This is a genomic window from Streptomyces sp. NPDC031210, assembly GCF_055570395.1.
Genome location: NZ_JBVIHH010000001.1, coordinates 56,380 through 169,255, shown reverse-complemented (window position 1 = coordinate 169,255; position 112,876 = coordinate 56,380). Strand labels below are relative to the sequence as shown.

Sequence of the window (112,876 nt, the reverse complement as noted above, 5' to 3'; positions counted from 1 at the left end):
CCTCGACCATGCTCAGTGCCTTGTGCCGGCCGGTGAGCATCCGCGCCCGCTCGTCGAGCTCCTCCAGCAGGAGGTTGCGCATCGACCAGTGTGCCTCGTTGACCAGCACGTCATCGGCTCCGCCGGCGAAGAAGCCGGCGATGGCGGCGTTGACGTCGGAGGTGAACAGGTGGCGGCAGCGCTCCCACTGCGGCGTGCCCGGCAGGACGTCGCCGGGCCACGTCACGCCGGTGGCGCCCTCCATGTCCGCGGAGATGAGGATCTTCACAGTTCACCGGCCCCTCTCGCAGGTAGGCGGCCCACCACCCTAGCGAGGGCGGTGCCGGGCACCCGGACCGGGCGTGCCTTCGCTCATGATCCGGCGTATTTCCCCAGGTCACTGGCCTTGAGGGCGGCGTTGTCGTTGATGCCGACGACATAGCCGTCCGGGTCGCGGAAGTAGACATCCGCCGGCCGTTGTGGTCGGAACGCGACGCTGACCGCGGTGTCGTTGACGCTCAGGCACGGTGCGAACGGCATGGTCTTCTCCCTCGGCGGGTGGCGGACAGGAGCCCGTGGGCGGGCGGGGGTCTCTTGCCCGGCGGCCGGTGGGGGCCGTCGACGCGGTGGTCTCCTTTCTCCGCCCGGCGCGGCCGCACCGCATGCCGGGAGCCGCCGCCCGGGTGAGACAGCCCGCGCCGGCCGCGTCCTGAGGTCCGCCACCCGCCGCCGGCGGAAGCGACCGGTCAGGCCATGGCCGTACGGATCTCCGTGACGATCCGGGCGACGACGGCGCCGGCCCGGCCGTCGAAGTAGAAGTGCCCGCCCGGGTAGAGGTGCTGCCCCAGCGGCCGCTGCGCGCCGTCGTCCCACTCCATGAGCGCGTCGGGCACGACGACAGGGTCGTCCTCGCCGCCGAACAGCGACAGCGGGACGCGGATCTCGGAACCGACGGCGCGCGGCTGCCACGTCCCGACGACGCCGAAGTCGGCGCGCACCCGGCCCGCGAACACCGCCCAGAGGTCGTCGTCATCGACCACGGCGGCGGGCACACCGCCCATCGCCCGCAGCGTGGCGCGCAGTTGACGGTCGGGCAGCAGGTGCGGTGACACCTCGCCGTGGCCCGGCGGGTCGTAGGGCGCCCCGCAGGCCGAGACGCCCAGCCAGCACGGCTCGGGCAGTCGGTGTTCGGCGAGCCGGGCGGCCATCTCGTAGCCGATCAGCGCGCCCATGCTGTGCCCGAAGAGCGCGAACGGCCGGTCGCGCAGCGCGCGGGTGTCGTCCAGGAAGAAGGCCGCCAGTTCCCCGGCGCTCTCGCAGGCGGGCAGATGAGAGAGCTGACCGCGGCCGGGCGCCTCCAGCAGGCACACCTCCCAGTCGGCGGGGAAATGCTCCACCCAGTCGGAGAAGACCAGGTGGGAGCCGGCCGCGTGGTGCAGCAGGAACACCCGCAGCGCGGGGTCGGCGACCGGCCGCGGACGGATGACGGAGGTGTTCCCGGGCGCGGGCGCGACGCTCCCCGGCGGGAGCGGCCCCGCGCTCATGCCGCCACCCGCTCACGGCGGATGGCGCGCAGCATGCGGGTCAGCACGGTGCTGCCGGCCGCCTCCTGGAACTCCGCGCCGGCCGCCAGCAGTTGCTCGACGGTCTGCCGCCACAGGACGGGATGGTCGATCTGCTCCAGCAGCACCGACGCGATCTCGTGCTCCTCATACGGCCGGGCGTGCCGGTTGGCGATGACGGGGAAGGCGGGCGCGCGGAAGCGGGCCGCCCGCACGGTGGGCGCGAACTCCTCGACGGCGGGCGCCATATGGGCGGTGTGGAAGGGTCCGCCGACGTCCAGTCGGCGCACCAGCCGGGCCCCGGCGTCCAGCAGGACGGGCGCGGCCGCCTCCAGGTCGGCCAGCGGCCCCGCGATCACCGTCTGGTCGGCGGTGTTGAAGTTGGCCGCCGCGACCCGCGCGAAGCCGGCCCGGCGCAGCACCAGCCGCAGCACCGCGTCGTCCAGGCCCACCACCGCGGCCATGCCGCCGCCGGTGACGCGGGCCATCGCGGCGGCCCGGGCCGCGACCAGCCGCAGTCCGTCGCCGAAGCCGAACACGCCGGCCGCCTCAAGGGCGTTGTACTCCCCCAGGCTGTGGCCGATCGCGACGTCGGGAGGCCCGTTCTCGGCCAGCGTGGCGCGGTAGCCGAGGGCGTTGACGACGTAGAGCGCGGGCTGGGTGCGGTCGGTACGGCCCAGTTCGCCGTCCGGGTCCTCCAGGCACAGCCGCCGGAGGGAGTAGCCGAGGATCTCCTCGGCCTCGGCGGTCAGGTCCGGGAACGCGTCGAACAGTTCCCGGCCCATGCCGACGTGTTGTGACCCCTGTCCGGGGAACATCAGGGTGCGTGTCATGCCAGGGCGGTCCTCGCGGTATCGGGGGCGGGCAGGAGGCTGCTGTCGCTGAAGAGCAGCGCGGGGCGGTCGGACAGGACGGCGAAGTCGTCGACGCGGCCGAGGACGACGGTGTGGTCGCCCGCCGGGAAGGCGGACTCGACCGTGCAGTCGAAGGAGGTGACTCCTTCGGTGAGCACCGGCGCGCCGGACCGCGGCGCCGGCAGCCATGGCCGGCCGGCGAAGCCCGCGGCGCCGGAGGGGCGGGCCGGGTCGGCGAACCAGCGGGCGTCGTCCGCCTGGTGGGCGGCCAGGACGGTGGCGGCGAAGTGGCCTCCGCGCAGGACGAGTTCGCGCAGCCGGGAGCGTTCGCCGAGGGCCACGAGGATCATCAGCGGATCCATGGAGGCGGTGGCGAAGGCGTTGACGGTGGTGCCGTGCGGGACGCCGTCGGTCAGGGTGGTCAGGACCGTGACGCCGGTGGGGAAGCGTCCCGCGGCCCGCCGGAAGCGCCGGCGCGCGTCGTCGTGCCGCTCCGCCCCCGTCCGGGGCGGGGCGGCGGCCGGTGTGCCGCGTCCGGCGCCCATCAGGCGCTCAGCTTCCGCAGCGCGTTGAGGTGGTGCAGTCCGTCCAGGACGACGTCGCCCGGCAGGCCGAAGTCGATGAGGCACGCGACCTCGTCGACGCCGAGGCCGGCCAGCCGGTCGACGACGCGTGCGGCCTTGGGGACCGTGCCCAGCAGTCCGCCGTCGTCGTAGTAGCGGTCGAAGGCCCGGTCGACGAGGAAGTCGACGTCCTTCTCGCGGAGCTTGGCGGGATCGATCCGCCGGGCACCGGCCGTCCGAGACCCCAGCAGCAGCCCCAGCGAGCTGCGCAGATACCGCCGGAGCGGCCCTTTGACCCGTTCCTTGACGGCTTCCTCGTCGGTGCCGAGGAAGGTGTGCACCATCAGCGCGACATGGCCGGGGCGGCCGTCGGCGCCGGGCCGGGCGGCGTACGCCTCACGGTAGGCGGCGATCTTCGCGGAGAGGTCGTCCAGGTCCTGGCCGAGGAGGTGGGTGAGCACGCCGGCGCCCAGCTCGCCGGCGGCGCGGAAGGTCTCCACACCGCCCGCGCTGGTGATCCACAGCGGCAGGCTCTCCTGCACCGGGCGCGGGTAGACACGCACCTTCTTCTCCTCGCCGACGCCGTCGCGGACCGCCATCTCCTCGCCCCGCCACAGGGCGCGCACCTGCTCGGCGGCGTCGAACATGACCTGCCGCCGGTCGGCGTAGGACTCCGGGCGGAGCGCGAAGTCGACGGCGTGCCAGCCCGAGGCGAAGGCCAGGCCGACCCGGCCGCCGGAGAGGTTGTCGACCACGGACCACTCCTCGGCGATCCGCAGCGGGTGGTGCAGGGGGGCGACGACGCTGCCGGCCCGGATCGCGATCCGGTCGGTCACGGCGGCCACGGCGGCGCCGGTGACGGCCGGGTTCGGGTAGAGGCCCCCGAAGGGGTGGAAGTGCCGTTCGGGGGTCCATACGGCGGCGAAGTCGTTCTCGTCGGCGAAGCGGGCGCCCTTGAGGACAAGGTCGTACACGCTCCCGCCCGCCGACTCGCTGCCGTCGTCCCCGAAATAGAACAGGCTGAAGTCCATCTGAAGTCTCTCTGCGGAAGGGGTGGGTGGTGGCCCGGTGCGGCGGGCCGGCGGTCACCGGGCGGTGCGCGCGGCTCCGGGCGTCAGGCCGGGACCTCGTGGGGGTGCGCCGCCCGGGCCTCGGGCAGCGGTCGGCGGCTGCGCTGGGCCCAGCGGGCGACGGCCGGGGTGGCCAGTCCGCCGGCGAGGAGGACGGCGCCGAAGACCAGCCAGCCGGGGCGCCCCCAGCCGATGAGCAGGGCCGTGGTCAGCATCGGCGTGATCGCCGAGCCGACCCGCTGGGTGAGGCCGAACAGGCCCTGGTACTGGCCGTGCGCGTGCGCGGGCGCGAGTTCGTACGACAGCGCCCAGGAGCCGGCGGAGTGCAGCATCTCCCCGATGACCTGGACAAACGCGCCGGCCAGCAGACAGACGGCGGCCACCCACGCGGGCTGGCCCGCGGAGAGCGCGAACACGCCGCAGGACAGCGCGAGCAGGACGCCGGATCTGCGCATCGCGCGGGCGCCGCCCGCCACGTCCTCGGCGCCGCGGCTGAGCCGGACCTGGAACAGCACGCACATCGCGGTGTTGAGGAACATGATCGCCGCGTAGACGGAGACCGGGGCGTGGGTGCGGTCCGCGATCCAGATCGGCAGGGCGGCGGTCAGCAGCGCGTCCGTGCCCAGCACCAGCACGGCGTTGAGCACGGACACCGCCAGATACGGCGCGTCGCGCAGGACATGCCGGTCCTTGTGCCCGGCGGGCGCGGTCACCGGCGTCATGGCGGGCAGCGCCAGGCAGGTCAGGCCGCCGGCGGCGAACAGGGCGCCGGCGGTGAGCAGCATGACGGTGTAGACGGTGGTGGAGTCGGCGGTGAGCGCGACGCCGCCGAGCAGGGTGCCGCCCGACAGGCCCACGTTGATCACCGATTGGAGATAGGCGCGGGCGCGTACGCGCTCCTTGGGCGGCAGGGCCTCGGCGATCAGCGCGCCGCGCGCGGCGGTGCTCGCGGAGTCGGCCATGGCGGCCAGGCTCACCACGACGAGGAAGCCGGCGAAGCCGCCGGCGACGGCGTAGCCGCAGACCAGCGCGCCCTGGACGACGCCGAAGACGATCGAGGTGCGGCGCGATCCGAGACGGTCCGAGAGCTGCCCGGCCGGGATGCTGACCAGCATCGCCAGCACCGCGGAGACGGTCAGCCCGAGGCCGACCCGTTCGGCGGGCACGCCCACGGAGCGGATGAAGTACAGGACGCTGACGGACAGCAGAAAGCCGTTTCCCACGGTCCGGGCCAGGTTGCTGACGGTGAGGATCCGCACGACCCCGGGCGGGGGCAGCACGGCGCGAAGTATCGGCCTCATGGTTCTCCTCCCCTCTACGCGGCGGCGGGATCGGCGGTGAAGCGGCGGCGCAGCGCCGGGCGGTCGATCTTCCCGTTGGGGTTGAGCGGCAGTTGGTCGAGGTGGGTGAAGCGGCGCGGCACCATGTGGACCGGGATCCGCTTGCGCAGCCAGAGCATCGCCTCGGTGGGTTTGATCTCCTCGCCGGTGTAGCAGGCGACGAGTTCGGTCTCGCCGTTGCCCGGTACGGCGACCACCACGGCCTGGGTCATCGCCGGGTGTCTGCGCATCGCGGCCTCGATCTCCCCCAGTTCGACGCGGTAGCCGCGGATCTTGACCTGGTTGTCCAGCCGGCCCAGGTGGACGAGGTGCCCGTCCTCGTGGCGGACCCGGTCGCCCGTGCGGTAGTAGTGCTCGGCGGTCAGCGGCGTGGTGCCGGCGTAGGGTTCGGCGCGGCCGCGGGCGGGGTCGAAGTGGACGAAGCGGCCCACGTCGTCGGCCGGGTCGAGGTAGCCGTCGAAGCGCTGGGAGCCGCGTACGCACAGCTCGCCGTCGGCGGCCGGGCGGCCCTCCTCGTCGAGGATCAGGGAGTCGAGGAAGGGGTAGAGCGGGCCGATGGGAACGGTGCCGTTGGAGGTGGCGGGCCAGTCTTCCCGGTCGCGGGGGAGGCGGAACTCGGTGCAGGCGACGGTGAGTTCGGTGGGCCCGTAGACGTTCTCGATCACCGCGCCGGGGGCCACCTCGCGCCACGCCTCGGCCTGCCGGGTGGTGAGCTGCTCGCCGATGAAGATGCCGTACCGCAGCCGGGTGACCAGGCCGGTGGGCAGGTTGCCGAGGCCGGCGGTGACGGAGACCAGCGAGGGGACCGAGAACCAGTGGGTGATGCCGCGGTCGACCAGATAGTCGACGGGGGTGAGGAGGTCCGAGCGCCGGGGGACGACGAGGGTGGCGCCGGCGCCCCAGGTCACGAACAGGTCGAAGACCGACGGGTCGAAGGTGAGGTCGAAGGTGTGGGAGACCCGGCAGCCGGGGCCCACGGCGAAGCGGGCGATGTTGTGGGCGATGTAGGGCGCCAGGTTGCGGTGCCGGATCGGTACGCCCTTGGGGCGGCCGGTCGAGCCCGAGGTGAAGAGGATGTAGGCGAGGTCGACGGGGGTGGTGCGGGGGGCGGCCGGGGCGGTGTCGGGTCCGTCGGCCGCCTCGGCCAGCGGGGCGTCGGCCAGGGCGAGGACGGCCCCGTCCGGGAGGGCGTCGAACGCGGCCAGTTGGGGAGCGCCGGCCTCGTCGGCCAGGAGGACCTCGGCGCCGGCGAGGTCGTACACGGAGCGGTTGCGCCGGGCGGGGTAGGCCGGGTTGAGGGGGGTGACGGTGGCGCCCAGGCGCAGGGCGGCCAGGTAGCCGGCGAAGGCGGCCAGGCTGCGCGAGGCGAGCAGCGCGATCCGCCGCGGGGCGGTGCCGTGGGTGCGCAGGATCCGCGCGGCCAGGGCGTTCGCGCACCGGTCGAGCTGCCGGTAGGTCAGGGTGTGGTCGCCCACTTCCAGCGCGGTGGCGTGCGGGTGGCGGTCGGCGGAGCGGGCGAACCACTCGTGCAGGGTGCCGGCGGCCGGGTCGGTGTCGGTCATGGTGATCCTTGCGGGGTGGGGCGGGTAGTGGGTCCGGGGGTGTGGGTGTCGTCCGCGCCGGGCGGGGCTCAGCCGGCGACGGGGCCCCGCAGCTCGGCGTGGGCCGGGTCGCGCCTCAGCAACTCGGCGTGGGCCGGGTCGCGGCCCAGCAGCTCGGCGTGGGCCGGGTCGCGGCCCAGCAGCTCGGCGTAGGCCGGGTCGCGGTCGGCGGCGAAGGCCAGGGCGCGGCGCAGGCGCTCGCCGGTCGGTGCGGGGTCGAGGCCGTGCCGGTCGAGCCAGGGCTGCCAGGCCCGGGCCTCGGGCCGGGCGCCGCCGAGGGTGTCGAGCCGCTTGGGGGCGAACGGGTCGAGGGCGGGGTTGTCCGTCTCCAGGGCCCGCAGGGCCACCGCCCGCTGCCAGTGCCGCAGCGGGACGGGCCGGTTGCCCGCTCCCGTCGTGGTGAGCAGGGCGCACAGTTCCGCCACGGTGTGGGTGCGCGCGCCGACGAGGTGGTAGGCGCGACCGACCGACCCGGGGGCGGAGAGGAGTGCGGCGACGGAGCGGGCGACGAGGTCGACCGGCGCCACGGCCACCGCCCGGTCGTCCCGGGGGTGGCCGCCGGTCGCCAGCGCGCCGGCCAGCAACTGCCACAGCGGCTCGGCGGGATCGCAGGCGCCGGTGGTGGTCGCGCCCAGGAGCAGGCCGGTGCGGAAGACGCGTACCCGCATCCCGTCCTCCTCGGCCCGCTCCAGCAGCCGCTCGCCGACCCAGGTGGCGGTGGCGGCGCCGCCGCGTGAGTCGTCCAGCGGCTGACGGCGCTCCTCGGGGAGGGTGTCGCCGCCGAGGGCGGTGCCGCAGGCGGACAGCGGGGCCAGGAAGCCGATGTCGTCGATGCCGTGCGCGCGCATCCAGCCCAGCAGGCCGGCCAGCGGCAGCACGGTCGATCCGCGCAGGTCGCGGTAGGTCTCGGAGCCGCCGGGCCGGGGCGCGGTGAGGACGACCCGGCCGATGCGTTCGGCGAGTTCGCCGTCGCGGTGGTGCGCGCACAGTGTGCCGAGGTCGGCGCGCGCGCCGGGGACGGCGCAGGCCCGCGCCGGGTCGGGCGGGGGAAGTCCCAGCGCGGACGCGGCGGCCCGCAGGCGCTCGCGTCCGCTGTCCTCGTCGGGCACCGGCAGGACGCAGTACACCCGGTCGCCGGTGGCTTCGAGCAGCTCGTGCAGCAGGAAGGTGTCCAGCGGCCCGGAACCGGCCACCAGCAGCGTGTCGGAGCCCCGGCCCGGCCCCTTGGCGGCCAACCGGCCCAGCGGCAGGCGCAGATCGGCGTCGATCAGATCCGTCTCGGTCGGCTCGGCCGGCGGCGCGGCGGCGGCGGTCTCGTCCGGGGCGGTCGGCGCCGCCCGCCGCTTCATGGTGTGGACGATCTCCGCCATCCGGCGGACGGTGGCCTGGCCGCCGCCGGCCCGGAAGACGTTGACCGCGACGCCGTGGCGGCGCTGTACGGCGGCCTCGACGCGCATGGCCGTCAGCGATTCGCCGCCCAGGGCCCCGAATTCGTCGTCCGGGCCGAGGGTGGGGACGCCGAACAGGTTGCGCCACACCTCCAGCAGGTCGGCCTCGATCTCCTCGCGCGGGCCCGGGCCCGCCGGGGGCGCGGCCTCGCGCGGGGCGGGTGCGGGCGCGGGCGCCGGTGCGGGCGCGGGCGCCGGTGCGGCGGCGGGCGCGGCCAGGGGCGGCAGCCGGTCCAGTGCCCAGTAGCGGCGGCGGGTGAACGGGTAGGTGGGCAGCGGCACCCGGCGGCCCCGGCCCTCGGCCAGGACCTGCCAGTCCACGTCGGCGCCGTGCAGCCAGGCGGCGGTGACCGCCTCCTCGACCCGCTCGGCGACCTCGGACGCGTCGAGCCCGCGCGGGTCCAGCGCGTAGCGGCCGGGCTCGTCGGCGCCGGGACCGAGCAGGATCCGGAAGCGGTCGGTGGCGCCGTCGTCCCCGCCGGCCGTGGTGGTCTCGGTCCGTCCGCGGAAGGCGGCACGCAGCCGCTCCAGAAGGGCGGGCGGCGGCGGTGGTTCCTCTTCCGGGAGGACCAGGCGGGCCCCGCGTACGGGTGGCGGCGTGGCCGGGGCGGGGCGGCGCAGGGCGGTGGCGAGGCGGTCGGCGGGGGCGGTGACCACGCGGCGGCGGGCGAAGGCGGCCCGGCCGACCCGCAGGGTGTGGGCGGCGTCCGCCGCGTCCACCGCGCCCCGCTCGAACTCGGCCGCCAGTCGGGCGGCGAGCGCGTCGAGTTCCTCGTCGGTCCTGGCGGAGAGCACCAGGCGGGTCCGGTCGCGGGGCGGCGCGGCGGGCCGGACGGGCGGCGGTGGCGGGCCGAGCACGACGCTCGCGTTGGTGCCGCCCAGGCCCATGGAGTTGACCAGGACGTAGCGTTCGGCGTCGGTGGTGCGGCCGGGCTCGGCGGAGATCCGGAACGGGCTGTCGGCGAGCACGCCGGGGCTGCGCGGCCGCTCGAAGCCGGGGTGCGGCGGCAGTTCGCCGGTGCGGGCCACCGCGACCGCCTTGATCAGACCCGCGATGCCGGCGGCGGGCCCGCAGTGCCCGATGTTGGCCTTGACCGAGCCGAGCCCGCAGTAGCCGGTACGGCCGGGCGCGGGCCGCAGGCCCTCGGTCAGTCCGCGCAGCTCGATCTGGTCGCCGAGCGGCGTACCGGAGCCGTGCGCCTCGACGTAGCGCAACTGTGCGCCGGTGACACCGGCGACCTCCAGCGCGGTGGCGACCACGTCGGCGAGTCCGGAGGGGCTGGGGGCGGTGAAGCCCGAGCGGTCGGAGCCGTCGTTGCCGACCGCGGAGCCGTGCAGGACGGCGAGGACGGGGTCGCCGTCCTGGAGGGCGTCGGCCAGCCGGCGCAGGGCCACCACGCCGACGCCGGAGCTGAAGGAGGTGCCGGTGGAGCGGGCGTCGAACGGGCGGCAGTGGCCGTCCTTGGAGGCGAGTCCGCCGGCGTGGTGGCGGTAGCCGAGCACCGGTTCGTTGACCGCGGCTCCCCCGGCGAGCGCCAGGTCGCATTCGCCGGACAGCAGGCTGAGGACGGCGTAGTGCACGGCCGTCAGGGAGGACGAGCAGGCGGTCTGCACGCCGACGGACGGCCCGCGCAGGCCCAGTTTGTACGCCACCCGGGACGGCAGGAAGTCGCCCAGGCCGCCCAGGTGCAGCGCGATGTCGTCGACCGCGCCCAGCACCCCGTCCGCCCGGGCGCGGGCCACTTGGAGGGCCGCCATGTAGGTGCTGGCGCTGCCGCCCGCGAAGACGCCGGTGACCAGGGGGCCGCCCGTGGGGGCATGGCCGGCCGCTTCCAGGGCCTCCCAGCACACCTCCAGGAACAGCCGCTGCTGCGGGTCGGTGGCTTCGGCCTCGGTGGGCGAGTAGCCGAAGAACTCGGCGGCGAACTCCTCGGCGCCGTCCAGGACGGCGGCCGTGGTGACGTAGTCGGGGTCGGCGAGCGTCGTCCCGGGCAGGCCGGCGGCCCGGAGCGCCGCGGGGTCCAGGGCGCGGAAGGAGACCCGGCCGGCGGCGATGTTGGCCCAGAACTCCTGGGGGGTGCGCGCGTCGGGAAAGCGGCAGCCGATCCCGACGACGGCTATGGCGGTGTCGTCGCTCATGTGCCGTTCTCCGTTGTGTCCGTGGCGCGCCGGGCCCGGCCGAGCAGCCGGCCCCGGCCCGCGGACGGCTCCTCGGGACGGCCCGTCCCGGCCGCCGCGGCGGGCGCCTGGCCGGTGAGCAGTGCGGCCTGGGCGAGGATCGTGCTGTGCTGGAACAGGTCGGCCGCCTCCAGCTCCCGGTCGGTCAGGGCGGAAAGCTGCTCCAGCAGGACGATCAGCAGCAGGGAGTCGCCGCCCGCGTCGAAGAAGTTGACGTCGTGGGCGACCGCGTCGACGTCCAGCACCTCCCGCCAGGCCGCGGCGACCTGCTCGGTCGGGTCGGCCGGAAGAGGCGCGGCGGTGCGGTCGGTCGGGTTCGGGGCGGGCTGTGCGTCGGTGAGCACGGGGGCCTCCACATCGTGGGTGAGAGCGGTCGCGGCGTCGGCCAGCCCGGCCAGCAGCGCGTCGGCTGTGGTGGCGTCGAAGAGGGCGGTGGCGTACGCCAGGGAGTAGGTCAGGCGGTCGGAGCCGCCGAGGGCGGTCAGCTCCAGCTCGTACTTGAGCTTCAGGCCGGGCGGGGTCAGATAGCGCGTGGTCAGGCCGGGGCCGAGGGCGGGCGGGCGGGGCGGCTCGTCGACGGCGTCGACGTACACCGGTGTCACGGCGGGCCGGCTGAGGTCCCGGCCGGGGTGGAGGTCGGCGGCCACCGCGTCGAACGGGGCGTCGGCGTGCCGGTAGGCGGTCATCGCGGACCGGCGGACCCGGTCCAGGAGGGTGCGCCAGCTCGGCGCGCCGGTCAGATCGACCCGGATGAGGAGGGTGTTGACGAACATGCCGACCGTGTCGCCGTCGGCGGCCCGGTCGCGGCCGGCCCAGGGGAAGGCGAACAGGAAGTCGCGCTGGGTGCCGTGGCGGGCGAGGGCGGCGGCGAGCAGCGCCGCGGTGGTCATGAAGGTCGTGCAGCCCAGTTCGCCGGTGATCTGCCGCAACTGGGCAGTGTGTTCGCCCGTCAGGCGGACCTCGCGGGTGCCGGCCGCCACCGCTTGCACGGCCGGCCGGGGGCGGTCGCGTGGCAGGTCGATGTCGGTGGGCGCGCCGCGCAGGGCCGCCAGCAGGTCCTGAAGGCCGTCGCCGTCCTGGGCCGGCGGGCGGGTGTGGGGGCGGGGCGCGGGCGGCGGGTCGGGATTCTCGCCCCGGAGCCGGGCGCGGTAGTGGTCGGCGAGTTCGTCCATGACCAGGCGCAGTGACCAGCCGTCGGTGACGAGGTGGTGCACTCCGTAGACCAGCAGGGTGCGCTCCCGGTCCACGGCGATGACCTCGCCCCGGGCGGGCGCCTGCCGTGCCAGGTCGAACGGCGCCCAGCAGGCCCGGATCAGATGCTCGGTCAGCCGCTCCCGGCTCCAGCCGGTGGCGTCGAGGAGGACGACCTCGGGCGGGGGGCCGTCGGTGGTGTGGACGACGCGCCGGGCCCTGGCGTCGAGGGTGAAGCGCGAGCGCAGGCCGGGGTGGCGGGCCAGGACCCGGGCGAACGCCTCGCGCAGCGCGGCGCGGTCGGCCGGCCCGTCGATCGCGACGACGCTGGGGGCGAGATAGGCCGCGCGCAGCCCCGGGATCCGGTCCATGAACCACAGCCGCTGCTGGACCGGGGTCACCGGGAGGGGGCCGGTGGCGGGGCTGTCGCCGTCGTGGGAGGCGCTCTCCGTACGGGCGTCGGCGGTGCCTGCTTCGAGAGCGGCGGCCAGGCCGCCGACCGTGGGGTCGGCGAGGAAGGTGCGCAGGGGCACGGCCACTCCCCCGTCGCGCTCGGCGGCGGCCAGCAGCCGCACGGCGAGGAGTGAGTGGCCACCGAGGGTGAAGAAGTCGGCGTCGGGGCCGAGTTCGGCGGGGTGTACGCGGCTGCCGCCCTCGCGCGTGGCGTCCAGGAGCTCGGTCATGAGGGCGGCCACCCGGAGCTGGCGGGGGGTGAGGGCCGCGGGCTTTTCCTCGCCGCGGGGCAGGGGGCGGCCGCGCAGGGCGGCCAGGGCGGCGAAGTCGGTCTTGTCGTTGGAGGTGCGCGGGAGCGAGGCGACGGCGTACACCTCGGCGGGCAGGACGGCCGCGGGCAGCCAGCGCAGCAGCGGCCGGACGACCGCCTCGTGTGTCAACTCCCCGCCTTCGTCGGCGGGTTCGACGTAGGCGAGCAGCCGGGCCGGGGAGCCGGTGGCCTGCACGGCGGCCTGGGCGACGGCGGGGTTCTCCTCGATCAGCCGGCGGACCTCGTTCGGTTCGATCCGGTTGCCGAGGATCTTGACCTGGTCGTCGGCACGGCCGAGGTACTCCAGTTGGCCGTCGGGCCGGAGCACGGCCCGGTCGCCCGTGCGGTACATCAGGGCGCCCTCGTGCGCGGCGTACAGGTCGGGCAGGAACGCCTCGGCGGTGCGGTCGGGACGGCCGAGGTAGCCCAGGGCGACGCCGGTGCCGGCGACGTACAGCTCGCCCGGTACGGACGGCGGCAGTTCCTCGCCGTGCGGACCCAGCACGTAGGCCCGGGTGTTGGGGAGCGGCCGGCCGATGGCCGGGGCCCGGTCGTCGTCCGGTTCGATGACGGCGCTGGTGCTGTTGCAGGAGGCTTCGGTGGGCCCGTAGACGTTGCGGACCTCGCTCTGCCAGCGGCGCGCGCAGTCGGCGGCCAGGCGGCGGGGCAGCGCCTCGCCGCCGCAGTAGACGACCCGGAGCGTGGTCGGGGCGCCGGTGTCGGCGTCCAGCACGGCGTGCAGCAGGCTGGGCGTGACGGAACCGGCCACGGTCGCGCCGCGCGGGCCGCGTACGAGTCGGAGCAGGGCGGGCGGATCGCGGCGTTCGACGTCGTCGGCGAGGACGAGGGTGGCGCCGGCCAGCAGCGTCTGGAAGACGTTGAAGGTGGCCGGGTCGAAGGCGGTGCCCGCGGTCAGCAGCAGCCGGTCGGACGGGCCGAGGCCGCAGTCGTCGGCCCACCACAGGGCGGTGTTGAGCAGGCCGCGGTGCGGCACCAGCACGCCCTTGGGGCGGCCGGTGGTGCCCGAGGTGTAGATGACCACGGCCGGATCGTCCCCGGCCACGGCGGGCCGCGGCAGCGGTGCCCGCCCGTCCGCGAGCGCGCGGATCTCCTCCAGCGGGACGGGCTTGACGCCGGTGTCCAGGCCGCGCAGCAGCGCGGCGCCCTCGGCGTCCACCAGTGCCCAGGACGCCTCGGTCTCGCGGAGGATGAAGGCGATGCGGGCGGCGGGGGTGTCCATCGCCAGCGGTACGTAGGCCGCGCCGGCGCGCAGCGCGCCGAGCCAGCCCGCCACCAGCGCCCCGCCCCGGGCGCACAGTACCGGGACGTACGTGCCCGGGCCCGCGCCGAGCGCCCGCAGGGTGTGCGCCACCGCCCGCGACCAGCGGTCCAGCTCCCCCCACGCCAGGTCGTCGCCCGCGCAGGTGACCGCGGTGGCCCGCCGGTCCATGACGGCGAACCGTTCCTGGAGCAGGTCCGTGACCGTGGGCGCGGCCGGCGGCGTGTCGTGCGTCGCCCGCCGGTACGTCGTGGTGGTCATGCGCGCTCTCCCTGTCCCGCTCCCGCGGGCGCCGCCGCGGTGAGCCGTTGTCGGTACTCCGCCACCAGGTCCCGGTCCGCTCCGCGCAGGACCGTGGCGGGCGGCCGGCCGGCGGGCCGGCGGGTGAGCGGCAGGTCGCGGAGCGCGGCCTCCGGGTCGGCGAGTGCCGCCGCGAGCAGCACCTCGACGTTCTCGGCGAGCAGCCGCGCCTGGTGCGGGGTGTAGCGGTCGCTGTCGTATTCGACGGTGGCGCGGATGCCGCCGGGGACGTACTCCAGCACCAGCGTGACGTCGAGTTTCGCCGTGCCGGTGGGCAGCAGTTGGGGCGGTGCCCACCGCGGTCGCTCCCCGAGTCGGGGCGCCGGCATGTTCTGGAGGACGAAACCCACGCTGACCAGCGGCCCTTCCTCCCTCGGCCGTTCGGCGCCGGCCAGCGCCGTCAGTTGCTCGAAGGGCAGCCGCTGGTGGGACAGGGCGCGGAAGGACTCGCCGCGGACGTCGGCGCACAGGTCCGCGAAGGTGCGGCGGGGGTCGGGCCGGCAGTGCAGCGGGACGGTGTTGACGAAGAAGCCGACGAGGTTTTCGACGGCCGGGTGCGGGCGGTTGGCGGCGACGGTGCCGAGCAGGAACTCCTCCTGGCCGCTCCAGCGCTGCACCACCGCTTGGAAGGCGGCGAACAGCACGACGAAGGGTGTGGCGCGGATCCGGGCGGCGAACCGGTCGACGGCGCCGCCCAGTTCGGCGGGCAGGTGGCGCACGTGCTGGTCGCCGCGGCGTTCGCCCTCGGGCACCGCCCGGCGGGCCGGCGGGGAGCCCAGGGCCAGGTCGCCGGGGACGGGCAGCAGCCGCGCGACGCGCTCGGCGACCCGTTCGCGCAGGGCGGGGTGGGCGGCGATCTCGCGGTCCCAGCGGGCGAAGTCGGCGTACTGCACGTCGGGGTCGGGAAGCCGCGGTCGGTCGCCGGTCAGCGCCTGCTCGTAGGCCGCGGCCAGGTCCTCGTACAGCGGCGTGAGGGACCAGCCGTCGACCGCGATGTGGTGGACGACCAGGAGCATGGCGTCACCGGCGGCGCCGTCCCGCCACACCACGCAGCGCAGCGGGGGCGCCGCCGCGAGGTCGAAGGGCGCGCGGGCGTGCCGGGCGAGGGCGGTGTCGGTGGGCGGGCCCGCGAGGACCTCGACGGTCACCGGCCGGGGCGGCCGCACGTACTGGACCGGACGGCCCTCGCGCAGGCCGTAGGTGGTGCGCAGGACCTCGTGGCGGGTGACGACGGCGGTCAGGGCGCGGCGGAGCGCGGGGACGTCGATCGGTTCGTGCCACCGGGTCAGCAGCGGCACGTTGTAGACGGCCGAGCCGGGCGCGGCGGCGTCGATGAACCACAGCCGCTCCTGCGCGCAGGACAGGGGTGCGACGGTGGCCGCCTGGCGGATCAGGGGCGGGGCCGGGAGCTGCGCCATCATGCCTTCCTCGGTCGTCGGACGGGGTGCGGGGAGAGGGGGATGCTCACGGCAGGACCGGCTCCAGGACGCGGATGCGGTCGGCCAGTTCCTCGATGCCGGCGGCGAGCAGCACGTCGGCCGGTTCGATGTCGACGCCGAGCAGTCGGCGCACCCGGGAGGCGGCCTGGGTGGCCAGGATGGAGTTGCCGCCGAGGGCGAGGAAGTCGGTGGCGGGGGCGACGGCGGGGGTGGCCAGGACCTCGGCCCAGATGCCGGCGACGGCGGCGGTCAGCGGGTCGGCGGCGGCCGGCGGCGCGTCGGCGGCGGACGGCTGACCGGCGGGCGCGTCGGCGGCGGAGCCCTCGGCCGGCGCCGGGCCCGCCGTCATCAGGGCCTCGATCCGCCGGCGGTCGGCCTTGCCGGTGGAGTGCAGCGGCAGCGTGTCCAGCACCGTCCAGTGGGTCGGGAGCAGGTAGGCGGGCAGCACCTGGGCCAGCGCCTCGGTGAGGGCGCCGGCCGGGTCGGGGCCCGGATCCGCGGGGGCGAGGAAGGCGCCGGCGAGCCGCGCCGCGGGGCCCTCGCCCAGTTTGGCCACGAAGGCCGCCGCGGTGCGGCCGGTGGCCACCGCGGCCCGCTCGATCTCCTCCAGCTCGACGCGGAATCCGCGCAGTTTGACCTGCCGGTCCGCGCGGCCGAGAAGTTCCAGCTCGCCGTCCGGCAGTTCCCGCACCAGGTCGCCGGTGCGGTACATCGGCGCGCCGGTGCCGGGCTCCGGGACGAAGGAGCGGGCGGTGCGTTCGGGCTGCCCCAGGTAGCCGGTGGCGACGCCGGGGCCGGCGACGCACAGTTCGCCGGTCCGCCCCGGCGGCACGGGCCGCAGCGCTTCGTCGACGACGTACACGCGGGTCTGCTGGATCGGCCGCCCGATGGGGATCCGGTCGCGGCCGGCGAGGGAGGCGTCGGTGCAGTCGAAGGAGGTGGCGAACACCGTCGTCTCCGTCGGGCCGTAGCCGTTGACGAGCCGGCCGGGCGGGCCGGCCGCCAGCACCGCCCGGACCGCGCCGATCTCCAGTTGCTCGCCGCCGACGACGAGATCGCGCAGGGTGCCCAGGGCGTCGGGGCGAGCCCGGGCGACCATGTGGAACAGCGAGGTGGTCAGGAACAGGGTGGTCAGGCGCTCCTCGCGGAGCAGCTCCGCCCAGCGCTCCAGGGCGAGTTCGGCGACCGACGGCAGCACGACGAGGGTGGCGCCGGCGGTCAGGGCGCCCCAGATCTCGAAGGTGGTCGCGTCGAAGGCCGGGTTGGCGGCGTGCCCGACCCGGTCGCCGGGCCCGATGGCGCAGAACGTGGCGTCGGTGACCAGTCGGCGCACCCCGCGGTGCGGGACGACGACGCCCTTGGGCGCGCCGGTCGAGCCGGAGGTGTATCCGACGTACAGCGGGTGGTCGTCGTCCACCGGCACGTTCGGGACGCGGTCGGTGCCCGGGTCGCGCCGGGGGACGGTGATCCGGGTGAGGTGGGGCGCCGCGTCGAGCCGGCGGGCGCGGCGGGCGTCGCCCGGGTCGGTGACGACGACGCGGGCCCCGGCGTCCGCGACGACGGCGGCGGTCCGGGCGTCGGGGGCGTGCGCGTCGAGCGGCAGGTAGGCGGCGCCGGCCCGGGCGATGCCCAGGAGGGCCACGGTCAGGTCGATGCCGCGGTCGAGGTCGGTGACGACGACGTCCCCCGGGGCGATGCCCTGGCCGGCCAGCGCCGAGGCCAGCCATCCGGCGCGGCTCCACAGTTCGCCGTAGGTCAGCGAGTGGCCCGCCCGGTCGCGTACGGCGCAGGCGTCGGGGTACTGCCGCACCCGTTGTGCGACGAGGCGGTGCACGCCCGCGTCGCCCGCGCGCGGGGGGACGTACGACGCGGTCGGCGACGTGCTGGCTTGCGCAAACGCGCCCATGGCTCTCAGTTCCTTCGGTCGGATTCGTCGGTGGTGGCGGGATGCGGGCCGGCGGCCGGGGGCGGGGTGCGCCGGGTGGTGGCCGGAGGGCGGGGCAGCAGGAGCAGCCCGGTCGCGGTCACGGCGACGCAGAGCGGCCCCCAGACGCCGGGCCGGCCGCCGGAGCGCAGCTCGACGGCCACGCCCAGGCAGCCGATCGCCAGGTAGAAGGCGAGCACGCGGCGCAGTCGGCGCAGCGCGCGCCGCTCGGGGCCGGTCACGGCACCGCCCTTCAGCCGGGTTGCTTCTCGGGGACGGGGTGGCGCGGCGGGCCCGGCGGTGGCGCGGACGGTCCGGTCCGGCCGGGCGCGTCATCCGGTTCGGCTTCGCCGGTCGGCCCGGCGGGTGCGGTCCTGTCGGAGAAGTAGTCCTCGGTGCGGGTGCCGTCGGTGCCGGGGGCGAGTTTCAGGGCGCGGCACAGCACGGTGACCGGTGCGGCCACGGCCAGGTTGACGAGGACGGCGATGAGGCCGGCGTAGACGGTGACCGGTGTGTCCAGGCCCAGTTGGGCCAGCGGGAAGGCGGATCCGGCGAAGTGGGCCTTGCCGGTGGCGGGGTCGGCGATGCTGTAGAGCAGGGCGAGTCCGGTGAGCAGGCCGGCGATCAGGCCGGCGATGAGACCGTAGCGGTGGAACCACCGGGTGTAGAGGCCGAGGCCGACGGCGGGCAGCGTCTGGAGGATCAGGACGCCGCCGATGAGCTGGAGGTCGACGGAGAACTGGGGGTCCAGGAAGAGGATCACCAGGACGGCGCCGCCCTTGACCAGCAGTGAGGCGATCTTGGAGACGCGTGCCTCGTCGGCCGGTGTGGCCGTGGGCCTCAGGAACTCGCGGTAGATGTTGCGGGTGAACAGGTTGCCGGCCGCGATCGACATGATGGCGGCGGGGACCAGGGCGCCGATGCCGATGGCGGCGTAGGCGACGCCGGCGAACCAGTCGGGGAAGGCGTGGTCGAACAGCAGCGGCACGACGGTGTTGGCGTTGGGTTTGCCGTTCTCCCCGGTCAGCGGAGTGATGCCGGCGGCGATCGCCATGAAGCCCAGGAGTGCGATCAGTCCGAGGAGCAGGCTGTAGACGGGCAGCGACGCCATGTTCTTCTTGATCGTGCCGCGGTCGCGGGAGGCGAGCAGCCCGGTGACCATGTGCGGGTAGAGGAAGAGCGCCAGCGCCGAACCGAGTGCCAGGGTCATGTACTGCACCTGGTTGCCGGAGTTGAGCAGCAGCCCGTCGCCCTTGGCGGGGCTCGCCTCGAACTTGGCGGCGGCGGTGTCGAAGATGTGCCCCCAGCCGCCGATCTTCGCGGGGATGTAGACGACCGCCACGATGACGACCAGGTAGGTCAGCACGTCCTTGACGAAGGCGATCAGGGCGGGGGCGCGCAGTCCCGAGTGGTAGGTGTAGGCGGCCAGGACGGCGAAGGCGACGGTGATCGGCCAGTGGCCGGTGACGCCCATGGTGCGCAGCACCGCTTCGATCCCGACGAGTTGCAGCGCGATGTAGGGCATGGTCGCGACGATGCCGGTGACGGCGACCAGCAGGGCCAGGATCCGTGAGTCGTGGCGGACCCGGACGAAGTCGGCGGGTGTGACGAGCCCGTGGCGCTGGGAGACGGACCAGAGCCGGACCACGACGAGGAAGACCATCGGGTAGATGATCACGGTGTAGGGCAGGGCGAAGAAGCCCATGGCGCCGGCGCCGAACAGCAGGGCGGGGACCGCGACGAGCGTGTAGGCGGTGTAGAGGTCGCCGCCGATCAGGAACCAGGTGATCCAGGCGCCGAAGCTGCGGCCGCCCAGCCCCCATTCGTCGAGGCTGCCCGGCCGCTCGGCGCGGCGCCACCGGGAGGCGCCGAAGCCCAGGAGGGTGACGAGGAGGAACAGCCCGGTGAAGACCAGGAGTTCGGTGGTGTGCCCGCTCATGGCCGGCTCCTGGTCATCAGGTACACCAGCGTGGTGACGGCCATGCTCAGTGCGCCGAAGGCGAGTTGTAGCCAGTAGAAGAGCGGGAAGTCCAGCAGCCGGGGCTGGTCGGAGTTGAAGGCGAAGGTCAAAAGGGGCGCGACGACGGGAACGATCAGGAGGTAGTTCCAGCCACTGCGCTCGGCGGGCACGGTGCTGCTCCCGCCGGATTCGGGCGACGTAACCACAGGTGCTTCTTCCCTAGGGCCGGGCGGGGTGCCGGGCCGTGAACGGTGGCGGACTCGGGGTGGGTCAGAGGAGGTGGACGGCGAGCAGGACGGCGTTGACCAGGGTGATGGCGGCGGCCGTCAGGGCGGCGGCGACCGTGGTGGCCCGGCGGTTGACCAGCGCGCCCATGAGGTGCTTGTCGCGGGTGAAGGCCACAAGTGGCCACAGGGCGAAGGGGATTCCGAAGCTGAGCACGATCTGTGACAGCACCAGGGCACGGCCCGGTTCGACTCCCGAGGCGAGGATGACCAGGGCCGGCACGAGGGTGATCGCGCGGCGCAGGACGACGGAGGTGTTCTTGCCGAAGTGGCCCTCGAAGACGACCGAACCGGCGTAGGTGCCCACGGCGGAGGAGGCGAAGCCGGAGGCGAGCAGTCCCAGGGCGAACAGCAGCGCGGCGGGGGCGCCCAGCGCGCGGCCGAAACCGTCGTGGGCGGCTTCCAGTGAGCCGGACCGGGCGGGGGTGAGGGCCGCGGCGGCCGCCACCAGGATCGCCAGGTTGACCAGCGCGGCGAGGCCCATGGCCACGGCGATGTCCAGCCGGCCCGCCGCGAGCAGGGCGCGCCGGCGTTCCGGCTGCCCGGTCAGGTCGCCGTTACGGGCCCGGATCAGGGCGCCGTGCAGCGGGATGGCATGCGGCATCACGGTGGCGCCGAGGATGCCGACGGCCAGCGCCAGGCTGTCGCGGTCGGCGAGGCGGGGCGTGAGCCCGGTGAGTACGCCGCCCGGGTCGGCGCCGGCGACCAGGGCGCTGTAGCCGAACCCGGCCATGACGACCACCAGCAGGCCCGCGATCACCCCCTCGAAGAGGCGGTGGCCGCGGCGGTGCGCCACGGCGAGCACCAGCCAGGAGACCACGCCGGTCAGCGCGGCGCCGGTCACCAGCGGCATCTGGAACAGCAGGTTCAGGGCGACCGCTCCGCCGATGAGTTCGGCGAGGTCGGTGGCGATGGCGACCAGCTCCGCCTGGAGCCACAGCCCGTGGGCCACGGGGCGGCGGAAGCGGCGGCGGCACAGTTCCGGCAGTGTGGCGCCGCTGGCGATGGTGACCTTGGCGGCGAGGTACTGCACGAGCATCGCCGCGAGGTTGGCGCCCACCACGACCCAAACCAGCAGGTAGTGGTAGCGGCCGCCGGCGGTGGTGTTGGTGGCGACGTTGCCGGGGTCGACGTAGGCCACCGCGGCCACGAACGCGGGCCCCAGCAGCGGCAGTGACGCGGGGAGTCCGCGTCCGGCGGGCCGGCGAGGGCGCTCGCCCCCGCCGGTCGCCGGTGTCCTGCTCGTCGCCGTCCTGGCCGTGGCCCCCGAGAGGCCGTCGACGCTCATGGTTTCACCAGCGCGATCAGCGCCGACAGGGTCACGGCGGCGAGGACGGTGGAGACGACGACCGCCGCGGCGGCCTGCTGGGTGTACGTACGGGCCTGTTGGGCCAGGACGTAGGCGGTGGCCGCGTTGGGCAGTCCCGCCAGGATGACGGAGGCCGCCGCCCACACCGGGGGCATGCCGAACACCCAGGTCACCAGCGCGTAGGCGACGAGCGGCATCAGCAGGACCTTGACGGCGACGACGAAGCCGACCTCGGTCATGCCCACCGATCCGTCCCGCATGCCGGCCACCGCCTTGCGCAGCGTCAGGCCGACGGCGAAGAGGGCGCCGGGTGCGGCCGCGCCGCCGAGCAGGTCGATCGTCTGGTCGACCGGTCCGGGCAGGCCGATGCCGCACAGCGCGAAGACCAGGCCCGCGGCGACCGACAGGGCCACCGGGTTGAGCAGGACCTTCTTGCCGATTTCCCGGCGCAGGCCGGGGCCGCGCTCGACGGTGTGCATCGCTCCGGGACCGGAGCGGCGCGCGACCATGACGGTGTGCGCGGCCGGGTAGCAGACCATGTTGAACATGTTGTGGACCAGTTGGCCGATGGCGGCCGGCAGCGCCGCCCGGGGGCCCAGTGCCGCCATCAGCAGCGGGACTCCCATGTAGGCGACGTTGCCGTAGCCCGCCATCAGTCCCATCGTCAGCCCGACTTCGCGGTCCCGCCGGAAGAGGGTGCGGGCGCCGGCCATGCCCACCGCGTAGGAGATCAGGATGGACAACAGGGCCACGGCGAAGAACTGCCAGGGAATTCCCGCGGAGATATCGGCCGAGGCGACCGCCGAGAAGAGCAGCGCCGGCAGGGCGATATAGAAGACGAAATCATTGATCGCCTGTGCGGTGTTTCCCTGGAATACCTTGAATCCGCTGGCCGCGTATCCGAGCCCGACCACTGCGAACAGCGGGACGATCGCGTTCAGGATGACGCCGAGTTGCATGTGATCAGCCCTGGAGTGCGCTTACGGCCTTGGCGCGGCTGTCATTCGCCACCGCGGCCACGGACGGGTCCTGGAGTACGCGCAGCGCGGTCTGCTGCACGTCTTCCAGCCGGACGAAGTCGGCGTAGAAGTCGTGGACCCGCTGGAGCAGTTCCTGGAACTGAGCGCGCTTGCGCGGATAGAGCTCGTTCTCCATACGGTCCTGGAGCCGGTCGCTGACCTCGGTGACGAAGTCCTGGTCGGCGGCGAGGTCGGCGGGCAGTCCGGCGTTGGCGAGGATCTGGCCGACGGTCTGCGGGAAGAGGCCGATCGGGTTGAGGAAGTATTCGACCTCGCGGCTGACGCCGAGGTAGTCGGGGACGTTGACGATGCCGGCGTTCTCGGTCTCGGTGAGCAGGCCGCTGATCGGGCGGTAGACGTTCGGCAGCACCATGAAGACCTCCTCCGCGAGGGAGGCGACCCGGGAGAGCTTCTTGGCGTCGAGGGTGCGGCCGCCGACGGTGATGCCGCGCTCGGCGAAGATGTGCGCCATCACCTCGACGTTGGCCAGTCCGGCGCGGTTGCCGAAGCCGCCGACGCCGCCCTCGACCATGGTGAAGCCGTGGAAGACGGAGGTCAGGGAGTTGGCCAGGCCCAGGCCGATGTCGTCGTGGGCGTGCAGGTAGAAGTTCATGCCGGGGTTGTCGCGCACGAGGTTGGCGGCGAGTACCGCGGTGGCGTGCGGCAGCAGCGTCCCGATGGAGTCGTTGATCCGCATGAGGTCGATGCCCAGGGCCCGGCAGCGCTGGATCTGGGTGTTGATGAACTCGTAGCGCTCGTCGTCGATCTCGTGCGAGAAGGCGTTGAGGATGCTGGAGCGGAAGGAGCCGACGCCGATGGCGCTCAGCTTCTCGTGGACGCGCTCCAGGAGCCGGTGTTCCTGCTGGTGCTCGACCATGCCGAGGCTGACCTGGATGCGCGAGAGGTACTCGCGGGGCACGGTCTTGAGCACCTCGGTCAGCGGCTCCCAGGTCTTCAGCGTCAGGTTGAAGACGATCTGGGTGTCGGCGGGAATGCGGTTCAGCAGGAGCTGAGAGTCCAGCACCCGCCGCAGGAAGGCCGGTTCGGTCAGGCCGGAGCCGAGGTCGATATCGCGGATTCCGGCTTCGGCGAGCGCCTCGATGAGTTCCAGCTTGCGGTCGTCATCGGCGCCGAAGAGGGCGCGTTCGCCGCCTTCCCGCATGGTCTCGTCCGAGAGCCCGACGAGGTCGAAATCGGAATAGCGGGGCTGATGTCCCGAGGGCAACTGGAGCGCCATGATGCACCGTCTCTCTACGTGTGGCAGGCGAATGTGCGGACGTGACCGGGTGTCACGGAAGCGGGAATGCCGAGGCGGGAACTCCGCCGTTCTTGAATGCTTCCGACTCTCTAGTTGCGCGGGTTTCCCGGTCGGTTTACGTCCGCACCGAAACCCTTCAAGTGACCTGCGTCACATGGCGTTTGGCGGCGATTCAACCCGGCGCCTCCACGAGGAGGGGTGTCTTGACGGCCCCTCGGGCGGCCCATAAGGTACCACGACATGGAATAATTATTCCGCATAGCGGAATAACGGGGGAGGTTGGGTTTCCGCGCGTCACCGGCGCGGACGCCGGCATGCGCGACCGCTCGGCCGGCCCCCGGACCTAAGGGGGAGCCATCAACAGCGTGATTCTTGTTCCGTTCACGCTTGTCATCTGCGGCGCGGCGCTGGTCGCGGTGCGCGGGGGCGCGCGGAACGCGAGCGTCGACGAACTGCCGCACCCGGCCGGCTGGTCCCTCGCCGGCCGGCGGCTCGGCACGGCGTCCACCACGCTGCTCCTGGGCGGCACGATCTACACGGCCTACACCTATATCGCCGTACCCGGACTGATGTTCGGCACCGGCGGACTCGCGCTCTACGCCCTCGTCTACACCACTCTGCTGTCCCCGCTGATCATGGTGCTGCTGCCCCGGCTGCGGCACGTCGCCGCCCGGCACGGCCTGATCACCGCCGGCGACTTCGTCAAGGCCCGGCACGGCTCGCACGCGCTCGCCCTGGCCGTCGCCCTGACCGGAATCCTCGCGACCATGCCGTACATGGCGCTCCAGGTCGTCGGCATGGCCGCCCTCCTGAGCACCATGGGCATCCCCTCGCACAGCGTCCTCGGCGGCGCCGCACTCCTGCTGGTCTTCACCTTCTTCGCGTGGGTGACGCACACCGGCGGACTGCGCGCCTGCGCCCGGGTCGCACCGCTCAAGGCGCTGCTGGTCGGCGTCACCCTGCTGCTCGTCATCACCCTGGTCGTCACCCAAGTGGACAGCCCCGGCGGGGTGTTCGCGGCGGCCGAACGCCGGCTGAGCCGCCAGGGCCTGAGCCTGGACGTACCGCCCCAGGGCTTCACCGCCTACGCCACCCTCGCCCTCGGGTCGGCGCTCGCGCAGCTCATGTACCCGCAGATCCTGACGGTCGCCATGGCCGGCCGCGGCAAGCAGACCCTGCGCGCCGCCACCACCTTCCTGCCCGTGTGGAGCATGTCCCTGGGACTGTCGGCGTTCCTGGGCATCGCCGCCCTGGCCTCCGGGGTCCGCACCTCACGCGGCCACGCCGAACTCGCGGTGCCCCGACTGATCCGCTCCCTGGCGCCCGACTGGCTCGCCGGGACGCTGTTCGGCGCGCTCGCCGTGGCCGCGCTGCTGCCCGCGGCCGTCATGGCCATCAGCATGGCCACCCTCGTCGTCCGCAACGTCTACAGCGAATACCTCAACCCCACGGCCACGCCCAAGCACGAGGTCAAGGTCGCGCGCGGCACCTCGCTGGCCCTCATGGCCGGCGCGTTCGCCTTCGCCCTGCTGCTGCGCCCCCAGGACGCGGTCAACCTCCATCTGCTGGGCGGCGTATGGATTTTGCAGACGCTCCCGGCCGTGGCGGTGTCGCTGTTCACCCGATGGTTCCACCACCGCGCCCTGCTGGCCGGCTGGGCCCTGGGCATGGCGTGCGGCACCGCCCTGACCGGGCTGCACGGCTTCTCCTCCGTCGTGGACATCGGCATCGGCGGCTTCCACGCCCCCGTCTACGTCGCCCTCACCGCACTCGTGGTGAACCTGATCGTCGCCGCCGCGCTGACCCCGCTCCTGGACCGGCTCGGCACGCCCCGCGGCCCGGATGCCACCGCCGGCGGCCGTCCGCCGGCCCGCCGCGGTTCCAAGTACACCTTCATCGTCGACTGAACGAGGCCCGCCATGAAGTCGTTCCTGCCGAGACGCCCCGCCGACACCCACACCGTGACGGTCCCCCCGGCCGGGCACTCGCGCGGTACGCCCCCGCAGCCGCCGCACGATATCGAGCCGGCACCCGCCGGCCCGACGCCCGCCCTCGCGGAGGTCACCCTCGACCTGCGCGACGCCGACCGTGAGGTGGCCATCGCCCACCTCTTCGACCAGCACTACGCGCGGCTGCTGCGGCTCGCCGTGCTGCTCGGCGCCGACGGGGACGCCGAGGACGTCGTCTCCGAGGCGTTCTACCAACTGCACCGTAGATGGGCGAAGTTGGAGACGCCCGAGGCCGCGGCCGGCTACCTGCGGTCCATCGTCTGCAACCTGACCCGGATGCGCATCCGCCACCTCAGGGTCGCCCGCCGGCACACCTACCAGGAGGTCGACGAACACGTCCGCTCGGCCGAACAGCAGGTCCTGTCGCAGGACGACCAGCGCGAACTCGTCCATGCGCTGGGCCAATTGACCGCGCGTCAGCGTCAGGCACTGGTGCTGAAGTACTGGCTCGACCTGAAGGAAAACGAGATCGCCGACACGATGGGGATATCCGTCGGCGCCGTCAAATCACACACCGCACGGGGGATGGCAAAGCTGTCGAGAGAGATGAAAGGAGCCGTCCGGTGACTACGGAGACGGAGGACTGGCTGCGGCACGGGCTGGAGAACCTCGCGGCGGCGGTCCCCGACGACGCGTCGGAGGCCTACCGCAGGGAGCAGGCGCAGTGGCGGCGCCGCGAACGCCGCCGCCGGGCCGTCATCGCCGCCCTGGTGGGACTCATCGTCGCCGTGGTCTGCGTCATCGGCCTGCTCGTCCTGTCCGGCGCCTCCGCCGACACCCACGTCATCTTCAACGACAGCGGCACCCGCTCCGACGCACGGGCCCCGGCGGGCCCCCGCCCGGACCACCCGGCCGGCTGACCCGGTCGGCGGCCGTGTCCTGAGCCGCCCCCGGGCACCACGGCCGGGCGGTGGCCGCCCCGCCCGGGAAGAGCCGGCCGGGTACGGGCGGCGCGGCCGGGGCGGACGCGGCCCGGCGACGCGCGGACGCGGTCCCGGCGGGGCAAGGTGGAGACGCAGCGCGCCGTCCCCGGGCGGCGGCACCACGACCGGTGAGGACGCGGTATGACAGGCGAGGACGGCGCGTGACGGGCGAGGACCCGGCGGCGGGGCCGCGCTGCCTGGTGACCGGCGCGACCGGGTACATCGGCGGCCGCCTGGTGCCCGAGCTGCTGGACGCCGGCTACCGGGTGCGGTGCCTGGCCCGGTCGCCGGCCAAGTTGCGCGACCACCCGTGGGCCGGGCGGGCGGAGGTGGTACGCGGCGATGTCACCGACGCGGAGTCCGTCGCGGCGGCGATGCGGGGCATCGACGTCGCCTACTACCTGGTGCACGCCCTCGGCACCGGCTCCGGCTTCGAGGAGACCGACCGCACCGCCGCCCGGGTCTTCGCCGAGGAGGCCCGCGCGGCCGGCGTACGGCGCATCGTCTACCTCGGCGGCCTCACCCCGGCGGGCGCCGACGCGCGCGATCTGTCACCGCACCTGCGCTCCCGCGCCGAAGTGGGCCGCATCCTGCTGGAGTCCGGCGTGCCGGCCACCGTCCTGCGGGCGGCGGTCATCATCGGCTCCGGCTCGGCGTCCTTCGAGATGCTGCGCTACCTCACCGAGCGGCTGCCGGTGATGGTCACCCCGAGCTGGGTCCGTACCCGCATCCAGCCGATCGCCGTCCGCGACGTCCTGCGGTATCTCGTCGGCAGCGCGCGGATGCCGCCGGAGGTCAACCGCGCCTTCGACATCGGCGGACCCGATGTCGTCACCTACCGGGACATGATGCGGCGGTACGCGGAGGTCTCCGGGCTGCCGAGGCGGCTGATCCTGCCCGTTCCGGTGCTGACGCCCCGGCTGTCCAGCCACTGGGTCGGCCTGGTCACCCCCGTACCGCACGCCCTCGCCCGGCCGCTGGCCGAATCGCTGCGCCACGAGGTCGTGTGCCGGGAACACGACATCGCGCGGTACGTGCCCGACCTGCCCGGACGCCCGATCGCCTTCGCCACCGCCCTCTCGCTCGCCCTCCAGCGGGTGCGGGAGGCGAACGTCACCACCCGCTGGTCGTCGGCCGCGGTGCCGGGCGCGCCCAGCGATCCGCTGCCCACCGACCCCGACTGGGCCGGCGGCAGCCTCTACACCGACCGGCGGGAGCGGGCGGTCGACGCCTCCCCGGACGCCCTGTGGCGGGTCATCGAGGGCATCGGCGGCGAGAACGGCTGGTACTCCTTCCCGCTCGCCTGGGCGGCGCGCGGCCTGCTGGACCGGCTCGTCGGCGGGGTCGGGCTGCGCCGGGGCCGCCGGGACGCCCAGCGCCTGCGGACCGGGGACTCGCTCGACTTCTGGCGGGTGGAGGAGATCGAACCGGGCAGCCTGCTGCGGCTGCGCGCCGAGATGCGGCTGCCGGGCCTGGCCTGGCTGGAGATGCGCGCCGAGCGGGACGACCGCGGCCGCACCCGCTACCGGCAGCGGGCCCTGTTCCACCCGCACGGGCTCCTCGGCCACCTGTACTGGTGGAGCGTCTCGCCGTTCCACGCCCTCGTCTTCGGCGGAATGGCCCGCAACATCGCCCGCACCGCGGCCCGCCCCCTGCCGTGACCGCCGCGCCCCATACGCCCCGGGAACCGCCATGACCGTCTGCGTCGTCCTGTTCACCTCCGACCTGCGGCTGCACGACCACCCTCCACTGCGCGGCGTTTCTCGCCGACTGCCTGACCGCTCTCGACGCGGGGCTGCGCCGGCGCGGCGGCCGGCTCGTCATACGGTCCGGCGACGTGGTGGCACAGGTGTGCCGGGTGGCCGCGGAGGCGGAGGCGGGCGAGGTGCACGTGGCGGCCGGTGTCAGCGCCTACGCGCAGCACAGGGAGGAGCGGCTGCGCGCGGCGTTGGCGGCCGACAGCCGCCAACTGCACGTGCACGACGGGGTCATCACCGTGGTGCCGCCCGGCGCCGTCGCCCCCGCCGCCTCGGACCACTTCGCGGTGTTCACGCCGTACCTCAAACACTGGCTACGGGCCCGGCCGCGCACCCCGCTGGCCGCCCCGCGGGCCGTGCGCGTCCCGGACCACGTGCGGTCGGAGCCGGTCCCCTCGCGCGCGGAGGTGCGCGGGACGGTCCCGGGGCTGGCCGCCGGCGGTGAGGACGAGGGCCGGGAGCGGCTGGCGGCGTGGACGCGCCGGGGCCTGGCCGGCTACGCGGAGCGGCACGACGACCTCGCGGGTGACGCGACGTCCCGGCTGCCCCCGCACCTGCACTTCGGCACCCTCTCCCCCACCGAACTCCGCCATCGGGCGGGGGCGGTGGGCGGCCCGGGCGCCGACGCCTTCCTGCGGCAGTTGTGCCGGCGCGACTTCCACCACCAAGTGCGGATCGGCGCGCGGCACTTCCTCGACCTGCTGGTCGACGGCGATCTCGCCAACAACCAGTTGAACTGGCAGTGGGTCGCCGGCACCGGCACCGACACCCGGCCGAACCGGGTCCTCAACCCCGTGCTCCAGGGCAGGCGGTTCGATCCCGACGGCAGCTACGTCCGCCGCTGGGTGCCCGAACTGCGCGGGCTCGAAGGGCCGGTGGTGCACGAACCGTGGCGGCTCCTGGGCCGGGAACGCGCCCGTTACGCCTACCCGGAGCCGCTGATCGGCCTCGCCGACGGGCTCGCCCGCTTCCTGCGGGCCCGCGGGAAGGACTGAGGACGGCCGGTACGCCGTCGGGCGCCGGCCGGCGCGTGCCGCGTCCGCCGGTCAGCGCACGAGGTCGGCGACGACCGTCTTGCCGCCGTGCGGGCGCGACCGGACGGTGACCGTACGGGCCAGGTGCTGGACCATCGACCAGCCGAAGCCGCCGTTGCGGCCGCTCATGTCGGGCGGCCGCGGCTGCGGGCGGACGGCGCTGGGATCCTCGACGGCCACCCGTACGACGCCCTCCTCGACGGTCAGACGCAGGGCGGTGACCTCGCCCGCGTACCGCAGGGCGTTGGTGACGAGCTCGGAGACGACCAGCAGCAGCTTCTGGGTCGTCTCCGAGGACGCCGGCGGGCTGATCCGGGAGAGGAACTCCGCGGCGGCGTGGCGTGCGTCGGCGGCCTGCCGCGGCCGGAAGACCCACTCCCCCAAGTGGTCTTCAGGGTCTTCCTCCCCTTTTGGGCGGTGCATGTCCGTCACCCCGTCATATGTCGCCGTCGCGCGCTGTCCCGGCCTCGTATACCCGGCACCGGCGTACCGAAAAGAGAGGTGCCGCCCACTGCCGGGGGGTTTGCCTGCGGGGAGGCCGGGCACACGAGCCTCCGTCAAGGAAACGGAAGGAACGGCTCGACAAGGAAACGGCTCGAAGCGGAAGACGCGGAAGGAGCGTGACCATGACGGCCGACAAGAAGCTTTCGGCGAAGACCGAGCAGGTCACCGGCGCGGTGAAGGAGACCCTGGGCCGCGCGCTGGGCAACGAGCGACTGACGGCGGAGGGCCGGGCGCAGCGCGGCAAGGCCGATCTGCGCGAGGCCGGGCAGAAGACCCGGGACGCCTTCCGGCGGTGACGCCACCCCGCCCCGATGTGACCCACTTCATGAGCCGGCCGGAGTTTTTCCGGCCGGCTCGCGCATGAGCCACCGGTCCGGGGGAAGGTGCGCCTGGCACGGATACCAGGGGAGGGTGAAGTCATGGCGGGGTTGACGGCGCGGACCACCGGTGAACGGCCGGCGGACGGTACGCACCTTCCAGGGGCCCTCGCACCACCCGGCACGGCGGACGGCCGGGCGGACCTGCCCAGGGTCGAGGAGGCCGCCAGGCTCGCGCCGCCCGACGCCCGGGCCCTGTCGCGGCTGTTCTTCGAACGGCTCCAGAACCTGGACGAGGGCACCCCCGGGTACCAGTACGCCCGCAACACGCTGATCGAGCTGAACCTCTCCCTCGTACGGTTCGCCGCGCAGCGGTTCCGGCACCGGGGCCACGACGAGCGGGAGGACATCGTCCAGGTCGGCACCATCGGGCTGATCAAGGCGATCGACCGGTTCGACCCGTCCCGCGAGGTGGAGTTCGCCACGTTCGCGGTGCCCTACATCCTGGGCGAGATCAAGCGGTTCTTCCGTGACACGAGCTGGGCGGTGCACGTCCCGCGGCGGTTGCAGGAGCTGCGGGTGGAAATCGCCAAGGCCAAGGAGCACTTCGCGGCCGTCTCGGAGCGTGAGCCGACGGTCCGGGACCTGGCCGCCCACCTGCGGCTGACCGAGGAGGAGGTCATCGAGGGCGTCGTGGCGTCCAACGGCTACACCGCCGGCTCCCTCGACACGCCCGACGACGCCGCCGACGGCCACAGCACGCACGGCGGCCGGGCCTACGCCGAAGTCCTGGGCGAGCCGGACCCGGCGATGGAGGCGGTCGAGAACCTGCACTCCCTGGCGCCGCTCCTGGACCGGCTCGACGCCCGCGAACGCCGCCTGATCGCGATGCGCTTCGGCCAGGAGATGACGCAGTCCCAGATCGGCGCCGAGCTGGGCGTGTCCCAGATGCACGTCTCGCGGCTGCTCGCGCGCACCCTGGCCAAACTGCGCACCGGACTGCTCGCGGAGGACTGAATCCCCCCGTCGCCGCAGGCCACGGTACGCTCAGTCGCCGCCAAGGCGTTCCGCGTCGGTACCGCAACTCACCGCCCTGGAACGCGCTTTGCCGGTCGGCGGCCCCTGGTCGGCGGACGGTCTGGCGGCAACCGACACGTTCGCACCGATTTCCCCACCGACCGGAATCCCACCGCCTCACGTAAGCGAAAGACATGAACACCACATCGAATCCACCGATTTACGACCAGCTCATACAAGAGCACGGCGATGTCGTCTCGCAGGCCCGCGAGGCCGCCGACCGCACCCGCCGGGAAGCGGAAGACGCACTGGACTGGAGCAGCCTGCGGCCCTACCGGTCCGACGACTGACGCGGCGGGTACCGGAGCCGGCCCACCGGCCCGGTGCCGGGCCCGCGAACGGGCCACGCGCGTCCGGCGCCGGCGCTCCGACCGCTTCCCGTCCGCACCGCGGGCGAGGGGCGCACCGCCCGCGGGGTGACCGCGATCCGGTCGGAGTGCCGGTTGCGCGTACGCCTCTTCCGAGAGCGCTTCCAGCGGTCACCGCGACCGCGCCGCTCCCGGCCCGAAACGCGAAGAGCGCGGCCGGGTCGCGGGTGGACCAGGTCAGCGGGGCAGTGCGGCCACCGGCCCGCTGGAGGCGCGGGTGATGAGTTCGGGGGCGAGGCGGATCGTCCGGCGCGGCCGGGAGACGGTGGCGGGCGGGCGGTGGGTGAGCAACCGGGCGGCCTCCGCGGCGAGTTCGGCGACCGGCTGGCGGACGGTGGTCAGGGCCGGGTCGGCGAGGCCCGCGAGGGGGATGTCGTCGAAACCGGTGACCGCGACCTCGCCGGGGACGTCCGCGCCCAACTGCCGCAGCCGTTGCAGCGCGCCGACCGCGATGAGGTCGTTGGCGCAGACGACGGCGTCCGGCCGCGAGGGCCAGAGCCGGTCCACCGCGGCGCGTCCCCACTCCACGGAGAAGTCGCCGAGTTCCATCCGGCCGACGGCCGACGGGTCCAGGGCGCCGGCCCCCGCCTCGTAGGCCGCGCGCCGTTCGACGGCCGCCGACGCGGTGCCGGCCGCGCCCACGAAGCAGGGCCGGCGGCGGCCCGCGGCGGCCAGGTGGTCCAGGACCAGGGTCATGCCGGCCGCGTTGTCCACGGCGATCGAGTCGGCGACGCCCGGGCCGCAGCCCCGGTCGAGCAGCACCAGCGGGACCCGCGCGGCCGCGCTCGCCACCGCGGCCCGGCTGCGGTGCTCGTCGACCGGTATCAGGAGCAGCGCGTCGACCTGCCGGTCCAGCAGCGCCCCGATCCGGGCCGCTTCGGTCACCGGGTCGTCGTCGCAGTCGGCCAGGAGCACGGCTCGTCCCTCGGCGTGCAGGGCGTGTTCCAGTTCCCTCACGAGCGAGGGGAAGAAGGGGTTGGTGATCTGCGGGAGGACCAGGCCGACGGTGCCGGTGGAGCGGCTGCGCAGGGCGCGGGCCACCTGGTTGGGCCGGTAGCCGAGCCGCTCGGCCGCCTCCCGGACCGTGCGCGCGGTCTCGGCGCCGACCGGCCGGGTGCCGGCCAGCACCCGCGACACCGTGGCGATGGAGCAGCCCGAGGCGCGGGCGACATCTTTCAACGTGACTTCGGCCACCGTCTCCCGGCCCCTTTCGTTCGGCTCGGCTGCGCCGGGAGGGAGCATACGCCGCGGCAGCGGGCGGGCAATCGGTCGGCAATCGTTGTCCCTTCACCTTGTCGAGTCCCGCCGGGCGGGCCGGGGTTCGGGCGGGCATACGCCCGTAAGGCCCCAGATGCGGCCGTTGACAACGGCCAGGTCCATGGGCGAAGTTTCCGGAGAACGTTTTCCAGCCGCCACGCCCGGCCGCCGCCCCCGCACCCCGGTACGTCACGGACTCCCGTCCCGCCGCCTCCGGCGCCTCGCGTCGGCCGCGCGGGCGTGCGGGCGCGCGCCGCCGCGCCCGCACCGGCGCGCCCGGAGACACCGCTCCACCCGTTCCACCGCACAGCAGAGCAAAGGGGCTCGTCCGTTGGCCAGAAAGATCATCCTCGACTGCGACCCGGGGCATGACGACGCGATCGCCATGCTCCTGGCCCACGGCAACCCCGACATCGACCTGGTGGCGGTGACGACCGTGGTGGGGAACCAGACGCTGGAGAAGGTGACCCGCAACGCGCTGTCCGTGGCGCGCATCGCCGGGATCACCGGCGTGCCCTTCGCCGCGGGCTGCCCGCGTCCGCTGGTGCGGGCCATCGAGACGGCCCCCGAGATCCACGGCGAGACCGGCCTGGACGGGCCGCTGCTGCCCGAGCCGACCTTGGAGCTGGACCGCCGGCACGCCGTCGACCTGATCATCGACACGGTCATGGCGCACGAGCCGGGCGAGATCACCATCGTGCCGACGGCGGGCCTGACGAACATCGCGCTCGCCGTGCGCAAGGAGCCCCGGATCGCCCAGCGGGTCCGCGAGGTCGTCCTGATGGGGGGCGGCTACCACGAGGGCAACTGGAGCGCGGTCGCCGAGTTCAACATCATCATCGACCCCGAGGCCGCGCACATCGTCTTCAACGAGAGCTGGCCGGTCACCATGGTCGGCCTCGACCTGACCCATCAGGCGCTGGCGACCCCCGAGGTCGCCAAGAAGATCGCCGCGGTCGGCACCGGCCCGGCCGTGTTCGTCGGCGAGCTGCTGGACTTCTTCCGCGAGGCGTACCGCGAGAACCAGGGCTTCGAGTACCCGCCGGTGCACGACCCGTGCGCGGTGGCGTACGTGATCGACCCCGACGTCATGACGGTGCGCAAGGCGCCCGTGGACGTGGAGCTGTCCGGCGGCCTGACCCTCGGCATGACCGTGACCGACTTCCGCGCGCCCGCCCCGGCCGACTGCACCACGCAGGTCGCGGTGTCCCTGGACCACGAGCGGTTCTGGAACCTCATCGTGGACGCCCTCGAACGGATCGGTGACGTCACGCCATGAGTGCTCCCACCGCACAGCGCCCCACCGGCGCCGCGGACGGCTCCCGCGTCCGGGTGGGCGTGCTGCTCACCGCGCTGCTCGCGGCCTGCTTCGCCTTCCAGCTCAACGCCAGCATGCTCAGCCCCGCCCTGAAGAGCATCCAGGACACCCTGGGCGCCGACGCGGCGGAGATCGGCCTGACGCAGACCGCGTTCTTCACGTCCGCCGCGCTGTTCTCGCTGTTCCTGCCGCGGCTGGGCGATGTCATCGGCCGGCGCAGGGTGCTGGCCGGGATGCTGGCCCTGATGGTGGTCGGCTGTGGGGTCGCCGCCCTGGCGACCAGCGTGCCGATGCTGTTCGTGGGCCGCGTCGTCCAGGGCGTGAGCGGTCCGGTCGTCCCGCTGTGCCTGATCATGCTGCGGGTGGAGGTGCGGGAGCCCAAGCGGTACGGCACCCTGCTCGGCGTGATCACGGCGGTCAACGGCGGTATCGCCGGCGTCGACTCCCTCGCCGGCGGCTACCTCGCCGACGAGCACGGCTTCGCGTCGGTCTTCTGGGCCATGGCCGTGGTCGCGGCCCTCGCGGCCGTCCTGGTCGCGACGCTGACGCCGGAGTCCAAGGCGCCCGCCGCGACCCGCATGGACTGGCCGGGCGTGGCGCTGCTGGTCGTCTCGGTCGGCGCGCTGCTGATCGCGCTGAACGAGGCGGGCAGGCTCGCCGCGGCCGACTGGTCGCTCGTCGCGGGCCTGGCGGTCCTGGCGGCGGCCGCGTTCGGGCTGTTCTGGCGGACCGAGAACCGCAGCGGGCATCCGCTGGTGGCGACCCGGCACCTCCGCCGGCGCGCCACGTGGGCGACCCTGCTGACCACGGTGCTCACCATGACCGGTGTGTTCGCCGTCATGAACGGGCTGATCCCGGCGTTCGCGCAGGACGCGCGGGCCGGACTCGGCATGAGCGCCGAGCAGTCCGCCTGGTGGACGCTGACGCCGTACGCCCTCGCCGGGCTGGCCATGGGCCCGGTCGCCGGCCGTCTCGCCGCGACGTTCGGCTACGGCCGCGTCCTGCGGCTGGGCCTGGCCGGATCGGTGGCGACCGTCGTCCTGATGCTGCTGACGATGGACGGCCACGGGCGGGTCCTGCTGCTGGTGGCCTCCCTCCTGGTGGGCGTGACCTACGCGGGCGTGGCGAACATCGTGCTCAACGGGCTCGGCATCGTGCTGTCCCCGAGCGAGAACCCGGGATTCCTGCCGGGTCTGAACGCGGGTGCCTTCAACCTGGGCGCGGGGCTGAGCTTCGCGCTGCTGTACGCGGTGCAGACCGCGGCGCTGCCGACGGACCCCACGTCACCGGCCGGCTACACGGCCGGCATGGTCGCGGGCGTCGTCATCCTGGTGCTGGCCATCGCGGCCTCGTTCCTGATACCGAAGCCGGTGGCGGCCGAGGCGAACGGCTGAGCCCTCGGCCCGGCGTCGGGGCCGGGCCGTCGTCAGGGCCCGGGGCAGGCGTCGCGGGCGGACCTCGCCGGTGCGCGGGTCAGGCGCCCTCGTCCTCCAGGCAGGCGGTGACCCAGCGGTGGAAGGCGCCGAGGTGGTGCTCGCTGGGGACGAGGACGCCGCCGTGGCGGTAGGCGCGGGAGTCCATGGCCGGCTGGGTCCGCTCGCAGGCGTCGAAGTCCTGGACGTTGACGCGGTGGAAGAGCTCCACCGACTTCGACAGGTCGGCGCCCGAGTCGACCACTTCGGGCAGGTACAGCCAGTCGCACTCCACGACGGTGCGGTCGGCGGCCAGCGGGAACATCCGGTGGACGATGACGTGGTCGGGGACGAGGTTGACGAAGACCTGCGGTTTGACGGTCATCGCGTAGTAGCGGCGGTCCTGGGTGTCCTCGATTCCCGGCAGCCGGCCGAAGCCGCCGCTGCCGTCGACGGTGAAACCCTCGGCCTCGTCGGCGAAGAGCGCGCCGTGGCCGACGTAGTACTGGGCGGCGAATCCGTCGGCGAACTCCGGGACCACCTCGGTGAGTTCGGGGTGGATGGTGGCGCAGTGGTAGCACTCCATGAAGTTCTCGACGATGAGCTTCCAGTTGGCCCGCACGTCGTAGGTCAGGCGCCGGCCCAGGGCGAGGCCCTCGGTGCGGTAGCGGTCGAGGGACGCCGCGTCGCCCAGGCGTTCGACGGCCGCGTCGGTCACCGTCTCCTCGAAGGAGGGCGGGTCGTCGGCCAGGCACACCCAGGCGTAGCCGAGCCATTCGCGCAGCGCGACGGTGACCAGGCCCCGTTCGGCGCGGTCGAGGTCCGGCATCTTCGTCAGGTTCGGTGCGGCGATCAGCCGGCCGTCGAGGCCGTAGGTCCAGGCGTGGTAGGGGCATTGGAGGGTGCGGCGGACCTCGCCGGACTCCTCGGTGCACAGTCGCGCGCCGCGGTGCCGACAGACGTTGAGGAAGGCGCGCAGCGCCCCGGCGCGGTCGCGGGTGATCAGGACGCTCTCCCGGCCGACGTCCACGGTGCGGAAGGCGCCGGGCTTGTCGAGGTCGGCGGCGCGCACCGCGCAGAACCAGCGGCGCTCGAAGATCCGCTCCTGCTCCTGCCGGAAGATTCCGGGGTCGGTGTAGGCGGCGCCCGGCAGGGTGGCGATCAGGCTGGGCGGGGCGGGGTCCGGCGCGCTCGCGGCCCGCGGCGCCGGCCCGGCCGCGGTGGTCTCCGTGGCGGACCGGGGTGTGGTCGTCATGGGCGGTCTCCTCAGGCGGGGGCGGCCGCGGCGGTGGGCCGGCGGGGGTCGAACAGCTCGATGGGGTGCGCGGTGGCACCGGTCAGCGCGAGGTCGGCGACGATCTCCCCGACGACGGGCACGAACTTGAAGCCGTGTCCGGAGAACCCGGCGGCGACGGTGACGGTCCCGGGGTGTGCGGGATGCCGGGTGAGGACGAAGTGTTCGTCGGGGGTGTTGGAATACATGCAGGTGGCGGCCTTGAGGAAGCGGCCGGGGAGGCTGGGGATACGCGGGCCGAGGTGGTCGGCCATGGCCCGGACCTCCTCGTCGCGCACGGTGCGGTCGATGGTGTCCGGAGTGCAGACGGTGCCCTTGCGGAAGAACGCGACCTTGGCGCCGGCTCCGGGGCCGTCGATCGAGGGGAAGCCGTAGATCTGCACTCCCGCCGCGTCCTCCCAGATGTAGACGGGGTGCCGCTCGGGCAGGAACGGCCCGGTGCCGCCTTCGGGCTCGAACCAGTACATGACCTGCCGTTCGATGGTGAACGGCACCCCGAGGTCGGTGAGCAGCTCCGGCGCCCAGGCGCCCGGGCAGATCACCAACTGGCCGGCGGTGTAGGTGTTCTCGGGGGTGTGGACGCGGACGCCGGCTGTGCCGGGCAGTTCCTCCCAGCGGGTGACGGGCTCTTCGAAGTGGAGGTCGGCGCCTTGCCGGGTGGCGAGTTGGAGGTGGGCGGCGACGGTGTTCTCCGGCCGGACGAGTCCGGCCCGCGCCTCGTAGAGCGCGATCTCGTCGGCGGCGGGGGTCAGCGTCGGGAAGCGGCGGCGGATCTCCTTCGCGTCGAGCATCTCGTGCGGCAGACCCCAGCGTTCGGCGGAGAGTCTGCTGCCGCTGACGGTCCGGCTGCCGGGACGGCCGATCATCACGCCGCCGCACAGGGTGGCGACCTCGCGGCCGGTGTCGCGTTCCAGCTTCTCGTACAGCTCGTAGGCGCGCAGCAGCAGCGGGACGTAGGCGGGGTCCTCGAAGTAGGACTGGCGGGTGACGCGCGAGCCGCCGTGGCTGGAGCCGCGGCGGTGGACCGGGCCGAATCTCTCCAGGCCGAGGACGCGGGCGCCGCGGGCGGCGAGGTGGTGGGCGGCGGCACTGCCCATGCCGCCGAGTCCGAGGACGATGACGTCGTACGTGGGAGCCATGCGGTTGCTCCTTCTGCGGGCGGGGTCCGGACCTGCGGGCGGGGCCCGGGCGGACGGTCGGCGGGCCACCGGCGATCGGGGCGGACATCCGGTGGGTCGCCGCCGGGGCGTCACCTGCGGATGCGGGTCATCTCCGGGTCGAAGAGCGGCTCCTGGGCGACGGTCGCGGGGATCTTCTCTCCGAAGTATTCGAGGTGTACGGCCGTGCCGGGTACGGCGGCCGCGGCCGGCAGCCAGGCGTAGGCGATGCAGCGGCCGATGGTGTAGCCGTAGGCGGCGGAGGTGACATGGCCGGCCGGGACCCCGTCGACGTACACCGGTTCCTTGCCGAGGACGACGGCCGACGGATCGTCGAGGGTGAGGCAGGCGAGTTTGCGCCGCGCGGTCTTCCCGCCGAGCGCTTCGAGGGCGGCGCGGCCGACGAAGTCGCCCTTGGCGGGGCGTACCGCGAAGCCGACCCCCGCCTCGTAGGGGTGGTGTTCGGTGGTCATGTCGTGGCCCCAGGCGCGGTAGCCCTTCTCCAGCCGCAGGCTGTTGAAGGCGCTGCGGCCCGCGGCGATCAGGCCGTGCGCGCGGCCCGCCTCCCAGAGCGTGTCCCACAGGCGCGCGCCCAGGTCGGCGGTGGTGTACAGCTCCCAGCCCAGTTCTCCGACGTAGCTCAGCCGCAGGGCGGTGACCGGGACGTGACCGACGTAGGTCCGCCGGGCCTTGAAGTAGCCGAACGCCCGGTGGGAGAAGTCGTCGCGGGTGAGCGGCTGGACGAGGTCGCGGGCCAGCGGGCCCCAGACGCCGAGGCAGCAGGTGCCGGAGGTGGTGTCGCGTACCGCCACGCCGGCCGGGGCGTGCCGCAGCAGCCAGTCGAGGTCGGACGCGCCGTTGGCGCCGATCTGGAAGCGGTCGGGGGCCAGGCGGGCCACGGTCAGGTCGGAGCGGATGCCTCCGGCCTCATCCAGGAGGAGGGTGTAGGTGACCGAGCCGGGTTTCTTGTCGAGTTGGTTGGTGGTCATGTGCTGGAGGAAGGCGAGCGCGCCGGGTCCGGTGACCTCCAGCCGGCGCAGCGGCGTCATGTCGTAGAGGGCGACCCTTTCGCGGGTGGCGCGGGCCTCGGCAGCGGCGATGGGTGACCAGTAACGGGCGGACCAGGCGTCGCGCTCGGGCAGGTCGAGCCCGTCGGCGAGCGGGGCGTTGGCCTCGTACCAGTGGGGGCGTTCCCAGCCGCCGCCCTCCAGGAAGTAGCCGCCGAGTTCGCGCTGGCGGGCGTGGAAGGGGCTGGTGCGCAGCGGACGCGGCGCTTCCATGGGTTGCAGCGGGTGGATGACGTCGTAGACCTCCAGGAAGTTCCGCGCGCCGCGGTCGGCGATGTAGGCGGGTGAGCGCTGGGCGTCCTCGAAGCGGGCGAGGTCGCATTCGTGGACGTCGGTGGCCGGGCGGCCGTCCGTCATCCATTCGGCGACGGCCCGGGCGACGCCGGCGGAGTGGGTGACCCAGACCGCTTCGGCGAGCCAGAAGCCGCGCAGTTCGCGGGATTCGCCGAGTAGCGGCATGCCGTCGGGGGTGAAGGAGAAGACGCCGTTGAAGCCCTCCGCCACCCGGGAGCCGCCCAGCGCGGGCAGCAGCGCGACGCTGTCGCGCCAGCTCGGTGCGAAGTCCTCCGCGGTGAAGGGCAGGGAGGAGGGCATGACGGGTGCGTCGTCGAAGGCGGGGACGGTGAAGGGGTCGACGGGCATCGGGCGGTGGGCGTAGGAGCCGATGCCGAGGCGGGTGCCGGCGGCGTCGGTGTGCTCCCGGAAGTACAGGTCGCGGTCCTGGTGGCGCAGGATCGGCCGGCGCGCTTCGGTCCGCGGGCCGTCGGCCGCGGCGAGGGCGGGCAGCGGCTCGGTGGTGGCGTATTGGTGGGCCAGGGGCAGCAGCGGTACGTCCACCCCGGCCATCGCGCCGATCACCGGGCCCCAGAAACCGGCGGCCGAGACGACGTGGTCGGCGGGGAAGGTGCCCCGGTCGGTGACCACCGCGGTCACCCGGCCGTCGGCCCGCTCGATGCCGGTGACGGTGTGCCGTTCGAGGAAGCGGGCGCCGCGGCTCTCGGCCCGCGCCATCTGGGCGCGGCAGGCGGGCAGGGCGCGGGCCAGGCCGTCGTCGGGGGTGTGGAAGCCGCCGTGGATCCGGTCCTCGTCCAGCATCGGCCAGAGCCGCTTGCACCGGCGCGGGCTGAGCAGTTCACCGCGTACGCCCCAGGAGGCGGCGAGTCCGGCCTTGCGGTGCAGGTCCGCCCAGCGGGCCCGGGTGGTGGCGACTTCGAGGCCGCCGACGGCGAGGAAGCAGGGCAGCCCGTCGGCTTCGAGGGAAGCGAACTTGCGGACGGTGTAGGCGGCGAACTCCGTCATGGTCTTGGACGGGGCGGTCTGGAAGACCAGTCCGGGGGCGTGCGAGGTGGAGCCGCCGGGGGCGGGCAGCGGTCCCTGTTCCAGGACGGTGACGTCGCTCCAACCGCGGGCGGTGAGCTCGTCGGCGAGTGAGCAGCCGACGATGCCTGCCCCGATGACGACCACGCGGGCGTCGGTCGCGGGTGCGGGGGACATGGCCCTCCTTGGGTGTTGCGCATTGCACGACTGGTTGCGCGATGAGAGACATAGTGGGAACGCCGGATCCTCAGCGTCAAGAGGTGGGCGCCAGCCGTCGGTAAACGAGTCGTCACCGCGGCCGGCGCGCGGCAGGCCCCGGGAACTCCGCCTCGAATCGCCCGGGAACAACGCTTGACGCGCGGACCCACCGTCGGGATTCTGTTGCGCAGAGCGCCGTGCCATGCGCACAGCGAAACTCTCCTCCGCTTTCTCCGAAACTCTCCTCCGCCTCTCCTCCGACCTCTCCGCAACAGGGGGCGCCGTGATTCCCGTCTGCCACCTCGACGACCTGCCCGCCGGCGAGTCCGTTCGCCTCGACACCGCACCCCCGATCGCCGTCTTCAACGCCGACGGTGAGCTGTACGCCATCGACGACACCTGCACCCACCAGGACGCCTCGCTCGCCGACGGCTGGCTGGAGGGCTGCCAGGTCGAATGCCCCCTGCACGCCGCCTCGTTCGACCTGCGCACCGGGGCGCCGACGTGCCTGCCCGCCCGCCGGGCCGTGCGCACCCACGCCGTCACCGTGGAGGACGGCGTGGTCTACGTCCACCAGGCCGCCGAGGAGGGCACCGCCGCATGAGAACGGTCGCCGTCATCGGCGCCTCGCTCGCGGGCCTGAACGCCGCGCGGGCGCTGCGCGCGGAGGGCTTCGACGGACGTCTGGTCATGGTCGGCGCCGAGCACCACCGCCCCTACGACCGGCCGCCGCTGTCGAAGGACTTCCTCACCGGCGCCGTGAGCGCGGAGCGACTGGCCCTGGCCGACGCCGAGGAGGCCGCCGAACTCGACGCCCAGTGGCTGCTGGGCACCCGCGCCACCGGGCTCGACACCGGCGGGCGCGCGGTGCTCCTCGACGGCGGCCGTCGGCTGGCCACCGACGGCGTGGTCATCGCCACCGGCGCCACTCCGCGCCGCCTGCCCGGTCCGCCACTCGCCGGGGTCCACACCCTGCGCACCCTCGACGACGCGCGGTCCCTGCGGGCGGACCTGACGCGCGGTCAGGTGCGGGTCGTGGTGATGGGCGGCGGTTTCATCGGCGCCGAGGTCGCCTCCTCGTGCGCGGCCCTCGGCCACGAGGTCACGGTGGTGGAGGCCGCCCCGCTCCCCCTCGTCGCCCCGCTCGGCGCCGAGATGGCGCTGATCTGCTCCCGCCTGCACGCGGACCACGGCGTCACGCTCCTGACCGGCACCGGCGTCGCCGGCCTGCGCGGAAAGGGTCCGCGCGGCGACGGCGTGCCCGGTGACACCCCGAGCGACGACGGCACACGGCACACCGGCCCCCGACTACGCGTGAGTGGTGTGGAGTTGGCCGACGGCCGGCTGCTGCCCGCCGAGGTCGTCGTCGTGGGCATCGGCGTACGCCCCGCCACGGACTGGCTGGCCGGTTCCGAACTGGCGCTGGACGACGGCGTGGTGTGCGACGCGGGCTGCGTCACCGCGCTGCCCACCGTCGTGGCGGTCGGCGACGTGGCGCGAGTGGCCGGCACCCGAGCCGAGCACTGGACCAGCGCGACCGAACAGGCCGCCACCGCCGCCCGCAACCTCCTGGCGGGCAGCACCGTGGCCACCCACCGGGCCCTGCCCTACTTCTGGTCCGACCAGTACGGCGTACGCATCCAGTTCGCGGGCCGGCGGCTACCCGCCGACACCCCGCGCCTCCTCGAAGGCTCCCCCGACGACCGCAGCTTCCTCGCCTGTTACGAACGCGACGGGCGGACCACCGCCGTTCTCGCCCTCAACCGGCCCCGCCCTTTCCTGCGCGCCCGCCGCGAACTCGCGCGCGCCTCCCACCCGGCCACGCCCCGGTCGGCCACCGCCTGACCCGGTCCGCGCCCGCGCGCAAGCCCGCTACCGGCTCGCCGCCGCCAGATCCCGGTGGATGACCCGGGCGGCCGCCTCCACGGTCGCGACCCCGTAATCCATCGTCCGGTTTCCGTGCGAGAGGACCGCCATGCCGTAGTCGTGGCCGCCCCCGGTGAACGCGCCGACGCTGTGCACCCGCCATCCGTTGCTCGCGCGCGGCAGCCACCCGTTCTTGACGTGGGTCGTCACGCCGGCCGGCGCACCGGCCGGTGCGCCCCAGCGCTGGTCGGGGGCGACGCGGCGCATCAGGTCCAGGGCGTAGGTCCGGGCGCCCGCGCCGAGCACGCCGCTGTCCTCGGTGAGCAGCCGTATCAGCTTGAGCTGGTCGTCGGCGGTGATCTGGGTGAGCCCCCAGGTGCCGCCGACGCCCGGGACGGTCTGCCGCATCCCCGCCAGGGCCAGGAACCGCTTGATGCCGGCGGGGCCGATCTGGCGCCAGAGCGCGTCGGTCGCGTGGTTGTCCGACTTGGTGATCATCGCGGTGGTCAGCCGGACCTCGCGGGGCGTCAGCTTCCGGTGCGCCTCGTCGGCCTGCCGCAGCAGCGCCGCGAGCACGGTGACCTTCACGACGCTCGCCGAGTCGAAGGCCGTGTGGGCCTGCAATCCGCAGGTGGTGTGGGTGGCGCGGTCGTAGAGCGCCAGCGACGACTCGCCCTGGCGGCCGCGGAGGGCGTGGGCGAGGTCCCGGGAGAGCGCGGGCGCGAGTCCGGGCTTGTCGGAGGTGCAGACGACCTTCGCACCGTCGACGGGCGCGCTGGCGGTGTCCGCCGAGGCCGGGTGCGAGGCGGTGAGCGCGGTGAGCAGGCAACCGGTGGCCAGGACCACGGCGAGCCCGGTACGCGCGCCACTCCAAAGGCGTGATCCGTGCATGAAGAATTCCGTCCCAGTCCCGCTGTCTGTCTCAGGCCACGTCCTCGGGCCTCGTACGTTCGGTGGCGGGCCGGGCCCGCGTGCGGCTCACCGGCCGGATCGGCGCGGCCTCACCGCCGCCATGGACGCCCGCACACCGTCCCCGCATCGCGGGCAAACCACCGCGACCCTACGTGCCCGGTCCCCCGGACCCTCCGAAACGCGGGGCGTTTTGCCGGAAATCCCACCCTTGCCCCGCTGTGACATTCACCATCGCGCCACCGGGACGGTCGACGGCGCGGCGCACGCCTCGGTGACCGTCGTCACATCCGCCACATAATGGTGAGCGGAACCGGCCGGTGCGCGGACCGCTCGCCACCGCCCCGAACCGGAAGGTGTGAGCCGCCGTGACCGACGCGCACGACCCGACGCAGACGAACGGAAGCCCCACCCGCCCCCGGGCCGACGCCCACCACCCCCACTCCCCCGGCAGCGCCCCCGCCCACCCCGCCGGTGACGCCCACCCCGCCGGTGACGCCCACCCGGCCGGTGACACCCACCCCACCGATGACGCCCACACCGCCCACCCTCCCGGCGCCCGCCGACCGTCACGATGGCGCCGCGCCACCCATCGCCTCACCCCCCACACCCACGCGGTGGCGGACAGGGTCGACCCGGCGCTGGAAACCTCCGCCCAGGGCATGCGCACCCTGTGGATCTCCCTCGCCGTGCTGGGCGTCACCACCGCCGTCCAAGCCCTGGTCGTGGCGCTGTCCGGTTCGGTGGCGCTGCTCGGCGACACGCTGCACAACGGAGCCGACGCGCTGACCGCCGTACCGCTGGGCCTGGCGTTCGTCCTGGGGCGCCGAGCCGCGACCCGGCGGTTCACCTACGGCTTCGGCCGCGCAGAAGACCTGGCGGGCGTCGCGATCGTGCTCACCATCGCCGCGTCCGTGGCCCTCGCGGCGTACACCGCCGTCGACCGGCTGCTGAACCCGCGCGAGATCAGCCACCTGCCCGCGGTCGCCGCCGCCGCGGTGATCGGCTTCCTCGGCAACGAGTGGGCGGCCCGCTACCGCATCCGCACCGGCCGCCGGATCGGCTCGGCCGCCCTGGTCGCCGACGGGCTGCACGCCCGCACCGACGGGTTCACCTCCCTGGCCGTCCTGCTCGGCGCGGGCGGAGCCGCACTCGGCTGGCGCCTGGCGGACCCGGTCATCGGCCTGCTGATCGGCGCCGCCCTGGTCGCGGTCCTGGCCGGCGCCGCCAAGGAGGTCTTCCGCCGCTTGATGGACGCCGTGGACCCGGCCCTCGTCGACACCGCCGAGCGCACCCTGCGCGAGGTGCCCGGCGTCCTGGAGGTCGGCGAGCTGCGCCTGCGCTGGCTCGGCCACCAACTACGCGCCGAGGCCATCCTCGTGATCGACGGCACCCTGCGGCTCTCCGCGGCCCACCAGGTCGCCGTCAACGCCGAACACGCCCTCCTGCACGCCCTCCCCCGCCTGACCACCGCCCTGATCCACCCCGACCCCGCCCCCGTCCAGGGCCACGACCCCCACGCCACCTTGGCGCATCACGGCCGGGGCACGCCGTTCGGGCGCTAGGTCCCGCCCCTGTTCGCCCCGGGCCGCAGTGAGTAGCGTGGAAGTGAGAAACGCGCGGGCCCTTGGCCCGGGTCGTCTTCTCCATCGGTGCGAGAAGCCCCGTGCAAGAAGGGGTGTGAGGCGATGAATGCCGAGTTGCGCCTCTTTCTCAGCGAAGAGGGCGCCAACGCCGAAGAACTCAGCAGGTTGACCGGCTATCTACGGCAGGAACTGCTGCTGCTCGACGTGGACGATGTCACGGCTCTCCGAGCCGGCGAGGCTCCGGCGGGCACCCGGGCACTAGATGTGTCGGAGGCCGGTGCGCTGCTGGTGAGCTTGGGCCAGTCCGCGGCGATGCTGCGGTCGGTGGTCTCCGCGGTCCAGCGATGGCTCCGCCGAGGGAGTGAGCTTTCCCCGACCATCCGCTTGGAGATCGAGGGAGACGTCCTGGAGATATCCGAGACGTCAGCCGTGCACGGAGAACGACTTGTTGAACTGTTTATCAGTCGGCATGCCGGGGTGGGAGCCCAGTGAGCGACAGCAAGCGGCTGGCGCTGATCATCGCCAACGACCGGTATCAGGACGCGGGCCTGAAACAGCTCCGGTCGCCGGTGCACGATGCCGCGGCGCTGGGTGAGGTGCTCGGCGACCCGCAGGTCGGTGGCTTCGACGTGCAGGTGCTCAGAAACGAGTCAGCCCATGACATCGCAGCGCACATAGAGGACTTCTTCTCCGACCGGCGGCCGGACGACGTCCTTCTCCTGCACTTCTCATGTCACGGGCTGAAGAGCGAGTCGGGTGAGTTGTACTTCGCCGCGAACAACACTCAGCCGAAGAGACTCGAATCCACCTGCGTGTCCAGTGATTTCGTCCGGAAGTGCATGCGCCGCAGCCGCGCGAGGAGCATCGTCCTGCTACTGGACTGCTGCTACGGCGGCGCCTTCTCCCGAGGGGCGCACGTGCGCGCGACCGGCGACGCCCACGTGTTCGATGCCCTGCCCGCCGAGAAGCTGGGAGGCGGCCGTGGCCAGGCCGTCATCACCGCGTCCGACGCGACGGAGTACGCCTTCGAGGGCGACCATCTCATCGACGAGGCGGACCAGCGGCCCTCCGTCTTCACCAGCGCGGTGGTCGAGGGGCTCAGGACCGGTGAGGCCGACCGTGACCAGGACGGCCGGATCTCGCTCGGCGAGCTCTACGAGTACGTCTTCGACCGAGTCCAGGAGCAGAACCCGCACCAGACACCGGGCCAGGACGTCACGCTGCAAGGCGACCTGTACATCGCCCAGAGCCGACGCCCGCGCGTTCCCCCCGAGCCGGTGCCCGCGGACCTGCGAGCCGCCATGGACGCTCCGAGCGTGGATACCCGTATGAAAGCGGTTACCGAGCTGCGCTCACGGCTGGCGAATGACGATCCCCAACTGGCCGTAGGAGCCCGCGAAGCCCTGACCGAGATGGCTCGGCGCGACATCCAGGTGGTCGCCGAGGCCGCGAGAGAGGCCCTGCGCGAGGTGACGATCCGCCCGGCTCGGCGTGCGGGCTGGACCGATGCCGCAACGACCGTCCCGGAGTCCGCGCCACCCCAAGCAACAGCGCACCGGCGGGCGGTGTGGGCGCTGGTTCTGGCGGCGATATCCGTGCCGCTGAGCTTCTTCTTCGGTGCCGGCCTGATTACTTCTGTCGTCGCGCTGCGCCAAGCGCATATCTCCGACCAGGCGATCCGCGATTCAGGCGGTCGATTCACCGGACACCGACTGAACACGGCGACACGGATTGTGGCCTGGGCGGCGATCGGCCTCTCCCTGCTGTTCCTCGCGGTCGGCATTTCCACGCTTACCTCGCCATGACTTTCCTCTCGCCCCCATAGCCCAGTGCGATCCAATACGGTCCCATGCGGTCCGCATCATGCGTGCGAGGCGGCCGAAGTCTCATTCCCCGTACCCCAGTTGGAGGTCGCGTTCGGTGCGGCCGTCGCCCGCTACCCGGAGGACGGTGGCGACCGGCGGGTAGCCGGCGGCGATGGCGGTGTACTCGCCGGCGGGGAGGTCGGCGAAGCGGAAGCGGCCGTCGGGGGCCGTCGTGGCGGTGGCGACGACGTCGCCTGCCGCGTCGAGGAGGGTGACGCGGGCGTCCTCGACGGGGCGGCCGCTGCCGGAGCGTACGGTTCCGCGCAGTGCCGGGCCGCCGTCGAGTTCGATGTCCTGGCAGGTCTCGCGGGACGCCTGGACGGTCACCGGCAGCGCCGTGGGCCGGAAGGCGGGCGCGCTGGAGGCGAGGGTGTACGCGCCGGCCACCAACTCGGCGAGGACGTAGCCGCCTTCGCGTCCGCTGCGGGTGGTGGCGACGACGTCGCCGCGCACGTCGGTGAGCGTGACCAGGGCGTCGCCCACGGGCGTGCCGTCGGAGGTGGTCACGGTGCCCGCGAGGCGGCCGGCGCCGCCGAGCACCACGTCGAGCTCGACCGGCCGCTCGCCGACGGTGACGCCGAGCGCCCGCGGCCGGTGTCCGCCCGCCGCGGCGATCAGCACGTAGGCGCCGGCGCGCGGCGTGCTCAGCGCGTACCGCCCGTCCTCGCCGGTGGCGCCGCGGCCGATCTGGCGGCCGGCCACGTCGATGAGGGTGAGGGCGGCGCGCGGAACGACGGTGCCGTCGTGGTGCCGGACCGTTCCGCGGACGGGGATGCCGGCCGGGGCCTGCGGGCGGCCGGGGACGGTGTGGGTGGCGGGGGCGCAGGGATCCGGTGCGGATGCGGACGGGCGGGTGGGCGGCGCGGCGGAGGAACGGGCTCGCGGGACGGCGGCGGGCGCGTCCGGTTCGCCGTACGAGGCATGCGGGGTCCGGGGAGTCAGCGAGCGGCGAGGGGCGTGCGACTTCGGGGGTTTCCCCTCCAGGAACGACGCCAGGGGCTTCTCCTTGAGGAAGAGGGCGAGCAGGAAGCCCACGGCGAGGACCGGGACGAGGAGGAGGAAGATCCGCGGCATGACGCTCGCGTAGGCGGTGGCGTAGTCGTCGCGCAGGGCCGTGGGCAGCGCGTGCACCAGTTGCGGAGTGAGCGACTCCGGGTCGAGCGGGCGCGCGGAGCCGGACCCGCGCGCGGACTCCGGGAGTTCGCGGGCGAGTCGGTCGGCCAGCCGGTTGGCCACGAGCGTGCCGAAGACGGCCGCGCCGACGCCGCCGCCGATCTGCCGGCAGAAGGTGTGGGCGCCGGTCGCGGTGCCGAGGTCGGCGGGGCGTACGGAGTTCTGGACGGCGAGCACCAGCACCGGCATGACCAGGCCGACGCCGAGGCCGAGGAGGCCCATCCAGACGCTGTGGACGCCGCGCTCGGTGTCCCGCGCCATCCTCGACAGCAGCCACACGCCCTGCGCGGCGAGCGCGCAGCCCAAGAGGGGGAAGAGCTTGTAGTGGCCGGTGCGGCTGACGAGCCGGCCCGAGAGCACCGAGCCGGTGACCACGCCGCCCATCATGGGGAGCATCAGCAGTGCGGACTCGGTCGCGGTGGCACCGTGGACCACGCGCAGGAAGGTCGGCAGACAGCCCGCGGCTCCGAAGAGCGCGACGCCGACGACGGCGCCGAGGAGGCCGGTGACGGTGAAGACCGGGTCGCGCAGGAGCCGGAGCGGGATCAGCGGTTCGGCGGCGAAGTACTCGACGGCGACGAACAGCAGGGCCGTGCCGAGCGCCCCGGCCCCCAGCCCGAGGACGATCCGCGAGTCCCAGGCGTACGTGGTGCCGGCCCAACTGGCCAGCAGCACCAGGCAGGTGGAGAAGGCGGCGAACAGCAGCGCGCCGGCGAGGTCGAGCCGGGCCCGGCCCGGGGGCCTGGGCAGTTTGAGGACGCACGCGACGACCAGGAGGGACAACAGGCCGAGGGGGACGTCGAGGTAGAAGCACCAGCGCCAGGAGGCGTGGTCGGTGACGTAGCCGCCGAGCAGCGGCCCGGCGACGGCGGCGAGCCCGAAGGCGGCGCCGATCAGGCCCATGAAGCGGCCGCGTTCGCGTGGCGGTACGAAGTCGGCGCTGATCGCCTGCACGCCGACCAGGAGTCCGCCGCCGCCCGCGCCCTGGACGGCGCGGAAGACGATCAGTTCGTCCATGGTGCGTGACCAGCTTGCCAGCGCCGAGCCGGCGACGAAGACGACGAGCGCGACCAGGAAGAGGGGTTTGCGGCCGAAGAGGTCGCCGAGCTTGCCGTAGAGGGGCAGCCCGGCGGTCGAGGCCAGCAGATAGGAGGTCACCGCCCAGGACAGGTGGTCCAGGCCGTGCAGCTCACCGGCGATCTGCGGGAGGGCGGTGGCGATGAGGGTCTGGTCGAGGGCCGCGAGCAGCAGGGAGAGCATCAGCCCGAGGAAGACCAGCCGGACCCGCCGGCGGCTCGGGGGCGGCGCGGCGCCGCCGTCGGGCAGGGCGGGCGCGGGCGCCCGGTCGGGCGGGCCGGCCCGTTCGTCCCGCTCGGTCAGGGTCGTCCCGCCCACGTACCGCTCCCCTCGTCACGCCTGTTGCCGCCCTTTCTCGCATCGGGCGACAACGACGATCAAGCGCGGTGAACGGGGCACGCGGGGCGGGAACGGACGTCAAGTGCGTTTCCCTGGGCGGCCATTGGGCTCTCAGCAGGGGTTTCACCGCGGCGGCCGGCCGGTGAGCCGGACGCCGCGGGGGCGCGGAAACCACCCGAACCGGTGAGCCTGGCGGAACCCCGGAAGGTTTACGGGGCGGCCGCCGCGTCGCTCACTTCTCGATGTGGGCGGCGAGGTTGGCGAGCGTCGCGTCGTGGATGCGGCCGAGCCCCTTGGGCGCGAAGGTCCTCTCGAAGAAGCCGCCGATGCCTCCGGCACCCTGCCAGGTGGTAGTGACGACGACGTTGGCGCGGCCCTCGCCGGCCGGGGTGACGACCCAGGTGGTCACCATGGAGGAGTTGCGGTCCTTCTCCACGAGCTGGCCGTCGGTCGGCTCGTCGACCTCCAGCAGGCAGTCGCGCACCCGCTTGCTCGTGGCCTGGAGCTTCCAGTGGACGAGGGTGCCCTTGCCGTCGCCGCCCTCGCGGACCTCGTACTCGCTGTAGTGCTCGGGCAGCAGCTTCTGGCGCGTGCCGGTGTAGTCGGCGAGCGCGTCGAACACGTCCTCCGGGTCCGCCGCGATCTCGCGCTGCGTGGTGGCCTCGACCTGACCCATGTGCGTCTTCCTCCAGTTACTCGGCTGCCGGTCTGCGGTGCGCGGCCAAGCCAACCACCCCCGGGGGGCACGCCCAAATCCGGGGGACGAGCACGATGGGAACGTATGTTCTATTATCGAGGGCGGGGGCTCGGCAGGACTTACGAGGAGGCCCGATGCGCTGGGACAATCTGGGCGAAAGCCCGGCCGCGCTGTTCGGCACGGACGTCGTCAGCAGGACGATCGACACCCCCGAATTCCGTGGAATCACCTTCCACGAGGTGCGCGCCCGCTCGATCGTCAACCGCGTACCGGGCGCCTCGCGCATGCCGTTCGAATGGACGGTGAACCCCTACCGCGGTTGCAGCCACGCCTGCGTGTACTGCTTCGCGCGCAAGACCCACAGCTACCTCGACCTGGACACCGGCCTCGGCTTCGACTCCCAGATCGTGGTGAAGGTCAACGCGCCCGACCTGCTGCGCCGCGAGCTGGCGGCGTCCCGCTGGCGCGGCGATCACATAGCGATGGGCACCAACGTCGACTGCTATCAGCGCGCGGAGGGCCGCTACCGCCTCATGCCCGGCATCATCACGGCGCTGCGCGACCGGGCCAACCCCTTCTCGATCCTCACCAAGGGCACGCTGATCCTGCGCGACCTGGACCTGCTGCGGCAGGCCGCCGAGGTCACCGACGTCAGCGTCTCCGTCTCCGTGGGCTTCCTGGACGGCGAGCTGTGGCGCACGGTCGAGCCCGGCACGCCCGCCCCGGAGCGCCGGCTGGACGTGGTGCGCGCCTGCGCCGAGCACGGCATCTCCTCCGGCGTTCTGATGGCGCCCGTCATCCCGTTCCTCAGTGACGCGCCGGAGCAGCTACGCGCCACGGTGCGCGCCATCGCACAGGCCGGTGCCGGTTCGGTCACCCCGCTGGTACTGCATCTGCGGCCCGGCGCCCGCGAGTGGTTCATGGCCTGGCTCGGCCACCACCATCCGCACCTGGTGGAGCGCTACGAGCGGATGTACGCCGGCGGCTCGTACGCCCCCAAGTGGTACCAGCGCCAGATCACCCGCCAGGTCCACGAACTCGCCACGGAGTACGGCATCGGCCCCGCCCGGCCCGGCGAGGCCCGCCGCGTCCGGCCGCCGGCGGCCGATCCGCCGTCGGAACCTGTCCAGTTGACGCTGCTCTGAGCGCGCGTTCCGGGGAGCTATGACCGTGGGCGCTCCGATCGTCCGGGATCAGGCCGTGGGAGCTCCGATCGTGGCTGATCAGGACGTCGGTGATCAGGACCTGGCTGATCAGGCGTGGGTGATCGTGCCGTGGTGGGTCAGGCCGACGACGGCGTGGAGGCGGTCGCCAGGGCGCGCGCCAGGCGGTCGCGCGCCTCGGTCTGGGCCGCTATCCGTGCGTCGATGACGGCGAGGCGGTCGCGGGCGATGCGCAGGCCCTCCGGTGAGGGCGGCCGACTGGTCAGGTCGCCGTCCAGGCAGTGCGTGAAGCACTGGACGTCGGCGAGCGTGAGGCCGGCTCGCAGGAGGTGGAGGATGTTGCGGACGCGTACGGCCGCGCGCGCGTCGTAGACACGGTAGCCGTTGGCCGCCCGCTCCGACTCGATCAGGCCCTCGCGCTCGTAGTTGCGCAACGCGCGCGGCGACGCCCCTGTGACCTGCGCCAACTCCCCGATCCGCACCCGGACCACCTCCCCGTCGCCCCTTTTTACCAAAGGGCGTCTCTCCCCAAGGGCCTCGGGAGGGGGGCAGGGGTCGCGGCGCCGGCTCAGCCGACCACCGCGCCGCCGTCGACCGGGAGGATCACCCCCGTCACGAAGGACGCGGACGGCGCGGCGAGTTGGAGAACCGCCCAGGCCACCTCCTCGGGTCGGCCGACCCGCCCCACCGGGGTGTGCTCGATCTGCCACTTCCGTACGGCTCGCCGCCGCTCCGGGGACCAGCCCTGGTGCAGGGCGATCGGGGTCTCGATCGCGCCGGGGGCGACGGCGACGACCCGGACACCACGCGGCGCGAGCTCCACCGCCCAGCTACGGGTGAGGAGTTCGAGGCCGGTCTTGGTCGCGGCGTAGACCGCGTTGCCCGGCCAAGCGCGCTGCCCGACCGAGGTGCTGATGTTGACCACCACCCCGCCGGTCCGCTCCAGGTGGGGCACGGCCTCCTGGGTCAGCAGCACCGGCGCGACGAGGTTGGTGGCGAGCTGCGGGACGATCCCCTCCTTGGTGTACATGCCCAGTGCGCCGCTGCCGACCACCGCCGCGTTGTTCACCAGCACATCCACCCGGCCGTAGGTGTCGGCGGCGTGCCGCACGAGGGCCTCGGGCGCCCCGTCCGCGGTGATGTCGGCGACGTACGGGACGATCGCGCCGCCCCCGGCCCCGGAGTCCCGGGCCGTCTCGGCCAGTGGCTCCGCCCGGCGCCCCACGGCCACCACGCGCGCCCCCTCGGCCGCGAAGGCGCGGGCGGTGGCGCGGCCGATTCCGGTCCCGGCGCCGGTGACGATCACGACCCGGGCGTGCGTGCCGGGCGCGCGGGGCCCGGTGCTCGTTGTCTGTTCCATGCCGGCAGTCTCGAACCCTGCCCCAGGCGTCAAGGTCAAGCCGGCCGCCGCATCCACCGTCCACCGTGCAGAGGAAAACCCGTTGCCCCCGCTCCTGGCCTGTCCTTCATGCTGGCGTACGCCGGGCTGATGCCGCGGGCCTACCTCGACGCGATGAGCGTCGCGCGGGACCGGTACGGAGCGTGCGTACGCGACCGGTTTCCGCACTCTGTGTCTGTGGGTGGTGCGCGGCAACGTCTGTGGGTGGTGCGCGGCAACGCCCGCGCCCGGCGGTTCTACGAGCGGGCCGGGTTCGTACCGGACGGGCCCGAGGCGGCGGACGAGGTGGGCGGCGCGGCCGTCCCGGAGCCGCGCTATCGGCGCTCGCTGGTTCCGGTCCCCGGGGCGTCGCCGCGCCGCGCGTCCTGACTCCGGGCGGCGGCGCCGTCCTCCCCCGCCTCCTCCTCCGTCGCCTCGTGGACGCCCAGCCGCGCCAGGGACGCGCCCGCGGCGGCCGCGAGCCGGGGATGGCCGACGGCCGCGGTGAGCACCGGCACGGCGCGCCGGTCGCCCAGCGCGCCCAGCCCCTCGACGCAGGCCAGCGCCACCCGCCAGTACGGGTTGTGCGGGGTGAGCAGCCGCTCCAGGGTGGCGATCAGCGCCGGTACGGACTGCGGGGCGCGGAGCTCGGCGAGCAGCCGGACGGGGTGCAGCGCGTAGGCGGTGCGCAGCGGGTTGGTGGCGAGCGCGGCAGCGGCGCGGGCGGTGCGCGGGTCGCCGAGCCGGCCCAGGGCGTGGGCCGCTGTGGCGCAGCGGACCGGGTCGCGGTAGTTCAGCAGCAGGACCAGGGTCTCGAAGGCACGTTTGTCGCCGGCGCAGCCCAGGACGAAGGCGGCGATCTCCCTGGCCCACAGGGGCCGCTCGACGGCGACCAGCATGCGGGCCAGTTCCTCGCGCCCGGCCGGGGTGTTCTTGCGGGCCAGTGCGAGGAGCCGTTCGTAGGCGACGAGGTCCTGGGGGGAGCGCAGTTCGGTCCGTACCCGGTCCGTCAACTCGTGGAATTCGTCTTCCATTTGTCGCTTCCCTCCCGCCGGGCATCCCCGGTCCGTGCGACGTGGCCCGCGCCACAGCCTAATGACCCGGCCTACCCCTGGCGCTGCGGTTACCCACGAGTTAACCTGCTGGCACGAGCAGCACCCCTGCTCGGGCGGCCTGGTGACGCAGCCGCCACAGAGTGAAGTCGGTTCGGCACCGCACAGCACGACATCTGTACGGAGAATGACGGCACGGCCCCGGGACAGGGCCCGCCGCCTCTCCCTCCCCCCGCCAGCGCTGCCCGCGGTGCTGCGGCTCCCGCGGCCTTCGCCGCCACCCGCAGCCGCATACCGCTTCTCGCCGCGCCTGCGCGGACACTCCTCAGTCGTCACCTCTCCCCTGCCCTCAGGGGAACACCCTCTGGAGTCTCGCGATGGGCCCTCAGTCCACACCGGACCTCTCAACTGATGTCTCCCCCTCGTCCCTTTCCACCGTGGCCGTCGTCGGCCTCGGCACCATGGGCACCGGTATCGCCGAGGTGCTGACCCGGGCCGGCCGCGAGGTCATCGGGATCGACACCGACGAAGCCGCGGCACGGCACGCCGTCGCCACCCTCGAAGCCTCCACCGCCCGTGCCGTCGGGCGCGAGCGGATCACCGAGCGGGAGCGCCAGGACATCCTGGCCCGCTTCCGCACCTTCTGCGATCTCCAGGCCGCCGCGGACGCCGATCTCGTCATCGAGGTGGTCCCGGAGGACTACGAGCTCAAGCGGCAGGTCATCACCACGCTGGACGGCATCGTGCGGCCGGAGACCATCCTGGCCACGGGCACGAACGCGCTGTCGGTCACCCGGCTCGCCGCCGATTCGCAGCGCCCCGAGCGCGTCCTCGGTCTGCACTTCTTCAACCCCGCGCCGGCCATGAAGCTGGTCGAGGTGGTCTCCTCGGTGCTCACCGCGCCGACCGTGGTCACCGCCGTCACCGCGCTCGCCCGCGACCTGGGCAAGGACCCCATCGCGGTCGGCGACCGCCCGGGATTCGTCGCCGACGGCCTGCTGTTCGGCTACCTCAACCAGGCCGCCGCGATGTACGAGTCCAAGTACGCCACCCGCGAGGACATCGACGCGGCGATGCGGCTCGGCTGCGGCCTGCCGATGGGGCCGCTGGCCCTGCTGGACCTGATCGGCGTGGACACCGCCCGTACGGTCCTGGAAGCGATGTACGCCGACTCCCGCGACCGGCTGCACGCCCCCGCGCCGATCCTGGGCCAGCTCGCCGAGGCGGGTCTCACCGGCCGCAAGGCGGGCCGCGGTTTCTACACGTACGAGGCGCCGGGCAGCGCCACGGTCGTGCCGGACGCGCTCAGCCCGGCCGCCGCCGACGAGGTCGCCGCCGGCCGTACGGTCCGCAGCGTCGGCGTCGCCGGTTCGGGGACGATGGCCAGCGGCATCGCCGAGGTCTTCGCCAAGGCGGGCTTCGAGGTCGTCCTGGCGGCCCGCAGCCCGGAGAAGGCGGAGGTGGCCAAGGCCCGGATCGCCAAGTCGCTGGGCCGCTCGGTGGACAAGGGCAGGCTCACCGCCGAGGCACGCGATGCCGCACTCGCCGCGATCACCCCGGCCGGTTCGCTCGACGCCTTCGCCGACGTCGACCTGGCGGTCGAGGCGGTGGCCGAGGACCTGGAGGTCAAGCAGCAGCTCTTCGCGACGCTGGACAAGGTGTGCAAGCCGGGCGCCGTCCTGGCCACCACCACCTCCTCGCTGCCCGTCGTGGCCTGCGCCCGCGCCACCTCGCGTCCGCAGGACGTCATCGGGATGCACTTCTTCAACCCGGCGCCCGCGATGAAGCTGGTGGAGGTGGTGCGGACGGTCCTGACGGCCGACGATGTGCACGCCACCGTGCGGGCGGTCTGCGCCAAGGTCCGCAAGCACGCCGTGGACTGCGGTGACCGCGCCGGGTTCATCGTGAACGCGCTGCTGTTCCCGTACCTGAACAACGCGATCAAGATGGTCCAGGAGCACTACGCCACCCTGGACGACATCGACGCCGCCATGAAGCTCGGCGGCGGCTACCCCATGGGCCCCTTCGAGCTCCTGGATGTCGTCGGGCTCGATGTCTCGCTGGCCATCGAGAAGGTGCTGCACGCCGAGTTCCGCGACCCGGGGCTGGCCCCCGCGCCGCTGCTGGAGCACCTCGTCGCCGCGGGCTGCCTCGGCCGCAAGACCGGCCGCGGCTTCCGTGAGTACGCCCGCCGCTGACGGGTGGGGGCGTCCCCTGCCGCAAGCGGGGGGAGGGTGGGGCGGACTGCTGGAGCCACCGGACGGTCCGCCCCAGGTCACGGGGGTGCGAGCGGCAGCGAATGCCGCAGGTCGCGTCAATATGCAGTACCGTCCCCCCATGTCCCAGCCCGCTCGTACGCAGTCCCCCGACGCCCCCGACACCAGCACTCCCGGCACCCGCCGCGCGGCCGCGCAACGGCTCAAAATGCGCCGCGAATTGTCGGCGGCGGCGATGGAACTGTTCGCGACCAAGGGCTACGAGGCGACGACGGTCGACGAGATCGCGGCCGCCGCGGGCGTCGCCCGCCGCACCTTCTTCCGCCACTTCCGCTCCAAGGAAGAGGCGATCTTCCCCGACCACGACGACACCCTGGTGCGCGCCGAGGCCGTGCTGGACGCCGCCCCGCCGCACGAGAACCCCCTCGACACCGTCTGCCGCGGTATCAAGGAGGTCATGCGGATGTACGCGGCCTCACCGGCCGTGTCCGTGGCCCGCTACCGCCTCACCCGCGAGGTGCCGACCCTGCGCGAGGCCGAGATCGCCTCGGTGGCCCGCTACGAGCGGCTGTTCACCCGCTATCTGCTGGGCCACTTCGACGAGGGCGCGCACCGCGAGGGCGACGACGATCCGCTGCTCGCCGAGGTCGCCGCGTCCGCGGTGGTCACCGCGCACAACCACGTGCTGCGGCGCTGGCTGCGGGCCGGCGCGGAGGGCGATGTCGAGGCCCAGCTCGACCACGCCTTCGAGATCGTCCGGGAGACGTTCGGCACCGGTATCGGCGCGGGCCGCGGCACGAGCGGCGACACCCCGCCGGCGGCCGTCTCGCGCGAGGGCGAGGTGCTGGTCGCCGTCGCGCGGACGGACGCCCCGCTGGACGAGGTCATGCGCACCATCCGCAAGGCGATCAAAGAGCGTGGCTGATCCCGTACGGGCCTGATCACCCAACCGACTGACGCGCCCGGCCCGCTCGTGTTATCCACTGAGCGTGGATGACGCGAGCGGGGCGGGGGCGGCGCCTGGGGAAGGGGAGGCGGCCGGCGCCGGCCCGGCTCCCGCCGTGCACAACCGGGTCAGCGGCGGCGCGTCCTCCGGATATCTCGTACAGACCGGCGTCGCCCACTTCCACGGCGGGCCGCCGGTCCTCCGCTCCCTGAACGGACTGCCGCCCCGCCCCGCCGTCCTGGTGGGCCGCGACAAGCCGCTGGCCGAGCTGCTCGCCCTGCTGGCCCCCGGCCGCGGCCGGGGCCCGCTCGTGACCACCGCCGTCACCGGCGAGGGCGGCGTCGGCAAGTCCGCGCTGGTCGCGGCGGCGGCGCACGAAGCAGTGGCCCGCCGGTGGTTCCCCGGCGGTGTCCTGTACGCCGACGCGGGCGCGCACAGCCGTCAGGAACCGGCCGGCGTCGAGGAGTTGCTGGGCACCTGGCTGCGCGCGTTCGGCATTCCCGGCGACCAGCTCCAGCCGCACCGGGACGGCCTGAAGACCCAGTTCCGCAGCGTCCTGCGCGATCAGGGCGGCGCCGTACTCGTCCTGCTCGACGACGTCCCGGCCGACGACTCGCTGCACGAGCTGATACCGCCCGACGACCGCCACCGCCTTCTGGTGACCGCCCGGGTCGTCCCGGACGATCCCCGGTTCACGGTGCTGCCCCTGGGCCCGCTCGCGCCCGAGGACTCGCGCGCCCTGCTGGAGTCGGAGTCCAGCGGCCTGGCCCGGGGCCCGGAACTCGACGAGATCGCCGAAATCGCCGCCCTGTGCGAGCACTTACCCCTCGCCCTGACCGTGGTGGCCGGCCGCCTGCGGATGGCCACCGACAGCACCCGGCGCGCGCTGGCCGCGCTGCGCCCGCCCGACGAGCGGCTGAGCGAACTCGGCCCCGTACGGCAGGCGTTCGACGCCTCCTACCGCGCGCTCGGGCCGGGGGACGCCCGGATGCTGCGCCGGCTCGGGCTGCACCCCGGCACCGGGATCGACGCCGGGTCCGCGGCCGCGCTGGCCGGCACCTCCCCGGGGGACGCCGACCGCACGCTGCGCCGCCTGGTGGGCGCCCATCTGCTGCTCCCCCTCGGCACCGACGGCCGGGTCCGTTTCCACGACCTGTTGCGGCTCTACGCACGGGAGTTGCCGGTCAAGGAGGAGCCGGCGGCCGACCGCACCGCGGCGCTCGCCCGCCTGCTGGGGTACTACGGCGAGCGGGCGGCGGACGCCGACGACGCCTGGTTCGAGCGGGAGCGGGGCGCGCTGGCGACCGTGGTGGCGCGGGCGGTGGAGCACGGGCTGTACGACCGGGTGGAGCCGGTGGCCCAGCCGCTGGTGGCGTACCTGATACGGCGGACGCGGACCGTGGACGCGCTGTCGGTGCTGCGGCAGGCGGTGCTGGCGGCGCAGCGGTGCGCGGACCACCGGCGGGAGGCGGAGCTGCTGCTGACGATGCGGCGCCAGTACCGCGCGCTGGAGCGCTGGCGGGAGGCCAAGGAGTGTGCCGAGGCGGGCCAGTTGGCCCGTATCCGGCTCGGGGTGCACTCCCCCGAGCTGGACGACGAGTTCGCCGAGCAGGCGGCGGAGCACGGTGATCACGAGGCGGCGGCGCATCACCGGAGGCGGGCCGCGAAGTCCTGGGAGCGGCGGGCGGACGGCCGCCGGCTGGCGGCCTCGCTCAGCGCCCTGGGGGACGCCCTGGAGGCGCTGGGCCACTCCGGGCGCGCCGCGGAGGTCTACCGGCGGGCGACGGAGGCGGCCGAGGCGTCGGACGACCTGGTGGTGGCCGCGCACTCGTGGCTGAAACTGGCGGGGTGCGCCGTGCACCGGCACAACCGGCCGCTGGTGCTGGCGCAGTTGCGCCGGGGGCTGGAGAGGGCCCGTGCGGCGCGCGATCTGCGGGCGACGATCGAGGCGCTGGCGCTGCTGGCGCAGGCGGAGATCCAGTCGGGGCGGACGCCGGCCGCGGAGCCGCTGCTGAGCGAGGCCATCACGCTGGCCGACGCCAACCATCTGCCGCTGCTGCGCAACCGCCTGTTGGGGATCGAGCTGGCGCGGCTGAAGCTGGAGGCGAAGCCGGAGGCGGCGGCGGCGCTCCAGGAGCGGGTGGAGCGGCCCGGGAGGCAGCCGCCGCCCCTGGTGCCCGAGCCGCCGGTGGCCGGCGCCGCCCGGCACGTACGGCCGGTGCTGGTGCGGTTGCTCACCCTGCCGGCCTGTGGCGCGCTGTGGGCGCTGGGCTGCCTGGTGGCGGCGCCCGCCGAGGGGGCGCCGCAGTTGGTGTGGCTGGGACAGCTTGCCCTGGTCTGCGCGACGGCGTGGGGCGCGCGGCGGGTGTGGTTGCGGGGGCGCGGCACCCGGCTCGGTGATCTGGTGGCGGTCTGCGCGCACCGCCTGCACGTCCCGGCCGCCGCGCTGCTGGCCGCCGCGGGCGCGTGGGCGGGTGCGGTGCGGGGTTCTTCGGTGGCGGTGGCGCTGCTGGTGCTGCACAGCGGGGCGCAGGTGTGGCCGGGCGTGCGGGAGCGGTGGCGGCGGCGCTGACCGGTTCCCGACACGGATGGCGTAATCGTCCGCGGCCGAGCCGCATCCGTCGCAACGTGCCCAAACAGGGGTTTATCCCTGCTGGCGAGGACGCTTATTGCTCATGCGTGCCGGGCGGATGACATCTGAGAGAAATTCTTGGCACTCAGTGTCTTGTCGAGTGGCACGCGGTGTCATACGTTGAGGGTGTCCGGGCGGCCGGCGCGCAGAGACCTCTCGTGCGCCGGCTGTCCCAGCAAGCCACTCGTGGCCTGCCCGCCCGGACGCCTGCGTCACAGGCACCCCCGCGCTCACCAGCGCTGCCAGGCACCGCGACCGGCATCTCCGCGACAAGGCGGAGACGGCGGACGAGGCGCCACCCCGGCCGAACCGACGGCACCACCTCCGCACCACCCCCGACGTTCCCTCAAGCCGTTCCCTCAAAAAAACGCGCTTCGCCGGAGGCACACCGTGAACGAAATCCTGGACGCGATCCTCGCGCCTGACACCACCAGCGACGACTTCGCCGCGCTGACCATCCCCGAGTCCTACCGCGCGGTGACCGTGCACAAGGACGAGGTCGAGATGTTCTCCGGCCTCACCACCAGGGAGAAGGACCCGCGCAAGTCGCTGCACGTCGAGGACGTGCCGGTGCCCGAGCTGGGCCCGGGTGAGGCACTGGTGGCCGTGATGGCCTCCTCCGTGAACTACAACTCCGTGTGGACCTCGATCTTCGAGCCGGTCTCCACCTTCAGCTTCCTGGAGCGCTACGGCCGCCTCTCGGAGCTCACCAAGCGCCACGACCTGCCCTACCACGTCATCGGCTCGGACCTGGCCGGCGTCGTGCTGCGTACCGGCCCCGGCGTCAACGCCTGGAACCCCGGCGACGAGGTCGTCGCGCACTGCCTGTCCGTCGAGCTGGAGTCCTCCGACGGCCACAACGACACCATGCTCGACCCGGAGCAGCGGATCTGGGGCTTCGAGACCAACTTCGGCGGCCTCGCCGAGATCGCCCTGGTCAAGTCCAACCAGCTCATGCCCAAGCCCCAGCACCTGAGCTGGGAGGAGGCGGCGGCCCCCGGCCTGGTCAACTCGACCGCCTACCGCCAGTTGGTCTCCCGTAACGGCGCCGGCATGAAGCAGGGCGACAACGTCCTGATCTGGGGCGCGAGCGGCGGCCTGGGCAGCTACGCGACCCAGTTCGCGCTGGCCGGCGGCGCCAACCCGATCTGCGTGGTCTCCAGCGACCAGAAGGCGGAGATCTGCCGGAAGATGGGCGCCGAGGCGATCATCGACCGCAACGCCGAGGGCTACAAGTTCTGGAAGGACGAGCACACCCAGGACCCGAAGGAGTGGAAGCGCTTCGGCAAGCGCATCCGCGAGCTCACCGGCGGCGAGGACATCGACATCGTCTTCGAGCACCCCGGCCGCGAGACCTTCGGCGCGAGCGTCTACGTCACCCGCAAGGGCGGCACCATCACCACCTGCGCCTCGACCTCGGGCTACATGCACGAGTACGACAACCGCTACCTGTGGATGTCGCTGAAGCGGATCATCGGCTCGCACTTCGCGAACTACCGCGAGGCGTGGGAGGCCAACCGCCTGATCGCCAAGGGCAAGATCCACCCCACCCTGTCCAAGGTGTACTCCCTGGAGGACACCGGCCAGGCCGCCTACGACGTGCACCGCAACCTCCACCAGGGCAAGGTCGGCGTGCTGGCGCTGGCCCCGGAAGAGGGTATGGGTGTGCGCGACGAGGAGATGCGCGCCAAGCACCTCGACGCCATCAACCTGTTCCGCGACGCGTAGGCGCCGGGGAACGACAACCGGTCGCGACACCTGAACCAGAGATACGGGTCACACATGACTGAGCGTCAGAAGGATCGTCCGTGGCTGATGCGGACGTACGCCGGGCACTCCACCGCCGAGGCGTCCAACGAGCTGTACCGGCGCAACCTCGCCAAGGGCCAGACCGGCCTGTCGGTCGCGTTCGACCTCCCGACGCAGACCGGTTATGACCCCGACCACGTCCTCGCCCGCGGCGAGGTCGGCCGGGTGGGTGTCCCGGTCTCCCACCTCGGAGACATGCGGCGGCTGTTCCAGGACATCCCGCTGGACCGGATGAACACCTCGATGACCATCAACGCCACCGCCATGTGGATGCTGGCGATGTACCAGGTGGTCGCCGAGGAGCAGGGCGCCGACGTCAGCAAGCTGTCGGGGACGACGCAGAACGACATCGTCAAGGAGTACCTCTCGCGCGGGACGCACGTCTTCCCGCCCGGGCCCTCGCTCCGGCTGACGACGGACATGATCGCCTACACGGTCAGCCACCTGCCCAAGTGGAACCCGATCAACATCTGCTCGTACCACCTCCAGGAAGCGGGCGCCACACCCGTCCAGGAGATCGCGTACGCGATGAGCACCGCCATCGCGGTGCTCGACGCCGTGCGCGACTCCGGGCAGGTGCCACCGGAGAAGTTCGGCGACGTCGTGGCCCGTATCTCCTTCTTCGTCAACGCCGGCGTCCGGTTCGTCGAGGAGATGTGCAAGATGCGCGCCTTCGGCCGCATCTGGGACCGCGTCACCCGCGAGCGGTACGGCATCGAGGACACCAAGCAGCGCCGCTTCCGCTACGGCGTGCAGGTCAACTCGCTGGGCCTGACCGAGGCGCAGCCGGAGAACAACGTCCAGCGGATCGTGCTGGAGATGCTGGCCGTCACGCTCTCCAAGGACGCCCGCGCCCGCGCGGTCCAGCTCCCCGCCTGGAACGAGGCGCTGGGGCTGCCGCGGCCGTGGGACCAGCAGTGGTCGCTGCGCATCCAGCAGGTCCTGGCGCACGAGAGCGACCTGCTGGAGTACGAGGACATCTTCGCCGGCTCGCACGTCATCGAGGCCAAGGTCGAGGCACTGGTCACCGACTCCCTGGCCGAGATGGCGCGGATCGAGGAGATGGGCGGCGCGATGGCGGCCGTGGAGTCCGGCTACCTCAAGTCGCAGTTGGTCTCCGCCCACGCCGAGCGGCGGGCCCGGATCGAGGCGGGCGACGAGAAGATCGTCGGCGTCAACTGCTACGAGTCCACCGAGCCCAACCCGCTGACCGCCGATCTCGACACCGCCATCATGACGGTCGACCCGGCCAACGAGGCGCGCGTCGTGCGGGCCCTGCACGAGTGGCGGGACAACCGCGACGAGGGGCGCGCCCAGGAAGCGCTGTCGGCCTTGAAGAAGACGGCGGCCGGCGACACCAACCTCTTCGCGGCCACCCTCGAATGCGCCCGCGCCGGGGTCACGACCGGCGAATGGGCCTGGGCGCTGCGGGACGTCTTCGGCGAGTTCCGGGCGCCCACGGGCGTCTCCAGCGCGCCGGTCGCGGTCACCGCCGAGGCCGGCACCCCGCTCGCGGCGGTCCGTGAGAAGGTCGCGCGGACCGCGGCCGAACTCGGCAGCGGCAAGCTGCGCCTGCTGGTCGGCAAGCCCGGCCTGGACGGGCACAGCAACGGCGCCGAGCAGATCGCCGTACGGGCCCGGGACGCGGGCTTCGAGGTGGTCTACCAAGGCATCCGGCTCACCCCGGAGCAGATCGTCTCGGCGGCCGTCGCCGAGGACGTGCACTGCGTCGGACTGTCGATCCTCTCCGGTTCGCACGCCGAGCTCGTGCCGGACGTACTGGCCCGCCTGCGGCGCACCGGCGTCGACGACATGCCCGTCATCGTCGGCGGAATCATCCCCTCCGCCGATGCGACCGCCCTCCGGGAAGCCGGGGTCGCGGCCGTGTTCACACCCAAGGACTTCGGTATCACGGAGATCATCGGCCGTATCGTCGACGAGATCCGGAAAGCGAACAAGCTCGACCCTCTGGAGGTCCCCGCATGACCCAGGTCAACCGTCTGCGCCCGCGCCGCTCCTGCCTCGCGGTCCCCGGCAGCAACCCCCGCTTCCTGGAGAAGGCCCAGGGCCTGCCGGCCGACCAGGTCTTCCTGGACCTGGAGGACGCCTGCGCCCCGCTGGCCAAGGAAGGCGCCCGGCACAACATCGTCGACGCGCTGAACAACGGTGACTGGACCGGCAAGACGCGGGTCGTGCGGGTCAACGACTGGACCACGCACTGGACGTACCGGGACGTCATCACGGTCGTCGAGGGCGCGGGCCCCAACCTCGACTGCATCATGCTGCCGAAGGTCCAGGACGCCCAGCAGGTCGTGGCGCTCGACCTGCTGCTGACGCAGATCGAGAAGACGATGGGCTTCGAGGTCGGCAAGATCGGCATCGAGGCGCAGATCGAGAACGCCAAGGGTCTGGTCAACGTCGACGAGATCGCCGGCGCCTCGTCGCGCCTGGAGACCATCATCTTCGGCCCGGCCGACTTCATGGCGTCCATCAACATGAAGACGCTCGTGGTCGGTGAGCAGCCGCCCGGTTACGGCGCCGACGCCTACCACTACATCCTGATGCGCATCCTGATGGCGGCTCGTACCTACGATCTCCAGGCGATCGACGGCCCCTACCTTCAGATCAAGAACGTTGACGGGTACCGCGAGGTCGCCGGCCGCGCCGCCGCCCTCGGTTTCGACGGCAAGTGGGTGCTGCACCCCGGTCAGGTCGAGGCCGCGAACGAGGTCTTCTCCCCCTCCCAGGAGGACTACGACCACGCCGAGCTGATCCTGGACGCCTACGAGTGGCACACCTCGGAGGCGGGCGGCGCCAAGGGTTCGGCGATGCTCGGCGACGAGATGATCGACGAGGCGAGCCGCAAGATGGCGCTGGTCGTCTCCGGCAAGGGCCGGGCCGCCGGCATGACCCGTACGTCCAAGTTCGAGGCCCCGGAGGCGTAAGCGCGATGCAGTTCGGCCGTACCTACGAAGAGTTCACCGTCGGCGATGTGTACAAGCACTGGCCGGGGAAAACCGTCACGGAATACGACGACCACCTCTTCTGCCTGCTCACGATGAATCACCACCCGCTGCACATGGACAGCAATTACGCGGAGAAGACCACCGACTTCGGAAAGAACGTCGTCGTCGGCAACTACATCTACTCCCTGTTGCTGGGCATGTCGGTGCCGGATGTCTCCGGAAAGGCCATCGCCAACCTGGAGATCGAATCCCTCAAGCACGTGGCGCCGACCTTCCACGGCGACACGCTCTACGGCGAGACGACCGTGCTCGACAAGACGCCGTCCCGCTCGAAGTCGGACCGCGGCATCGTCTACGTCGAGACCAAGGGCTACAAGCAGGACGGCACCCTGGTCTGCGTCTTCCGGCGCAAGGTGATGGTCCCCACGGCGACGTACGTCAAGGAACGCGGCGGCGAGCAGCCCGGCCGCCCGGAGCTGCAGGCCCCTCCGGCCAAGAAGGAGAAGTAGCCGTCATGAGCCGTCTTTCGCAGACCGAGGGCCTGACCGACATCCAGCGGGAAATCCTCTCCACCGTCCGCGATTTCGTGGACAAGGAGATCCTGCCGGTCGCTACCGAGCTGGAACACCGCGACGAATACCCGACGCAGATCGTCGAGGGCCTGAAGGAACTCGGCGTGTTCGGCCTGATGATCCCCGAGGAGTACGGCGGTCTGGGTGAGTCGCTGCTCACCTACGCGCTGACCGTGGAGGAGATCGCCCGCGGCTGGATGAGCGTCTCGGGCATCATCAACACCCACTTCATCGTGGCGTACATGCTCAAGCAGCACGGCACGCAGGAGCAGAAGGACTACTTCCTGCCCAAGATGGCGGCCGGCGAAGTCCGCGGCGCCTTCTCGATGTCGGAGCCCGCCCTGGGCTCGGACGTGTCGGCCATCTCTTCCAAGGGCGTGCGCGACGGCGACGATTACGTCCTGACCGGCCAGAAGATGTGGCTCACCAACGGTGGTTCCTCCACGCTGGTGGCGGTGCTGTGCAAGACGGACGAGGGACATCCGGAAGGCACCGCTCCGCACAAGTCGATGACGACCTTCCTGGTGGAGAAGGAGCCGGGCTTCGGCGAGGTCCGCCCCGGACTGACCATTCCGGGCAAGATCGACAAGATGGGCTACAAGGGGGTCGACACCACCGAGCTGATCATGGACGGCCTGCGGATCCCGGCCGATCGGGTCCTCGGCGGCCAGAGTGGACGTGGCTTCTATCACATGATGGACGGCGTCGAGGTCGGCCGGGTGAACGTGGCCGCGCGCGGCTGCGGCGTCGCCCAGCGCGCCTTCGAGCTGGGCGTTTCGTACGCCCAGCAGCGTCACACCTTCGGCAAGCCCATCGCGCAGCATCAGGCCATCCAGTTCAAATTGGCCGAAATGGCGACAAAGGTCGAAGCCGCGCATGCAATGATGGTTAACGCCGCTCGCAAAAAGGACTCGGGTCAGCGAAACGACCTCGAGGCGGGCATGGCGAAGTACCTGGCCTCCGAGTACTGCAAGGAGGTGGTCGAAGACGCTTTCCGCATCCACGGCGGCTATGGCTTCTCCAAGGAGTACGAGATCGAGCGTCTCTACCGCGAGGCCCCGATGCTCCTGATCGGTGAAGGTACCGCCGAGATCCAGAAAATGATCATCGGGCGCCGGCTACTCGAGGAGTACCGGATCCAGGGGTGAACGTCCCCTTTGGGGGGTTTTCACCTAGACGAAGATCACACCCCGTCATTGTTGTTCGGCCACGGATTGGCTCTGGCTCTTGGCCAGTTGCCGCTCGCAACCGATAGCATCCCCGGAAAGCCGCCGTCCCCCGTATCCATACGCGGCATCCTCCGCTACGAAGGTCATCCATGCCCCACAGCCAATCCTCTGCACAACGCGGTCGCGTCCGCCTCGCGCGCGGAGCGTCGCCGTGGCTCCTGCCGACCGTTGCCACGGCAGCGGTCAGCCTCGCCCGGTCCCGCCGGTCGGGCCGCTGGGCTGCCGTTGCCGTGCCCACCACCGCACTGGCGGCGGGCATGCTGTGGTTCTTCCGCGACCCCGAGCGCGAGATCGCTCAGGGCCGCGTCATCTCTCCGGCCGACGGCGTGGTGCAGAGCATCATGCCGTGGAAGGACGGGCGCACCCGCGTCGCGATCTTCATGAGCCCGCTGAATGTTCACGTCAACCGCGCGCCGCTGGCCGGCACGGTGACGTCCGTGGAGCACATCCCCGGCGGATTCGTTCCGGCGTTCAACAAGGAGAGCGAGAACAACGAGCGGGTCGTCTGGCATTTCGACACCGAGATCGGTGACATCGAGATGGTGCAGATCGCCGGCGCGGTGGCTCGCCGCATCGTTCCCTACGTGCCGCAGGGCACCAAGGTCGAGCAGGGCGAGCGCATCGGTCTGATCCGTTTCGGCTCGCGTGTCGACGTCTACCTCCCGGAGGGCGTCGAGGCGGCGGTCGAGGTCGGCCAGGCCACCACCGCGGGGGTGACTCGCCTTGACCGTGATTGATCCCGAGACGCAGGCGGGCTGGGCGCCCGAGACGGACGAGGACGAGGACGACATGCCGCTGTCGACGCGGCTGTCAATAGCGGACACGCTCACGCTCGGTAACGCCATCTGCGGCTTCATGGCCGTGTACTTCACCACCACCGGCGTCCTCATCCCGCACCTGACGGGCACCGAGGACGGCGGGATGGCCCGGCACAGCGCCGCGATGGCCGTCATCCTGATGCTGCTCGCGTCGGTCTTCGACCTCTTCGACGGGCTGGTGGCGCGCAAGCTGCGCAGCTCCGCGATGGGAGCCGAGCTCGACAACCTCTCCGACCTGATCAGCTTCGGCCTGGCACCGGCGTACTTCGTCGTGACCTGGGGCATGGTCGCCCAGGACGCGCACCAGCGGGTGTCCGTGGTCGCCGCGGTCGTCGTGCTGCTCGCGGTGGTGCTGCGCCTCGCGCGGTTCTCCTGCGTGACGCTGCGCGACGGCATCTTCCAGGGCATGCCGAGCCCGTTCGGTGCCCTGACCGTCGTCGCCATCGTGCTGCTGGAGCTGCCGTTCCTGCCGACGCTGCTGGCGATCATCGGGGTGGCGTGGCTGATGGTGAGCCGCGTGGAGTACCCCAAGCCGCGGGGCCGACTGGCGGTGGCGATGCTGAGCTGGATCGTGCTCAGCATGGGGATGCTCGCGGCCTGGGCCCTGGACGCCCCGGGCGGCCAGCTCCTACTGCAGACCGGCTGCGCCCTCCAGGTCGTCATGGGCGCGATGATTCCGCTGTTCGCGACGGCCCGGCGGGTCAACACCTTCCGTGACAACCGCCGCGAGGCGCGCGCCACGCAGCTTCCCTAGCGGAAGCGCGCACGACACACCGAGAGCCCCGGGCGAGTCCTTCGCCCGGGGCTCTCGGCGTTCTCCGGATGGTTCCGGGGTGCGGCCCCTGGGGGACCGCACCCGCGGGGTCAGACCAGGAAGTCGCGGGCCAGGTTCTGTGCCGCGCGCTCCAGCAGCGGGCCCGCCTCGGCCATGCAGCGCGCCGGGTCGGGCTCCAGGTCCGTCAGGGCGTACGCGCGCTGGATACCGGCCGCGAGGAGGGCCTCCGGCGGGAGCTGGAGGCGTCCGCAGACCGCGACCACGTCGATGCCCGCGGCCCGGGCGGCGGCGGCCACGCCGGCCGGCGCCTTGCCGTGCAGCGTCTGCTGGTCGAGCGAGCCCTCGCCGGTGATCACGAACGTGGCCTTCGCCAGCGCCGGGGCGAAGCCCAGCACGTCGAGCATCACGTCGATGCCGGGCCGGAACGCCGCGTCCAGGCCGACCAGGGCGCCGTAGCCGATACCGCCCGCCGCGCCCGCGCCGGGCGCCAGGGCGTGTTCGGCGGCCTTCGGCCCCACAGCGGTCTCCAGGACCCGGGCGAAGTGCGCCAGGGCGGCGTCCAGCGCCGCCACGTCCGCCTCGCTCGCGCCCTTCTGCGGCCCGTAGACCGCGGGCGCGCCCTTGGGGCCCGTGAGCGGGTTGTCGACGTCGCTGGCGAGCACGATGTCCGTATGGGCCAGCCGGGGGTCCAGGCCCGACAGGTCGGCCGTGGCGAGGTCCTTGAGCGGTCCGCCGCCGGGGGCGACCGGCTCGCCGTCCGCGTCGAGGAACCGGGCGCCGAGCGCCGCGAGCATTCCCGCGCCGCCGTCGGTCGTGGCGCTGCCGCCGACCCCGAAGACGATGGAGGTCGCGCCCGCGTCGAGCGCCGCGAGCAGCAGCTCGCCGGTGCCGTACGTGGTGGCCGTCAGGGGCGCGAAAACGCCCTCGGGGAGGTGCTGGAGGCCGGACGCCTCCGCCATCTCCACCACCGCCGTACCGTCCCCGCGCAGGGCGAAGGTGGCCGTCACCGGCACGCCGGTGGGCCCGGTGACCCGCGCCTCGTGGCGGGTGAAGCCGGCCGCGAGCGCCGCCGCGACCGTGCCGTCGCCGCCGTCGGCGACCGGGATGGCCGCCACGTCCAGACCGGGGACCACGCGCCGCAGACCGGCCGTGACGTGCTCGGCGACCTCGACAGCCGTGAGCGAACCCTTGAACTTGTCCGCGGCGATCAGCACATGTGCTGTGTGTGTCCTTGCTGCGTCCGCCACCGTGTTTCCCCTTGCTTTCGAACTGGCAGTCGCGCCGCTGCGACCTTATCCGGCGAACGGCCCCGGCGAACAGAGCGACCGCTTTCCGGACAGATGAGGGGCACCCAGGCGGCCCCACGGGGTGTCCGGCCGGCTCCGCCCCCTGCCCCTAGACTCCCGGCGTGACGACCACGGACTACGCCACCTACCTCGCCGGCCTGCCCCGCGTCCTCGCGGGCGCGGGCGCCGTCTTCCGCGACGGCGACGGCCGGATCCTGCTCGTGGAGCCGAACTACCGCGATTCGTGGCTCCTGCCGGGCGGCACCGTCGAATCGGACCAGGGCGAATCGCCCCGGCAGGCCGCGCGCCGGGAGTCCGCCGAGGAGATCGGCCTGGACGTGGAACTGGGCCCGCTGCTCGTCGTCGACTGGGTGCGCGCCGAGGGACGGCCGCCGCTGGTGTCGTACCTCTACGACGGCGGGGTGCTGGACGCCTCGCGACTCGCGGCGGTCCGGTTGCAGCAGGAGGAGCTGCTGTCCTGGCGCCTGGTGCACTGGGAGGAGGCCGAGACGCTGCTGGACGGCCCGATGCGGCGACGCGTCGGGGCCGCCCTGGCCGCTCTCGCGGACGGCCGCGGACCGGTCGAGCTGGAGGACGGCGTACCGCCCCGGGGATCGGCCCGCTGACGGCGGACGGAGCCGCGCCTCGCCTCGGTGTTCCGCGTCAGAGCGGGGCGGAACGCGCGAGGCGGAATCCCACATCGTCGATCCGGAAGGTCGGGTGGCTGCGGCGGCGCACCGAGGCCCGGCAGCTCCAGCGCTCGTCGAACCACCCGCCGCCGCGCAGCACCCGGTAGGTGCCGTAGACCTCGGCGTCGTAGAGGTCCCAGCACCACTCCCACACGTTGCCCAGCGTGTCGTACAGGCCCCAGGCGTTGGGCCGCCTGCCGCCCACCTCGTGCATCCGCTCTCCCGAGTTGCCGCGATGCCACGCGATGTCGTCGAGCGGGCCGTACCGCGCGTCGGACGTACCGGCGCGGCACGCGTGTTCCCACTCGGCCTCGGTCGGCAGGCGGTATCCGTCGGCCGAGGTGTCCCACTCGACGGCGTAGGTGTCGGCGTCGGCGTCGGCGGGGAGGCGGTACGCGGGCCGCAGGCCCTCGCGGTCGGACAGGGCGTTGCAGAACCGCACCGCGTCCCGCCAGGACACGCCCTCCACGGGCAGCCGGTCGCCTTGCGCGGTGGCCGGCCGCCGGCCGGTGACGGCGGCGTAGCGGGCCTGGGTGACGGGGACCGCCGCGAGCCGGTACGGCGCGAGCTCGACCGACCAGGTGCGCCGCGTGCGCCGGTCCGCCAGCGTCACCCGGCCCGACGGGATGGCGACCATGTCGTGTCCTGAGTCGAGCGGAACGGCGGTCGTCCCGCGTTCCGGGCCGGGCGGGAGGGCGACGGTCTCGTGTTCCGGGCGCGCGTCCATAGTCGGATGATCTTAGCGAGGCACGAGAGCGTCCCCGGATTCTCAGCTCGGGAACGGCTCCGCGATCCATCCGCCGGTGGCCGTGGGGGCGCCGGGCGTCGCGCCTTCGAGGCCCAGCAGCCAGCGCTTGCGGTCGAGGCCGCCGCCGTAGCCGGTGAGGCTGCCGTTGGCGCCGAGGACGCGGTGGCAGGGGACGATGATGCCGATGGGGTTGCGGCCGTTGGCGAGGCCGACGGCGCGGGCCGCGGAGGGGATGCCGAGCTGGGTGGCCAACTGCCCGTAGCCGCGGGTCTCGCCGTACGGGATCGTGCACAGCGCGGTCCAGACGCGGCGCTGGAACGGGGTGCCGCGCAGGGCCAGGGGCAGGTCGAAGGTGGTCAACTCACCCTGGAAATACGCGCGGAGCTGGGTGGCGGTCTCGGCGAACGGGGCGTCACCGGGGTCGGCGGGGTGGCCGAAGGTCTCCTGGGGCGGGCGGTGGCGCTGGTCCGTCATGTAGAGGCCGGTGAGGGCGTCACCGGCGGCGACGAGGGTGAGCGGGCCCACCGGGGTGTCGTGCAGGACGGTGTGGGTGAGGGGCGCGGCGGGCTCGGCAGGGTGAACGGTCATGGCTGCGGGCTCAGTTCGTCGGGAGGTAGTTGATGGGGTGGTCGTCCGTGGCCCAGAGGTACTGGACGGCGTACGCGCGCCAGGGGCGCCAGATCGCGGAGTGCCTGATGAGGGCCGACGGGGTGGCGGGCATACCGAGCCCGGCGGCGGCGCGGCGCACGCCGAGGTCGGTGGGGGTGAAGGCGTCCGGGTCGCCCAGGGCGCGCATGGCGACGCATTCGACGGTCCAGGGGCCGACGCCCGGCAGTGCCGCCAACTGGGCGCGGGCCTCCTCCCGGTCGCTGCCGATGCCCAGGCGCAGGGCGCCGGAGGCGAGGGCGGCGATGACGCCGGTGAGCGTGGCGCGGCGGGTCCGGGGCATCGCCAGGGATTCGGGGTCCAGTTCGGCGAGGGCGGCGGGGGACGGGAAGAGGTGGGTGAGGCCGCCGCCGGGGTCGTCGATCTTCTCGCCGTGCGCGAGGACCAGGCGGCCGGTGTGGGTGCGCGCGGCGGCGGTGGAGACCTGCTGGCCGAGGACCGCGCGGACGGCGAACTCCTCCGCGTCGACGGTGCGCGGGACGCGGCGGCCGGGCGCCTTGTCGACCAGCGGGGCCATCTGCGGGTCTTCGCGCAGCAGCCCGTCGACGGCCTCCGGGTCCGCGTCGAGGTCGAGCATGCGACGGCAGCGGGAGATGGCGCCCGCGAGGTCCCGCAGGTCGGTGAGGGCGAGCCGGCAGTCGATGTGGTCGGGGCGGGGCGCGAGGGCGACGATGCCGTGCCCGTAGGGAAGGCTCAGGGTGCGGCGGTAGGCGCCGTCCCGCCACTCCTCGACGCCCGGTACGGCGGTGGCCGCGAGATGCCCGAAGAGGTTGTCGGGGTTCAGCGGCCGGCGGAACGGCAGCCGCAGCGCGAGCGTCCCGGGCAGGGCGGTGGGCGGGCCCGGCGTGGCCCGCTCCCGCAGCGCGGTCGGGGAGAGCGCGAAGACCTCTCGTACGGTGTCGTTGAAGGTGCGGACGCTGGAGAAACCGGCGGCGAAGGCCACCTCGGCCATCGGCAGGCCGGTGGTCTCCACCAGCAGCCGGGCGGTCTGGGCGCGCTGCGCGCGGGCCAGGGCCAGCGGGCCGGCGCCGAGCTCGGCGAACAACTGGCGTTCGATCTGGCGGGTGCTGTAGCCGAGGCGGCCGGCCAGGCCGGGGACGCCCTCGCGGTCGACGATGCCGTCGGCGATCAGCCGCATGGCACGGGCGACGAGGTCGGCCCGCTCGTCCCACTGCGGGGATCCGGGGCTCGCGTCCGGGCGGCAGCGCTTGCAGGCGCGGAAGCCGGCCTGCTGGGCGGCGGCGGCGCTCGGGTAGAACGACATGTTCTCGGGCTTGGGCGGCACCACCGGGCAGCTCGGGCGGCAGTAGATGCGGGTGGTGAGGACGGCGGTGTAGAACCAGCCGTCGAAACGGGCGTCCTTGGACCGCACGGCCCGCAGACAGCGCTCGGTGTCGGTGTGCATGCCCCCAGGATTCCTCAGCCGACCGGCCCTGGCTGGCGAGAATCCGACATCGAGGTCTCACACCCCGGCGAAGTGGTCCAGCCCCTCGATCACCCGGGCCCGCATGGCCTCGCTCCCCTTGTGCCCGGCGTCGTCGATGACGGTCAGCCGGGCACCGGGCCACGCGCGGGCCAGCTCCCACGCGGTCGTCAGCGGCGCGCCCATGTCGTGCCGCCCGTGGAAGAGCGCCCCCGGGACGCCCGCGAGCCGGCCGGCGTCGCGCAGCAGGGCGCCCTCGTCCAGCCAGGCGCCGTGCGAGAAGTAGTGCGCGCAGATCCGCACCAGCGCCGTGCGCGCCTTCGACGGCCGGTCCCCGTAGGGGTGCGGTGAGCCGTGCGCCTCCAGGGAGAGCACCGCGTCCTCCCAGGCGCACCAGTCCGCGGTGGCCTTGTCCCGTACGGCGGGATCGGGGTCCTCCACCAGGCGTGCGTAGGCCCCGACGACGTCGCCGTCCCGGCCGAGTCCGGGCGCGCCGGCCAGGAAGCGCTCCCACGGCCCGGGGAAGAACCGTGCGGCGCCGCGGTAGAGCCAGTCGGTCTCCGAACGGCGGGTGGTGGTGACACCGGGGATGACGATCTCGGACACGCGCCGCGGGTGGCGCTCGGCGTAGGCGAGGATCAGGGTCGAGCCCCACGAGCCGCCGAACAGCAGCCACCGTTCGATCCCCAGGTGGGCGCGCAGCCGTTCCATGTCGGCGAGCAGATGGTGGGTGGTGTTGTGGCGCATGTCCGTCGCCGGATCGCTCGCGTGCGGGGTGCTGCGGCCGCAACCCCGCTGGTCGAAGAGGACGACGCGGTAGCGCCGGGGGTCGAAGTACCGGCGGGCGCCCGGCGTGCATCCGGAGCCCGGCCCGCCGTGGACGACGAGCGCCGGCTTCCCCGCCGGGTTGCCGCACGCCTCCCAGTACACGTGGTTGCCGTCGCCCACATCCAGCAGCCCGGCGTCGTACGGCTCGATCTCCGGATACGGCTCGGTCATCTCCGGTCTCCTCCCCGCCTCACGGACACGCCGCCGGTCACCGTACCCGCGCGTCGTTGACAGTGCCGCTAACGGCCGTCGTCGGCGGCGGCCCGCAGGTGTTTGCGGTAGGCCCCGCCGAGGTCGCGGACGTCGACGGAGGCGTGCACCGCCGCGTCGGACACGGCCGCCGTATGGTGGCGCACCAGCTCCAGCACCGCGGCGCTCAGCGCGGCCTTGGCCTCCTCCGTACGGCCGGGCAGGATCGCGAGCTCGACGTGGATCAGGGCCTGCCCGGGCTCCCCGCCGGCGATGACGCTCTCGTCGACGCGCCGGAAGCGGGTCTTGCAGGTCTCGACGGTGATGCCGTCGACCGTCTCGGCCGCCAGCGTGTGGAGGGCGAGCGCGAAGCGGCGGCGGTCGAACGCGCCGTCCAGGGCCTGGTCGTAGTCGACGATGATGTGCGGCATGGGGCGGTACTCCTTGTCCGGAAGGTGAGGGGGTGCGGGCGGGTGTTGGGGTAGTGGGGGGCGGAGCCGCTGGGGAGGCACGTCCCGGCCCCGGCGGACGTCAGCGGACGGCCCAGCCGCGGGCGTGCAGGGCGTCGGCCAGCGGGCGTGCCACGTCGGGGGCGACCAGGAGCTGGACGGTCTCGTGCGGCGGCGTCCCGGCCTCCGGGAACTTCACGCCTTCCAGGTCCATCCGGGCCGCGCCCACGTCGTCCAGCAGCCGCGCCAGCCGCCGGTCGCGGTCGTCCAGGGCGACGCGGAGCGCGGTGTGGCGGCCCGGGCCCCCGCCGCCGTGCGCGGTCGCGATGCGGGCCCGGCCCTCCACGCCGCGCCGCAGGATCCCGGTGAGGTCGGCCAGCGCGCCGTCCTGCCGGTCCGGTGCCCCGTCGGCCAGCCGGGCCAGCGCGTCGGCCGTTCTTCGCAGGTCGGTGGTGAGCTGGGCGAGCAGCGTGCCGACGGCCGCGGCGTTGGCGGCGAGGATGTCCGCCCACAGACCGGCGTCACCGGCGGCGATCCGGGTGACGTCACGCATGCCGGGGCCGGCCAGCCGCACCGCGAAGTCCTCGCCCTCCAGCAGCCGGGCGGCGGTGAGGCTCGCCATCAGGTGCGGCAGGTGGGAAACCAGCGCCACCGCGCGGTCGTGGTCCGGCGGGTCCAGCAGTACGGGCACGGCGCCGCACAGCGACACCAGTTCCAGGGCCCGGTTGAGGGCGCTCTCGCGGGTTTCCGGGGTCGGTGTGAGCACCCAGTGGCGGTCTTGGAAGAGGTCGGCGCGGGCCGCCAGCGGCCCGGAGCGTTCCCGTCCGGCGAGCGGGTGCCCGCCCACCAGGGCGGTGGTGTCGCAGCCGAGGGCCAGGCACTCGGCGTACGGCAGTGCCTTGACGCTCGCCACGTCCGTGTAGACCTCGGCGAGTTCGGCCTTCTGGTGGTCCGCGACGGTCCTGGCGACGTCCGACGGCGGGACGGCGAGGACGGCGAGGTCGACCGGCGCCGACGGGGGTTCGGGCGTACCCGCTCCGCGCGCGACGGCCAGCCGCACGCTCTCGGGGTCGCGGTCGATCAGGTGGGTGGTCACTCCCCGGCCGGTCAGCGCGAGGGCGATGGACGTGCCGATGAGACCGGTGCCGACGACTGCGGCGGTATGCAAGGTGTCGCTCCTCGACCGTGGTGGGTGCGTGGCGAACCCGTCCGGGCCCGGTGTGGCGGGAGGGGCGGGGCCTCTCAGGGGCTGTCGGCGGCTTGGGCGGCCGGCTCGGCGGGGGTGCGGTTGCCGGTCAGGCGGCGCAGCAGCGCCGGGTTGGTCAGCATCACGGCGTTGCCGACGAGGATCAGGGCGACGCCTGCCAGGTCCCGTACGGTCCAGTGGAATTCCTCGAAGACCGTGGACAGCAGCAGGGCCACGATCGGGAAGAGCACCATGGCGTAGGCCGCGCGCTCACCGCCGATCCGGCCGAGCAGCGTGAGGTAGGCGCCGAAACCGATCACCGATCCGAAGACGGCGAGGTAGCCGAGCGAGCCGGCGTACTCCAGTGTCGGTTCGAACAGCGCGCCGTCCCCGGCGAACGCGGCGAAAGGCGCCATCAGCAACGCGCCGTAGCCCATGGCGTATCCGGTGCCCTGGATCACCGGGATGCCCGCGGCCTGCGTCTTGCCGGAGACCACGTTGCCCAGGCAGAACACCAGGGTGCCGAGGGCCGACAGGACGATGCCGCGTCCCGAGCCGGAGGAGAGGTCGAAGTTGTGGAACTCCGGCCAGAACACGGTGGTGATCCCCAGCAGCCCGATCGCGCCGCCGACGAGCGTCTTGGCGGTGATCGTGCGCCGGAAGAAGATCCGGGCGAAGGCGATGTTCACCACCAGCGACATCGCGAAGATGATCGAGACCAGGCCGGTGGTGAGGTGCTGTTCGGCGAGGTAGAAGCACAGGAAGTTGGTGGAGAACATCAGGCCGCCCATGAGGACGAACTGGCCGTGTACGCGCGCCGGGTAGCGCAGCGGCAGTCCGCGCAGGCGGGCCCAGGCGAGCAGGATCACGGCCGCGAGGGCGAAGCGGTAGGCGATCGATGCCGTGGGGTGGACGTCCCCCAACTGGCCTTTGATGGCCAGCCAGGTGGATCCCCAGATCAGCACCGTCACGATGTACAGGACGGCGTTCATGCGCAGCTCCCCTCCAAGAGGCCCACCAGGCGGCGGGCCCCTTCGGCTACTTGATCTGGCGTCAGATAACTGAGAGACAGCCGCAACCGGAACCGGCCGCCGCTGTCCGGGTAGAAGTAACTCATGGGTGTCCAGATCACGCCGTGCTCGCGGGCGGACGTCTCCAGCAGCGCGTTGTCCGCCGGGACGGGGAGCGTCAGGGTGAGGAAGAAGCCGCCCTCGGGCGTGTTCCAGTGGATTCCGGTCGCCTCGCGCCGCTTGGGGGGCAGCAGCCGTTCCAGGCAGTCGAGCAGGACCGCGAGGTTCTCCTGGTAGAAGTCGGCGGCCGGCTTGTTGGCCTCCCGCAGGCGGAAGTCGTGGGTGAGGAGCATGCCCCCGATGACCGCCTGGCTCAGTGCCGGCGTGTTCACCGTCACCATGCCCTTGATCTTGGACAGTTCGTCCGCCAGGAGCGTCCGGCTGCCGTCCGGCGCCTCGACGAGCTGGTCGGCGACCACATAGCCGACCCGGGCGCCGGGGAAGCAGGTCTTGGCGAAGGAGCCCAGGTAGATCACGCGCCGCCGGCCGTCCAGCGCCTTGAGGGTGGGCAGGCCGGTGCCGGTGCGGGTGAAGAACCCGTAGGGGTTGTCCTCAAGGAGGAGCAGGTCCTCCTCCTCGGCGAGGTCCAGCAGACGGTGGCGGGCGGTCAGCGGCAGGCAGGTGCCGGTGGGGTTGGAGAAGTCCGGTACGACGTACAGCGCGCGCGGCCGCTTCCCGGCCGCGCGCAGCCCGGCGACCGTCCGCCGCAGCACCTCGGGGTCGAGGCCCCGCTCCCCTTCGGGCACGTGCACGGTCTCGATGTCGAGCAGCCGGGCCGCGCCGGTGATCCCGACGTAGCAGGGGGAGGAGACCAGCAGGACGTCGGAGGGGGTGGCGAACAGGGCGCGCAGGGCGAGGAACATGCCCTCCTGGCAGCCCACGGTGACGACGAGGGAGGCGGGGTCCGCCTCGATGCCCTCGTCGTTGCGCAGGGCGCGGGCGACCAGTTCGTGGATCTGGCCGTTGGTCCGCCCGTACTGGAAGAGGAGGGTGCGGATCTCGTCCGGGGTGCGGCCCAGGTCCTCGGCGAGGTGCCTTTTGTAGGCGTCGAGGTAGGAGCCGATCCGCTCGACCTCGAACAGTCCCTCGTAGGGGCGGCCGGGGCCGAAGGAGATGGCGTCGGGGTAGCGGGAGGTGACTTCGTTGAGGAAGTTCATCACCTCCATGAGCGGGTCGCCGAGCGAGCCGTGCAGCTCGCCGGCCGGCAGGACGGTGGCCGGGGAACCGTGACTCACCGGGGGTCCTCCCACAGGACGGGGCAGAAGGTGGGGTCGGTGTAGTCGGGGTTGCCCCGCTCGTCCCGGCGGACGAGGACGTCGTTGTTGTAGACGACCTGGTCGCCGGAGGACAGGGTGAAGGGCCGCCACTGGTTGGTGCGGTCCTGAAGGTGCAGGGATATGGCGCGGCGGGGGCGGTCGCTGACGTTGTGTCCGCTGCCGTGGTAGGTGCGGCAGTGGTGGAAGCTGATGTGGCCCTTGGGGATGTTCACGGGGACCTTGCGCACCTCGGCCTGGTTGAAGGCGGCGTTCTCCGCGAGGACCTCCTCCAGCTCGGACCGGTCGCGTTCGGCGAAGTGGCGGCTGGTGGAGTCGTCGCCGCCGATCTCCTTCCAGCGGTGGCTGCCGTCGACCATCGTGATCGTCCCCATCTCCTCGTCGCAGTCGTGGAAGGGGATGAAGGCGGTGAGCATCTCGTCGGAGGAGCAGGTCTGCCAGTAGTGGCGGTCGAAGTGCCAGGGGACGATGTTGCGGGCGTCGTCCGCGCGCGGCGGCTTGTGGATGAGGGTGCTGTTCCACAGCCGTATCCGGCTGGTCTCGGCGATGCGGGCGGCGACCGCCGCGATGAGGGGCTTGGCGAGGATGCGGCGGATCGTGTCGTCCTCGTAGAAGATGTAGTCGTTGTGCCGGTGGACGTCGCCCTGCTCGGGCTCCCAGTACGCCAGGCGCGGCGGCCGGGTCGGCAGGGTGCGGTCGCGGTGGCCGGCGTAGAAGCGGTCGCTGGCGGCGTTGAGCTGGTCGACCTCGTCGTCGGTCAGCAGCTTCTTCGACAGGTACCAGCCGTGCTCCTGGTAGAAGAGCACCTCGTCGTCGGTGGGCAGCAACTCCCGCTCGGCGGCGGTCAGTTCGAAGCGTGCGTCGTTCGTGGTCATGCGGGGTCCCTGTCTGTCGTGGCCTGGTGGCCGAGGTCGGGGGAAGGGTGGAGGAGGTCCGCGGCGATCGTCTCCAGGCGGGGGCGGCCGCTCAGGGCCATCGCCTCCTCGACTTCCGCGCGGAGGGTGGACAGGACGTGTTCGGCGCCGGCGGCACCGTCGACGGCGAGGCCCCACAGGACCGGGCGGCCGACCAGCACCGCCCGCGCGCCGAGCGCCAGCGCCTTGAGCACGTCGGTGCCGCGGCGGATGCCGCCGTCGACGAGGACCTCGCAGTCCTTCGGTACGGCCGCGGCCACTTCGGGCAGCGCGTCCAACGCGGCGACGGCGCCGTCGAGTTGGCGTCCGCCGTGCGTCGACACGATCAGTCCGGCGACCCCCAGGTCGGCCGCCCGCCGGGCGTCCTGCGCGGTGAGTACGCCCTTGAGGACCAGCGGGAGGCTGGTCCGCGCGCGCAGGGCGGCCAGGTCCTGCCAGGTGAATGCGGCGTCGTGGTGCCGGGCGGCGTGGTCGAGCAGGGTGGAGCCGCCCGAGCTGCTCCGGTGGAGCCCGTCGGTGTGGCCGTCGTCGAGATTGGCGGGCCGGATGTGCGACGGGAGGCTGAAGCCGTTGCGCAGGTCGCGCTCGCGGCGCGCCATGCGCGGGGTGTCGACCGTGATCACCAGCGCCCGGTAGCCGGCGGCTTCGGCCCGGCGCGCCAGGGAGTCGGTGACCTCCCTGCGGCGCAGCATGTAGAGCTGGAGCCACAGCGGGCCGGTCGCGGCCGCGGCGGTCTCCTCCAGCGTCGTGCTGGCGAAGGTGCTGGCGATGGTGAGGGCGCCCACCGCACCGGCCGCGCGGACGGTGGCGGTCTCGCCCTCGGGGTGGACCAGTTGGTGGTAGGCCATGGGCGCGACGCCGACGGGGAACGCCACGGGGCTGCCGAGCAGTGTGGTGCCCGGCTCGCAGTGCGAGACGTCGACCAGGGCCCGTGGGCGCAGCCGGTATCGGTCGTAGGCGGCGCGGTCGCCGCGCAGGGAGACCTCGTCGCCGCTGCCGCCGGCGATGTAGTCCCATACGGGCTTGTCGAGCCGGGCGCGGGCGGCTTCCGCGTAGTCCCGGGGCGACAGCGGGGCGGGGCGGGCGGTGGCGTCGAGGGGGGCGGGCCGGTCGGTCGGCGGGGCGGTCATCCGCCGGCTCCCGCCGCGGCGCCGACCGGTACGCCCGCGTCCGGGCCGCCGGCCCGCTCGCGCTCCACGGCTTCGTAGAGGGCCTTGATGTTGCCGCTGCCGAAGGTGCGTGCGTCGAGCCGCTGGATGAGCTCGAAGAACACCGTCCGGCGGGCGTAGGGCGAGCGGGTGAAGACCTGGACGAGCTGGCCCCATTCGTCCCGGTCGGCGAGCAGGCCCAGTTCCCGCAGCACCGCGGTGTCGATGTCCACCTCGATGCCCCGCTCGGCCAGCGCGGCGTAGTAGCCGGCCGGGGTCGAGAGCAACTCCACTCCGGACGCGCGCAGTTGGCGCGCCGCCGTGACGATGTCGTCCGTGGCGTAGGCGACGTGCTGGACGCCGGGGCCGTCGAATCCGTCGAGGAAGTCGTTGAGTTGTCCGCGGTCGCCGGTGGGATCCGGTTCCACCATGGTGAAGGTGACGCCCCGGGTCTCGTCCTGGACGACCTTGGAGGCCATCGCCTGCCCGCCGACGACTATGTACTCGTCGTAGGTGTGGCGCAGTCCCAGCGCCCGTTGGTAGAAGTCGACCATGCTCTCCAGCGAGCCGGCGCGCAGGCACAGGGCCAGGTGGTCGACCGACCTCAGCAGCCCGGGGTCGGGGGCGGCGGCGCCGGCGACGGGCCGGTAGCGCCCGGGCAGGAAGGCGCCCGAGGGGTCGTCGCGCTGGACGAAGGTGTGGACGAGGTCGTTGGTCGCGGCGACGGTGGCCCGGATGACGCGGCCGCCGTCGTCCTCGAACGTCTCCGGTTCCGCGACGGCGTCGGCGCCGGCGGCCACGGCCCGGTGGAAGTCGCCGCTCGCGTCGGTGGTCCGCAGGGCCACATCGCGGACGCCGTCGCCGTGGCGGCGCACGAACCGGGCCGCCACGTGGTCGGCGTGCAGGGCGGAGGTCAGCACGAGACGGACCCCACCGTGCGCCAGCACGAGCGAGCGGGCGCCGGGGAGGCCGGTGAGCGGCCCGGCCTCGGCGACCACCTGGAAGCCGTAGGTGGCGCGGTAGTAGTGGGACGCCTGGCTGACGTCGCCGACAAAGAACTCGACATGGTCGACGGAATGGGCGGTCACGGTGATCCGATCTGTTGAGGGGGACGCCGCGGGGCATCGAGGGGTGACGAGGCGTCGGATGAGGGGGAAGAGGGGTCGGAAGGGGCGGCGGCCTGTGGAGGGGGCCGCCGGAGGGGTCCGCGTCAGGACGACGAAGGGGCTACCCGGCCGCCTCGGCGAGGGCGCGGAAGAGGTAGGCGGTCGACGTGGCACCCGGGTCCTGGTGGCCGACGCTGCGCAGTCCCAGGTACGCCGCCCGGCCCTTTCCGGCCTGCATCGGCACGGTCGCCCGCATGCCGTCTTCCGCCGCTTCGGCCGCGGCGTGCGCGGCCGCGCGGAAGCCGGCGCCGGTCCCCGCCGCGTCGCGGAACGCGCCGACGGCGGGCGCGAACGCGTCGATCATGGTCTTGTCGCCTGGCACCGCCGCGCCGAGGTGCTGGACGCCGGCGAGCCCCGCGGCGAGCGCCCCGGCGAACCGCGGGGCGTCGATCCGCACGGACGCGCCGGCGGCCGCGCCGAGGGCCTCACCGACCGCCCGGAACGCGCTGCCGTACAAAGGCCCGGAAGCGCCGCCGACCACGGACAGCAGCACGCTCCCCGTCGTCACCAGGAGTTCGTCCACCGGGGCACCGGTCCGCGCCTTCTCCTCCAGGGCGGCGCGCACCGCCCCGAAGCCGCGGGCCATGTTGGCGCCGTGGTCCCCGTCCCCGATGGCCGAGTCGAGTCGGGTCAGATACTCCTCGTTCCGGCGCATGGCTGTGGCGATCTTCTCCACCCAGTCCAGGGCGAGCGAGACATCCACCGGTCCTCCTTCGGTTTCGCGGGTCGTGCTGCGCAGCGCGGGGTACTCGCCCGCGTCGCGGGGAGGGTCACCGGCGACACGGAAGGGCGAGGGGGGCACGGGCGGGTGAGGGCGCGGGCGAGCCGGCCGGGGGTAACGCACCCGGCGGGCTGACGGTGTCCTCCGGCGGAGGCGGAGGCGGAGGCGACGGTGGTGGCGGTGTTCGCCGGGGGCGCGAGGGCGCGGGCCCCGAATGTCGCTGCCCGCCGGGCGGGACCGCCCCGTTCCGGTGCGGCACATGGCCTAAGTGGCCGGTTCTCTTCACGGTCTTGCGCATGACAGGCGCTCCTTCGTTCCCCCGTGATCGCGACGTTCACCGGTGAGTGGGAACCGCCGCCGTATCCCGAAAGCTGTTCGGCATTACCGAATGCCAGGGAGAGCAAAACCCAGCGACCCCGGCCGCGTCAAGGGTTTCTTGCACAGTGGGATCGCCTACGCCCCCTCCTGGGGGAAACCGCGCCTCCTGGCGCCGAGTTGATGAACCGTCAATGAAGCACGAGCGTCCCCGGAGTGGGGTTCAGCCACCTGCGCGCAGACCGGCGTTCCGCGGCGCGCCAAGATCCCGCGACAGACTCCGGGCGACTTCCCGGACCGCGATGGCACACTCCTGACCTGCGCTGTCGGTCAACAGGCGCTCCACCGGGCCCACCAGGCCGAGGCCGCCCACCACCTCGCCGGTCCGGTCGAACACGGGCGCCGCGATGCCGGCGTCCCCGAGCGTCAACTCCTGGTCGTCCAGGGCGTATCCGGTCTCCCGGACCTGGTCCAACTGCGCCGTGAGCCGCGCCGGATCGTCGATGCTGGCTCCGGTGACCCGAAGCAACTCGCCCGCCAGCAACGCGGTACGGCGTTCGGCGGGCAGGAAGGCCGCGACGGCCTTCCCCAGCGCGCAGGTATTCCAGGGCAGGCTGGCCCCCGTCTCCAGCACCTGCGCCGTCCCGCCGGGGCGGAAGGCGTGGTGGATGACGAGGATGTGCCGCTCGGTCAGCACGCCCACCCACACGGCGGCACCGGCCTGGGTGGCGAGAACATCGGCCCAGGTCACCGCCCGCCTGCGCAGCTCGTGCGAGTCCAGGTAGGCATTGCCCAGGGTCACCAGCCCGGGGCCCAGTTGGTACTTGCCGGTCTCACGGTCCTGGACGACCATGCCCTCCGCCTCCAGAGTGCGCAGCAGGGCATGGACGGTCGGCTTCGCGACCCCGACCCGGTCGGCCAGTTCGGTCACGCCCAGACGCGGTGTGGCCGTGGCGAGCTCCCGCAGGACGTGCATCGCCCTGTGCACCGCCTGGACCATGGACATCAGCTCCCTGTTCCGTATTACTGAATAGTGTTCAGATTCTAGAGCGGATACCGGCCGAGGGCAGGGCCGGACAGGCCACCTGCGCGCCTCACACCGGCCGGCCCGCCCTACCCGCCCGACCGGGATCCACGACGGAAACCTATGATCAGCCGATCCGACAGATAACGGTTGGCGGAAAACGGGAAACGGGAAACGGGGAGCGGGAATGACGAGCGAGCAGCGGGTGCCGGCGGCGAAGGCCAAGCAGGGGATCCGCAGGGCGGTGATGGTGGCTCTGGCGCTCTCGGCGGTCAGTGCCTGCGGCGGGGGCCCGGACCCGCTCCTGACGAAGGGCACGCCCGTGCCGAGCCCTTCGGCGTCGGCCCACCAGAAGCCCGCCGCCCACCCCGCGCCCGGCGACAAGGCACCGGCGCTGGACCAGATCAAGTACGACCTCGAAAACAGGGTGCTCTCCATGGGCGGCGGGCTCCCCAAGCCGACGCGTACGACCTGCGACACCGACAAGGTCGGCGACAAGCCGCAGAAGTTCACCTGCGAGGTCGCCTACCTGGGAATCCGGGTGCCTTTCCGGGTCGAGACGAAGGGCGGCTTCATCTTGATGCAGTACACGGCCACGCCGACCAAGGGCGGCGTGATCACTCGCGAAGGCGTGCAGGCCGAAGCGTGGCGGCAGTACGGCACCCTGGGCGGAAAGACCGCGAAGTCGCTGCGGTGCGACGACATCCCCACAACCCGCCTGGTGCCGGTCGACAAGCCCAGCGGATACCGGTGCTACGTCGGCGAGGGCGGCCTGAGCGGTTCCTACGACGTGATCATCGGCAGCCGTGGCATAAGCCTGAGGTAGTCGCGGATTCGGTCAGCTTCGCCTGCGGAGCGGTCTCTTTGAAACGTTCGCGCCGAATGCCCGCCACCCGGACACAACAATGTGCGCATGGATGCTGACTGGAAGCGACAGATCGACCGGCTTCATGAGGGCCTGGTGCGGCGCGACGATCCGACGGAGTGGGTGGCCGAGGCCGATGCCGTGGACGCGTCCTACCACTACCCCCATCTCATGCTCCGCGGCCCGGTCTTCGGCGTCGCCGTGCGGGACCCCGGGGAGTCGGCGGAGTGGCGGCTCTCGCACACCGTGACGAGCGGCACGCCCCAGGAGGCGCGGGACCGTCTGCATTCCCTGCTGTGGTTCAGGGCCAAGGACGACACCGACGACCGCGGCGAGCGGCGCGACCTGCTCGCCGCGGTGGCGGTGCTCGAAAAGCAGCCGGTCGACGAGCTGACGGTCCGTGACGTGCGCTACCGGGTGGTGCGCGGGGACGAGTTCGCGCGCGGCGGGCGAAAGGGTCTGGAGCCGCCGCGGCCCACCGACCCGGAGCCGGCGGACCGGTCCTGGGGCGGCCGGAGCGACGCGCCCTCGCCCGACCTGGGTTTCGCCCTCACCCCGGGCCGGGCGGACGGCCTCATGGCCGGCGCCCTGAAGCTGGCGCTGCGGGATTTCGCCTACTCCGGCTCGCGGTTCCCCGCCGACGTGCGCGAGGACTCCAGGCGCGCGCTCACGACCCACCCCGACGTCGTCCTCCTGCCCGTCGGTTTCGGCGTGGTGGAACGCGACGGGCGGGGGTGGCGGCCGCACGGGGGGCTCATGGCGACCCCGCACGACGCGCGGCGGCTGCTGTACGACGGAATGAACGAGTTCTGGCCCCTGCTCCACAACTTCGGCGACGCCGAACGCGCGCGCTACGCCCGGGCCGCCGAAGAATTCAAAGCCGCCGGCCGCGCCGACGAGGCCCGCGTGGCCGACAAGCTGTTCCGCGTCTGCCGCATCGAACGCATGGTCAGATCCGGCCCCGACGGCCCGGAACCGCCCCGCCCCTCCGACCTGGACGACCACGGCCCGATGAAAATGCACCCGACGATGGACGAGGACGGCGTCCTCCACCACGACGACTGAAGCGCCCCGGTCGGCACCGTCGGGAATCGTGGAGCCGCGAGGACGCGGCCGCCCCGGCCCGGGCGGCCGCGCCGCGGTGGGCAGACGTGGCTGGGTGGCGTTCAGGGCCAGGGGGCGGCTACCGGCGTGGAGCGCGCAGGCGGCGCCAGACGGACTTGGCGGCGTAGTGGCCGGACATGCCGTGGACGCCGGGGCCGGGCGGGGTGGCCTGGGAGCAGAGGAAGACGGCCGGGTGGGCGGTCTCGTAGGGGACACGGGTGAGTTTGGGGCGGATGAGGAGGCGGAGTCCGGCGGCGGAACCGGTGGCGGTGTCGCCGCCGACGTAATTGGCGTTGCGGGCGGCGAGTTGGGGCGGGCCGGCGACCGCGCGGGCCAGGACCAGGTCGCGGAAGCCCGGCGCGAAGCGCTCGATCTGCCGCTCGACGACCTCGGTGGCGTCGCCCTCCCAGCCGTTGGGCACATGGCCGTACGCCCAGAAGGTGTGCCTGCCCTCGGGGGCGCGGGTGGGGTCGATGAGGCTGGGCTGAGCGGTGATCAGGAAGGGCACCGACGGATCGCGGCCCTGCGTCGCGGCATCGAGGGCGGCGGCGATTTCGCCGCTGGTGGGGCCGATGTGGACGGTGCCGGCGCGGCGGGCCTCCTTCGCCGTCCAGGGCGCCGGGCCGGACAGGGCGTAGTCGATTTTGAAGACGCTGGGGCCGTACTTCACGTCGCGGTAGGCGTTGCCCAGGCCCGCGATCCGGGCCAGCGCGGTGGGTGAGGTGTCGAAGACGTAGGCGCGGGCCGGCGGGAGGTCGTCGAGCCGCTTGACCTCGAAGTCGGTGTGCACGACGCCGCCGTGGGCGCGCAGCAGGCCGGCGAGCGCGTCGGAGATGGCCTGGGATCCGCCGCGCGGTACCGGCCAGCCGTTGGCGTGCGCGGCGAGCGCGAACATCAGCGCGAGGCCGCTGGTGCCGAACCCGCCGACCGGTGCCATGGAGTGGGCCGCCAGGCCGGCCAGCAGCGCGCGGGCCTTCTCGTCCCTGAAGCGGCGGTTGAGGACTGTGACCGGCTGCATGGCGACCAGGCCGAAACGGGCGTAGGTCAGCGGGTCGCCGGGCAGTCCGAGCCACTGGGTCCGCAGGAAGTCGCGGGCCATGGCGTCCCACTTGCCGATGAACGGCGCGACGAGCCGGCGGTAGGTCCCGGCGTCGCGCGGGCCGAACGACATCGCGGTCTCGCCGACGGAGTGGGCCAGCACGGCTGCCGTGCCGTCCGGGAAGGGGTGGGCCATGGCGAGGTCGTGGTGCAGCCACTCCAGGCCGTGGCGCTCGAGGGGCATGGTGGCGAAGGCGGGTGATCCCGCGCCGAAGGGGTGGACCGCCGAGCACGGGTCGTGGCGGAAGCCGGGGAGGGTCAACTCCTCGGTGCGGGCGCCGCCGCCGATGGTGTCGCGGGCCTCGAAGACCTCGACGGACATGCCGCGGCGGGCCAGTTCGACGGCCGCCGTCAGGCCGTTGGGTCCCGCCCCGATCACCACGGCATCGAGCATCCTCGGCACTTCGCCACTCCCCTCACGTCCGGCCCTCGTCATCGAGGGTCAGTTGGCGGCCGCCAGCAATCCGAGGATACGCCGCACCGTTTCGGCGTCCCGCGCTGCGGTGAAGGGCAGCGCGTTGCCCCCTTCGATGCGGAACGGCTGCCCGGCGACCGTGCCGCTCGCGCCGCCCGCCTCGTGGACGAGGAGCAGCCCGGCGGCGTGGTCCCAGGCGTTCTCCCAGCTAAAGGCGGTGGCGTCGATCTCGCCGCGGGCTATGTGGAGGTATTCCAGGCCCGCCGAGCCGCACGGGCGGGGGGCTATCCCGCCGGTGTCCAGGGCCGCGAGCACCCGCTTTTGGTCGTCGTCGGTGAAGTCGTGGTGGGAGATGGCGACATCCAGGACCGCGCCGGGGGCCGGGCTGCCGGCGCGCAGCGGGGTGCCGTTGAGCCAGGCGCCCGCGCCGCGGCGGGCGACGGCCATCAGCCCCAGCGCGGGGGCGTACGTCCAGGAGGCCAGGACCTCGCCGCGCTGGGCGAGGGCGACGAGGGTCGCGAAGCCGGGGTCGCCGTGGACGAACTGGCGGGTGCCGTCGACCGGGTCGACGATCCAGACCGGGGCGTCGCCGCGCAGGGCCTCCAGCACGGCGGGATCGGCGTGCACGGCTTCCTCGCCGACGACCAGGGAGCCGGGCAGCAGGTCGGTGAGGGCGGCGGTCAGGTGCTCCTCGGCGAGCCGGTCGGCGACCGTGACGAGGTCGTGCGGGCCGTTCTTCTCGACGATGTCCTCGGCGGCGAGCTGCCGGAAGCGGGGCATGATCTCGTCGGCCGCGGCCCGGCGGACGGCGGCCTCGACGGCGGCCGAATCCAGCGTGGAGAGGTCGAACGGGGCGTGCGGGGAGCCGTCGGGCAGGGCGGTGGCGGCCGTGTCGGTGGTGTTCGCGGTGTCTCCCGGAGGTTGCGTACGAAATGCTTCGATCATGTGTCCATCGAACCACGCCCCACTGACATCCGGTCTGGACGTGAGGTGAACGCGGGATGCCGCCCAGGTCACGGGCGCGGAGGCCACCGGCCGGGACGCCCGTGACGACCGCTACGGCCCCCGCACGCCCCGGCCTCCCCCACCCGGTTCAGCGCCCGACGGCGTACCCCTGCATGCCCCGCGGATTCGCCCCGGCCGACAGCACCCCCGTCTCGGGGTCGCGGGCCACCGCGCACAGCCGCCCCTCCGACCAGGCGTCACCGACCGTGACGCGGTGCCCGCGGCGGCGCAGCCCGGCGAGCGTCGCGGCGTCGATCCGGGACTCGACCGTGACGCTCCCCGGCCGCATGACGCGCGGGAAGAAGGAGCCGGGGAAGGAGTCGTGGTGCCAGTTCGGGACGTCGATGGCGCCCTGGAGGTCGAGGCCGCCGCGGACTCGCGCACGCAGTGCCACGGCGAGGAAGAAGTGGAACTGCCACTGGTCCTGCTGGTCTCCCCCGGGAGTGCCGAAGGCCATCACCGGCACACCGTCGCGCAGGGCGAGGGAGGGCGAGAGGGTGGTGCGGGGGCGGCACCCGGGGGTGAGCGTGTTCGGCAGTCCCTCCTCCAGCCAGGCCATTTGCAGCCGGGTGCCGAGCGGGAAGCCGAGGGCCGGGACGACGGGGTTGGACTGGAGCCAGCCGCCGGAGGGGGTGGCGGAGACGAGGTTGCCCCAGCGGTCGGCGATGTCGAGGTGGCAGGTGTCGCCCCGGGTGGTGCCGTCGCGGTCGATCTCGGGCGCGCTCTCCTGGCGGACGCCGCGGGCCGTCGTCGGCTCCCCGGCGCCGCGGCCGGCCACGCCCCGTGCGTCGGCGGCGCGCTCGCCCGCCGCGACCGCCCGCGCGTGCGCGCTCAGCCGCGGGGTACGGCCGTCCGGGCTGCCGGGCCGCAGCGCGGACGAGGCGCGGTCGCCGATCAGCGTCCGGCGGGCGGCGTTGTACTCCGCGCCGAGCAGCGTGCCGAGCGGCACGTCCTGCGCGTCGCCGTACCAGGCTTCGCGGTCGGCCAGCGCGAGCTTGCTGCCCTCGATGAGCAGATGGACGTATTCGGGGCTGCCGTAGGCGGGCAACTCCTCGGGCAGCAAAGCGAGTTGCTGGAGGAAGACCGGGCCCTGGGACCAGCCGGCGGCCTTCGCCACGGTCCAGCCGTTCCAGTCGTGGGTGGCCGGGGGCTCGTAGGTGGCGGAGAAGGCGGCCAGGTCGTCACCGGTGAGGGTGCCCGCGTGGCGTTCGCCGGAGGTGTCCATGGCCGGTCGGGCGGCGAAGGCGGCGAGCGCCTCGCCGATGAAGCCCTCGCGCCAGGCCCGGCGGGCGGCGTCGATCTGCGCCTCGCGGCCGGTCCCGGCGGCCTTCGCCTGCGCGATCAGCCGGCGCCAGGTGGCCGCCAGCGGCCGGTTCCTGAGCAGCCCGCCGGGGGCGACGGGCCGGCCGCCGGGGAGGTAGATCTCGGCGGAGGAGGTCCATTCGCTCACGAAGAGCTCCCGCACCGTCGCCACGGTCTCGCCGATCCGCTCGACGGCGGGGTGGCCGTGCTCGGCGTAGCCGATGGCGTACCGCAGCACGTCGGCGAGGGATTTGGTGCCGTGGTCGCGCAGCAGCAGCATCCAGGCGTCGAAGGCGCCGGGGACGGCCGCGGCGAGCGGTCCGGTGCCGGGGACGAGGTCCAGGCCGAGGGCGGTGTAGTGGGCCACGCTCGCCCCGGCCGGGGCGGGGCCCTGGCCGCACAGCACCCGCACCGGGCCGTCGGCGGGCGCGAGGATGACGGGCACCTCGCCGGCCGGTCCGTTCAGATGCGGCTCGACGACATGCAGCACGAACCCGGCGGCGACGGCCGCGTCGAAGGCGTTGCCGCCGTCCTCCAGGACGGCCATCGCGGACTGGGAGGCCAGCCAGTGCGTGGTGGCGACCATCCCGAAGGTGCCTTGCAGGGTGGGGCGGGTGGTGAACACGGGGCTCCTGGGTCTGAGGGACGGCGGGGCGGGCGGTGCTGCCGGGCAGGGGCCTACCCCGCCGATCTTTGAGCACTTCCCCCTGAGCACCTTCCTGTGCGGACCTTCCCGCAAGCACCTTCCCGTGATCCCCCCGCGCCCCACCTTCACGCCCCTCCCGCTTCACGCCCCTCCCGTAAATCCCTCGCCCACCACCGCCCCCGTACGTACGCTCGCGCCATGACCGGCACCTCTCCGACTCCCGACCAGCCGTCCCCGGACGGGCCGTCCCGCCGCCCCCTCGTCGCGCTGCTGAGCGGCGCCGGGATCTCCACCGACTCGGGAATCCCGGACTACCGAGGCCCCCAGGGTCTGTGGCGGCGCGACCCGGAGGCCGAGAAGCTCGTCACGTACGACACGTACATGGCCGACCCGGAGATCCGCCGCCGCTCGTGGCGGATGCGGCGGGAGAGTCCGGTCTTCCGTGCTCGGCCCAACGCCGCGCACGAGGCGGTGGCGCGGCTCGCGCGGTCGGGGACGCCGGTGCGCGTCCTCACCCAGAACGTGGACGGGCTGCACCAGCTCGCCGGGATGCCCGAGCGCAAGGTCCTGGAACTGCACGGCACGGCGCGCGCGGTCACCTGCACCCGCTGCCACGCCCGGTCCTCGATGGAGGAGGCGCTGGCGCGGGTGGCCGAGGGCGATCCGGACCCCGCGTGCCTGGTGTGCGGCGGCATCCTGAAGTCGGCGACGGTGATGTTCGGGGAACGCCTCGATCCGCAGGTGCTCGGCGCGGCGCTGGGCGTGGCGAAGGCGGCGGAGATCTTCCTCGCGGTCGGCACCTCTCTTCAGGTGCACCCGGCCGCCGCGCTCGCCGGGGTGGCCGCCGACCACGGCGCCCGGCTGATCATCGTGAACGCCGAGCCGACACCGTACGACCGGATCGCCGACGAGGTGGTCCGCGAGCCGATCGGCACCGCACTGCCCCGGCTGCTGGCCGGACTCGGCTGAGCCGGGCCGGCCGCGGTGCGTCCCCACGCGGCGGCCGGGCGCCGGGTCGGCGTCAGATCTCGCGCGGGCGCCGGGTCGGCAGCATCAGCAGCGTGTAGAGGAGCAGCGCTACGGCCAGGCCCACCGCCCAGCCGTAGTCGGCGAACGGTTTGAGGGCGGGGATCAGCCCGTCGGCGGGGAACGGGCCCTTGCCCGGGCGGGAGTAGGAGCCGCCGACGGCGAGCACTCCGCCGATGGCGAAGGCGGCGACGGCGCGCCAGTTCCAGCCGCCCCGGTACCAGTAGGGGCCGCCGGGCCGGTAGAGGCCGGGGAGGTCGAGCCGGGTGCGGCGGACGATCCAGTAGTCGGCGATGAGGATGCCGGCGACGGTGCCGAGAAGTCCGCCGACCACACCGAGCCACAGGAAGATATACAGCTCCGGGGTGGCGGTCAGCTTCCAGGGGAGGATGACGACGCCCACGACACCGGTGATCAGCGCGCCCCGTCGGAAGGTGACGTGTTTCGGGGCGAGATGGGCGAGGTCGTAGGCGGGCGAGACGACGTTCGCGGCGATGTTCACCGAGATCGTCGCGATCAGGACGGTGACCAGCGCGAAGAGCAGCCCGAAGACGTTGTCGGTCTTGCCGGCCAGGGCGACCGGGTCCCAGATCGGGGCGCCGTAGACGGCCTGCGAGCCGGAGGTGACGAAGACGGACAGCAGCGCGAAGGCGGTCATGGTGGTGGGCAGTCCGAGGCTCTGGCCCCAGATCTGGGCGCGCTGTCCGGCGCCGAAGCGGGTGAAGTCGGGGATGTTGAGGGAGAGCGTCGCCCAGGATACCCGGACACCACCCCAATAGGGCCGGAACCAGGGCTGACCAGCAAAAAGAACGGCCCCAGGGACGCGCCAACGTCCCCAGGGCCTGGGCACCAGGAGCTGAAGCCTCCCAATGCAGATCAACCGTACCGCGCACGCCGCGAACTTCACCGTGATGTCTAACGGCGTCCTCCGGGACCGTCGTCTCTCCTTCACCGCCCGGGGCATCCTGGGCCATCTGCTGTCCCTCCCGAACGGTGCCCGCGAAGACGTGCGCACCCTGGCCGACCGAAACCCGGGTGTGGGCCGTCGTGGAGTCGCCAACGCCGTCCAGGAGTTGGTGGATGCCGGGTACTACGTCCGGCGGAACGTCCGCGACCCGGAGACGGGCCGGGTCCGTACGGAGACGTTCGTCTTTGACACTCCCCAGACCGACGCTTCACCGCTTCCCGCATCCCCGGGAACCGGTACTCCCGCCGTCGGCAACGCGGGAACGCTCCCTTCGGGAGTTAAGGATCTTGTCTCTAAGACTCCTGCAAATCCCTCCCCCTCCCCCGCCGTTGAAGCGGCACCGGCGCCGGTCGCTCCGGTCGTCCGGGAGGGAGATCTGAAGGACAGTCACGGCCCCCACAGAACGGAAGCGGCCCGCATCCTGGCCCGCCTTGTGTCCGTCGATGGCCGCCTGAAGCTGTCGGACCGCGCGGTCCAGGAGCTGGTCCCGCTGGCCGCCCAATGGCTGGAGAACGGCGCCACGGTCACGGACCTTACGGACGCCGTGGTCCAGGGGCTCCCGGTCAAGGTGTACTCCGCCTCCAAGTTGGTGGCCGACCGCCTGACCCGGAAGCTCCCGGCGCCCCGTCGCGCCTGGTCGGAGTTCGCCGATTGCGGCACATGCCGTAATCCGCTCCCGGCCGGTCAGTCCTCCGGCATCTGCGCCACGTGCGCCGGGGTCGTCCCCCACCCGGATCTGGTGGCCCTGGGCACCGACTCCGCGCCGGACCCGACCGTCCAGGCGCACGCCGCCGGCATCCGCGCCGCGCTTCGTGCCCGTCGCGTCGCTGCCTGATCTTCCCCACCACACACTTTTGAGGAGACACCCATGTCCGCTTCCGTCGCCCTGCCCAGCTTCCGCGCGGAGAAGATCGCCCTGTATGCGGGCGCCGTGGTCATCATCGCGCTTACGTCGGCCGCGTTTTGGCTGTCGTACGCGCACCTGGCGGCCGTGGCCGGGGAGCACGGGCTGGCCACGTCGGAGGCCCGCCGGTGGGCCTGGCCCGCCACCCTAGACCTGTTCATCGTCGCTGGAGAGATCCTGATGTTCCGGGCCGCCATCCGGAAGGTGACCGACTGGTGGGCCATCGGCCTTACCGTCGTTGGGTCGCTCGGCTCCATCGCGCTGAACGTGGCCGGAGTCGGCACCGGTGCGGCCGTCCTGGACTACGTCGTGGCAGCCGTCCCGCCGTCCGCCGCACTGTTGGCCTTCGGTGCCCTGATGCGCCAGGTTCACGTCCTGGTGGTCAGGGAGGAGCGGGTGACCGGGGCCGCCCCGGAGCCGGTGGCCATCGACGTGGCCAAGGTGGACACTCCCCCGGCCATGCCCGTGGCCACCCCGGTCGTGCCGGTCACGCCACCGGCCACCTTGGACGACGTGGTCAAGGAGGAGACCGGCCAGCCGGACAACGTCGTGGACATGGACAAGCCGCTGAAGCGGTCGTCCGCCTCCCGTGGCCGGACCCTGGCGGACATCCAGGCGGCCGTGGACTACCTGACCGGCACTGGCCAGGACGTGAACGGCACCACGTACGGGGAGTACGTCGGCGTGTCCGCCCGGACCGGCCGTCGTGACCTGGAGCGTCTGGGCATCGTGGCCGCCTGACCGACCGGCGGTCGTCCCACCCTGTCAAGGGCCCATCTCTCTTCGGAGGGGTGGGCCCTTCGTCGTTTCCGCTTCCGGCCGTTGGCCGCCCGGCCACGTCAAGCGGACATGGCAATGGCCCCGCCCATGCGCCACGGGGGTCACGCACGGACGGGGCCGGTCTCACAGGGTCCAGGAGTTGGCCGGATCGTCCAGCCACGCCCTTTCGCCCTTGGCGGTCACGGTCAGACCGAACCGCAATTGGTCCGGGCGGCCATGGCCGTCCCACCACTGGAACGCTGCCTCCGCTTCGTCCCACAACCGACGGGGGCCGGATTGCCAGACGCGCGCCGCCTTCCCGTCGCGGAACATGCAACAGGCCCAGGACCGGTCACTGAGGCTGTAGAACCACACCGGCCGGGCGCCGTCGCTCTCCTCCGCCACGTAGTGCCAGCACTGCGGGACGCGAAGGCCCAGGGCGAACCGCTCCGGGCCGAATTGCCCCCCGACAAACTCCCCTTCCGTGATGGTCGTGGACGACTCGTCACCCTCGGCCACGCTGCCCGTGACGTATTCCTTATGGACCACCGGCGAAAGCCGCTGGGAACGGAGCTTCATGAACTCCACGGGGCCGGTGAACCTGCCGGACGCGCTCTCTCCGTCCGGTGCCACGACCAAGCGCGCTACCGCGTCGCCGTTGCTGTAGTCCGTCCCCCACGGGGCCACGATGATGCCACCGGGCCGGCACTGCTCCACCCACGCGAACGGGATGGACCGGAGGCCACACGTGGCAATGACCCGGTCATACGGCGCCCCGTCCAGGTAGCCCTGGAACCCGTCGCCGTGAACGACGTGGAGGGGGACCCCCAGCCGCTCCACCGTGGCCATGGCGGCCGTGGCCACCGCCCGGTCCACCTCCACCGTGGTCACGCACCCCGGCCCCGCACGATGGGCCATGAGCAACGCATTCCAGGCTGTGGCGGTGCCGATCTCCAGGACCTTGTGGCCGGGCTGGAGGTCCAGATCTTGGAGCATCCGGAAAACGACCGAAGGCATGGACGCGGAGCTGGTGGGGACGTGGCCCGGTTCGGTGCCGGTGTGCTCCCCGTCGTCCCACTGGGTGACGATCGGTACGTCTGAATCCGCGAACTCCTGCCACTTGGCCGGGTCTTCCGCTTTGGAGACGGCCACGCTCCGGCCGGCCTCCATGTCGAACGGCCACATGAGGTCCGGCAACACGGTGGAGCGGGGAACGGCCGCGTACGAGGGGGCCCAGTCGGAGGAGAGGGCCCCCGAAGACATGAGGACGCGCCCCAGCCCGTCAAGGCTGGGACGCTCCTTGTGTGCATTGGCCATCACTCAGGCGGCCTTGGGCGGGTTCGGCTGACCCGGGCCACCGTCGGGAGACGGTGCCGGGTGCGGGCCGGGGTACGGCTCGCCGGGGAGCTTGTCGCCACCGTCATTCCAAAGGGCTGCGTTCACGATTCCTCCTCTTGAGTTTCCAAGGCTGGGGCGTGCATGTGTGCGTCGGTGGTCAGCGGGTCAGGCAACCTTGGGCGGGTTGGGGATACCGGGACCACCATCCGGGATCGGGGGGGCCTGCGGGCCGGGGTCACCCGGGACCTTGTCGCCACCGTCGTTCGAAAGGATCGTGATCACTGTTCCTCCATGTGCTCTCTCGGTGATTGTTTACCCGGCCGACTGCCGCTGTCCGTGGGACAGGCGCCCGGGGCCTTGCCCGCCCCCCTATCGGGATCACTCAACAACGCGGGGGACGCCGGAATGGGCATCCGACAAGGGGGCGGAGTCTGGGGCTAGCCGGCATCCGGCTTGCCGTGGATGCGCTCCCGCATCCGGTCCAACAGGTCGACCTGTTCCGCGCGTTGCTTGCCCGCGTTCCGGTCGTCCTTCGCCACGGCGCTGGTCGGCTTCATATCGCCCCGCGGCTTGCGTGCGCCCAGCGGCCTACTCACTTCGCGCCACCTCCCTTCCGGGCACGCGCACCGGTCTCCACCGGTACTTCGTCGTGTTGCGGATGGCGCCGGAGCAGGACCCGACAGTCCACGGCCCGGGTCTGGTCACCAGCCCTTTCGGCCGCCTCCAACTCCCGTTCCAGGCCCACGCACTTCGTGCAGGTCACGGCATACCCCGCATCCGTGCGCGCTGGAGCTTCGCCAGGGCCTGGAGCTGTCGACCTTCGCGCTCCGTGCCCGGTCGCAGACGGCCGTACGCAACGTCCCAGGTAAGGCCCGTGGGCCGTTCCAGGTCGACCATTAGGCCCCGCACGTCTCGAACCACGGCCACCATGTCGGCGTCCCGGTCGAAGACGACGCTCCCGACCCTGATCTGTCTGGGCGACTGGTAGAACTCCGGTGGTGCCGTCGTCTCGATCATGTCCGTACCTCCCTTCCGTGGGGGTGGCCCGCGATCACGCCGTTCAGGCTCCGGACCTCCAGTGAACGGCCCGCCCGGCGGGCCACCTCCCGCTCCTGGCCGCAGGGTCCGCACACGTCGCACCCCGGAACAGGGACGGGCTCCAGCTTCGGGGCGGCCAACACCGGGCCCGCCAGCCGCTTCTCACTCCGACTCATCACGCATCCGCTCCAGTCCGGCAACGTGCCGCTTCAGGAGTTCACGGTTCGGTCGGGTGTACGGGCCCCGCGGAATGCCGGCGGGAAGCGGAATCCACGGAGCGAACGTCACGGTGTCCGGCCCCGGCTGCCCGGAGTCGCCTTCAGCGCTGGCCACTCCCAGCTCCGCCAGGTCACCGGTGGACGCTGAAGCTGATCGCTCAGTCATCCGAACCCCTCACTGTGTGCGGCTGGTTGGTGACAAGAGTGGGGTAGAAATCGGTACTGTGAGGGGAGATTCCGCGCCCGATCTGGGCGTTGGTCAGGCTGGCATATGCGTATGCCGTTGACCGGCGAAAACGACGCCACGACCGCACGTGACCAGGTCAATGGTCAGGGGGAGATATGGACATTGATGGGGGCGCAACGGGGGGCTCACAGGGCGCAGACGACCCGCGCCGGGAGTTCGCCGAAGAGTGCCGGAGCGCGCGAGAGCTGCACCCGGACGGGCCTCTAAACCAGACCCAGCTAGCGAAGTTGACCCGAACGTCCAAGAGCACAATTTCGCGCGTGGAGACGTGTAAGGGGCCCATCCCCCCGGATCTTCCGCCCCTTCTGGACCAGGTCTTTTGTACGGATGGGAAGTTCAAGCGCCTTTACGAAGATGTCGTTGCGCGGTCGTTCCCGTCGTTGTACCGGCAGCGCATGGCCCTGGAACGTACTGCCGTGGTGATCCGTGAGTGGTCCCCAACCATCGTTCCTGGGTTGTTCCAGACGGCCGACTACGCGCGGTTCTTGTTCAAGGGGGGTGCCCCACTGGCGGGGGACGAGGAAGTGGCGGCGTTCACCGCCAACCGGCTGATCCGCCAGGCCATTCTGGACGGGGAGGCTCCCCCGGACATCCGTGTGGTGCTCTGTGAGTCGGTTCTTCGGCGTCGGTTCTGCCCGCCGGACATCATGCGTCGACAACTCGCGGCCTTGCTGGAAGCCGGAGAACGTCCGACCGTCCGCATCCAGATTCTCCCGCTGGACGCGCCAGCGCATCTGTTCAGCGACTGGCCCGTGACTCTCCTGACCTCACCGAGTCACACGGTCACTGTCTGCGTGGAGAGTTACCGGACCGCCGGTATTGTGGAGGAGCCTGACGACGTGCGGACAGCGCTTCGTACCTACGATGAACTAACGAGCGACGCACTTTCGGCACGGGACAGCGCGCGCCTGATCGTTAAGCAGATGGAGACACTGTCGTGAACATCGGTCCGACCCAGTGGGTCAAGTCGAGCTACAGCAGCGCAGAAGGCGGCAACTGTGTGGAGTGGTCCCCGGCGCATGCATGCGCCCACGGCGCCGTTCCCGTCCGGGACAGTAAGGACCCCAACGGTCCGGCCCTGATGTTCGAGCCGGCAGCGTGGTCCGCCTTCGTTACCGGCGTACAGGCGGGGGACTTCCCCGCATAAGCGCGTACGCCCAAACACAAACGGCCCCCTCCTGGATGCCCAGGAAGGGGCCTACGTGCGCCCGGCTACTCTCTCCGCTCCCCCGCCGGGGCCTCCACGTAGCAAGGGACCGTGGCCACCCGGACCGACTCCCAGCCATAGGCAAGCGGCTTGCCGGCGCTGGCCTCACCGGCCGACCAGCGGGCCGCCACCAGCTCCCCCGTGCTGGGCTTCCGCGCAATCACTACGTGCGTGTAGGGGCGCTTCGACGTACGGGTGTAGGTGCGCCCCTCGTAAGTGGCGGTCAGCTTCACCGCCGACAGCGCCGGGGCCGACTCCTGGACCGGCTCCGCCGCCGGGACTTCAGCGGACGTGACGGCCGTGGCCGCGAACTCATCGGCAGCCGCGCGAAGCTCCTTCTTCGTCCACTCCTGGCTCACCTTCGGGGCCTCCAGGGCGGCCAGCTTGTCCTGGCACCGGTCACACCGGACGGTCAGCGCGAAGTCGTGGGTCTTCTCCAGGGTGAAGTACGCATCGTTGATGATCGCGAACGTGCGCGGCCGGATGTTCTTCCGGCACAGGGCCACGGCCTGGCCGTCCTCGTTGATGCGGAAGGCGTGGAACGTGAAGCCGCTGTGCGTGGAGGCCCAGACCCGACCGTCTTCGTGAACCAGCTTGATGTCCATGGTGTTTCCCCTCCCTGCCCACCGGGCTATCCGGTGGAGGCTCCACCGTAGCAGAAGATGACCCTAGCGTGTTCATCTCCAGGAACAGTGTTCCGCCAACGACGAAGGGGCCCACCCGAAGGCAGGCCCCACACGGTCACTCGCCAGCCAGGTACCTGGCCAGTTCCAGCACGTCAGACGCTGTCGCACGGCAGTGGGCTATGTGCTTCGCCTGGGTGTACCAGGTGGCCCGGTCCTCCACGGTCGCGTACGGAATCGGTTCGTCTTCGTCGTATCCGTCGGCGTCGTCTTCCTCCGCCAGGTCGGCGGTCAGGGCCGCCAGGGCGGACGTGTCGGTCCCCTCCGCCTCGAAGGACGCCAGGGTGATGGCCCGTGCCACCTGCCTGGCAGTCTCCGGCGCCAGGAGGATGTCCACAGGCTCTTCCCCGTCGGGGCCCGCGATGATGACCGTCACGAACTCGTCGCCGTTGTCGTGGACGGAGAGTTCCGCTTCGCCGTCCAGGTCATCCAGGTACACCTGGTGGTCGTGGTTCACGGTCAGCTCCAGACAGGGTTGCGGGACGACGTGGGACGACTGGCGGTCCGGATGCTGTGCCGGCGGTCGTACGCGTCGGCCTGTTCCTCCAGCCACTTCGCCAGCGCGCGGGCGTCGGCGGATGACATGACGCACCGGTCTCCGACGACGGCCAGGCTCACGGAGTCGGCCTCACGGTCGGTCGTCCAGGCGCGGACCCGGCCGGTGGTGCCGGTGATGTCGGCGCGTACTTCACGGGACTGTTTGAACGTCACTGCGCTACTCCTCTTGGGGTGTTGGGTCAGTCGTCGTACGAGTCGAAGAGCGACGCGATACCGGCCGCCGGGGCCTGGTCGTCGTACGTGAAGCCGTTGCCCAGGGGAACGCGAAGGTCCGCCAGGTCGTGGGTCTCACGGATGCCCAGGACGGGACGCTCTCCGGCGTCCAGGCCGTCCAGGCTGGGGAAAATGCGCTTGCTCATGACGGGCTCTCCTCCGTGCCGGGCGGTCCGGCTCACTCGGCTTCTGTGGGGGCCGTGACGGCCCAGACGTTCAGGGGAAGGTCGGCCTTCGCTGCGTTGCATGAGCGGCAGCAACCGACCAGGTTGGACTCCACGTCCCGGCCCCCGCGCGAGACGGGGTGGACGTGGTCAAGCTCTTCAGCGGGCCCGGCGCAGTAGGCACAGCCGGACCAGCGGGCCAGGACGGCGTCCCGGTCGTACGGTGCGGGGCGTGCTGGGCGCGGGGCCCGGGGAAGCGGGGGCTTCGGCCGCCTGGGCCTACTCGCCACCCGCTCCCGCCGGGACTCCTGGGTCACCGGCTGATGAGACCCAGTGCGATGGCCTTCGTCTGGTCCATCAGGACCGTGGACACGGTCTCCCCGGCGCCGTTCCGGGTCACGAACTCGTATGTGTCGGCGGCCAGTCGGCGCGTCTGGACGGTGTACTCCACGGCGCTCTCCTCTTGTTCGGGTGGGCCGGTCTCCCCGGCCCACCCGATGTCTGTGGGGGCTGTGACACTCAGATCCGGTCGGCCTGGGCGCGACGGCCCAGGAAGTCGACGCGCTCCAGCGGGCCCACCGCCCACAGCGGGGCCGTGTAGTCCACGCCCGCCTCCGGGTTCACGGGCTCCACCGCGCGGACGACCAGCTCCACCACTCCGGCGCCCTGGTCCACGCCCTGGACGATGCCGTGGCCCGCCACATACAGGCGGTCCGCCGGGACGTGCTGGGCAGCCGCCCGGCCGAACAGGCGGCCGTACCGGTACGCCTCCGGAGTCTCCGGGACGACACGCTCCACGGCCTGGCCCTCCAGGGCGCCAATCTCCACCGCGCGGGACAGGGCCAGGTACACGCCCACCCGGTCGCCTTCGTCGTTGATGACGTGGAACTCCACGTCCACGCCGCCCTTCCCGTCCATGAACCGGGTGTACGTGCCTTCGTCGTTGGCCGCGATGGCGTCCAGAAGGGCCTGTTCATCGCGGGACACCCGGGCCTGGCCCGCGGACGCCGGGTACTCCATGCCGGCCACCTGGACAGCCAGGGCCGCAAGGGCGCGCTTCCGCATCTGGCGGACGTTGGCCCGCGTGGTGCCCAGGAGTTCGGCTATGTCCTGGTCGGTCACCTGGCCCGGGGTCAGGCTCATGTGGCCCGGCGCCTTCGCGCCAGCGATCTGGCGGGCGCCCTCCGGAAGGGACTCCTCCAAGAGACCGGCAACGAAGACGCCCGGGGCCTGGCCGATGCCGAAGGAGAAGACCAGGACGGCCGCCTGGCGCTCCGGCAGAGTCGCCAGGAGTTCACGGACCAGGCTCCGCTTCTCCGCCCTGAGAGCCTTGGCCTGGGATGCGGAGTCGTCCACGACGGCCTCCGGGTTGCCCAGCCCGACCGTGTCCACCACGGACGCGCCGAACTCGTCCCCGTCTTCGTTCTCGTCCTCCATGGACTGGGTCCCCTGGTGGATGAGTTCGTGGGCCGCCAGGAAGCGCTCCTCCGACCACGCGTGATTCCCAGGCAGGGTCATAAGCCGGTTCTTGATCCGGTCGTACACGGCGCCGTCCCGGACGATGTCTCCGCCCGCGTTGCGCTCCTCCCGGATCTCCTGGTGGACCTTCCCGGCCGCACGGGCGAACTCCGCGTACGAGTCGCCATCAAGGGCGCCGGTAGCACGGGAGGAGAAGGAGGAGTTCCGCACGTCCTGGCGGACGCGGGGGTGGAGATAGGTAGTCAGGGACGCGCGGGAGCCGACCTTGTATCCGTCCAGGTGGACGAACAGGGAGAGCGCGGCTTCCTGCTCCAGCTCCTCCGCCTCCACCGGGTTGCCCGCGAACTCCCCGGCTATGGACCGGAGAAGGGGACGAACCGCTTCGTAAACCAGGCCCTTCGCCGTGGCCTCGCCATCCTGGGCGGCCTGAATCTGGGCAGGGGTGATCGCGGTCAAGGCGTGCTCCTTGGGAGTGGCCCGAGCCAGAGCGGCCGGGCGGCGGGCGGGCAGAAGGCCCGGCATCCGCGTTCTGTGGGGGCCGTGACAGCCCCCAGATTCGGACAAGTGTTCGAATCAATGGGCGGACTGGTGGCCGGGTCGGGGGTCGGAACACTGTTCCGGGGTGATGCGGAGCGAAAGAGGACGTGGGGTATCGCCACGGCGCCGTTCAGCGCGTGTTGGTCCTCAATGAGGTACTAGGGAGTTGATTGCCCGTCCGGCGCCTCACGCGTGGTCACGTGGGCGGGTGTGGGGCTAGTGAGACTGGAGCGTAAGGGCTTCCTACGCCGCTCCGGAGCGGGATAACCAGCCGGGTTCGGCGTCCTGTTGCATGTGCATCGGCCCCCCTGTTCCTGACGCCCGACGTTGATACTTCAACGTTCAAACACATGAGAACATGAACACGCGAGGGTTACAAGTTCACGGAATCACCACATGTGAACCCGCGCGTGTCACCGGCCCGTAACAGCGGAAGATCCGGTTCCGCGTTCGCCCATGTCAAAGGGGGTCCCGCCCGCTACCAGTCCGCCGAAGCGTCCACCTGGTGAACGGGGGAACCCCCAATGTGACCTAGCTCACTTCCCATTCGGTCGGGAGCTTGTACCCATTCGCCCAACTCCGGCCGTACACATCCGCGTCGGTGCCGATGGGAACGCCGTACAGCTCCATCTGGACCGTCTCCGCAACGGCCTGGGCCACGTCGGCCGCCTCCGACGCCGGGGCCGTGCCCAGCACTTCGTCATGCACCCAGAGATTCAGGTACTGGGTAAGGCCGTTGTCCTCCAGGTCCAACAGGGCCTGGCCCATCGTGTCCCGGGCCGTCGACTGACAGATGTACGCCACGGCCTTGTACAGCTTGTCCCGGTCCAGGATGAGCCGACGGCCGGACGGCGTGCGGATCTCACAGCCGTTCGCCAGGGCCTGGCGCTGAAGTCCCTTGAACCACGGCCGGAGCGTCGGGTACGACCGGAGGTACCGGTTCATGGTGTCCCGCATCTCCGACTCCGGAAGGCCCGTCATCTTCGACAGGGTCCGCGGCCCTCCCTGGTACGACACGCCCAGGCCACCGACCTTCGCCAGGCCACGCTGGTACGGAGTGAAGCCCTCCCCGAACATCAGCGTGGCCGTGTAGTCGTGGAGGTTCCGGCCGGAGCGCACGGCGTCACACATGGAGGCGTCGCCCGACAAGGCAGCCAGGACGACCAGCTCCACCGACGACTGGTCCACGCTGAAGTACACGTTCCCCGGCTCCGCCACAATGCTCCGGCGGATCTCCCAGCCCTTCGAGGGGAGTTGCTGGAGCGGTGGGTCCGACACCGACGCGCGGGCCGTCTTCGCGCCCAAAGTGTTGATCCGCGGGTGGATCCTGTCGAAGCCGTCCCGGTTCTCCAGCATGGCCAGGGCGTACGACTTCCTCCACTTGCCGGCACGCTTCGAGCGGAGCACGGCGTCCGCCAAGGGATTGGGTCGACGCACGTCCAGCCGCTCCCATCTCGCGTTCAGGTCGGCCATCGGGAGAAGCACTTCCTTCGCCACCGACGGGGCCCCGCCGTCTGTCTTCTCCTCCCAGCTCTCCCCCATGCCCTCCAAGGCTCCGACCACCTGGCGGTCACTGTTGACGTTGTCGACGCCGTACCGGCCCGCCACGTCGGCGTACCGCTCCGCGTCGTCGGCCAGCCGGTGAACCAGGCCCTCCGTGTACGGCACGTCCAGGAGCATGCCGCGCCGCTCCATGCGGACACAGATGGCCATGAGCCGGTGTTCGTAGTCCACGAGCGTGGCCGGGATGCTGTGCCGCTCCAGCTCTTGCTCCAGGATGGGCCGGAGCCGGGCCACCAGGATCACGTCCAGGAGCCCGTACCGCTGGTACGTCTCGTTCTCGTACGGGATGCCACGCCAGCCGGTGGCCTTCGTGAAGCCCAACGATCGGAACACGGCCGTGAGTCCAGCCTGGGTGTCCGGGGCCGACGGGTCGATGTACCAGGCGGACAGGGGCTTCAGGGAGATGCCAACGCCGCCTTCGTAGTCCTGGCGGGAGTCGCACAGGTGGGCCAGGATTTTCGTGTCCCGGCACTTCGGTGCCAGCTCCTCCACCTTCACGCCAAGGTGTTCGTCCAACACCAACAGGTCGAATGCCCAGTTGTGGGCCACGACTTCGGGCACCTTCCGGAGCACGTCGGCCGCGAACTGGCGGAATGCCGGCCCGCGTTCCGTCGGGACCAGGAAGGCCGTGTCCGCCGTCCCAAACTGGACGCACCGGAGGCCGTCCCCGCTGAACGTCCGAAGGCCCTGGGTCTCCGTGTCGATGGCCAGCGAACGCGGCTGGTGCTCCTTCAGCCACCGCCAGGCCGTCCCTATGTCCTCCACGGTCTCCAGGGCGTAGCCGGTCCACGGACGGCCGCCCAGGGTCTCTCGATACACACGCATCGCGCGCTCTCCTCACATCGACGGAGAGCCGGAAACGACGAAAGGGGCCGCCCCGAATGGGACGACCCCTCTCACACCTGCCTTACTTCGGCTGGCCGAAGATGTCCGACTCACCGCCGTTCTGTGGGGACCGTGACACGGCCTTCACGTCCTGGAGGTTCCGGAAGCCACGACGGCCTCCCTGGTCCTGGCCCTCCACAACGCCGGGGAAGGTCCGGACGGCGTCATAGAACTTGTTGCGGGTCATCTTGTGGCGGATCCCGCACTCCTCCGCCCAGGTCTGGTACCGGGCCCATGTGTCGGCCTTGACGACGAAGCCGCCGGGAGCCACTTCGTACTCCTCCCCGACGAAGCCGGACAGGGGGTGGGAGCTGTCCCGGTAGTGCGCCGTGCGCTTCTCCACGGCGTCCGGGAAGACCAGCCCCCGGCCCGCCTGGTACTCCCGGTACCACTCCACGGCACCGGCCACGGCCCACGCCACGATGCCCTCCCGCTCCCGGCGGAGCGTCGCCTGGAGATGCCGGTCTTCGCGACCACGGAAATCTTCGTTCCACGGCACGACCCTGACCCGCTGCCAAAGAGCGGCGTCCGTCGCGTCCACGTCGGGCACATAGTTCGTGTCGACCTGGATCAAGCACACGGGACGGAACGTGATCTCCGTCTTCGCGTACACGCCGCGCGCCGTAATGGACTGGTCGCCGGTCGTGGCCTTCATCAGGGCCTGGTCCAGGGGCATGTTCGCGGGCCACTCCGAAGAGATGACCAGCCGCTTCCCCCGGAGCCCGACCACGTCCGCACGTGGTCCGCCGGACTCTTTCCGGCGCTGGAACAGGGACGCGTCGGCCCGCTTCGTGGCCGCCTGGAACACGTCCTCCAGGGCGGCCGTGAACGTGGTCTTTCCGTTCGTGGTCGGGCCCACGTGCATGATGAAGCAGCGCTCCACGCCGTACCCGGTGATCCCGTAGCCCGTGAGCATCTGGAGGAAGCCCGGCATCTCCGACGCATGCGGGTGGCACTCCGCCAGGAAGCGGTTCCAACGCGGAGCCGTTGCCGTGGGGTTGTAATCCACGTCGATGAAGAACGTGTTCATGTCCTCCGGCCGGTGCTCCCGGTGCTGGCCGTCTCGAAGGTCCACCACGGCGTTCCGGAACGACAGGAGGTACGGGACAGCGTCGAACTGGTCCACGGTCGCGTACACGCCGGGGATGCTGGACAGCATCTCCACCATGCCCTTCACCTTGTTCGCGTCCTGGGACCGGGCTATGTGCTTGCTCAGCTTCTCCCCGTCGTGACCGGGCTCATCCCACATGTCCCGTACGACGGCGCGAACGTCGGCGTACAGGGCTTCCGTTGGGACCTGGGTCCAGTGCCGGCCCGTCCACTTGAAGACCCCGGCGCCCGGCACCATCCGTACGTGGCCGCCCAGTTGGCGGAACAGCCTCTCGGCGTTGCCCAGGTCGGTCAGGGGGAGATGCGGGGCCGCCTCCGGCTCCGGCTCCGGAACAGTGTTCCGCGCCTCCGGCTGGGGGTCCACGATGTGAAGCGGGGCCCGCCGGACGGCCGCGTGAAGCTCCCCCGGGAACGCCTCCGGGTCCTTCGCGCGCCAGGCGGTCAGGTCATCCTTCGGGTTCGGGAACTGGAGGGCCCGGACCTGGATGCCTTCACGGACCAGGGCGTCCGCCAACGCGGAGTTGAAGCCTTCCCCGGCGGAGTCAGGGTCCCCGGCCATGACCACGTCTTTGCCGGCCAGCCCGGCCACCAGCTCCTTCACCATCTCCGGGTTCCCCGCCAGGGACGCGCCGCGGACCATCACCACGCCGTACCCCATGGCCGCTCCGGTCAGGCCGTCCCCCGGGCCCTCCGTGACCAGCACGGTGTCATAGCCGGACGACGACGGGATGTAGCCGTACTTCGACCAGGCGGAACCCTCCGGGTTCATCAAGGACATCCACCGTGCCGGGCACTCCCCGGTCAGATCCCGGCCCTGGAGGCCCCGCGGGCGGCCGTTGAAATCGTTCATGGGCACCACCAGGCGGGGGAACCGCTGGAACCCCACGGAGCGGTACTTGAACCGCGACGGGCTCCCCGGGAAGTCGAATCCCAGGGCCAGGTCCGTGGCACGCTCCATGTCCAGGCCGAACCGATCGGCCACGTACTTCACGGCCTCCGGGGCGCCGGGGAACGCCATGTTCGTCTCGTCCACGTACATGGCCAGGGCCGCCAGGTCCCCCGGCTCCAGAGAACCGGCCACGGCCTTGGCGGAAGCCTTCACTCCCTCCCCCGGCGCCCAGTCGAACAGGTCGGACCGGTTCAGGCGAAGAGCCTTCAGGATGTCGTCCGTCGTGCACCCGGCCCAGCAACGGACCAGGAGTCGACCGTCTTCCTTGAGGCGGAAGAACAGGGACGGCCGGTGGTCGGAGTGGGCCGGGCACGGGACGCCGTACTCCCCGCGCTCCTCCACAACCTCCGGGAACCGGGACAGGAACTCAGACAGGCTCTTCACGTTGAGGCTCTCCTCCGAACGAAAAACGGGGGCCGGACCGGCCACCGACCCCGTTCTGTGGGGGATGTGACGGTCCGACCCCCGTGGGGTGGAGAGCTGGTCAGGAGCGCGCGGAGCGAATGTCCGCCAGCACTCGCGCGAACGTGGCCAGGTCCATCACCACGTACGCGTCACGGATGTTCTTGCGCGGGGCCTTCACGACGGCCACGCCATACGGGTACCCGGCGTGCCGGGCTTCCTTGTTGGCCTGGGCGACGTATGCCGGCAGGCGGAATTCCTTCTCCGCCTTCGCCTCCAGGACGAAGGGCCAGGCGTGCAGGTCCCCCACGTCGCGCGCTCCGGTCTGTGCCGGGCGAGTGACGTTGTCCGGGTCCCGCGGGTCCTTCCACGGATAGTCCAACTCCCGCCAGCCATCGACGTACTGGCCCAGCTCCTCATTCAGGAAGTGCCGGGTGGCAGTCTCGTGGGCTGTGCCCTTGGCCTTGTGGGGGTTGCTCACTCTCCGGCCTCCAGCTCCCGGACCATGTCGTCCGTGATCCAGTCGGCCCGCACGGCCCGCACGGTGGGGAACTCCACCGGCTCCGTGTCGGGGAGCGGGTACACCTTCCGCGCGCCCGGCGGGTCACCCAGGTATCGGTTCACGGGCGCACCCACTGGACGTTGACGCCCTTCGCCATCACGGAGGCCAGGGCGTCGATGTACCGGGGCCAGTCGTCCCGTTCCGTCGCCGACGGGTACAGGTAGACCGTGCCTTCGGTCATGGTCCGGATGTCGCCCAGGGCGGGCGCGGACTCCTGGCGGATCGTGGCGCCGGTCATACGGTCGTCTCCACCTTGTCCTCCGCCGGGACAGTGACGGCGAAGTGCTCCGCCGCGATGTGCTGGACCGCGAAGGACGCACGCTTGACGAAGCCGGACTCATTGCCCGTGGGGCGGACCTTCAGCATCGGGAGGACACGGCCCTTGTACTTCTCCGTGTACGTCTCCAGGACGACGGCCTCCGTCATGCGGACGCCGTTCCCCCGGCGGGCGGAGTAGACGATGGTGTCCCCCTGCCGAACCTCTGCGCCGGTGAAGTCGTGGATGTTTCCTCGCTTGCCCATGTGGGTCTCCCCTCTTGAAGCCGGGCGCGTCCCGGCAACGCCGAAGGGCCCGACCCCTCCGAAGAGGGACCGGGCCAGTGGGCAGGGTCAGAAAGGAGCGTCGTCACTCTCGAACTTCGAGAGGGAGGGAGCGCCCGGGGCGTCGTCGGTCGGCGCCGGGCCGTGGACCTGAAGGACCGGCTTCCGGTACCTCACGTCAATGCCGGACTTCGTGGTGAACTCCACCAGCTCCAGCTTCAGCGTGGCCAGAGCGGGACCGCCGACGGCCTCCAGGTCACGCCACACGCCTTCGATGGCCTTCATGAACTCCCAGGAGCTGGTCACCAGGCGGAATTTCCCGCGCTCCGGGTCGGCGGCCAGGCGGAAGACGATCCGGCCGTCCGGCTTCGGGCCGTGGCCCGCCTTCGCGGCTGCCTTGCGCTCCTGGAGGCTGGTCGGGCAGCCACACGGCTGGCCGTACCGGGGGTCTTCGGTGTCTATGAACTCCACGCCGTCACACGCATGGATCGGCTTCCCGGTCATGCCGAAGAGCGCCATCCGGAAGGACACGGCGTCGGCGTTGTCCACGATGACCTTCACGGCGTCCACGTCGGTCAGCACCTGGAGGGAGTCGTCCTTCGTCGTCTCCCACTTCTCCGGCTTACCGCCGAAGAGACCGGCCACGGCCTGGGCCACGTCCGGGTCACCCGTGGTGATGCGCCACTCCGACAGGGAGACGGGCCGGTTGTTCAACTGCATGCCGGCGCGGAAGCGGCCAACGAAGTCCGAGCTGTAGACCTTCGGGCGGGACTCCGGGTCGGCGTCCAGGATGCGGAGGGTACGGGCCACAAGGGCACCCCAATTCTGTGTCTGTGCGTCTTGTGAGCTGGGCGAACTCCCTTGCTCGCTCTGGTTCTGTGGGGGCCGTGACAAGGCCCCTGGACGCACAAAGACCCCCCAGCCCGAAGGCCAGGGGGTCATGGGGTGTTACGCGCGACGCTGCGTACCGGTGACCACCTCACCGCCCGACGCCACGGGACGGCCGATCACGCCACGCTTCAGCTCCTTCTCCCAGTCGAAGACCCGGCGGAGAGTCAGGAACATGTCGAACATCTCCGGGGAGTGCTTGACCGGAACCAGCTTCCAGCCCTCCGGCCGGACGTGGAGGACGGCCGCAGCATCGATCGTCGGAAGCGGGACGCTCTCCCCGGTCTCGCCCAGGACGATGCGGTCCGCGTTGGCGTACGCGGCGAGCTGGAGCGCCACTTCCTCATGGACGCCGGAGCGGGTGGTCTTCCAGTCGATGACGACTGTCTCCCCGCCGATACGCGCGATGGCGTCGAAACTCCCCGCGTAGTTGTGCGCGTCCGACCACACCGCGTCTTCGAGGAACAGGAATTCGGGCTGAATCTCTGCCAGGAACTCCTGGAAGTGCTGGGCGTACACGCGCATGTCCGGGTGGAGCCGGCCCAGGGTCTCACCCCGCGCCAGTCGCTCGAAGATGTCGTGAGCCGCGGATCCCGTCGCGCCCGCCTCCCGGGTGTAGCGGCTGGCCGCACCCTTGACGAAGTCGATGGCGCCCTGTCGGTCGTTCATGGCCAGGGTGACCAGGGGGCCCAGGTTGTCCACGGCCGCTTCCGCGGACATCTTGGCGTACCAGAAGTTCAGGAACCCCTTCGGGAGCATCCCGACGATGGAGGTCACGCCCGGTGCCTTCGCGCCGGACTCCTCATCCACGTAGAACCGGCTCTCTCCGCGCTTGAACGTGCTCAGGTTGGCCACTACTACCCCTTACGCTGTGCGGCCCGCGCGGGGCCGCTCTGTCGCTTACAGGGGTGTTCTGTGGGGGCCGTGACGCCCTCCCGGGCACAGCAATAAAAGTGCTGTCACGCCCTACTTCTCTAATCCACACATTGGAAAGAAGGTACGTACAGCAGAAAGATTGCTGTCACGCACGACGAAGGGCCCCGCTCCGTGATGGAACAGGGCCCCGCAGTGAGGGAGGGTGCGTTCTGGCGTCAGCCGTCCAGGCCGTCCAGCTCCTTCAGGAGCGCGTCGGTCTTCGCTCGGGTGTCGGCCAGTTGCTCCCGGAAGGTCTTCCGCTGGTTCGGCGTCATCGTCCGGAGGGAGGCCATGGAGTACACGGAGATCCCGGCGTCAATGCGCTTCGCCAGGGCCACGAGCTGGGCGCCGGTGACCGTGCCCTGGGCCGCTTGCTTGCTGGTCTCTTCGGCGGCCGTCTCGACTTCGTCCAGGTTCTTCCCGAACTTCGCCGTGAGGGCCTGGCGTTGCCCGCGGGTCAGGGCCTGGATGCCGTAGTGCTCCCACTGCTTTGCGGGGACCCGCTCCCGCTTGACGTTCTCCACCTGGTACCGGATGGACCGCTTCGTGGAGTCGTGGTCCGGCCCCTCCAGGCCCAGGTCCCGGTACAGGAGAGCGGCCAGGGCCTTGTACTCCGTGGAGTCCCCGTTCCAGTCGATACGCCGACCCTTTGAGCCTGGTTGCTTGAAGTGGGCCCGCAGATCCATCAGCGTCTCCGCGATGGCCTTCAGCTTCTCCAGCCGCTGGCCCTCCAGGTCCAACAGGTCCCGGAACAGAGTCTTCGCGGCGTTGTAGTCGGCGGCCACGGCCGGGTCCTTCAGGGCCCGCTCCGCGTCCGGGTCGACATGCTCCGTGACGGCCACGCCCTCAATGACCGTCGGCGTCCTCTTGGCCGGCACCTTGGCCGATGTCTTCCCCCGTGTGGCCACGCTCTTCCCCTCCGCCTTGGCCGCCATAGCCGCCTCCACGTCCTTGACCTTCGGTGTTGCCTGTTTGCTCGTGGTCATGGCCATACCCCTGGTCATCGCTCCGTGAACTCTTCTTTGCAGATACCGCAGATGACCGGCCCCCGCCCGGCCACCCGCCTCCCCATCTGGAGTGTCCGGCCACACCCGCACTCCATGGACATACGCGTCCCTGACTTACCGCTGGGCGCCGTGTCCGCCAGCTCCTCCAGTCCGTCCACCTTGGCCAGCACCCGGCCAAGGGCCTCCACATACGCGGCCATCCCCGGCATGGCCTCCCCCGTGACCGGCACCGGGGAGAACCCCTTGACCGGGTGTGGCGGTTCCCCGTCCGGCCACTGACCGCCCAGCTCCCTGGCCATGGCCGCGAACTTCTTGTTGTGGCGGGTCCCTCGGTTGCTCGTTTCAGAGACTCCCCGGACAGTGCACAGCGCATGCGTGGCCACATGGACAATGTGCTCCATGACCGGCACGGCGCCGGCACGGATGGTGTCGATGTGGACAGGCAGCTCCGGCGGGACCGGCGTCCCGATCACCTTGCCCTCCGGATAGCCCAGGTTGTGGCGTGCCCCCGTGGTGTCGATGGCCACGATCACGTCCGGAAGATCCGGGTGGGCCCCCTGTAGCGCTTCCCACACCGTTTCCACGGCACCAATGATCTTGTCTGTGTCGGTCATGATCTCGACCGTAGCAGGTTCATGTTACCGCCCAGGTAAGAACCCGGTGAGCTTAGCAAGAAACGACAAAGGGCCCCACGGCCCGGAACAGTGTTCCGGCCCACGGGGCCCACGGGTTCACTTCTGTGTCACCTTGCGCGCAGCGTCCGCGCCCAGGACGACGACCACCACGCCGGTCAGAACGTCCACGATGGTGTCCGAACCGACCACGTCCGCAATGGACGGGATGAGCTGACCGACCAGGACCAGGACGGCCGCGATGGCCGCCCGGACCTTGACCGGGTTGTCACGCACGATGGCGCGGAGAGTTTCGAGCATGGGTCACGCTCCCAATCGCGTATAGAGGTAGCGAACCGCTTCCTTCAGGTCCGCCAGAGATCCGTCATTGCGGAGAACGTGGTCCGGCTTCAGGCCGTCCAGCTCCGTCTCCGAATCGTGGAGAGCGGCCGACCCCTTCAGGCCAGCCCCCTCCCGTTCCACCCGGACGATGACGGCGCCCAGCTCCTTCAGGGCGTCGACTTCGTTCCGGTACCGCACGTCGGATACGGCGCACGGCATGTTCCATTCCGTCCCCTGGATCACCTGGGCGGCCACCGGCCGTACCCAGAAGTCTGGGTCCATCTCGCGCACGGTCTGGCCGTACTCCTGGAGGAACCGGCGGACCTCCGGGAACTGGTCCTTGGCCGTCTCCCAGCCAACACGGCTGATGAGATCCGCCAGGCGCACGCACACCCGGGCATGGCCCAGGGGGATGTACGGGTTCGTTCGGAGGGCCGCTTCCTTCAGCTTGTCGGCGAAGGCCAGGCGCGTGTACGACGCGTGCCGGACCAGGATGCCGGCCACGCTGTCCTTCCCGGACCGGCTCTTGCCGAGCAATGCGACGTGCTTCAAAGGGTCCTCCCCCACAGATCACGGGCTCTTACACCCGCGATCTGTGGGGGCCGTGACATCAGACCTTCGGTACCTGGAGCTTCACCCAGGACGCCGGGCCCGGAGGCCACTTGGCAGCCGCACCGGTGTAGCCCAGCTTCCGCTGGAACGCTTCGTACGACTCCACGTCGGCCTCCCCCAGCTCCGGGCCGGGGCCGACCTTGTACCGGCCACACCCGACGGCCACCAGCCGCTTACCCATGGCAGTGAACAGGGGGTGCCGCTTGCCCAGCTTGAAGAACGCCACACCGGGGAACGGCGCGTACGACGGCTTCGGGGCCGCCTTCGTGGTCTTCAGCTTCTGGCCCTTGCGGATCACGTAGGGCGCCTTCAGGCCGTTCAGGTCGGCCAGGGCCTCCCACTTGATCCCCAGGGCCTTACCGATGCCAGACAGGGTGTCCCCGTCCTTCACGGTGTAGGACCCGGCGGGGGACGGCGCCGGAGCCGGGGCAGGCTTCACACCCGCCAGGGACTTGGCCCGCTTCACGATCTCCGGGAGCTGGGCGACGATCGGGGAGCCGGGGCACGAAGTGTGCCCACCCCACGCGGCCCCGCCCATGCCGTGGTAGCCCAGGCCCCGCCCGTTCACGTCGTGAGTGACCTGGAGGGGAACGCCGTAGACCTTGTGGGCCCACGCCAGTACCTCCGCGTTCCGCTGGAGCTGGGCGTCCGTGAGGGAATCCCCACCCTTGCCTTCGTTCTCCACGGAGAGCCAGGTCCTGTTGCCGTTCGCCTGGGCCCACGCACGGTCCGACGTGTCCACCCACTGATAGAGGGCGCCCGCCTTACCGGTGCCGAAGTGGGCCGAAGCCTGGGCGTCCGGGTTGCGGAACCAGGAGTCCGACCCCACCAGCGTGCCGGCCATGATGTGCACGACGACGCCATGGACACGGTCCTGGCCGCCCTCCGTGAAGTTGCGAGGAATGGGGCGCCAACTGGCCCCGGGCATACGTGCCATGTGCTTGTCCCTTCATGGGAAAGCCCCGTCCGGAGAGCCCGGACGGGGCATGGATACGTCTCGGTTCTGTGGGGGCTGTTACGCGCCGGAGTCCAGGGCAGACAGGTTCGGCGTGGTGGACGCGTCGTTCACGTCGTCCGTGCCGGTGCCGGTGGCGTTCGCCCCTTGCTTCAGCACGTCGTTCCCGAACCGGCGGACGTTCGTGTTCCCCGCCGTGATGCTGATGGCGTTGATCGCGTGCGTGGAGTTGCTGGCCACCCGGCGGTACGTGTTGTTGGTCAGGGTCAGCCGGTCGGAGCCGGTCGTGACCCGGTAGCCGTATCCGGCCCCGCCCTTACCCACGCCCTTGGCGACGTTGCCGGAGATTCGGAGAGCCGAACCGCCCTGGACGTGAACGCCGTTGACCGTGGTGTCCCAGATCATGTTGTCCGTGATCATCATGTCCGTGGTGGTGACACAGGAGATGCCGGAGCCACCCGCGCCGCTGATTCGGTTCCCCGACACCAGGCCGTCGGCCACCAGCTCCTGGGAGATGCCAGTCCCGGCCGGGGCCGTGATGGAGTTGTTCGCCACCACGTACCGCTCCGCGTAGAACAGCCGGATGCCGTTCTCCGAGTTGCCCACGGTGTTGATCGCGTTGCCCGTGATCGTGAGGCCATACCACTTGCCGGTGGCCTCCCCCTGGACGTAGATGGCTTCGCTGAAGCCCGTGATGTTCCGGAACACGTTGTCCGCGATGACGAACGTCGTGCCCGCCTGGGACGCGTTCTTGTCGACGCCGTTCATGTCCGTACGGTCGGCCGTCTTCGAGCTGTCCAGGGTGCGGAGCCAGACGCCACCGCCACAATCCTTGATCGTGTTCCCGGAGACCGTGGACTCCTCCCAGATGTACGGCTTCACCGCGTTCTGGGCGCCACCCTCGAAGGTGTTCCCCTCGATACGGATACGCCGATGCCACTTGCCCCAGGTAGCGGAGTGCGACCCGACGCCGGACGGCCACGCGACAGTGCCGGCAGTGCCGGACGGCCCCACGTAGCAGTCCCGCATGGTGATGTCTTCGCACGGCGTCCCGTCGTACGGACCGAAGCCTCCGAAGAGCGACGGCCGCCCGGCCAGATCGATCTGGACGGCCTCCGAAAAGTCACGGCCTCCCGTGTCGACGTACCCGCGGAAGGAGCACCCGGCCACCACGGCGTTCTTCGTGGAGTTCAGCTCAATGCCGTGATACCCCGCCAGGTCCAGGAGTTCGATATCCCGGATGACGACGTTCCGCGCGTGGCCGATGG

Annotated in this window: 105 protein-coding genes and 2 pseudogenes (2 of these 107 running past the window's edge); 35 read left to right on the top strand and 72 right to left on the bottom strand. The window is 72.3% G+C overall.

Translation table 11 applies throughout. The features are described from left to right. The 18 genes from ACZ45Z_RS00795 to ACZ45Z_RS00710 all read right to left on the bottom strand — a co-directional run. Positions 1-268: the 5' portion of a M55 family metallopeptidase gene (locus ACZ45Z_RS00795; RefSeq protein WP_468354032.1), read on the bottom strand. 566 nt of this gene lie to the left of the window's left edge; the window shows 268 of its 834 coding nt (coding positions 1-268); its start codon is at positions 266-268; its stop codon lies beyond the left edge, outside the window. 83 nt (positions 269-351) lie between these two features. Then, positions 352-519 (bottom strand): hypothetical protein, encoded by a 168-nt coding sequence (locus ACZ45Z_RS00790; protein ID WP_468354030.1) that lies wholly within the window; start codon positions 517-519, stop codon positions 352-354. Positions 520-725: 206 nt separating this feature from the next. Further along, positions 726-1,523, bottom strand: coding sequence for a thioesterase II family protein (locus ACZ45Z_RS00785; RefSeq protein WP_468354028.1), 798 nt, complete (start codon positions 1,521-1,523; stop codon positions 726-728). Further along, a complete protein-coding gene (fabD, locus tag ACZ45Z_RS00780) occupies positions 1,520-2,374 on the bottom strand; it encodes an ACP S-malonyltransferase (RefSeq protein ID WP_468354026.1) in 855 nt (284 codons plus the stop codon). The genes ACZ45Z_RS00785 and fabD overlap by 4 nt, the downstream gene beginning before the upstream one ends. Then, a complete protein-coding gene (locus ACZ45Z_RS00775) occupies positions 2,371-2,940 on the bottom strand; it encodes a flavin reductase family protein (RefSeq protein WP_468354024.1) in 570 nt (189 codons plus the stop codon). Before ACZ45Z_RS00775 ends, fabD begins: the two co-directional genes overlap by 4 nt. Continuing rightward, on the bottom strand, positions 2,940-3,989 hold the full coding sequence (locus ACZ45Z_RS00770) for a MupA/Atu3671 family FMN-dependent luciferase-like monooxygenase (RefSeq protein WP_468354022.1): 1,050 nt from the start codon (positions 3,987-3,989) through the stop codon (positions 2,940-2,942). The genes ACZ45Z_RS00775 and ACZ45Z_RS00770 overlap by 1 nt, the downstream gene beginning before the upstream one ends. An 83-nt stretch (positions 3,990-4,072) precedes the next feature. Further along, on the bottom strand, positions 4,073-5,329 hold the full coding sequence (locus tag ACZ45Z_RS00765) for an MFS transporter (RefSeq protein ID WP_468354020.1): 1,257 nt from the start codon (positions 5,327-5,329) through the stop codon (positions 4,073-4,075). Positions 5,330-5,343: 14 nt separating this feature from the next. Beyond that, entirely contained in the window at positions 5,344-6,930 is a 1,587-nt protein-coding gene (locus ACZ45Z_RS00760) for an amino acid adenylation domain-containing protein (protein WP_468354018.1), read from the bottom strand. A 68-nt stretch (positions 6,931-6,998) separates the two neighbouring features. Then, positions 6,999-10,556 (bottom strand): beta-ketoacyl synthase N-terminal-like domain-containing protein, encoded by a 3,558-nt coding sequence (locus ACZ45Z_RS00755; protein WP_468354016.1) that lies wholly within the window; start codon positions 10,554-10,556, stop codon positions 6,999-7,001. Then, positions 10,553-14,089 carry an amino acid adenylation domain-containing protein gene (locus tag ACZ45Z_RS00750; protein ID WP_468354014.1) on the bottom strand — a complete coding sequence of 1,179 codons (3,537 nt, stop codon included), beginning with the start codon at positions 14,087-14,089 and terminating at the stop codon, positions 10,553-10,555. The genes ACZ45Z_RS00755 and ACZ45Z_RS00750 overlap by 4 nt, the downstream gene beginning before the upstream one ends. Then, entirely contained in the window at positions 14,086-15,546 is a 1,461-nt protein-coding gene (locus ACZ45Z_RS00745) for a condensation domain-containing protein (RefSeq protein WP_468354012.1), read from the bottom strand. Before ACZ45Z_RS00745 ends, ACZ45Z_RS00750 begins: the two co-directional genes overlap by 4 nt. 46 nt (positions 15,547-15,592) lie before the next feature. Further along, entirely contained in the window at positions 15,593-17,473 is a 1,881-nt protein-coding gene (locus tag ACZ45Z_RS00740) for a non-ribosomal peptide synthetase (RefSeq protein ID WP_468354010.1), read from the bottom strand. A gap of 5 nt (positions 17,474-17,478) precedes the next feature. Next, positions 17,479-17,733, bottom strand: a complete 255-nt coding sequence (locus ACZ45Z_RS00735; RefSeq protein WP_468354008.1) for a hypothetical protein — start codon at positions 17,731-17,733, stop codon at positions 17,479-17,481. An 11-nt stretch (positions 17,734-17,744) separates the two neighbouring features. Further along, positions 17,745-19,430: a monocarboxylate uptake permease MctP gene (gene mctP / locus ACZ45Z_RS00730; protein ID WP_468354006.1), complete on the bottom strand. Its 1,686-nt coding sequence runs from the start codon at positions 19,428-19,430 to the stop codon at positions 17,745-17,747. Next, positions 19,427-19,657, bottom strand: a complete 231-nt coding sequence (locus ACZ45Z_RS00725; RefSeq protein WP_468354004.1) for a DUF3311 domain-containing protein — start codon at positions 19,655-19,657, stop codon at positions 19,427-19,429. The genes mctP and ACZ45Z_RS00725 overlap by 4 nt, the downstream gene beginning before the upstream one ends. 64 nt (positions 19,658-19,721) lie before the next feature. Then, entirely contained in the window at positions 19,722-21,023 is a 1,302-nt protein-coding gene (locus ACZ45Z_RS00720; protein WP_468354002.1) for an Nramp family divalent metal transporter, read from the bottom strand. Then, complete coding sequence (locus tag ACZ45Z_RS00715; protein WP_468354000.1) at positions 21,020-22,003, bottom strand: AEC family transporter; 984 nt, start codon at positions 22,001-22,003, stop codon at positions 21,020-21,022. Before ACZ45Z_RS00715 ends, ACZ45Z_RS00720 begins: the two co-directional genes overlap by 4 nt. Positions 22,004-22,007: 4 nt before the next feature. Next, positions 22,008-23,300, bottom strand: coding sequence for a hypothetical protein (locus tag ACZ45Z_RS00710; RefSeq protein ID WP_468353998.1), 1,293 nt, complete (start codon positions 23,298-23,300; stop codon positions 22,008-22,010). 386 nt (positions 23,301-23,686) lie between these two features. Here ACZ45Z_RS00710 and ACZ45Z_RS00705 point away from each other — a divergent pair, with 386 nt between their 5' ends. From ACZ45Z_RS00705 to ACZ45Z_RS00685, 5 genes and pseudogenes are all read left to right on the top strand, one after another. Further along, the gene (locus ACZ45Z_RS00705) at positions 23,687-25,228 is read left to right on the top strand and encodes a sodium:solute symporter family protein (protein ID WP_468353996.1); all 1,542 of its coding nucleotides are present in this window, start codon (positions 23,687-23,689) and stop codon (positions 25,226-25,228) included. A 12-nt stretch (positions 25,229-25,240) separates the two neighbouring features. Next, positions 25,241-25,897, top strand: a complete 657-nt coding sequence (locus ACZ45Z_RS00700) for an RNA polymerase sigma factor (protein WP_468353994.1) — start codon at positions 25,241-25,243, stop codon at positions 25,895-25,897. After that, positions 25,894-26,190, top strand: a complete 297-nt coding sequence (locus tag ACZ45Z_RS00695) for a hypothetical protein (RefSeq protein WP_468353992.1) — start codon at positions 25,894-25,896, stop codon at positions 26,188-26,190. The genes ACZ45Z_RS00700 and ACZ45Z_RS00695 overlap by 4 nt, the downstream gene beginning before the upstream one ends. Before the next feature lie 224 nt (positions 26,191-26,414). After that, positions 26,415-27,914 carry an SDR family oxidoreductase gene (locus tag ACZ45Z_RS00690; protein WP_468353990.1) on the top strand — a complete coding sequence of 500 codons (1,500 nt, stop codon included), beginning with the start codon at positions 26,415-26,417 and terminating at the stop codon, positions 27,912-27,914. A 31-nt stretch (positions 27,915-27,945) separates the two neighbouring features. Then, positions 27,946-29,005: pseudogene (locus ACZ45Z_RS00685) on the top strand (FAD-binding domain-containing protein). Between the two features lie 51 nt (positions 29,006-29,056). Here the strand turns inward: ACZ45Z_RS00685 and ACZ45Z_RS00680 are convergent. Then, on the bottom strand, positions 29,057-29,467 hold the full coding sequence (locus tag ACZ45Z_RS00680; RefSeq protein ID WP_468353988.1) for an ATP-binding protein: 411 nt from the start codon (positions 29,465-29,467) through the stop codon (positions 29,057-29,059). 203 nt (positions 29,468-29,670) lie between these two features. On the opposite strand from ACZ45Z_RS00680, the gene ACZ45Z_RS00675 reads away from it, so the two are divergent. From ACZ45Z_RS00675 to ACZ45Z_RS00665, 3 genes are all read left to right on the top strand, one after another. Next, a complete protein-coding gene (locus ACZ45Z_RS00675) occupies positions 29,671-29,844 on the top strand; it encodes a CsbD family protein (protein ID WP_468353986.1) in 174 nt (57 codons plus the stop codon). Positions 29,845-29,967: 123 nt separating this feature from the next. After that, positions 29,968-30,882 (top strand): RNA polymerase sigma factor SigF, encoded by a 915-nt coding sequence (locus ACZ45Z_RS00670; RefSeq protein ID WP_468353984.1) that lies wholly within the window; start codon positions 29,968-29,970, stop codon positions 30,880-30,882. Between the two features lie 194 nt (positions 30,883-31,076). Beyond that, the gene (locus ACZ45Z_RS00665; RefSeq protein WP_468353982.1) at positions 31,077-31,232 is read left to right on the top strand and encodes a hypothetical protein; all 156 of its coding nucleotides are present in this window, start codon (positions 31,077-31,079) and stop codon (positions 31,230-31,232) included. Between the two features lie 255 nt (positions 31,233-31,487). On the opposite strand, the gene ACZ45Z_RS00660 is transcribed toward ACZ45Z_RS00665, so the two are convergent. Beyond that, complete coding sequence (locus tag ACZ45Z_RS00660) at positions 31,488-32,504, bottom strand: LacI family DNA-binding transcriptional regulator (protein WP_468353980.1); 1,017 nt, start codon at positions 32,502-32,504, stop codon at positions 31,488-31,490. A gap of 394 nt (positions 32,505-32,898) precedes the next feature. Between ACZ45Z_RS00660 and uriH the strand changes: the two genes are divergently transcribed. Beyond that, complete coding sequence (uriH, locus tag ACZ45Z_RS00655) at positions 32,899-33,846, top strand: uridine-preferring nucleoside hydrolase UriH (RefSeq protein WP_468353978.1); 948 nt, start codon at positions 32,899-32,901, stop codon at positions 33,844-33,846. Further along, positions 33,843-35,279 (top strand): uridine transporter UriT, encoded by a 1,437-nt coding sequence (gene uriT / locus ACZ45Z_RS00650; protein ID WP_468353976.1) that lies wholly within the window; start codon positions 33,843-33,845, stop codon positions 35,277-35,279. Before uriH ends, uriT begins: the two co-directional genes overlap by 4 nt. 79 nt (positions 35,280-35,358) lie before the next feature. Here uriT and ACZ45Z_RS00645 read toward each other — a convergent pair whose 3' ends face one another. From ACZ45Z_RS00645 to ACZ45Z_RS00635, 3 genes are all read right to left on the bottom strand, one after another. Beyond that, on the bottom strand, positions 35,359-36,552 hold the full coding sequence (locus ACZ45Z_RS00645; RefSeq protein ID WP_468353974.1) for an aromatic ring-hydroxylating oxygenase subunit alpha: 1,194 nt from the start codon (positions 36,550-36,552) through the stop codon (positions 35,359-35,361). 11 nt (positions 36,553-36,563) lie between these two features. Then, positions 36,564-37,730: an N-methyl-L-tryptophan oxidase gene (gene solA, locus ACZ45Z_RS00640; protein ID WP_468353972.1), complete on the bottom strand. Its 1,167-nt coding sequence runs from the start codon at positions 37,728-37,730 to the stop codon at positions 36,564-36,566. Positions 37,731-37,840: 110 nt separating this feature from the next. Next, a complete protein-coding gene (locus ACZ45Z_RS00635) occupies positions 37,841-40,309 on the bottom strand; it encodes a GcvT family protein (RefSeq protein ID WP_468353970.1) in 2,469 nt (822 codons plus the stop codon). A 304-nt stretch (positions 40,310-40,613) separates the two neighbouring features. Between ACZ45Z_RS00635 and ACZ45Z_RS00630 the strand changes: the two genes are divergently transcribed. Next, a complete protein-coding gene (locus ACZ45Z_RS00630) occupies positions 40,614-40,934 on the top strand; it encodes a bifunctional 3-phenylpropionate/cinnamic acid dioxygenase ferredoxin subunit (protein ID WP_468355492.1) in 321 nt (106 codons plus the stop codon). After that, positions 40,931-42,175: an NAD(P)/FAD-dependent oxidoreductase gene (locus ACZ45Z_RS00625; RefSeq protein WP_468353968.1), complete on the top strand. Its 1,245-nt coding sequence runs from the start codon at positions 40,931-40,933 to the stop codon at positions 42,173-42,175. Before ACZ45Z_RS00630 ends, ACZ45Z_RS00625 begins: the two co-directional genes overlap by 4 nt. A 27-nt stretch (positions 42,176-42,202) precedes the next feature. Here the strand turns inward: ACZ45Z_RS00625 and ACZ45Z_RS00620 are convergent, their stop codons facing one another. Beyond that, the gene (locus ACZ45Z_RS00620; RefSeq protein WP_468353966.1) at positions 42,203-43,087 is read right to left on the bottom strand and encodes a serine hydrolase; all 885 of its coding nucleotides are present in this window, start codon (positions 43,085-43,087) and stop codon (positions 42,203-42,205) included. 386 nt (positions 43,088-43,473) lie between these two features. Here ACZ45Z_RS00620 and ACZ45Z_RS00615 point away from each other — a divergent pair, with 386 nt between their 5' ends. From ACZ45Z_RS00615 to ACZ45Z_RS00605, 3 genes are all read left to right on the top strand, one after another. Then, entirely contained in the window at positions 43,474-44,670 is a 1,197-nt protein-coding gene (locus tag ACZ45Z_RS00615) for a cation diffusion facilitator family transporter (RefSeq protein ID WP_468353964.1), read from the top strand. Positions 44,671-44,793: 123 nt separating this feature from the next. Continuing rightward, entirely contained in the window at positions 44,794-45,183 is a 390-nt protein-coding gene (locus ACZ45Z_RS00610; RefSeq protein WP_468353962.1) for a hypothetical protein, read from the top strand. Beyond that, positions 45,180-46,496, top strand: coding sequence for a caspase, EACC1-associated type (locus ACZ45Z_RS00605; RefSeq protein ID WP_468353960.1), 1,317 nt, complete (start codon positions 45,180-45,182; stop codon positions 46,494-46,496). The genes ACZ45Z_RS00610 and ACZ45Z_RS00605 overlap by 4 nt, the downstream gene beginning before the upstream one ends. An 81-nt stretch (positions 46,497-46,577) precedes the next feature. Here the strand turns inward: ACZ45Z_RS00605 and ACZ45Z_RS00600 are convergent, their stop codons facing one another. Both ACZ45Z_RS00600 and ACZ45Z_RS00595 read right to left on the bottom strand, forming a co-directional pair. Further along, the gene (locus ACZ45Z_RS00600; protein WP_468353958.1) at positions 46,578-49,124 is read right to left on the bottom strand and encodes a DHA2 family efflux MFS transporter permease subunit; all 2,547 of its coding nucleotides are present in this window, start codon (positions 49,122-49,124) and stop codon (positions 46,578-46,580) included. A gap of 253 nt (positions 49,125-49,377) precedes the next feature. Beyond that, positions 49,378-49,821 (bottom strand): SRPBCC family protein, encoded by a 444-nt coding sequence (locus tag ACZ45Z_RS00595; RefSeq protein ID WP_468353956.1) that lies wholly within the window; start codon positions 49,819-49,821, stop codon positions 49,378-49,380. A 155-nt stretch (positions 49,822-49,976) separates the two neighbouring features. Here ACZ45Z_RS00595 and ACZ45Z_RS00590 point away from each other — a divergent pair, with 155 nt between their 5' ends. Further along, positions 49,977-50,987, top strand: coding sequence for an Rv2578c family radical SAM protein (locus tag ACZ45Z_RS00590; protein WP_468353954.1), 1,011 nt, complete (start codon positions 49,977-49,979; stop codon positions 50,985-50,987). Positions 50,988-51,124: 137 nt separating this feature from the next. On the opposite strand, the gene ACZ45Z_RS00585 is transcribed toward ACZ45Z_RS00590, so the two are convergent. Beyond that, on the bottom strand, positions 51,125-51,487 hold the full coding sequence (locus ACZ45Z_RS00585) for a MerR family transcriptional regulator (RefSeq protein ID WP_468353952.1): 363 nt from the start codon (positions 51,485-51,487) through the stop codon (positions 51,125-51,127). Positions 51,488-51,573: 86 nt separating this feature from the next. Next, positions 51,574-52,365, bottom strand: a complete 792-nt coding sequence (locus ACZ45Z_RS00580; protein WP_468353950.1) for an SDR family NAD(P)-dependent oxidoreductase — start codon at positions 52,363-52,365, stop codon at positions 51,574-51,576. Positions 52,366-52,473: 108 nt separating this feature from the next. Here ACZ45Z_RS00580 and ACZ45Z_RS00575 point away from each other — a divergent pair, with 108 nt between their 5' ends. After that, complete coding sequence (locus ACZ45Z_RS00575) at positions 52,474-52,773, top strand: hypothetical protein (protein ID WP_468353948.1); 300 nt, start codon at positions 52,474-52,476, stop codon at positions 52,771-52,773. Here the strand turns inward: ACZ45Z_RS00575 and ACZ45Z_RS00570 are convergent. Beyond that, the gene (locus tag ACZ45Z_RS00570; protein WP_468353946.1) at positions 52,719-53,417 is read right to left on the bottom strand and encodes a HEAT repeat domain-containing protein; all 699 of its coding nucleotides are present in this window, start codon (positions 53,415-53,417) and stop codon (positions 52,719-52,721) included. The genes ACZ45Z_RS00575 and ACZ45Z_RS00570 overlap by 55 nt on opposite strands. Before the next feature lie 395 nt (positions 53,418-53,812). Between ACZ45Z_RS00570 and ACZ45Z_RS00565 the strand changes: the two genes are divergently transcribed. The 10 genes from ACZ45Z_RS00565 (at position 53,813) to pssA (ending at position 67,377) form a co-directional block, all read left to right on the top strand. Next, positions 53,813-55,633: a 3-hydroxyacyl-CoA dehydrogenase family protein gene (locus ACZ45Z_RS00565; RefSeq protein WP_468353944.1), complete on the top strand. Its 1,821-nt coding sequence runs from the start codon at positions 53,813-53,815 to the stop codon at positions 55,631-55,633. 139 nt (positions 55,634-55,772) lie between these two features. Continuing rightward, positions 55,773-56,576: a TetR family transcriptional regulator gene (locus ACZ45Z_RS00560; protein WP_468353942.1), complete on the top strand. Its 804-nt coding sequence runs from the start codon at positions 55,773-55,775 to the stop codon at positions 56,574-56,576. A gap of 64 nt (positions 56,577-56,640) precedes the next feature. Then, positions 56,641-59,169 carry a hypothetical protein gene (locus ACZ45Z_RS00555; protein WP_468353940.1) on the top strand — a complete coding sequence of 843 codons (2,529 nt, stop codon included), beginning with the start codon at positions 56,641-56,643 and terminating at the stop codon, positions 59,167-59,169. Between the two features lie 450 nt (positions 59,170-59,619). Continuing rightward, on the top strand, positions 59,620-60,957 hold the full coding sequence (gene ccrA / locus ACZ45Z_RS00550) for a crotonyl-CoA carboxylase/reductase (protein ID WP_468353938.1): 1,338 nt from the start codon (positions 59,620-59,622) through the stop codon (positions 60,955-60,957). A gap of 54 nt (positions 60,958-61,011) precedes the next feature. Then, complete coding sequence (locus tag ACZ45Z_RS00545) at positions 61,012-63,024, top strand: protein meaA (protein WP_468353936.1); 2,013 nt, start codon at positions 61,012-61,014, stop codon at positions 63,022-63,024. Further along, positions 63,021-63,983, top strand: coding sequence for an HpcH/HpaI aldolase/citrate lyase family protein (locus ACZ45Z_RS00540; protein WP_468353935.1), 963 nt, complete (start codon positions 63,021-63,023; stop codon positions 63,981-63,983). Before ACZ45Z_RS00545 ends, ACZ45Z_RS00540 begins: the two co-directional genes overlap by 4 nt. Before the next feature lie 5 nt (positions 63,984-63,988). After that, positions 63,989-64,513: a MaoC family dehydratase gene (locus ACZ45Z_RS00535; protein ID WP_468353933.1), complete on the top strand. Its 525-nt coding sequence runs from the start codon at positions 63,989-63,991 to the stop codon at positions 64,511-64,513. 5 nt (positions 64,514-64,518) lie between these two features. Next, positions 64,519-65,724: an acyl-CoA dehydrogenase family protein gene (locus ACZ45Z_RS00530; RefSeq protein WP_468353931.1), complete on the top strand. Its 1,206-nt coding sequence runs from the start codon at positions 64,519-64,521 to the stop codon at positions 65,722-65,724. Positions 65,725-65,894: 170 nt separating this feature from the next. Continuing rightward, positions 65,895-66,542, top strand: coding sequence for a phosphatidylserine decarboxylase (locus ACZ45Z_RS00525; RefSeq protein ID WP_468353929.1), 648 nt, complete (start codon positions 65,895-65,897; stop codon positions 66,540-66,542). Further along, positions 66,529-67,377, top strand: a complete 849-nt coding sequence (gene pssA / locus ACZ45Z_RS00520; RefSeq protein WP_468353927.1) for a CDP-diacylglycerol--serine O-phosphatidyltransferase — start codon at positions 66,529-66,531, stop codon at positions 67,375-67,377. The genes ACZ45Z_RS00525 and pssA overlap by 14 nt, the downstream gene beginning before the upstream one ends. A 110-nt stretch (positions 67,378-67,487) precedes the next feature. On the opposite strand, the gene ACZ45Z_RS00515 is transcribed toward pssA, so the two are convergent. Further along, a complete protein-coding gene (locus ACZ45Z_RS00515; RefSeq protein ID WP_468353925.1) occupies positions 67,488-68,612 on the bottom strand; it encodes a glycerate kinase in 1,125 nt (374 codons plus the stop codon). Between the two features lie 194 nt (positions 68,613-68,806). Here ACZ45Z_RS00515 and ACZ45Z_RS00510 point away from each other — a divergent pair, with 194 nt between their 5' ends. Beyond that, complete coding sequence (locus ACZ45Z_RS00510) at positions 68,807-69,310, top strand: NUDIX domain-containing protein (protein WP_468353923.1); 504 nt, start codon at positions 68,807-68,809, stop codon at positions 69,308-69,310. Between the two features lie 37 nt (positions 69,311-69,347). On the opposite strand, the gene ACZ45Z_RS00505 is transcribed toward ACZ45Z_RS00510, so the two are convergent. From ACZ45Z_RS00505 to ACZ45Z_RS00445, 13 genes are all read right to left on the bottom strand, one after another. Beyond that, positions 69,348-70,010, bottom strand: a complete 663-nt coding sequence (locus ACZ45Z_RS00505) for a formylglycine-generating enzyme family protein (protein WP_468355489.1) — start codon at positions 70,008-70,010, stop codon at positions 69,348-69,350. Between the two features lie 132 nt (positions 70,011-70,142). Next, the gene (locus ACZ45Z_RS00500) at positions 70,143-70,709 is read right to left on the bottom strand and encodes a methylated-DNA--[protein]-cysteine S-methyltransferase (RefSeq protein WP_468353921.1); all 567 of its coding nucleotides are present in this window, start codon (positions 70,707-70,709) and stop codon (positions 70,143-70,145) included. A 10-nt stretch (positions 70,710-70,719) separates the two neighbouring features. Continuing rightward, positions 70,720-72,192, bottom strand: coding sequence for an AlkA N-terminal domain-containing protein (locus tag ACZ45Z_RS00495; protein WP_468353919.1), 1,473 nt, complete (start codon positions 72,190-72,192; stop codon positions 70,720-70,722). Between the two features lie 57 nt (positions 72,193-72,249). Then, positions 72,250-73,209 carry a prolyl aminopeptidase gene (gene pip / locus ACZ45Z_RS00490; protein ID WP_468353917.1) on the bottom strand — a complete coding sequence of 320 codons (960 nt, stop codon included), beginning with the start codon at positions 73,207-73,209 and terminating at the stop codon, positions 72,250-72,252. Positions 73,210-73,277: 68 nt separating this feature from the next. Then, on the bottom strand, positions 73,278-73,658 hold the full coding sequence (locus tag ACZ45Z_RS00485; protein WP_468353915.1) for a 5-carboxymethyl-2-hydroxymuconate Delta-isomerase: 381 nt from the start codon (positions 73,656-73,658) through the stop codon (positions 73,278-73,280). Between the two features lie 100 nt (positions 73,659-73,758). Continuing rightward, the gene (locus tag ACZ45Z_RS00480) at positions 73,759-74,844 is read right to left on the bottom strand and encodes a prephenate dehydrogenase (protein WP_468353913.1); all 1,086 of its coding nucleotides are present in this window, start codon (positions 74,842-74,844) and stop codon (positions 73,759-73,761) included. Positions 74,845-74,918: 74 nt separating this feature from the next. Continuing rightward, positions 74,919-75,854: a DMT family transporter gene (locus ACZ45Z_RS00475; RefSeq protein WP_468353911.1), complete on the bottom strand. Its 936-nt coding sequence runs from the start codon at positions 75,852-75,854 to the stop codon at positions 74,919-74,921. Continuing rightward, on the bottom strand, positions 75,851-77,098 hold the full coding sequence (locus tag ACZ45Z_RS00470; RefSeq protein ID WP_468355486.1) for an aminotransferase-like domain-containing protein: 1,248 nt from the start codon (positions 77,096-77,098) through the stop codon (positions 75,851-75,853). The genes ACZ45Z_RS00475 and ACZ45Z_RS00470 overlap by 4 nt, the downstream gene beginning before the upstream one ends. Positions 77,099-77,163: 65 nt before the next feature. Next, positions 77,164-78,081, bottom strand: a complete 918-nt coding sequence (locus ACZ45Z_RS00465; RefSeq protein ID WP_468353909.1) for a phytanoyl-CoA dioxygenase family protein — start codon at positions 78,079-78,081, stop codon at positions 77,164-77,166. After that, complete coding sequence (locus ACZ45Z_RS00460) at positions 78,078-79,250, bottom strand: alpha-hydroxy acid oxidase (RefSeq protein WP_468353907.1); 1,173 nt, start codon at positions 79,248-79,250, stop codon at positions 78,078-78,080. Before ACZ45Z_RS00460 ends, ACZ45Z_RS00465 begins: the two co-directional genes overlap by 4 nt. Then, a complete protein-coding gene (hppD, locus tag ACZ45Z_RS00455; protein WP_468353905.1) occupies positions 79,247-80,356 on the bottom strand; it encodes a 4-hydroxyphenylpyruvate dioxygenase in 1,110 nt (369 codons plus the stop codon). Before hppD ends, ACZ45Z_RS00460 begins: the two co-directional genes overlap by 4 nt. A 139-nt stretch (positions 80,357-80,495) precedes the next feature. Continuing rightward, complete coding sequence (gene dhaL, locus ACZ45Z_RS00450) at positions 80,496-81,137, bottom strand: dihydroxyacetone kinase subunit DhaL (RefSeq protein ID WP_468353903.1); 642 nt, start codon at positions 81,135-81,137, stop codon at positions 80,496-80,498. Positions 81,138-81,693: 556 nt separating this feature from the next. Continuing rightward, positions 81,694-82,476 (bottom strand): IclR family transcriptional regulator, encoded by a 783-nt coding sequence (locus tag ACZ45Z_RS00445; RefSeq protein ID WP_468353901.1) that lies wholly within the window; start codon positions 82,474-82,476, stop codon positions 81,694-81,696. Between the two features lie 205 nt (positions 82,477-82,681). Between ACZ45Z_RS00445 and ACZ45Z_RS00440 the strand changes: the two genes are divergently transcribed. Next, the gene (locus tag ACZ45Z_RS00440) at positions 82,682-83,320 is read left to right on the top strand and encodes a hypothetical protein (RefSeq protein WP_468353899.1); all 639 of its coding nucleotides are present in this window, start codon (positions 82,682-82,684) and stop codon (positions 83,318-83,320) included. A gap of 87 nt (positions 83,321-83,407) precedes the next feature. Next, positions 83,408-84,424 (top strand): DUF5954 family protein, encoded by a 1,017-nt coding sequence (locus ACZ45Z_RS00435; RefSeq protein ID WP_468353897.1) that lies wholly within the window; start codon positions 83,408-83,410, stop codon positions 84,422-84,424. A 118-nt stretch (positions 84,425-84,542) separates the two neighbouring features. On the opposite strand, the gene ACZ45Z_RS00430 is transcribed toward ACZ45Z_RS00435, so the two are convergent. From ACZ45Z_RS00430 to ACZ45Z_RS00420, 3 genes are all read right to left on the bottom strand, one after another. Beyond that, a complete protein-coding gene (locus tag ACZ45Z_RS00430) occupies positions 84,543-85,964 on the bottom strand; it encodes a phytoene desaturase family protein (protein ID WP_468353895.1) in 1,422 nt (473 codons plus the stop codon). Positions 85,965-86,003: 39 nt separating this feature from the next. Continuing rightward, positions 86,004-86,921, bottom strand: a complete 918-nt coding sequence (locus ACZ45Z_RS00425) for an inositol monophosphatase family protein (protein WP_468353893.1) — start codon at positions 86,919-86,921, stop codon at positions 86,004-86,006. Between the two features lie 148 nt (positions 86,922-87,069). After that, positions 87,070-88,908 (bottom strand): gamma-glutamyltransferase family protein, encoded by a 1,839-nt coding sequence (locus ACZ45Z_RS00420; protein WP_468353891.1) that lies wholly within the window; start codon positions 88,906-88,908, stop codon positions 87,070-87,072. A gap of 219 nt (positions 88,909-89,127) precedes the next feature. On the opposite strand from ACZ45Z_RS00420, the gene ACZ45Z_RS00415 reads away from it, so the two are divergent. Next, positions 89,128-89,898: an SIR2 family NAD-dependent protein deacylase gene (locus ACZ45Z_RS00415; RefSeq protein WP_468353889.1), complete on the top strand. Its 771-nt coding sequence runs from the start codon at positions 89,128-89,130 to the stop codon at positions 89,896-89,898. 52 nt (positions 89,899-89,950) lie between these two features. Here ACZ45Z_RS00415 and ACZ45Z_RS00410 read toward each other — a convergent pair. Beyond that, a pseudogene (locus ACZ45Z_RS00410) lies at positions 89,951-90,715 on the bottom strand (cytosine permease); the annotation flags it as partial. Positions 90,716-90,824: 109 nt separating this feature from the next. On the opposite strand from ACZ45Z_RS00410, the gene ACZ45Z_RS00405 reads away from it, so the two are divergent. Next, positions 90,825-91,757 carry a hypothetical protein gene (locus ACZ45Z_RS00405; RefSeq protein ID WP_468353887.1) on the top strand — a complete coding sequence of 311 codons (933 nt, stop codon included), beginning with the start codon at positions 90,825-90,827 and terminating at the stop codon, positions 91,755-91,757. 33 nt (positions 91,758-91,790) lie between these two features. Beyond that, positions 91,791-92,567 carry a DUF2637 domain-containing protein gene (locus ACZ45Z_RS00400; RefSeq protein ID WP_468353885.1) on the top strand — a complete coding sequence of 259 codons (777 nt, stop codon included), beginning with the start codon at positions 91,791-91,793 and terminating at the stop codon, positions 92,565-92,567. A gap of 162 nt (positions 92,568-92,729) precedes the next feature. Here the strand turns inward: ACZ45Z_RS00400 and ACZ45Z_RS00395 are convergent, their stop codons facing one another. From ACZ45Z_RS00395 to ACZ45Z_RS00380, 4 genes are all read right to left on the bottom strand, one after another. Next, positions 92,730-93,902: a methyltransferase domain-containing protein gene (locus ACZ45Z_RS00395; protein ID WP_468353883.1), complete on the bottom strand. Its 1,173-nt coding sequence runs from the start codon at positions 93,900-93,902 to the stop codon at positions 92,730-92,732. Positions 93,903-93,905: 3 nt separating this feature from the next. Next, positions 93,906-94,028 carry a hypothetical protein gene (locus ACZ45Z_RS00390; protein ID WP_468353881.1) on the bottom strand — a complete coding sequence of 41 codons (123 nt, stop codon included), beginning with the start codon at positions 94,026-94,028 and terminating at the stop codon, positions 93,906-93,908. A 332-nt stretch (positions 94,029-94,360) separates the two neighbouring features. Beyond that, positions 94,361-94,519 (bottom strand): hypothetical protein, encoded by a 159-nt coding sequence (locus tag ACZ45Z_RS00385; RefSeq protein ID WP_468353879.1) that lies wholly within the window; start codon positions 94,517-94,519, stop codon positions 94,361-94,363. Positions 94,520-94,682: 163 nt separating this feature from the next. Further along, positions 94,683-94,940: a hypothetical protein gene (locus tag ACZ45Z_RS00380; RefSeq protein WP_468353877.1), complete on the bottom strand. Its 258-nt coding sequence runs from the start codon at positions 94,938-94,940 to the stop codon at positions 94,683-94,685. A 746-nt stretch (positions 94,941-95,686) separates the two neighbouring features. Between ACZ45Z_RS00380 and ACZ45Z_RS00375 the strand changes: the two genes are divergently transcribed. Together ACZ45Z_RS00375 and ACZ45Z_RS00370 are read left to right on the top strand one after the other, a co-directional pair. Then, positions 95,687-96,367, top strand: coding sequence for a DUF5753 domain-containing protein (locus tag ACZ45Z_RS00375; RefSeq protein ID WP_468353875.1), 681 nt, complete (start codon positions 95,687-95,689; stop codon positions 96,365-96,367). After that, positions 96,364-96,573 (top strand): DUF397 domain-containing protein, encoded by a 210-nt coding sequence (locus ACZ45Z_RS00370; RefSeq protein WP_468353873.1) that lies wholly within the window; start codon positions 96,364-96,366, stop codon positions 96,571-96,573. Before ACZ45Z_RS00375 ends, ACZ45Z_RS00370 begins: the two co-directional genes overlap by 4 nt. Before the next feature lie 65 nt (positions 96,574-96,638). Here ACZ45Z_RS00370 and ACZ45Z_RS00365 read toward each other — a convergent pair whose 3' ends face one another. The 21 genes from ACZ45Z_RS00365 to ACZ45Z_RS00265 form a co-directional block, all read right to left on the bottom strand. Beyond that, the gene (locus ACZ45Z_RS00365) at positions 96,639-97,238 is read right to left on the bottom strand and encodes a hypothetical protein (RefSeq protein WP_468353871.1); all 600 of its coding nucleotides are present in this window, start codon (positions 97,236-97,238) and stop codon (positions 96,639-96,641) included. Positions 97,239-97,374: 136 nt separating this feature from the next. Further along, a complete protein-coding gene (locus tag ACZ45Z_RS00360) occupies positions 97,375-97,773 on the bottom strand; it encodes a hypothetical protein (RefSeq protein ID WP_468353869.1) in 399 nt (132 codons plus the stop codon). Positions 97,774-97,775: 2 nt separating this feature from the next. Then, positions 97,776-98,027: a hypothetical protein gene (locus tag ACZ45Z_RS00355; protein ID WP_468353867.1), complete on the bottom strand. Its 252-nt coding sequence runs from the start codon at positions 98,025-98,027 to the stop codon at positions 97,776-97,778. Positions 98,028-98,053: 26 nt separating this feature from the next. After that, on the bottom strand, positions 98,054-98,233 hold the full coding sequence (locus ACZ45Z_RS00350) for a hypothetical protein (RefSeq protein ID WP_468353865.1): 180 nt from the start codon (positions 98,231-98,233) through the stop codon (positions 98,054-98,056). 32 nt (positions 98,234-98,265) lie between these two features. Next, entirely contained in the window at positions 98,266-98,541 is a 276-nt protein-coding gene (locus ACZ45Z_RS00345) for an HNH endonuclease (RefSeq protein ID WP_468355483.1), read from the bottom strand. A 23-nt stretch (positions 98,542-98,564) separates the two neighbouring features. Further along, on the bottom strand, positions 98,565-98,702 hold the full coding sequence (locus ACZ45Z_RS00340; protein ID WP_468353863.1) for a hypothetical protein: 138 nt from the start codon (positions 98,700-98,702) through the stop codon (positions 98,565-98,567). Positions 98,703-98,770: 68 nt separating this feature from the next. Beyond that, positions 98,771-100,186 carry a sigma-70 family RNA polymerase sigma factor gene (locus ACZ45Z_RS00335; protein WP_468353861.1) on the bottom strand — a complete coding sequence of 472 codons (1,416 nt, stop codon included), beginning with the start codon at positions 100,184-100,186 and terminating at the stop codon, positions 98,771-98,773. A gap of 612 nt (positions 100,187-100,798) precedes the next feature. After that, positions 100,799-102,655 carry a DNA polymerase gene (locus ACZ45Z_RS00330; RefSeq protein WP_468353859.1) on the bottom strand — a complete coding sequence of 619 codons (1,857 nt, stop codon included), beginning with the start codon at positions 102,653-102,655 and terminating at the stop codon, positions 100,799-100,801. 82 nt (positions 102,656-102,737) lie between these two features. Next, positions 102,738-105,158 carry a phage/plasmid primase, P4 family gene (locus ACZ45Z_RS00325; RefSeq protein WP_468353857.1) on the bottom strand — a complete coding sequence of 807 codons (2,421 nt, stop codon included), beginning with the start codon at positions 105,156-105,158 and terminating at the stop codon, positions 102,738-102,740. 100 nt (positions 105,159-105,258) lie between these two features. Further along, entirely contained in the window at positions 105,259-105,657 is a 399-nt protein-coding gene (locus tag ACZ45Z_RS00320) for a hypothetical protein (RefSeq protein WP_468353855.1), read from the bottom strand. Next, positions 105,654-105,800, bottom strand: coding sequence for a hypothetical protein (locus ACZ45Z_RS00315; protein ID WP_468353853.1), 147 nt, complete (start codon positions 105,798-105,800; stop codon positions 105,654-105,656). The genes ACZ45Z_RS00320 and ACZ45Z_RS00315 overlap by 4 nt, the downstream gene beginning before the upstream one ends. Continuing rightward, positions 105,797-105,976, bottom strand: a complete 180-nt coding sequence (locus ACZ45Z_RS00310) for a hypothetical protein (protein WP_468353851.1) — start codon at positions 105,974-105,976, stop codon at positions 105,797-105,799. Before ACZ45Z_RS00310 ends, ACZ45Z_RS00315 begins: the two co-directional genes overlap by 4 nt. Further along, positions 105,973-106,260, bottom strand: coding sequence for a hypothetical protein (locus ACZ45Z_RS00305; protein ID WP_468353849.1), 288 nt, complete (start codon positions 106,258-106,260; stop codon positions 105,973-105,975). The genes ACZ45Z_RS00310 and ACZ45Z_RS00305 overlap by 4 nt, the downstream gene beginning before the upstream one ends. A gap of 87 nt (positions 106,261-106,347) precedes the next feature. Further along, positions 106,348-107,088 carry a recombination directionality factor gene (locus tag ACZ45Z_RS00300; RefSeq protein WP_468353847.1) on the bottom strand — a complete coding sequence of 247 codons (741 nt, stop codon included), beginning with the start codon at positions 107,086-107,088 and terminating at the stop codon, positions 106,348-106,350. 138 nt (positions 107,089-107,226) lie between these two features. Continuing rightward, complete coding sequence (locus tag ACZ45Z_RS00295) at positions 107,227-108,021, bottom strand: hypothetical protein (RefSeq protein WP_468353845.1); 795 nt, start codon at positions 108,019-108,021, stop codon at positions 107,227-107,229. Between the two features lie 236 nt (positions 108,022-108,257). Then, positions 108,258-109,067: a hypothetical protein gene (locus tag ACZ45Z_RS00290; RefSeq protein ID WP_468353843.1), complete on the bottom strand. Its 810-nt coding sequence runs from the start codon at positions 109,065-109,067 to the stop codon at positions 108,258-108,260. Positions 109,068-109,081: 14 nt separating this feature from the next. After that, entirely contained in the window at positions 109,082-109,702 is a 621-nt protein-coding gene (locus ACZ45Z_RS00285; RefSeq protein WP_468353841.1) for a hypothetical protein, read from the bottom strand. A 117-nt stretch (positions 109,703-109,819) separates the two neighbouring features. After that, positions 109,820-110,020: a hypothetical protein gene (locus ACZ45Z_RS00280; RefSeq protein WP_328691166.1), complete on the bottom strand. Its 201-nt coding sequence runs from the start codon at positions 110,018-110,020 to the stop codon at positions 109,820-109,822. A gap of 3 nt (positions 110,021-110,023) precedes the next feature. Further along, on the bottom strand, positions 110,024-110,545 hold the full coding sequence (locus ACZ45Z_RS00275; protein ID WP_468353839.1) for a deoxynucleotide monophosphate kinase family protein: 522 nt from the start codon (positions 110,543-110,545) through the stop codon (positions 110,024-110,026). Between the two features lie 106 nt (positions 110,546-110,651). Next, positions 110,652-111,590 carry a peptidoglycan-binding protein gene (locus tag ACZ45Z_RS00270; protein ID WP_468353837.1) on the bottom strand — a complete coding sequence of 313 codons (939 nt, stop codon included), beginning with the start codon at positions 111,588-111,590 and terminating at the stop codon, positions 110,652-110,654. A gap of 78 nt (positions 111,591-111,668) precedes the next feature. Then, on the bottom strand, positions 111,669-112,876 hold the 3' portion of the coding sequence (locus ACZ45Z_RS00265; protein ID WP_468353835.1) for a right-handed parallel beta-helix repeat-containing protein. 964 nt of this gene lie beyond the right edge of the window; 1,208 of the gene's 2,172 nt are visible here — the last part of the coding sequence; its start codon lies beyond the right edge, outside the window; it ends in the stop codon at positions 111,669-111,671.

Excerpts from the sequence above, each read along its gene's own strand:
- ACZ45Z_RS00425 (WP_468353893.1), bottom strand. The coding sequence starts at position 86,921 with ATGATCGAAGCATTTCGTACGCAACCTCCGGGAGACACCGCGAACACC.
- ACZ45Z_RS00755 (WP_468354016.1), bottom strand. The coding sequence starts at position 10,556 with ATGAGCGACGACACCGCCATAGCCGTCGTCGGGATCGGCTGCCGCTTT.
- ACZ45Z_RS00775 (WP_468354024.1), bottom strand. The coding sequence starts at position 2,940 with ATGGGCGCCGGACGCGGCACACCGGCCGCCGCCCCGCCCCGGACGGGG.
- ACZ45Z_RS00565 (WP_468353944.1), top strand. The coding sequence starts at position 53,813 with ATGGGCCCTCAGTCCACACCGGACCTCTCAACTGATGTCTCCCCCTCG.
- ACZ45Z_RS00575 (WP_468353948.1), top strand. The coding sequence starts at position 52,474 with ATGCTGGCGTACGCCGGGCTGATGCCGCGGGCCTACCTCGACGCGATG.
- ACZ45Z_RS00290 (WP_468353843.1), bottom strand. The coding sequence starts at position 109,067 with ATGACCACGAGCAAACAGGCAACACCGAAGGTCAAGGACGTGGAGGCG.
- ACZ45Z_RS00580 (WP_468353950.1), bottom strand. The coding sequence starts at position 52,365 with ATGGAACAGACAACGAGCACCGGGCCCCGCGCGCCCGGCACGCACGCC.
- ACZ45Z_RS00670 (WP_468353984.1), top strand. The coding sequence starts at position 29,968 with ATGGCGGGGTTGACGGCGCGGACCACCGGTGAACGGCCGGCGGACGGT.
- ACZ45Z_RS00330 (WP_468353859.1), bottom strand. The coding sequence starts at position 102,655 with ATGCGTGTGTATCGAGAGACCCTGGGCGGCCGTCCGTGGACCGGCTAC.
- uriT (WP_468353976.1), top strand. The coding sequence starts at position 33,843 with ATGAGTGCTCCCACCGCACAGCGCCCCACCGGCGCCGCGGACGGCTCC.
- ACZ45Z_RS00365 (WP_468353871.1), bottom strand. The coding sequence starts at position 97,238 with ATGGACATCAAGCTGGTTCACGAAGACGGTCGGGTCTGGGCCTCCACG.
- ACZ45Z_RS00505 (WP_468355489.1), bottom strand. The coding sequence starts at position 70,010 with ATGGTCGCCATCCCGTCGGGCCGGGTGACGCTGGCGGACCGGCGCACG.
- ACZ45Z_RS00535 (WP_468353933.1), top strand. The coding sequence starts at position 63,989 with ATGCAGTTCGGCCGTACCTACGAAGAGTTCACCGTCGGCGATGTGTAC.
- ACZ45Z_RS00350 (WP_468353865.1), bottom strand. The coding sequence starts at position 98,233 with ATGAGCAAGCGCATTTTCCCCAGCCTGGACGGCCTGGACGCCGGAGAG.
- ACZ45Z_RS00610 (WP_468353962.1), top strand. The coding sequence starts at position 44,794 with ATGAATGCCGAGTTGCGCCTCTTTCTCAGCGAAGAGGGCGCCAACGCC.
- ACZ45Z_RS00470 (WP_468355486.1), bottom strand. The coding sequence starts at position 77,098 with ATGGAGGTGATGAACTTCCTCAACGAAGTCACCTCCCGCTACCCCGAC.
- ACZ45Z_RS00625 (WP_468353968.1), top strand. The coding sequence starts at position 40,931 with ATGAGAACGGTCGCCGTCATCGGCGCCTCGCTCGCGGGCCTGAACGCC.
- ACZ45Z_RS00280 (WP_328691166.1), bottom strand. The coding sequence starts at position 110,020 with ATGCTCGAAACTCTCCGCGCCATCGTGCGTGACAACCCGGTCAAGGTC.
- ACZ45Z_RS00760 (WP_468354018.1), bottom strand. The coding sequence starts at position 6,930 with ATGACCGACACCGACCCGGCCGCCGGCACCCTGCACGAGTGGTTCGCC.
- ACZ45Z_RS00590 (WP_468353954.1), top strand. The coding sequence starts at position 49,977 with ATGCGCTGGGACAATCTGGGCGAAAGCCCGGCCGCGCTGTTCGGCACG.
- ACZ45Z_RS00620 (WP_468353966.1), bottom strand. The coding sequence starts at position 43,087 with ATGCACGGATCACGCCTTTGGAGTGGCGCGCGTACCGGGCTCGCCGTG.
- ACZ45Z_RS00750 (WP_468354014.1), bottom strand. The coding sequence starts at position 14,089 with ATGACCACCACGACGTACCGGCGGGCGACGCACGACACGCCGCCGGCC.
- ACZ45Z_RS00680 (WP_468353988.1), bottom strand. The coding sequence starts at position 29,467 with ATGCACCGCCCAAAAGGGGAGGAAGACCCTGAAGACCACTTGGGGGAG.
- ACZ45Z_RS00635 (WP_468353970.1), bottom strand. The coding sequence starts at position 40,309 with ATGTCCCCCGCACCCGCGACCGACGCCCGCGTGGTCGTCATCGGGGCA.
- ACZ45Z_RS00530 (WP_468353931.1), top strand. The coding sequence starts at position 64,519 with ATGAGCCGTCTTTCGCAGACCGAGGGCCTGACCGACATCCAGCGGGAA.
- ACZ45Z_RS00665 (WP_468353982.1), top strand. The coding sequence starts at position 31,077 with ATGAACACCACATCGAATCCACCGATTTACGACCAGCTCATACAAGAG.
- ACZ45Z_RS00445 (WP_468353901.1), bottom strand. The coding sequence starts at position 82,476 with ATGTCCATGGTCCAGGCGGTGCACAGGGCGATGCACGTCCTGCGGGAG.
- ACZ45Z_RS00745 (WP_468354012.1), bottom strand. The coding sequence starts at position 15,546 with ATGGCGCAGCTCCCGGCCCCGCCCCTGATCCGCCAGGCGGCCACCGTC.
- fabD (WP_468354026.1), bottom strand. The coding sequence starts at position 2,374 with ATGACACGCACCCTGATGTTCCCCGGACAGGGGTCACAACACGTCGGC.
- ACZ45Z_RS00740 (WP_468354010.1), bottom strand. The coding sequence starts at position 17,473 with ATGGGCGCGTTTGCGCAAGCCAGCACGTCGCCGACCGCGTCGTACGTC.
- ACZ45Z_RS00500 (WP_468353921.1), bottom strand. The coding sequence starts at position 70,709 with ATGACCGTTCACCCTGCCGAGCCCGCCGCGCCCCTCACCCACACCGTC.
- ACZ45Z_RS00435 (WP_468353897.1), top strand. The coding sequence starts at position 83,408 with ATGGATGCTGACTGGAAGCGACAGATCGACCGGCTTCATGAGGGCCTG.
- solA (WP_468353972.1), bottom strand. The coding sequence starts at position 37,730 with ATGGCTCCCACGTACGACGTCATCGTCCTCGGACTCGGCGGCATGGGC.
- ACZ45Z_RS00380 (WP_468353877.1), bottom strand. The coding sequence starts at position 94,940 with ATGATCGAGACGACGGCACCACCGGAGTTCTACCAGTCGCCCAGACAG.
- ACZ45Z_RS00545 (WP_468353936.1), top strand. The coding sequence starts at position 61,012 with ATGACTGAGCGTCAGAAGGATCGTCCGTGGCTGATGCGGACGTACGCC.
- ACZ45Z_RS00525 (WP_468353929.1), top strand. The coding sequence starts at position 65,895 with ATGCCCCACAGCCAATCCTCTGCACAACGCGGTCGCGTCCGCCTCGCG.
- ACZ45Z_RS00715 (WP_468354000.1), bottom strand. The coding sequence starts at position 22,003 with ATGCAACTCGGCGTCATCCTGAACGCGATCGTCCCGCTGTTCGCAGTG.
- ACZ45Z_RS00700 (WP_468353994.1), top strand. The coding sequence starts at position 25,241 with ATGAAGTCGTTCCTGCCGAGACGCCCCGCCGACACCCACACCGTGACG.
- ACZ45Z_RS00675 (WP_468353986.1), top strand. The coding sequence starts at position 29,671 with ATGACGGCCGACAAGAAGCTTTCGGCGAAGACCGAGCAGGTCACCGGC.
- ACZ45Z_RS00765 (WP_468354020.1), bottom strand. The coding sequence starts at position 5,329 with ATGAGGCCGATACTTCGCGCCGTGCTGCCCCCGCCCGGGGTCGTGCGG.
- ACZ45Z_RS00440 (WP_468353899.1), top strand. The coding sequence starts at position 82,682 with ATGACGAGCGAGCAGCGGGTGCCGGCGGCGAAGGCCAAGCAGGGGATC.
- ACZ45Z_RS00395 (WP_468353883.1), bottom strand. The coding sequence starts at position 93,902 with ATGGCCAATGCACACAAGGAGCGTCCCAGCCTTGACGGGCTGGGGCGC.
- ACZ45Z_RS00495 (WP_468353919.1), bottom strand. The coding sequence starts at position 72,192 with ATGCACACCGACACCGAGCGCTGTCTGCGGGCCGTGCGGTCCAAGGAC.
- ACZ45Z_RS00310 (WP_468353851.1), bottom strand. The coding sequence starts at position 105,976 with ATGACCGGCGCCACGATCCGCCAGGAGTCCGCGCCCGCCCTGGGCGAC.
- ACZ45Z_RS00270 (WP_468353837.1), bottom strand. The coding sequence starts at position 111,590 with ATGGCACGTATGCCCGGGGCCAGTTGGCGCCCCATTCCTCGCAACTTC.
- mctP (WP_468354006.1), bottom strand. The coding sequence starts at position 19,430 with ATGAGCGGGCACACCACCGAACTCCTGGTCTTCACCGGGCTGTTCCTC.
- ACZ45Z_RS00560 (WP_468353942.1), top strand. The coding sequence starts at position 55,773 with ATGTCCCAGCCCGCTCGTACGCAGTCCCCCGACGCCCCCGACACCAGC.
- ACZ45Z_RS00540 (WP_468353935.1), top strand. The coding sequence starts at position 63,021 with ATGACCCAGGTCAACCGTCTGCGCCCGCGCCGCTCCTGCCTCGCGGTC.
- ACZ45Z_RS00465 (WP_468353909.1), bottom strand. The coding sequence starts at position 78,081 with ATGACCACGAACGACGCACGCTTCGAACTGACCGCCGCCGAGCGGGAG.
- ACZ45Z_RS00460 (WP_468353907.1), bottom strand. The coding sequence starts at position 79,250 with ATGACCGCCCCGCCGACCGACCGGCCCGCCCCCCTCGACGCCACCGCC.
- ACZ45Z_RS00405 (WP_468353887.1), top strand. The coding sequence starts at position 90,825 with ATGCAGATCAACCGTACCGCGCACGCCGCGAACTTCACCGTGATGTCT.
- ACZ45Z_RS00475 (WP_468353911.1), bottom strand. The coding sequence starts at position 75,854 with ATGAACGCCGTCCTGTACATCGTGACGGTGCTGATCTGGGGATCCACC.
- ACZ45Z_RS00570 (WP_468353946.1), bottom strand. The coding sequence starts at position 53,417 with ATGGAAGACGAATTCCACGAGTTGACGGACCGGGTACGGACCGAACTG.
- ACZ45Z_RS00645 (WP_468353974.1), bottom strand. The coding sequence starts at position 36,552 with ATGACGACCACACCCCGGTCCGCCACGGAGACCACCGCGGCCGGGCCG.
- ACZ45Z_RS00285 (WP_468353841.1), bottom strand. The coding sequence starts at position 109,702 with ATGACCGACACAGACAAGATCATTGGTGCCGTGGAAACGGTGTGGGAA.
- ACZ45Z_RS00720 (WP_468354002.1), bottom strand. The coding sequence starts at position 21,023 with ATGAGCGTCGACGGCCTCTCGGGGGCCACGGCCAGGACGGCGACGAGC.
- ACZ45Z_RS00400 (WP_468353885.1), top strand. The coding sequence starts at position 91,791 with ATGTCCGCTTCCGTCGCCCTGCCCAGCTTCCGCGCGGAGAAGATCGCC.
- ACZ45Z_RS00415 (WP_468353889.1), top strand. The coding sequence starts at position 89,128 with ATGACCGGCACCTCTCCGACTCCCGACCAGCCGTCCCCGGACGGGCCG.
- ACZ45Z_RS00785 (WP_468354028.1), bottom strand. The coding sequence starts at position 1,523 with ATGAGCGCGGGGCCGCTCCCGCCGGGGAGCGTCGCGCCCGCGCCCGGG.
- pip (WP_468353917.1), bottom strand. The coding sequence starts at position 73,209 with ATGACCGAGCCGTATCCGGAGATCGAGCCGTACGACGCCGGGCTGCTG.
- ACZ45Z_RS00770 (WP_468354022.1), bottom strand. The coding sequence starts at position 3,989 with ATGGACTTCAGCCTGTTCTATTTCGGGGACGACGGCAGCGAGTCGGCG.
- ACZ45Z_RS00790 (WP_468354030.1), bottom strand. The coding sequence starts at position 519 with ATGCCGTTCGCACCGTGCCTGAGCGTCAACGACACCGCGGTCAGCGTC.
- ACZ45Z_RS00595 (WP_468353956.1), bottom strand. The coding sequence starts at position 49,821 with ATGGGTCAGGTCGAGGCCACCACGCAGCGCGAGATCGCGGCGGACCCG.
- ACZ45Z_RS00485 (WP_468353915.1), bottom strand. The coding sequence starts at position 73,658 with ATGCCGCACATCATCGTCGACTACGACCAGGCCCTGGACGGCGCGTTC.
- ACZ45Z_RS00710 (WP_468353998.1), bottom strand. The coding sequence starts at position 23,300 with ATGGCGCTCCAGTTGCCCTCGGGACATCAGCCCCGCTATTCCGATTTC.
- ACZ45Z_RS00305 (WP_468353849.1), bottom strand. The coding sequence starts at position 106,260 with ATGGGCAAGCGAGGAAACATCCACGACTTCACCGGCGCAGAGGTTCGG.